The sequence below is a fragment of the Streptomyces sp. NPDC107528 genome (genome assembly GCF_055639295.1).
The window spans coordinates 561,587-675,226 of sequence record NZ_JBVKAV010000001.1; the positions used below are offsets into that span (position 1 = coordinate 561,587).

Sequence of the window (113,640 nt, forward strand, 5' to 3'; positions counted from 1 at the left end):
GTCGATCGAGCCGGACTTGTAGGCGTCCGGCGTGATCTTGTTGTCGGTGCGGACGACGGAGACGTCACCCTGGCCGCTCTCCGCGTCGACCTTCCAGCCCTGCTCGGAGATCCAGTTGAGGAACGCGACGTCCTGCGTGTTGCCCAGCTGCGGCGTCGCGATCTTCTTGCCCTTCACGTCCTTCAGGGACTTGACCTTCTCCGGGTCGACCACGAGCTTCACCCCGCCGGAGGCCGAGCCGGAGATGACCCGCAAGTTCTTCCCGCCCGACTTGATGTAGCCGTTGATCGCGGGCGACGGGCCGATCCAGCCGATGTCGATGGAGCCGGAGTTCAGCGCCTCGATCTCCGAGGGCCCGGCGTTGAACGTGGCGTACTCCGCCGTCGTACCGCCGAGCTCCTTCTGGAACATGTCCTGGTGCCGGCCGACCAGCGCGGTGGCATGGGTGAGGTTCCCGAAGTAGCCGATCTTCACCGAGTCCAGGCCCTCGACCTTCGGCGCCCCCGCAATCGCCTGCTCGGTGTTCTCCTTGGCCTGCGAGCCGTAGCCGCAGGCCGCGAGGGCCAGCAACGGCAGCGCGGCCAGGACGGCGAGGGTCCGTCGCAGGGCGGGGGTGGCAGGCACGGGAGGTGTTCCTCTCGGTGGCCCGGCGCTCACGCCCGTATCAGGTCGTGGCCGGGGGGTCGGCAGGTTCGTCCGGAGCGGCGCGCATACGGTGCACGCAGGTCAGCGCACACATCGCGACACTCCGCCCTGCCCGCTCCCGAGGGCGCCGCTGCCGACGCGGCCGCCCTCCTTCGCGAACGTGGAGAAGTAGTCGAGGGGCCTCATGTCAGAAGTCCCACCCGTCGTCGTCGGCCTCGTCCTTGACCGGCTCCGGCGAGGCGAACGACTCGCCGACCATGCCCGCGGTCAGCGTCGTGCCGTCGTTGGGGTCGATCAGGATGAAGGAACCGGTGCGGCGGGAGTCGGCGTAGGAGTCGACCGGCAGCGGCTCGGCGGTACGGATCTTCACGCGGCCGATGTCGTTGGCGACGAGTTGTCCGGGGTGCGGGTGCAGGGACAGGTCGTCGAGGGTGAGCCGGGACGGGATGTCCTTCACGATCGCCTTGACCGTGCGGGTGCCGTGCTTGAGGAGCACCCGGTGGCCGACGGTCAGCGCGGCGTCGGCCACGTGGCAGACGGTGGCCTCGATGTCCTGCGTGGTCGCGGGCGCGTCCTTGGCCGGGACGATCAGGTCACCGCGTGAGATGTCGATGTCGTCCTCCAGCAGGAGGGTCACCGACTGGGTGGTCCAGGCGATGTCGACCGGCTCGCCGAGCAGGTCGATCCCGGAGATCTTCGACGTACGGCCCGACGGCAGTACCGTCACCGACTCCCCGACCCGGAACGAACCGGCGGCGATCTGCCCGGCGTAGCCGCGGTAGTCGGGGTGCTCGGCGCTCTGCGGACGGATCACGTACTGCACGGGCAGCCGCGCGTGGCAGTGGCTCAGGTCGTGGCTGACCGGCACCGTCTCCAGGTGCTCCAGGAACGTCGGGCCGCCGTACCAGTCCATGTTCGCGGACGGGTCCACCACGTTGTCGCCGGCCAGCGCCGAGATCGGGATCGCGGTGATCTCCGGAACACCCAACTCCAGCGCGTAGGCCGTGAACTCCTCGGCGATCGCGGCGAACACCGACTCCTGGTAGTCGACCAGGTCCATCTTGTTCACCGCGAGCACGACGTGCGGCACCCGCAGCAGTGCGGCGATCGCGGCGTGCCGGCGGGTCTGCTCGACCACCCCGTTACGGGCGTCGACCAGGATCACCGTCAGCTCGGCGGTGGAGGCGCCGGTGACCATGTTGCGGGTGTACTGCACGTGGCCGGGGGTGTCGGCGAGGATGAACCGGCGCCGGGGGGTGGCGAAGTAGCGGTAGGCCACGTCGATGGTGATGCCCTGTTCCCGCTCGGCCCGCAGACCGTCGGTGAGCAGTGCGAGGTCGGGGGCGTCCTGGCCGCGGTTGCGGGAGGCGTGCTCCACGGCCTCCAACTGGTCGGTCAGCACCGACTTGGAGTCGTGCAGCAGGCGTCCGACCAGCGTCGACTTGCCGTCGTCGACGGAACCGGCCGTCGCGAACCGCAGCAGAGTGGTGGCCGAGAGCTCCTCGGTCGTGATCGTGCTCATGCTTAGAAGTACCCCTCGCGCTTACGGTCTTCCATCGCGGCCTCGGACATCTTGTCGTCGGCGCGGGTGGCGCCGCGCTCGGTGAGCCGGGACGCGGCGATCTCGGTGATGACCTGCTCCAAGGTCACCGCGTCCGAATCCACGGCGCCCGTGCAGGACATGTCGCCGACGGTGCGGTAGCGGATGAGCCGCTTCTCGACGGTCTCGCCGTCCTTCGGCCCGCCCCATTCGCCGGCGGTCAGCCACATGCCGTTGCGGGCGAACACGTCACGCTCGTGCGCGAAGTAGATGTCCGGCAGCTCGATGCCCTCGCGGGCGATGTACTGCCACACGTCCAGCTCGGTCCAGTTGGAGAGCGGGAACACGCGCACGTGCTCGCCGGGAGCGTGACGGCCGTTGTAGAGGTTCCACAGCTCGGGCCGCTGGCGGCGCGGGTCCCACTGCGAGAACTCGTCCCGCAGCGAGAAGACGCGCTCCTTGGCCCGTGCCTTCTCCTCGTCCCTACGCCCGCCGCCGAAGACCGCGTCGAACCGCTCGCTCTGGATCTTCTCCGTCAACGGCACCGTCTGCAGCGGGTTGCGGGTGCCGTCCGGCCGCTCCTTGAGGACTCCCCGGTCGATGTAGTCCTGCACCGACGCGACGTGCAGCCGCAGGTTGTGCTTCTCGACCGTGCGGTCGCGGTACTCGATGACCTCGGGGAAGTTGTGCCCGGTGTCCACATGCAGCAGCGTGAACGGGACCGCCGCGGGAGCGAACGCCTTCAGCGCCAGATGCAGCATGACGATGGAGTCCTTGCCACCGGAGAACAGGATCACCGGCCGCTCGAACTCACCCGCCACCTCACGGAAGATGTGAACCGCCTCGGACTCCAGCGCGTCCAGGTGCGAGAGGGCGTACGGGGAGTCCGTACCGTCCTCGCCTCCCTTGACCGTGGCAACGGTCGTCGTCATGCCAGTCCCCTCTCGGTGAGCAGCGCGTGGACCGCGCCCGCGGATTCCTGGACGGTCTGGTTCTGGGACTCGATGCGCAGATCGGGCGACTCGGGTGCCTCGTACGGGTCGTCGACCCCGGTCAGGCCCGTCAGCTCGCCCGCGGCCTGCTTGGCGTACAGACCCTTCACATCGCGTACGGAGCACACGTCGACCGGCGTGGCCACGTGCACCTCGAGGTACGCCGTCCCACCCTCCTGGTGACGCTTGCGCACGGCCTCGCGGCTGTCGGCGTAGGGCGCGATCACGGGGACGAGCGCCGTCACGCCGTTACGGGCGAGCAGTTCGGCCAGGAAGCCGATGCGCTGCACGTTGGTGTGCCGGTCCTCGCGGCTGAAGCCGAGGCCCGCCGAGATGAACTCGCGGATCTCGTCGCCGTCGAGCACCTCGACGCGGTGGCCCTCCGTGCGGAGCCGGCCGGCCAGTTCGTAGGCGATGGTGGTCTTGCCGGCGCTCGGCAGACCCGTGAGCCAGACGGTGGCTCCGCTCGTCACGTGGTTCTCCCCACTCGCAGGAAACGTAGAAAGCTCAGTCATGGGTCAGCCGTGCAGCCCGCACTCGGTCTTGGCGCGGCCCGCCCAGCGGCCGGCGCGCGCGTCCTCGCCGTCGAGGACCCGGCGGGTGCAGGGGGCGCATCCGACAGAGGCGTAGCCGTCCATCAGCAGCGGGTTGGTCAGGACACCGTGTTCGGTGACATACGCGTCCACGTCGTCCTGGGTCCAGCGGGCGATCGGGGAGATCTTCACCTTCCGGCGCTTCTCGTCCCAGCCCACGACCGGGGTGTTCGCCCGGGTCGGCGACTCGTCGCGGCGCAGCCCGGTCGCCCAGGCCACATAGTCCTTCAGGCCCCGCTCCAGCGGCTCGACCTTGCGCATCTTGCAGCACAGGTCGGGGTCGCGGTCGTGCAGCTTGGGCCCGTAGTGCGCGTCCTGCTCGGCGACCGTCTGACGTGGGGTGAGCGTGATGACGTTGACGTCCATCACGGCCTCGACCGCGTCGCGGGTGCCGATGGTCTCCTCGAAGTGATAGCCGGTGTCCAGGAACACGACATCGACGCCGGGCATCGCGCGGGAGGCGAGGTGGGCGACCACCGCGTCCTCCATCGACGAGGTCACGCAGAAGCGCTTGCCGAAGGTGTCGGCCGCCCACTGGAGGATCTCCAGCGCGGAGGCGTCCTCCAGATCACGGCCCGCCTGCTCGGCGAGCGCCTTGAGATCCTCTGTCGTGCGCTCTTCCTGAATCGCGGTCATATCTCCTCTCCCCCTGCGTCGTTGTGCTGAAGGCCCCGGGCGAGCAGCCCGAGGAACTTCAACTGGAATGCGCGGTTGCACGCCGCGCATTCCCATGCGCCGTGGCCCTGCTCGCTCGGCCGCAGGTCCTCGTCGCCGCAGTAGGGGCAGTAGAAGGGGGCGGCCCGCTCGCTCATGACAGGGCCTCCTCGGACGCGCGGGTGACCCAGGCGGCGAAGCGCTCGCCGTCCTCGCGCTCGTCCTGGAAGCGCTTGAGGACACGCTCGACGTAGTCGGGCAGTTCGTCGGACGTGACCTTCAGACCACGCACCTTGCGCCCGAACCCGGCCTGCAGACCGAGCGCGCCGCCCAGGTGCACCTGGTAGCCCTCGACCTGCTCGCCCTCGTCGTTCAGGACCAGCTGCCCCTTGAGACCGATGTCCGCGACCTGGATACGGGCGCAGGCGTTCGGGCAGCCGTTGAGGTTGATGGTGATCGGCTCGTCGAAGTCCGGGATCCGGCGCTCCAGCTCGTCGATCAGCGCGGCGCCGCGCGCCTTGGTCTCGACGATCGCGAGCTTGCAGTACTCGATGCCGGTGCAGGCCATGGTGCCGCGCCGGAAGGCGGACGGCCTGGCCGTCAGGTCCAGCGCCTCCAGGGCCTCGACCAGCGGCTCGACCTGCGCCTCCTCGACGTCGAGGACGATCATCTTCTGCTCGACGGTGGTCCGCACCCGGCCCGAGCCGTGCGCCTCCGCCACCTCGGCGATCTTCGTCAGCGTGGCACCGTCGACGCGGCCGACGCGCGGCGCGAAACCGACGTAGAAACGGCCGTCCTTCTGCCGGTGCACACCGACGTGGTCACGCCAGCGCTCGGTGGGCTCGGCCGGCGCGGGGCCGTCGACGAGCTTGCGCTCGAGGTACTCGTCCTCCAGGATCTGGCGGAACTTCTCCGGGCCCCAGTCGGCGACGAGGAACTTCAGACGGGCGCGCGTACGCAGGCGTCGGTAGCCGTAGTCCCGGAAGATGCCGACCACGCCCGCCCAGGCGGCAGGCACCTCCTCCAGCGGCACCCAGGCGCCGAGCCGGACGCCGATCTTCGGGTTGGTGGACAGACCGCCGCCGACCCACAGGTCGAAGCCGGGGCCGTGCTCGGGGTGCTCGACACCGACGAACGCCACGTCGTTGATCTCGTGGACGACGTCGAGGAGCGGGGAACCGGAGATCGCCGTCTTGAACTTGCGGGGCAGGTTGGAGAATTCCTTGCTGCCGATGTAGCGGTCGTGGATCTCGTCGATCGCCCAGCTGCCGTCGATGATCTCGTCCTCGGCGATTCCGGCGACCGGCGAGCCGATGACGACGCGCGGGCAGTCACCGCAGGCCTCGGTGGTGGACAGACCGACGGCCTCCAGCCGGTCCCAGATCTCCGGCACGTCCTCGATGCGGATCCAGTGCAGCTGGATGTTCTGCCGGTCGGTGATGTCCGCGCTGCCGCGCGCGAACTCCTCCGAGATCTCGCCGATCACTCGCAGCTGCTGCGTGGTGAGACGGCCGCCGTCGATCCGGACGCGCAGCATGAAGTACTTGTCGTCCAGCTCCTCCGGCTCCAGGATCGCGGTCTTGCCGCCGTCGATCCCGGGCTTGCGCTGGGTGTACAGACCCCACCAGCGCATACGTCCGCGCAGGTCGTTGGGGTCGATCGAGTCGAAGCCGCGCTTCGAGTAGATCGTCTCAATGCGTGTCCGCACATTGAGACCGTCGTCGTCCTTCTTGAACTGTTCGTTGCCGTTGAGCGGGGTGAAGTGTCCCGCGGCCCACTGGCCCTCACCGCGGTGACGGCTCACCTTGCGGCGGGGAGTCGCGGCGGCAGGCTTCTGCGGGGTGGCGGCCATGGTGGTTACGTCCTTCGGGACAGGCGGGAATGCGGCTCTGACCTGCGCGTACGGGCGCATGGGCATACGTGCGCGGCGTTGCGCGGGAATGAAGCAGAAAGAGGGAGATGTCGGGTGCTGCGAGGTTGTCAGCGCACCGGACAGATGGCGCTGGACATGCGGCCGAGGTCGACGTGCCGCCGACTCACCAAGGCAATTCCAGTTCCAGACATGACGGAAGCGTGGCATGGCGATCTGGACACAGTCCAGCTTCGTCCGACATGCGGACACCCTTGTCCCGTAGAGTGAGACAAGGGTGTCGTCGGTCACATGGCCCGTATCGGCCGTTTCTGCCCAGCTCAGCCAGGGTACGCCCCGGGCCACGGTCCGGGCGTGGCCGCCTCGGTCTCCTCCTCGACCTTCGTGTCGAAGAGCGTGAAGCCGCGACGCAGGTAGTTGTCCATGGCGTGCTCCCCGTCCTTGCTGCAGGTATGCAGCCATACCCGCTTCGTCCGGTCCAGCTCCGGCCGGCGTTCCGCCAGGTCCCAGGCGCGGGCTGCGCCGTACGCCAGCAGATGCCCGCCGATGCGCCGCCCGCGGAAGGCCGGAATCAGGCCGAAGTAGACGATCTCCACGACCCCGTCGTCCTGTGCTTCCAGCTCCACGTACCCCGCCGGCGTCCCACGGTCGTAGGCGACCCATGTCTCGACACCCGGACGCTCCAGATGCTCCCGCCACTGCGCGTACGTCCAGCCGAGCCGGTCGATCCACCGGATGTCCCCGCCCACGGACGCGTACAGAAACCGGCTGAACTCGGGGGAGGGCACCTCGGCCCGCACGATCCGCACATCTCCGTCCGGGGCGGCGGCCGGGAGGAGGTCGGCGGGGGAGTTCTGCTCCAGGGACCAGGTGGTCACGGGGATGTTGGTCATGACGGCCAGGGAATCATCCGGGTGGACGGTCTGTCGATCGGCGTCCACCCGGGCCACCGGTGCCGGGCGACTACCCCAGTGCCTCGTCGATCGACTCCAGCGGCATCGCGAACAGCGTCCGGCCCGACTGGGACCAGACCTCGCCGGTTGCCTCCCAGTAGGACAGGGGACCGGCCTCGGTGCCCCAGCAGCGGGGGGCGCTCTCCGAGCCGCAGCGCGTTGCCTCCGCCCCCTCGGTGTCCTGGCGCCAGAGACTGCCGTGGCGGTCCGTGGGGGCCGGGGCGCGGCCCAGATACCAGGCGGAGTGATCCGCGCCGGTCGCCCGGTGCGAGAGGACCCCCGCGATGCCGGAGGCCTCCGTCTCGTACGCCTCGACCGTGCGCACGGCTCCGGTGGCGTCGACGGCCGGCAGGCCGGGGCGGGCCGGGTCCTTGCTGAAGTCGTAGCGCCACAGGCGGGCGGGCCGGTCGCTGTCGGCGGCGGTCCACTCGCTCGCGACCAGGCTGTCGGGTGCCGTACTGCGGTCCAGGGAGATGCCGCCGAGGCGCGGGGCGGCGCTCCCGCCGGTCAGACGGTACGAGCCGACGGCCGGCAGGACGAAGCGGTAGCCGTGGGCCGACCAGCCCTCGTCCACGCGACCCACCGCGGCGCTGTCGACCGTGGTGCGCTGGACGCGGTTCATGTCGTACACGTACAGCCCGTCGGAGGCCGTGACCAGCAGCTTGTCCTGGTACCAGACCATCCCGGAGAGGCGGGAGCTCAGGGCGCGGTAGTCGCGGCCACCGTCCACCGGGACGACGAGGAGGGCCGACGCGTACCTCAGGCGGGCCAGGTCGTTCGCGTCGACGAAGGCGACCCGGGCGAGACCCCGGTCGGCGCTGCCCTGGCTCCAGCCGGAGAGCAGCACCCTGTTGTCGTTCCACCAGCCGTCGTCGTCGGCGTCCCCGGAGGTGGTGACCGCCCCCGCCCGCCAGGCCCGGGTGTCGGCGGCGTCCCAGCAGTACGTGCGCGTGGCCGTCGGCGCGACCGGCAGCGCGGTGCGCTGGGTGGCCGTACAGCCGTCCGCGCGGCGCAGGCTGCGGTCGGCGGTTTCCAGAACGGCACGGACACCGACCGGCTTGCCCATCCCGGCGGCGAGTTCGTCGAGGGTGGCCTGCGACACCGGCTGCTCCTGGAGGCGGAGCGCGCGGGTGTCGGCGGCCCTGGTGAGAGGCTCCAGCGCCCCGGGGTTGTCACCGACCGTGGCCTGCGAGGCGCTGATCATCGTGGCGGCTGCGGTGAGGGCGAGGGCGGTGCCGGCGAGGAACGCGCGCGCGGCACGGCCCTGCTTGCGTCGACGGTGTCTGCCGCGGTGCTTCATCAAACCTCCCGAGGCGGGCCAACTGCGGCCATTGGTCCGTGCGTTGACCAAAGGAGCAGGTGGGGCGGCCCGTACAGGGATGCTACGGCAGTTGGGCACGCTTGCGGACTAAGACCCCGTAAATATGCGGAAGACACACGCCAGTCAGGGCAGATCGGCCGAGATCCGCCCCCGCACCACCGCCGGAGCCGTCGAATACGGCAGCAGATCGCGCGGCTCGTCCGGCAGCAGCACCTCGACTTCCGCGTCCTCGCGGAAGCGGTACGGCCGGTGCTCCAGAAAGCCCCCGAGATAGCGCCGTACCCGCGACATCTCGGCACGCACCGTCACCGTACGGCCCGGGTCGCCGAACACGTCCTCCGCCAGCCCCGCCGCGCTGCGGCCGGTCCGGTGCACGGCCAGCAGATAGAGCAACTCGGCGTGCCGGGGGCTCAGTTCGTGGCTCCAGGAGCCCGCGCTGCCGGACACCGTCACCGACCAGCGGCGCGGCTGTGTCAGGTCCAGCGCGATCCGCGTCGCCCCGGGCGGCACCGGCTCGTCGGAGTCCCGCAGCAGCCAGCCCCCTGCCAGCGGCTCCACCGAGCACAGGCCGAGCGGCGGCAGCCACCGTCGGCCCGGCGCCAGGGACTTGGGCAGCGCGATCCGGTTCGCGTACGGCATCCCGCTCACCGCGGCGGTCCAGCCGTCCCGGTCCACCACCAGGGCCCGCCCGGGCAGCCGCGCCAGCACCGGCGCCGCCACCGCGCGCAATCGCTCCAGCGAGGTCAGATGCAGCTCCCGCAGCCGGGCCTCGGCGAGCTTGGCCACCGAGTCGACCCACGCGAGCGTGGCCGGATGCATGGTCTCCAGCGGCCCGCTGACGTCCACCACGCCGATCAGCCGGCCGTCCCGCGGATCCGTGAGGGGGGCGCCGGTGCAGGTCCAGGAGGTCTGGGAGCGCTGGAAGTGCTCGGAGGCGAAGACCTGTACGGGCCGGCGCACCACCGCGGGCGTGCCCACCCCGTTCGTGCCGACGACGCTCTCCCGCCAGTCGGCGCCGAGTTCGAACCCGAGGCTGTCGGCCTTGCGCAGCACGGAGGAGTTGCCCTCCCGCCACAGCACCCGGCCCTCGTCGTCGGCGACGACCATGATGTGGTGGGCGATGTCCGCGACCGCCAGCAGGCCCTCGCGCAGCACCGGCAGGACATGCTTGAGCGCGGTGGTCTCCCGGCGCCGCTGCACCTCCTCGCGGGACAGCAGACCGGACCTGGCGTCGTGGTCCGGGTCGACACCGCTGCGCAGCATGCGGTCCCAGGACTGCTCGATCACCGGGCGCGGCGCGACGGGAGCGCGCTGTCCGGCGAGCGTGGCGGCGCGGACCTCGCTGAGTACCCGCGCGGCCCGGCCGGAGTCCACGGCGGCCAGCTGTGTCACGTCCGTCGGCGAGAGCGCCAAGGATCCCTCCCGGTTCGACTCGTGCACGCCTTGACTGTGTGTCTCATAGTGCCGCCCCACACCGGCGGAGGCACACACTCCGCACACAGTCGCCAACAAGTTGCAACCCCTTGCAACCCTGGTGGACCGCTCTGGCCTGATTGAGACTTGAGCAACGCCGTCCCGAGCGGCGTTCGTGGCCTCGAACGGGCCAAGCGCAGGGGTGGTGCCGTGTCGGCGCAGCACCACCCCTGTCTCCGACGGTTGGGCCGTGTTCGCGACAGGGATGCGGCTTTCTGTGCGTCGGCGCTGCGGGTTCGTTGGGGCTGGTCGCGCCCACGCGGCGGAGCCGCATATCGATGCGGCCCCGCACCCCTGAGGTCGGCGGCCGCATCCTTGGCCGGATCGCTGAGCCTCTCAGGCCACCGGCCGCGCTCGCTCCATGATCGACCCGAGGTCCAGGGTGTGCGGAAGGGTTCCGAAGGCCGCGCCGCCGTCGCCGCCCAACCGTGAGGCGCAGAAGGCGTCGGCGACCTCCGGTGGTGCGTAGCGGACCAGCAGGGAGCCCTGCAGGACCAGTGCGAGTCGCTCCGTCAGGCGGCGGGCGCGGGCCTCGATGCCGTCCAGATCGGCCAGTTCGGTCAGCAGGCCCTTGATCGCCGCGTCCAGCCGGTGATCGGCGCCGCGCGCCTTGCCGACCTCCTGGAGATAGGCGTTGAACGCCGCGGGCTCCCGCTGCAACGCCCGCAGCACGTCCAGCGCCTGGACGTTGCCCGCGCCCTCCCAGATCGAGTTCAGCGGCGACTCGCGCACCAGCCGGGGCATCCCCGACTCCTCGACGTACCCGTTGCCGCCAAGACACTCGGACGCCTCGACCGTCAGCGGCGTACACCGCTTGGTCACCCAGTACTTGGCGGTCGGCACCGCGATCCGCAGCAGCGCCCGCTCCTGCTCGCCGCCGTCGTCGTAAGCGGCCGCGAGGCGCAGGGCGAGGGTGGTCGCCGCCTCGGACTCGACGGCCAGGTCGGCCAGGACGTTGCGCATGAGCGGCTTGTCGACGAGCTTCCCGCCGAACGCCTCGCGGTGCGTGCAGTGGTGGATCGCCTGCGCGACCGCCTGCCGCATCAGCCCCGCCGAGCCCAGCACACAGTCGAGCCGGGTCGCGGCCACCATCTCGATGATGGTGCGCACCCCGCGCCCCTCATCACCGACCCGGCGCGCCCATGTCCCGTCGAACTCGACCTCGCTGGAGGCGTTCGAGCGGTTGCCCAGCTTGTCCTTGAGCCGCTGGATGCGGAACACGTTGCGCGTGCCGTCCTCCAGGACGCGCGGGACCAGCAGACAGGTGAGGCCGCCCGGCGCCTGCGCCAGCACGAGAAACCCGTCCGACATGGGTGCCGAGCAGAACCACTTGTGCCCGGTCAGCTCGTACGACTCGCCGTCGGGGAGGGGACGCGCGGCCGTCGTGTTGGCGCGTACGTCGCTGCCGCCCTGCTTCTCCGTCATGCCCATCCCGAACAGGGACCCGGCCTTGAGCCGGGCCGGCCGCAGCTCACGGTCGTAGATCATGGACGTCAGCCGCGGTTCCCACACGGTGGCGAGGTCGGGATCGGTGCGCAGAGCCGGGACCGCCGCGTGGGTCATGGACAGCGGGCAGCAGTTGCCGGCCTCGATCTGCGTCCACAGCAGGAACGCGGCCGCCCGTCGCACATGCCCGCCCGGCCGCACCCAGGCCGCGGTCAGGCCCGCCGCGACGCCCTTGCCGAGCAGCCGGTGCCAGGACGGATGGAAGTCGACCTCGTCGACGCGGTGGCCGAAGCGGTCGTGGGTGCGCAGCGTCGGCGGGTGCTCGTTGGCCAGCGCCCCCCACTCCTGCAGCTGCGCCGATCCACAGGACTTGCCGAGCCCCGACAGCTCGCCCCGGACCTCGTCCAGCAGCTCGGGGTCCAGATGACGTTCGACGGCCGAGCTCAGGGCCTGATCGGCGGTGTAGGCGTCGTAGCCGACCAGGGGCGGGGGCTGGTTCGTCACGGTGTGCGTGCTGCCTGCCATAGGTGTGAACCTACCCCTCCGTAGAACGGTGATATCCACCCTGACACGGCACCGGCGCGCACGATCGGGCAGGTGGCGAGGGCGTGCACCCGGCGCCGCGATGAGTGCGCCCCCGTACGGCGGATACCTTTAGGTCGTGCAGCCAGCAAGTGAATCCTCCCAGCGGCCCTCCGGCCGTCTCCACCGGGCGCGTGCCCTCTACCGGAACGTGTCGAAGCGCAGGACCGCCTGGCTGTTGCTCAAGGACACCGTCAATTCCTGCATCGAGTACCGCATCCTGGGGCTCGCGGCCGAGGCGGCGTTCTTCACGCTGCTGTCCGTGCCGCCGCTCCTCCTGAGCCTCATCGGCCTCCTCGGTTACGTCGACGACTGGACCGGCACCGACACCATCACCAGCCTGGAGACCAACATCCTGGAGGCCTCCCGCACGGTCCTGTCCGACAAGGGCGTGCGTCAGATCGCCCAGCCGATCCTGGACGACGTGATGAACGGCGGCCGACCCGACGTGATCTCCGTCGGCTTCCTGTTCGCCCTGTGGTCGGGGTCGCGCGCGGTGAACGTCTTCATAGACACGATCACCGTGATGTACGGGCTCGACGGCGTCCGCGGCATCGTCAAGACCCGGCTGGTGGCGTTCCTGCTGTTCCTCGCGGCGCTGCTGATCGGCTCGGTGGCGCTGCCGCTGATGGTGGCGGGGCCGGACGCGGTGGTGCGGATCGTGCCGTGGTCGGAGACCTTGGTGCAGGTCCTGTACTGGCCGGTCGTGATCGTCCTGTCGATCGCGTTCCTGACGACGCTCTACCACGTGTCCGTGCCGGTCCGCTCACCCTGGATCGAGGACGTGCCCGGCGCGCTGGTCGCCCTCGCCATGTGGGTGCTGGGCAGCTTCCTGCTGCGCATCTACCTGACGAGCACCATCGAGGGTGCGTCGATCTACGGCTCGCTGGCCGCCGCCGTCGCCGTCATGCTGTGGATCGGCGTGTCCGCGTTCGCCGTGCTCGTCGGGGCCGCGGTCAACGCCGCGATCGACCGGGTCTGGCCGGCCGCCGCGACGGCCGCGGCCCGCGCCGCGAACGAGCGGATGCGCGAGGCCCAGGTCGCCGAGTACGTGGCCCGGCACGCCGCGAACCGGGAGCAGGACCCCGACGACCCGGACATGCCGTCGGAGTTCCCCGAGCGCTGGTCCCGCTTCCTGCCACCGGAGGACCTCTCGTCGCGGCTGCGGACGCATGTGAAGAGCACTCACACCCATCCGCCGCACAAGCCGGAGGACTGACCGGACCGAAAGGCCCGAAGGGCAGGGCTTCAGGCCTTCCACGCCCCCGCCGCCGCGGCCTCCCGCACGAAGTCGGTGAAGTCGCGCGGCGCACGGCCGAGCACCTCGCGGACGTCGTCCGTCGGATGGGCGTTGCGGCCGTCCATGAGGGTCTCGAAGACCTCGACCAGGAGCTCCGCCTCCTCGGCCGGCACACCGAAGCCCCGCAGGGCCTCTCCGTAGGCCGCTGTCGGCACCGGCGTGTACGTGATCGTGCTGCCCGTCGCCTCGGAGATCTCCGCGACCGCCTCCCGCCACGGCAACAGCCGCGGCCCGGTCAGCTCCAGGGTCCGGCCCACGTGGCGGTCACCCGAGGTCAGCACGGCCGTCACCACGTCCGCGATGTCGCGCACGTCGATGAACGGCTCCTTCACCTCGCCCGCCGGGAAGACCAGCTCCCCGTGCACCATGCCCTCCACCAGCGGTCCCTCGCTGAAGTTCTGTGCGAACCACGCGGCCCGTACGATCGTCCAGTCCGCGCCCGAGGACTTCAGCGCCTCCTCGGTCGGCAGCGCCTGGTCCTCACCGCGTGCCGACAGCAGCACCAGCCGCCGTACGCCGAGCCCCACCGCCTCCCGCGCGAGCGCGCCGACACCCTCGGCCGCCGCCGGGGAGCCGACGTCGGACGGGTACATCAGGTACGCCGCGTCCGCGTCGCGCAGGGTCTCCGCCCACGTCGTCGGGTTCTCCCAGTCGAAGCCCTGCGCCCGGGAGGCGGCCCGTACCGTCAGCCCGGCCCCGTGCGCCGCTTCCGCCACCCGGCTCCCGGTACGACCCGAGGCACCGGTCACCACTACCGTCATCCGCTGCGTGTTCGCCTTGTCGGCTGCGTTTTCCGTCATGCTTCAAGTCAACGGGTGCGCGCCGCGACAGCCCATCGCTGAACGGCTCATTCCCATGCGCGGGCGTCTACGCTGAGCCCATGGACGCTCTCGCCGGCCTTCTGGAGGGCCCACGCGCGCGTGGCGCCTTCATGATCCGCGCGTGTTTCGAGCCGCCGTGGGCCATCCGCGTCGAGGACCGCGCCCCGCTCACCGTCATGGTCATGGTCCGCGGCGACGCCTGGGTGATCCCGGACCAGGGCGAGCGAAGCGAGATGGGGGTCCCCCCGGCCGAAGATCGGGGGAGGCTCCGGCTGCGCCCCGGCGACCTTGCCATCGCCCGCGGCCCGGACCCCTACATCTGCGCCGACGACCCCGGCACCGCACCCCAGGCCCTGATCCTGCCGGGCGCCGAATGCAGCTACCCCGACGGACGCTCCCTCAACGGCTCGATGGACCTCGGCGTGCGCACCTGGGGCGACCGGCTCGACGGTTCGGCCGTGATGCTGATCGGCACGTATCTGTGGCAGGGCGAGGTCAGCGGGCGCCTGCTGAACGCGCTGCCGCCGCTGCTGGCCCTCACCGCCGACGTGTGGGACTGCCCCCTCACTCCGTATCTCCTGGAGGAGATCGTCCGCGACGAGCCCGGCCAGGAAGTCGTCCTGGACCGGCTGCTCGACCTGCTGGTCATCGCCGCGCTCAGGGCCTGGTTCTCCCGCCCGGAGGCGGCGGCCCCGGCCTGGTACGCGGCGCTCGCCGACCCCGTGGTCGGCCGCGTGCTTCGGCTCGTCCAGGACGACCCCGCGCACCCCTGGACGGTCGGCCTCCTGGCCATGAAGGCGGGGGTGTCCCGGGCCGCGCTCGCCCGGCGCTTCACCGAACTGGTGGGCGAGCCGCCGATGACGTACCTGACGGGATGGCGGCTCGCGCTCGCGGCGGATGCGCTGCGTGACACCGACGACACGCTCGAAGCGATCGCGCGGCGGGTCGGGTACGGGAGCGCGTTTGCCTTGTCCAGTGCGTTCAAGAGGGTCTACGGGGTGAGTCCGCAGGAGCATCGGGGTTGACGGGCTGCGCCCCCGGAGGGGCGCTTACGCTGGCGTATGTGTATGAGGAGAGGGCGTCCCGGCTGCCCGGCGCCGTGGTCTGGACGAACGCCTCGTCCGACACCGGCGCGGGGCGTGTCCTGCCCGACGGGTGCATGGACCTGTTGTGGCACGAGGGACGGCTGCTCGTCGCGGGGCCCGACACACGCGCGTTCGTCACGGAAAGGGAGCCCAGTACCTGGGCCGGCGTCCGCTTCTATCCCGGCGCTGCGCCCGCCCTCCTCGGTGTGCCCGCGCACGAGCTGCGTGATCGGCGCGTGGAGCTCGCCGACCTGTGGCCGGCCGCGGAGGTACGGCTCCTGCGCGGACGTATCGAGGCGGCGGCCGACCCCGTGACCGCGCTGGAGGAGGTTGCGCTGGAGTGCGCGGCCGTTGCGGAGCCGCCCGACCCTGTCCTGCGGCAGATCGTCAAGGCGCTGGACGCGGGCCACCCCGTCTCCGTCACGGCGGACCAACTCGGCCTGGGCGCACGCCAGTTGCACCGTCGCTGCCTGGCCGCCTTCGGGTACGGCCCCAAGACGCTGGGCCGGATCCTGCGGCTGCAACGCGCGCTCGCGCTGGGGCGGGACGGTGTCCCGTTCGCGGACACGGCCGTCCGGACGGGGTACGCCGATCAGGCTCATCTGGCCCGGGATGTCAAGGAGTTGGCGGGCGTACCGCTCGGCGAGCTACTCGGCCGGAGCGGCGCCTAGCGGCGCGAAGAGGTCGACGCCGTTGCCGTCGGGGTCCTGGACGGAGGCGTACCGCTGGCCCCAGAAGGCGTCCCACGGCTTGAGCTCGCCGTGGTAACCGGCGCCGACCAGGTCCTCGTACACCGCGTCGACCTCGGCAGGACCCTCGCACCGCAGGGCGAGCGAGTGACGGCCGCTACCCGTGGGCGGCTGCCACTGGGGGAGGAAGGACCGCACCGTCTCCTCGGTGTCGAGCAGCAGCCGCAGCCCGCCCGGCAGTTCGGCCTCGGCGTGCGGCTCGGTCTCGGCGCCCGTGGGGAACGCGAACCCGAGGCGGCGGTAGAAGGTGACTGAGGCGGCCATGTCGGAGACGACCAGGCCGATGGCATCGAATCGTGGAGTCATGCGGCCACCGTATGCACGCCGGCGCCGGCCGGTCTTGAAGGAATCGGACACCTCAGTCGAAGGTCACCGGCCCCAGAAGCGTGTCCACCGTGAAAGTGATCCCCACCGGGCCCGTCGTCAGGTCGAGGTCCGTGCCGAGGGCCGACAGCAGGGGCCGGATCTCGTCCGGCTCCGGGGCGGTCGCGGACAGGGACAGCAGTGGGGTGGTGGGCAGGTCCGAGGCGGTGGGGTGGACCGTGGCGCTCCAGTCGATGAGGAAGGGGACGAGGCCGGAGGGGTGGGCGTCGTCGCCGTCGGTGAGCCGCCATTCCAGGAGGGTGCCGTCGGGTCTGCGGCGGCTCATCGACTGCGCCGGGCCGGGATCGTAGCCCCGGGCCCGGGCGGCGGCGATGGCGGCGTCCAGGTCGGGCGGGCTGATCGCCCAGGTGACCGTGCGCGGGACGGTGAGCCCGTCGACCATGAAGGGGCGGGGCGCGTCGTTCGCGGACGGCTCGGGGTCCGGGCCGATGATCTCCAGGTAGCTCATTCCGCCCAGCGACACCAGGTAGTTGCGGGTGCCGAGCCCGACGTGCACGCCGCCCGGGGCGGGGGTCACGCCGGTGCGCCGGGCGAAGTCGGCGACCGTGGCGGACAGGTCGGGCGTCACGAGGACGAGGTGGTCAAGGAGCGCGGGAATGGCGTTCATCGCAGCCGAGGCTACGCAGAGCGGCGCGCGATATGGAACACCTGTGCGCCAGGCGGAAGGCGGGGCTCACCCGTCGTGGATGATCGTGCCGTCCTCCAGCAGAGTCGGATGGATCTTCATGGGCCCGTACTCGTCCACGTCGGACGGGCGCGGCGGCTCCGGCCCGTCGGCACCCGTCCGGACCAGGCGCTGGACGCGGCAGATCCGCGGCCTTGGCGTGGAGGGCCTTCGTCGCGTCGTCGAACCGGTACAGCACGGGCCACATCTCGGCCATTGCGTCGTACAGCACCCGGCGGGCGTCATGCGCGGTGGGCTGGAGCGCGAGGGCCGGCTCCCAGCCGGTCCGTTCGCGCTCGACGACGCCGAAGCAGGCGGGCAGCAGCACGATCCGCGGATGTGTGAGCACGGCCCGCTCCGAGTCCCGGCGGGCGCCCGCGGGGAAGCGCACGCCCCGGTCGCGAAGTCCCGCCCGCACGGCGCCCGCCAGCGGGTCCCAGGTCCGTTCAGCGTGTCCCGGCAGATCTGCGGCGTCCCGTTCACCACCGGCTTCAGCACCCGCCACTCGGGCCCGACCGACGGATCCTGCACGGCGACCCCGAACACCGGCCCACGCAGGGCGAACCCCGGACAGCGCAGCGAGGCGTTCACCGCGTCGGCCTCCCGCATGGGCTGGGGTGAAGAGGCCCGACAACCCGGGGTGTCGGGCCGTTAGGCTCGCCCGTATGTCCGTGCGACTGCTCGTCTGCACCCGCACCACCGCCTACCGGCACGCGTCCATCCCGGCCGGCGTCGAAGCCGTACGCACCATCGGTGACTTCGAGGTCGACCACACAGAGGACCCCACGGCCTTCGAGCAACCCCTCGACCGATACGCGGCCGTCGTCTTCCTCTCCACCAGCGGCGAGGTGCTCACCCCCGCCGGGCGGGAACGGCTAGCCGCGTACGTCGAGGGGGGCGGCGGCTTCGTCGGGGTGCATGCGGCGGCCTGCACCGAGTACGACTGGCCGTACTACGGTGAGCTGTTGGGCGCCCGGTTCGACCGGCACCCCGACCACCAGCCGGGCAAGGCGCTCGTCGAGGACCGCGAGCACCCGGCCACCCGGCACCTGCCCGCCGTATGGGACTTCGTCGACGAGTGGTACGACTTCCGAACCAACCCCCGTGCCACGGTACGGGTGTTGGCCTGCGCCGACGAGTCGTCGTACGACGGAGGCGGCATGGGCGGGGACCACCCGCTGGTGTGGTGCCGCGACCAGGGATCCGGCCGCGCCTTCTACACGGCACTCGGCCACGCGCCCGAGGCCTACGAGAACCCCGACTTCCGCGCCCATCTCCTCGGCGGGATCAACTGGGCGGCGGGACTGGACTAGAGCACGCGGAGTCCGGGGTGCTCCACGGCGTCGAACCCCGGCGCGTTCGTCCCGCGCCGGGGTTCGACTCGTACCGCTGCCGCTACGGCGTCAGGACGCGCTGCGCCGCCTGGGAAGGGCGCGGAACTGGGGGCCGTAGGTGCCGGGGGCGTAGGGGTTGCGGGTCTCCATCAGTTCCACGGCGGGCCTCTCCAGGCCGTGCATGGCGTGGATGGCAGCGCCCAGGGTGCGGTGGCCGCCGCCGGCCCAGGCCGCGTCGAGAGTGTCCAGCACGGTGCTGTAGGTGGCGTCGAACTGGTGCAGGAGTTGGCGGACCCGGGCCGGCGGGTTGGGCCAGCCGCCGACCGGGACCGGGGCCATGGGGCGTACGTCGGGGAAGGGCACGGGCGCGCCGACGTACTGCCAGCCGTCGTCCGTCCGGCGCAGCTCCCTGCCGTGGTAGATCTCGCCGAAGGCGTAGTAGTGCGCGGGGTGGTCGTCCTCGAAGGAAGCGGACGGGGAGCTGGTGGTGCCCTCGCCCTGCTCCATGATGATCCGGATGGCCTGCTCGACGTGGTCGAGGTTCGCGATCGGAGACAGATCGTCGGAGAAGACGTACTGGGACAGCTGTCCCTGCACCGACAGTTCCGGCCGCACCGTCCGGAACGCGTTCAGCAGCCCCTCGTAGAACTCGCCGACGGTGGGGGAGGCCTGCACGCTCCGGACGAGCGATTCCTCGGGGGCCTCGATCGCCATCATCACATCGCGCACGAAGGGCTTGGTGAGGCCCGACAGGTAGACGTGCACTCCGGCACGGACACCGCCGGGCAGCGGCCCCGGGTAGACGGGTGCGGCGGCCTTGATCTGCGGTCTTGCGCCCACGGCCACGAGAAGGTTGCAGGTGATGCCGAGGTGGTACATCTCGTCGCCGACGATGCGCTGGATCAGCCGCGCGACCTCACTGCGGCGGTCCTTGACGGACCACAGGCCGCAGAAGTAGGGCGGGATGGTGGCGAGTTCCAGTGCGACGGCGACCTGAAGGGCCGACCTGATCCAGTCGACTCCGCGGCCATCCTGGGGAACGGCCAGCAGCCGTGCCACGGACCCGAGGGCGGGCGCCGCGAGCGCACCGCCTGCCGGGGGCGCGGCAGCCTCCGCGGGACCGGCGACCGCGACCGCGGCCGGGGTGCCGCTCGCCAACGCGGCCGACGCCAGGAAACTCCTGCGCCTGAACGGGGCAACTGTCTGCCTGTCCGGCTCTTCGCTCATACCCGTCACTCTCGACTCTCGCCTCAGCTCATCGCCACGGCCCCGCCTCGGCTCGATGCCCTGGGGGACGCGGGACCCTCGGACAGCTCGCGAAGCTAGCAACGATCAACGTCGCCACCAGGGCGGACGGGCCGGGCGGCGCATCAACCACCCTGTCGGTCCAACGCGATCAGGGTCGGTACGGCGCCGGAGAACCGCTCAGTGGGTGTGGGCGTCGACGGTCCTGTCGCCGGCCTCGCGTACCGCGATCCGGGCGAGTTTCGTGAGCATCATGCCGCTGCGGATCCGGACGAGATAGTCGACGGGGAGCCCGTGCATGCGGACGCCGGGGCCCCGCAGGGCATGCCAGTCGAGAATGAAGAGGGTGTTCTCGCCCCAGGGGATCAACCGCATGGCGATGCGGGCCGCGCCGAACGGATCCGCCTTCGCCTCCAGCTCCAGACGGCGCTCCGGTTCACAGATCCGCACGACGCACGTGTCGTCCAGGACCGCGGGGCCGACGCCGACCCGGACCTGCAGACGGGCGCCCACGGCGGGCCAGTGCGGGTCCGCGGCGAGGATCTGCTGGGTGCCCGACACCCACTCCCCGTAGCGATGGCCGTCGGACAGCAGGCTCCAGACCTTGGACGGCGGGCTCAGGATCAGACGGCGATTCCGGGCCACACCGACCACGCTCCTTCTGGAAGATCCTGAGCTGCTCGACCTGGCCTTCGACGCTAGCGGCCCCGGGCACCCCGAGCACCTGTAGTGGGGGCCCGCCCGGCCAACCAGGTGAAGGACTCAGCGGGACAGCCCGCGCGGCCCCGCCGTGCTCGCCCGCTCCACCAGACGCGTCGACAACTCCGTCCGTGTGCTCTCCGGCCGTTCCCCGTCCATCATCCGCACCAGCAGGTGCAACGCCGTCGCCGCCATCTCCGACAGCGGCTGGCGGATCGTGGTGAGGGCCGGGGCGATCCAGCGGGCCTCCGGCAGATCGTCGAAGCCGACGACGCTCATGCCGTCGGGCACGCTCAACCCGCGCTCCGCCAGCGCCTCGTAGGCACCGAGGCTCATCCGGTCGGAGCAGACGAAGACCGCCGTCGGCGGCTCCGGCAGGTCGAGGAGCTCCAGCATCCGGCGGCGGGCGAGACCCTCGTCGAAGCCCGCGTGCCGGACGTACTCGGGGCGGTGCCGCACCCCGGCCGCGGCGAGCGCCGAGCGGTAGCCGGCCACCCGGGCGGTGCTGCACATCTTGCGCTGATGACCGGCGATCACGCCGATCCGCTCATGCCCCAGCGCCAGCAGATGCTCGGTGGCGAGGACGCCGCCGTGCCAGTTCGCCGCGCCCACCGACACCACGCCCGGCGGCGGATCCAGCACCGGGTCGATCATCACGAACGGGACGCGGCGCTGCTCCAGCCACGCGTACTGCGACGCCGTCAGCTCGGCCAGGTTGAACAGCACCCCCGACGAGCCCCGCGCGATGAGCTTGTCCAGCCAGCCGCGCTCCGGACGGCCGCCCCGCGTCCGGGTCAGCCCGGCCGAGACAACCACCTCCAGGCCCGCGTCGTGGGCCGCCGCCTCCACTCCGTGCAGCACCGCGCCCGACCAGGAGCTGTCCAGCGAGTGCACGACGAGGTCGACCAGGCCCGGCGTCTTCGCCGCGTCGAAGCGCGGTCTGCGGACATAGCCGAGCCGGTCCAGTGCCTCGGTGACCCGGCGGCGGGTCTCGGGGGCCACGTCCTCCCGGCCGTTGACCACCTTGGACGCGGTCGGCACGGACACCCCGGCCTCACGGGCCACGACCGCCAGGGTAGGACCGGCCGCCACGCTCGCACTGCCCGTACGGACCATCGGGAACCACCTCTCCGGCCCGCCCGAGGGCCCTGAAAAGTTTCGACCAGCGCGGAAACAGTAAGCGCTTCCTACCCTAGGTTCGCCGCGATGAGTCCGGAAGAGGCCGGAGTTCCAAGGACTCCACCGACGACGGCTTTCGAAACTTCGAACGCGCCCGGCGTCACCAGCAGGTGAGACGGAAGCCCGTGAAGTCGGCCGCGAACGCCGAGTCGACGAGATCCACGGCATGCGGGCCCAACGCCGGGCATATTTCAGATTGGTGGGCACTCGCCCAACGCCGGACAAGCGCCCACCAACGTCACCGCGCCGACGACACCGGCTGAGGCGCCCGTAGGCGACCGAGCCAGACACTCGGCACCTCAGCTGCAGGCCCAAGCCGCCGCAATGCCCCCAGTCTCAAGCCACCCGCCCCAAATCACCCTCCCGAACCTCATGCACCAGCCCCCCGCCCCCCACCACGCGCTCCAGCTCCTCCACCACGATCCGCCCGAGCCGCTCCAGCTCGTTCCCGAGCGACCCGGCGATATGAGGGGTCAGGAAGACATTGGGCAGGTGATACAGCGGTGACCCGGCAGGCAACGGCTCCGGTTCGGTCACGTCGAGCACCGCGTGCAGCCGCCCGGAGACAAGCTCGTCCGTGAGCGCCGCGGGGTCGACCAACGCCCCCCGCGAGGTGTTGATCAGTACGCCCCCGTCCCGGATCAGGCCCAGCCGCTCCCCGTCGAGCATCCGGTACGTCTCGGGGATGTCCGGCGCATGCAGGCTGACGATGTCGCTGCGCCGCAGGAGGCCGTCCAGCGACAGCAGTTCGGCGCCCAGGTCGGAGGCCTCGGCCGCGCTGACGTAGGGATCGTGCAGCAGCACCGTGAAGTCGAACGGCCGCAGCAGCTCCAGCAGGCGTCTGCCGACGCGCGACGCCCCGATGACGCCGACCCTGCGGCCGACGTTGCCGGTCGCGGCGGTCTCGCGATGCGTCGGGTAGGCATGGGTGCTGCGAAAACGTTCCCGGTGGGCGAAGGCGTCCTTCCCTGCGAGGAGGATCATCGCCAGCGTGTACTCCGCGACGGGCAGCGCGTTGCCGGCCGCCGCGCTGGAGACGGTGACACCGGCCTTCCACAGCGCGTCGCCGACCAGCGAGCGGACCGAGCCGGCGGCGTGCAATACCGTGCGCAGTTCGGGTGCGGCCGTGAGGACGTCGGTGCCGAGGCGGGGGCAGCCCCAGCCGGTGATGAGCACCTCGGTCCGGGCGAGGATCCCGGCCGCGGCCGGGTCGGTGAAGTCCCGTACGACGAGCGTGGGGTCGAGCTCGGCCGCCTGCCGCAGCCGGGCCATGAGCGGTGGCGGGAACAGCAGGGGGAGGTGCACCGGATCCATCGCGAACACGGCCCTCAAGGGGTGCGGGCTGGGCATGACTCTCCTGAGGCGCCGAGTTGAGCAAGGATTCGAGACACTGGCGACGCTGAACGGAAAAACGTTTCAGAAAGCGCCTTCTACCGTAGATCCGGTCGTTGGGCCGGTCAATCGGTGAGATTCGGTGAGATGAGGAGCGAAGCGCTCCGCCCTGGACCGCGGGGGCGATCGTCACGGCGGGACCACCGCGCAGCTCGTGCTGCGCACGACCGTCGCCGGAAGGTCCGCCTTGACCGGAAGCGGCACGGCCGCCCTTTGCCCTCCCTGCCGCGGCTGAAGTGCCACGGGACCGTGTTCACCGCAGCCTGTCCACCGAGGCGGCGTCACCTGGACCACCCTCGCCACCGGTGAGATCAGAGGGTTCGGTGACGCCCCCTACCACGTGGGCCCCGTGATCTGCTCGCGAACCAACTGGACCCTGATGTACGCCCAGTAGCCGTGTAAGCCGAATAGCCCTCACAACCGCTCGTGCGCCGGAATATCGGGCCACAATTAGGTGCTCTGATCTTCACGGTGCACGAGCGCGGTGAGGAGGCTGGTGGACGTATGACGGCAGTCCGGACAGACCCCGTGGTGAGCACGCCCTACGGTGCCGTGCGGGGCCGGTACGAAGACGGCGTCGCGGTGTTCCGGGGCATTCCCTACGCGGCGCCGCCGTTCGGCCCGCACCGGTTTCGGCCGCCCGTGCCGCCCGAGCCCTGGGACGGTGTGCGCGAGGCCGCGGACTTCGGGCCGACGCCGCCCAAGCCGCCGTACTCCGAGGCCTTTGCCCAGTACCTGTCCGACCCCGTCGTGCCCGGCGACGACTGCCTCAACCTCAACGTCTGGACCCCCGAGCCGGGCCCGGCCGCCCGGCTCCCGGTCATGGTGTGGCTGCACGGCGGCGCCCTGACCCGCGGCTCCTCGGGCGTGCCCGTGTACGACGGCCGGCCCTTCGCCCGCGACGGCGTCGTCCTCGTGTCCGTCAACTACCGACTGGGTGTCGAGGGCTACGGCTACTTCCCGGACGCGCCCGCCAACCCCGGCCTGCGCGACCAGCTGGCCGCCCTGGAGTGGGTGCACGCCTCGATCGAGGCGTTCGGCGGCGACCCCGGCCGCATCACCCTGTTCGGCCAGTCCGCCGGCGCGATCAGCATCGGCGCGCTGCTCGCCGCCCCGCAGGCGCAGGGCCTGGTCCGGCGGGCGATCCTGCAGAGCGGGCCGCCCGAGGCCGCCGAGCGGGACAAGGTACGGCGGATGGTGCGCCGGATGGCCAACCGGCTGAGGATTCCCGCCACCGCCGCGGCCTTCGCCGACGTCGACCGCGAGCTGCTCCTGCGCACCCAGGCCGACGTGGGCCGGCTCAGCAGCCCCGTGGTGGGCGGGCCCGCCTTCGGGATCGTCGTCGACGGCGACATCGTCCCCCAGGACCCCCTGGAAGCGCTCACGGAGGGTGACGCCGCCTCCGGCGTGGACCTGATGATGGGCTGGACCCGCGACGAGTACCGGCTGTGGCTGGTGCCCGGCGGGCTCATGGAGCGGGTCGACCGGCTCGGCGCGGTCGCCCTGGCCGGCGCCATGGCCCGCTGCCACGTCGGCGCCGACGTGCCCCGCGGCTACCGCGCCCTGCACCCCGAGGCCGGCACCGCCGAGATCGTCGGCCAGATGGTCACCGACCACCTGCTGCGCGGGCCCCTGCACCGCCTGGCCGACGCCCGCCCCGGATCGTCGTACGTGTACGAGTTCGCCTGGCCCTCCACCCTCCCCGGCCTCGGCGCCTGCCACGCGCTGGAGCTCGGCTTCGTCTTCGACACCGGGGACGTTCCCGAGTCCCGCAAGCTGGCCGGCGAAGGAGCGCCGCAGGAGCTGGCCGACGAGATGCACCGCGCGTGGGTGCGGTTCGCGGTGGAGGGCGATCCGGGGTGGCAGACCTGGGACGACTCGCACCCGGTGCGGATCTTCGGCGACGGCGAGACCCGCACCGCGCTCGGCCCCCGCGACCCCGAGCTCGCCCTGTGGGCCACGGCCGCACCGCCCGAGGCCATGCCCACCTCGGCCCTTGCCGACGATGCGCCGCCGCCGCGCGGCACGGAGATGAGATCGGTCGTACGACGGCTTCGTCTGCCCGGCGCGGTCCGCCGCCACTGACCCGACGGCCACGCCGCCCGGAGCCGCCTTCCTCCTGCCCGCTACTCCTTCGGGGCATGCGGCGTCAGGCGTTGGGGTGTCCTGCGTCAGGGCGTTGGCGTCCCCTGTCGGGCGGCGGTGCTCGGCGCGTCGGTCGTCGGGCCGTCAGGCGTCAGGCGTCGGGCGTGCCGCCTCGGGGCTTCGGGGTGTCAGGCGTCGGCGTCCCCGCCTCAAGCGTCGGGCCGCGCGTAAACGGTCCGTGCCCGTCGGTCGGCGCTTCCCTCCACCGTGGCTGCCGCCGCGCGGGCCCGGGCCGGGCGCGCGTCCCGCTACCGCGCCGCCGACAGAGTCCGTGCGATCGAGCCGATCGCCTCCGGGCCCACCCGGCAGCACCCGCCGATCAGCCGTGCGCCCGATGCCCGCCAGGCCTCGACCTGCTCGGCGGCGAAGCCGGCCTCGCCGGACCAGGACCGGGCCCGCGCATCCCAGGCCTCGCCGCTGTTCGGGTAGACCACGACCGGCTTGCCCGTGACGCGGGCCGCGATCTCGACGGCGCCTTCCACATCCTCCGGCGCGCAGCAGTTCACGCCGACCGCGATCACCTCGTCGGCGTCGGCGGCCAGGGCGAAGGCGTCCTCCAGCGGCTGCCCGGCGCGGGTGCGGTGACCGGCGACGGAGTACGACAGCCAGGCCGGCACACCGAGTCCGCGCACCGCCCGCAGCAGCGCCTCCGCCTCGTCGGCGTCCGGGACCGTCTCCAGCGCCAGTACGTCGGGCTGCGCCCCGGCCAGCACCTCAAGGCGGGGCCGGTGGAAGCGCTCCAGCTCGTCGACGCTCAGCCCGTACCGCCCCTGGTACTCGGAGCCGTCCGCCAGCATCGCCCCGTACGGGCCGGCGGACGCCGCCACCCACAGCGGCCGCGCGACGCCCTCACCCCGCGCCTGCCGAACCGCCTCGCGCGCCAACTCCACGCTCAGGGCGAGCAGTTCCGCCGCGCGGCCCTGCTCGATCCCGCGCCTCGCGAACCCCTCGAAGGTGGCCTGGTAGCTCGACGTGATCGCCACGTCCGCCCCCGCCTCGAAGTAGGCGAGATGCGCCTCGGTGATCGCCTCGGGCCGCTCCGCGAGCAGCCGTGCCGACCACAGCTCGTCGCTCAGGTCGTGCCCGGCGGCCTCGAGCTGGTTGGACATCCCGCCGTCGAGCACGACGGTCCCGGCGGCGAGGGCCTCGGCGAGGGTGATGGTGCTGGTCATGAAGACGACGGTAGTCGAGACGGGGTGGGTGACCGGCATGCGGACAGGCCACGGGTCATCCGCGAGCGACCGTCGTCCGTCGCCCGCCGATCGCCGTCCGATCACCGGCCCTGCGCCGCGTGCCGCCCTCCTGGCCGCTGTCCCCGTCCACGTCCCGGCCCGAACCTCGTAGCCGGCACCGCCAGCCCCACGAGCAGCGTTGTAGGCGCTCCTCAGCGACAGCCGCAGGGTGCCGTCGACCCGGATGTTGTCCTGGTTCAGCCGGAACGCCGGGGTGTTGTACGGGAAGTGGCCGATCAGCCCGGCCGTACCGCCGTTGCCGAACTGCAGGGTCGCCCCGCGCGCGACCGTGACGGCGGGCGGGTCGGCGTCGGTCGTGGTGACGTACGGGTGGTTGCCGCCGAGGACGCTCACCTGCTGCCGCTGCCGGGACTTCGGCAGGGTGAAGTCGCTGTCCCTGGTGAGGACCAGCGTGCCGGTGCCGCGCACGGTGAGCGTGCCCCGGCCGCGGAAGACGCCGTCGTACGTCGTCGTTCCCGGCGGCACGGTGACGACCGTGTCGCCGCTGAGTGTCACGTCCCGGTCGGCGAGGACGTCGGCGGTGACGTCCCGGCCGGCGGCGGCCGCAGGGGAGTGGCAACGGTCAGGGCGGCGACGGCTGCCGGGGCACCGACGGCCGCTGCTGTCTTGTGGGTATGGCTGCGCACGTGATGGGGACGGGCGGAGCGGGGCGCCGATAACAGAAGTCCGGCGATTCTCTTTGTCTCGCCGGACTCGTTGACCTCCTGGTAACACACCCTTACCTTTCAGTCGTTCGTAATGACAGATCCCGTTCGTTATCTCGAACGACCCGAACGACCCGAACGCCCTTGAGCCCCTCAAACGCCCCTGCGCTCCGAACATTCACTGAGAGGCACCCCCCCCGCATGAGCCGCGATCACGATCTGCCCCAAGTGCCCCCAGGCCCCCAAGCCCCCAGCCGCAGGCTGCTGTTGATGGGCGCCGCAGCCGCCGGTGCCCTGACCGCCGCCTCCGCCGTCCCCGGCGTCGCCCACGCCGCACCCCCGACGGCGACCCCCTACGTGAACCCCCTCGTCCAGCAGCGCGCCGACCCCCACATCCACCGGCACACCGACGGCTACTACTACTTCACGGCCACCGCCCCCGAGTACGACCGCATCGTCCTGCGCCGCTCCCGCACCCTGAACGGCCTGTCCACGGCCGCCGAGTCGGTGCTTTGGCGGGCCCACCCCACCGGCGACATGGGCGCGCACATCTGGGCGCCGGAGCTGCACCGCATCGGCGGCAAGTGGTACATCTACTTCGCCGCCGCGCCCGCCGAGGACGTGTGGCAGATCCGCATCTGGGTCCTGGAGAACTCCCACCCCAACCCCTTCAAGGGCACCTGGGTGGAGAAGGGCCAGGTCAAGACCGCCTGGGAGACCTTCTCCCTCGACGCCACCACCTTCACCCACCGCGGCTCCCGCTACCTCTGCTGGGCACAGCACGAACCGGGGCTGGACAACAACACCGGTCTCTTCCTGTCCGAGATGGCGAACCCGTGGACTCTCACCGGTCCTCAAGTGCGCCTGGCGACACCCGAGTTGGACTGGGAGTGCATCGGCTTCAAGGTCAACGAGGGGCCGTACGCCCTGAAGCGCAACGGCCGGATCTTCCTGACCTACTCGGCGTCCGCGACCGACCACCACTACTGCGTCGGCATGCTGACCGTCGACGCCGATGCCGACCTGCTGGACCCGGCCAACTGGTCGAAGTCCCCGACCCCCGTCTTCACCAGCAACGACAGCACCAAGCAGTACGGTCCCGGCCACAACTGCTTCACCGTCGCCGAGGACGGCCGCACCGACGTCCTCGTCTACCACGCCCGCCAGTACAAGGACATCGTCGGCGACCCGCTGAACGACCCCAACCGCCACACCCGCGTCCAGAAGCTCGGCTGGAACGCGGACGGCACCCCGAACTTCGGCATACCCGTGGCGGAGACGGCCGCCGCGACCGCAGCAACCGTCAAGGAGAGTGCGTGAGATGAGACGTGCCTACGCCGCTCTGCTTGCCCTCTGCCTGGCCATGGCCGGCGCCCTGGCCACCGCAGGGGCCGCCCAGGCCGCACCCCGGACCATCGCCAACGGCACCCAGTTCACCGACCCTTCGGGCAACCCGGTGCACGCCCATGGCGGCGGTGTCATCAAGGTCGGCTCCTCCTACTACTGGTTCGGCGAGAACCGCAACGCCGACAACACCTTCCGGTACGTGGACGCCTACCGCTCCACCGACCTGAAGAACTGGGAGTTCAGGAACCACGTCCTGACCGAGTCCAGTGACCCGGAGCTCGCCACCGCCAACATCGAGCGCCCGAAGGTCATGTACAACGCCGCCACCGGCAAGTTCGTCATGTGGATGCACAAGGAGAACGGCGTCGACTACAGCGAGGCCCGAGCCGCCGTCGCCGTGTCCGACACGGTCGACGGCACCTACACCTGGCAGGGCAGCTTCCGCCCGCTCGGGCAGCACATGTCCCGCGACATCACGGTGTTCGTGGACACCGACGGCGCCGGATACATGATCTCCGCCGCCCGCGAGAACTACGACCTGCAGATCTACCGCCTGACCGCCGACTACACCGGCATCGCGAGCCTCGTCGCCGACCCCTGGCACGGCGGCCACCGCGAGGCCCCCGCCCTGTTCAAGCGCAACGGCGTCTACTTCATGCTGACCTCGGGCGCGACCGGCTGGAGCCCGAACCAGCAGCAGTACGCCACGGCCACGAGCATCGCCGGTCCCTGGACGGCGATGACGAACGTCGGCGACTCCACGACGTACGGCTCCCAGACCGCGTACGTCCTCCCCGTACAGGGCGGTTCGACCACCTCGTACCTCTACCTCGGCGACCGCTGGGGCAACTCCTTCGGCGGCACCGTCAACGACTCCCGCTACGTCTGGCTGCCGCTGACGTTCCCCTCCTCGACGTCGATGTCCATGTCCTGGTCGCCGGAGGTCACCATCGACACGGCCACCGGATCGATCAGCGGGACGAGCGCCACGTACAACACGCTGACCGCCCGGCACTCCTCCAAGTGCGCCGACGTCACCAGTCAGTCACTCCGGCAGGGCGCCCAGATCAAGCAGTACGACTGCAACGGCGGCGGCAACCAGAAGTACTGGTTCGAGTCGGCGGGCAGCGGCTACTACCAGCTGATGGTCAGGAACAGCTCCCTGTGCGTCCAGGAGAACGCGAACACGGTCACCCAGGAGGACTGCAACGCCTCCTCGACCGGCCAGCAGTGGTCGGTCACCACCACCGGATCCTATGTGAACATCAAGTCCCGCGCGACCGGGGAGTGCCTGGACGTGAACGGCGCGTCCACCGCCAACTCCGCCGCGGTGATCACGTACACGTGCAACGGGGCGACGAACCAGCAGTGGACGCGCGGTACCTGAGAGGACGTCAGGCAAGCAGGTCGATCGCGTCGATCGACGTGCCCGCGCTGAGATAGCCGGTCGACCCCGAACCGCTCACCACGTCGATCCTCAGCACGTTGTACTGGCCGGTGTCCGTGAGCCAGGCACTCGCCGGAACGCTGTAGGTGAACGTGTGGTTGTTGCCCCGGTAGGACCCATTGGTCAGGGACCGGGTGCCCGGCTGAGTGGGCGGGGAGGGGATCGCCGAGGTCCAGTCGTTGACGCCGATCTGCGGCCGGCCGTTGGCGTAGGCCGTCGTCACACCGATGCGCAGGGTGTGCGCGGCGGCAGCCTGTGCGGCGGTCAGCCTGAAGTACACGAGCAGGCCGCTGTTGACGTCCTTCCAGAGGTAACAGGGGAAGGAAGCCGTCTCGTTGTTGCCGATCACCACGTTGCCGGTCCAGGCGGCGGCCCGGACGTCGGAGGGATGCGCGTACGTCATCAGGTCGGCGTTCTTGAACCCGCCCGGTGTGCCGTTCCAGTCACCGATCCGCCAGATCGCGCTCGCGTTGCCCGGGTCGTTGGAGGACGGTACGACGATCGTGTTGAGGGTGGTCGTGCCACCGGCCGTGACGGTCACCGACCCCGTGTACACGGCGAGTTCGCCCTTGAAGACGGTCAGCGTGTACGTCCCCGGCAGCACACCCCCGATCGAGACCCAGCCGTCCGACGCCCGCGCCGAACCCCAGTACTGCGCCGCCGAGTTGGCGAGCCCGACCGTGTACGGGTACGCCGTGTTCCGGCCCGTGATCCCGACCCCGGCCACCTTGCCGCGTCCGCTCGCGCCGACGTACCCGGACATGCCGAGCGAGTCCGCCCACGACGTGGTGAGCGTGCCCGGGAACAGTGAAGAGGAGGGCGCCCCGCCGTCCGTGAGGGCGATGACGTACGGGCCCTGCAGGCCGAAGCGCTGGGCCTCGGTCTGGTTCTGGCCGTAGTACAGGATTTCGTACAGGCCACCGCCGTCCGCGCTCTGATGGCGCAGCAGTGAGCGGTAGAACGGGCCGCCGGACGCCTTCTCGTGGTTGCTGCGCACGATCCACAGGCCGACGCCGCCGGCCGACCAGCCGACGTAGTCGTAGTCCGTCACCCGGCGCTTCGCGTAGTGCTTCGAGCGGGTCTGGCCGTCGGACTTCGCGAAGACGTCCGAGGCCTCGATGGCGGTGGGCGCGTAGGTGTAGGAGTCGGGCTCGTCGTTGAGGAACAGGCCCTTCTTCACGCGCAGGATGTAGCGGGTCGCGGAGACCGACGTATCGGCCTTGTTGGTCCACAGGTAGATGTTGTTCTCGCCGCTGCGGGCGGCGTAGTAGTGCCGCAGCGTGCCGTACGCGACCGAGATCAGGATCGTCGAACCCGACTGTCCGATGGTCACGGTGGACGTGCCGAGACCGGACTCGATGTGCGAGTTCATGCCTCCGTAGCCCTGGTATTCGGTGCCGCGGTAGACCAGCGAGGTCAGGTCGCCGTTGTTCTTGCTGACCTTGAAGACGAGGTTGGCGCCGGTGTCGACGACGTAGTTGGAGCCGTCGTCGCTCCAGCCGAAGGCCGCGGCGCTCGCTGTCCCGGCGAGGGCCGCGGTACCGACGGCGGCCGTGGCGCCGAGGACGAAGGTGCGGCGGCGAACGGATCTGTCAGGGGATCCGGACATGGGGGGTGCCTCCTTCGGAGTGTCGGGTGCGGGTGTTGTGCAGAGTGACAGTTGAATCGATTTCACGAAAGGGCTTGCGCAGGCTTCGGGTTGGACAGTCATTTAAACGCTCGTCACGGTCTAGAAAGCGCTTGTCCAAACGGGTACGGTCCAGGCGCAGCCGGGTCCAGCCGAGCGAGGAGTCGCGTGTGAGACGTTTCAGCGTCGTCGTACTGGTGGCGGCCACCATGGGTGCCGCGCTGACGGCGGTACCGGCCCAGGCCGCCCACGCCCACTGCACCGCCACCGCCTGCCACTTCGACGTCCCGCCCGGAACGTACGACGTGAAGGTGCTCCTCGGCGGCGAGACCGCGTCGAGCACGCGCGTCACCGCGGAGACCCGCCGCACCCTGCTCCCCGAGACGGCGGTCCAGGCCGGCAAGCGCGTCGCCCGCAGCTTCACCGTGAACGTCCGCACCCCCGAGGGCGAGCCCACCGGAGCCGACGGAACACCCGGCCTGGACCTGCAACTCGGCGGCTCGGCCCCCGCCCTCGCCGACATCGAGGTCACCAAGGCCCGGCATGCCCGCCAGATCCTCCTCGTCGGCGACTCCACGGTCTGCGACCAGCCCGGCGACCCGTACTCCGGCTGGGGCCAGCAGCTGCCGCGGTACCTGCGCAAGGGCCTGTCCGTCGCCAACTACGCCGACTCCGGCGAGAGCACGGTCAGCTACCTCGCCGACTCCCGCCTGTGGGCCACCGTCCAGCCACGGATCCGGCGCGGCGACCTGGTCCTGATCCAGCTCGCCCACAACGACAAGACGACCGACGGGGCGACGTACCGCGGGAATCTGGAAACCCTCGTGGCGGGCGTGCGGGCGAAGGGCGGGAAGCCGGTCCTGGTCACGCCCATCGTGCGCCGCTGGTTCAACGCCGACGGCACCCTGAACAACGACACGGCCCTGCTCGTGAACGGCCTGGGCGTGGACCACCCCGCCGTCATCCGCTCCGTCGCCGCCGCCCACGACGTCCCCCTGATCGACCTGACGGCGAGGACGAAGGCGCGGGTGGAGACCCTCGGCGTCGAGGCGTCCAAGGCGCTCTACCTCTACAACGAGAAGCGGGACAACACCCACACCTCCGTACACGGCGCCACGACCTACGCGAGCTTGGTCCGCGACGAACTCGTCGCCCGGCATCTGGTGCCGAAGCGCCTGATGCGGGTGGGATGAACTCCTGGGGCGCTCCGACCGGAACCGGGGCGTCCCAGGTCCGGAACCGAGCCGGAGAGAAAGAGACCCGATGCACCTGCCTCCCGAAGACCGCACCCGCAGCCCGCGCACCGGCTACACCCGCGCCCACTGGGAGGCGGCCGCCGACGCCCTGCTCGCCGCGGTCGAGCCGTACGCCACCGAGGACCGCGCCCTCTACCACCTCCCCGGCGACCACGAGAGCTGGTCGGGCCACCTCTCCGACGGACTGGAGGGCTACGCCCGTACGCTGCTCCTGGCGGCGTTCCGGGGGGACGAGACGGTGTTGGAGCGCTATGCCGACGGCCTCGCGGCCGGCGCCGGCGGCATCTGGCCCCGCGTCGAGGACCGCAGCCAGCCCTTGGTGGAGGCGGCCTCGATCGCGCTCGCGCTGCGGCTGACGCGGCCGTTGCTGTGGGACCGGCTGGACGACCCGGTGCGGCAGCGGGCGGCGGCCTGGCTCGGCGACGCCCTGACCGCCGAGGCCTGGCCCTGCAACTGGGAGCTGTTCCCGGTGACCGTGGGCGGCTTTCTCCAGGAGATCGGCCATGAGGCCGAGGAGTCGCGCAAGGCGATCGACCGGGGGCTGGAGCGCGTCGAGGAGTGGTACGTCGGGGGCGGCTGGTACACGGACGGCGAAGGCCGCAAGTTCGACTACTACAACGGCTGGGCCATGCACCTGTACCCCGTGCTGCACGCCTGGCTGGCGCAGGACGAACGACTCCTCGAACTGTACGGCGGCCGCCTCTCCCGGCATCTGGAGGACTACGCCCGCCTGTTCGGCGGCGACGGCGGCCCCCTGCACCAGGGCCGCTCCCTGACCTACCGTTTCGCCACGACCGCCCCCCTGTGGCTGGGCGCCCTCACGGGCCGCACACCGCTCGCGGCAGGGGAGACCCGGAGGATCTCCTCCGGCGCACTCAAGTACTTCCTTGAGCGGGGCGCCGTGGACGCGAACGGGCTGCTGACCCTCGGCTGGCACGGCCCCGACCAGGCGCTCCTCCAGGGCTATTCGGGCCCGGCGTCCCCGTACTGGGCGAGCAAGGGCTTCCTCGGTCTGCTCCTGCCCGCGGATCACGATGTCTGGACGGCGCGGGAGGAACCCGCCCCTGCCGAGCGCGAGGACGCGGTCACCGCGATTCCCGCCCCCAACTGGCTTGTTCAGTCGACGAGTTCGGACGGAGTGGTGCGCGTCCACAACCACGGCAGCGAGGACGTCCGCTACGACCCGTACTACACGCGGCTCGCCTATTCGACGGCGACGACGCCCGCACCGTCGTACGACAACAGCGTGATCGTCGGCGACGATCCGAGCCGCACGGACATCGTGCCGCTCGGTGCGGGGGAGGGCTGGGCGGCCTCACGGCACTCGGGCGGTGGCGGAACCCGGGTGACGAGCGTGGTGCTCGCGCAGGGGGCCGTGGAGGTGCGGGCCCACCTGGTCGCGGGTGCGGCACCGGGGACGCCGGTCCGGATCACGGGCTGGGCGGCGCGGGACGGGGTCCGCGCCGAACTCCGCCCTGCCGCTCGGCTCGACGACGCCCTCACCGGCGTCACCGACGCCGGACCGACCCTTTTCGTCGCCCTCGCCCGGCTCACGGCCGAACCGGAACCGGCCCCGCTGGACGCGCTGGTGACCGTGCGCGTGGACGACGACGGCGGGATCCATGTCCGTTGGAACGAAGGCCGGGCAGTCCGCGTGCGGTTGGCGGACGGTGAAGGCGTCCAGGTGCGGGTCAGCGACTGACCGCCTGGGTCGTGATGCCCGCCCGGTCGAGTGCTCTGGCGACGGCGGGCGGGTCCACCGGGTCACCGTCGCGGTGAGTGCGCACGTGCTCCAGCAGCAACCGTGCGTCCAGCCCGTATGCCTCGGCGTCGGCCAGGAGGCTGTCCGCGCTCGGACCGGCGGTCGTGTCGTCGAAGTGGAGCTTCAGCTCCCGCAGCAGGCTTTCGCGGTCGACGAAGTCGCTCATGCCGCAGTCCAGGCCGTCGTCCTCAAGGCTGTAGGGGTAGGGCGCCCGGCTCCAGGCGCCGTTCTCGTACCAGTAGACGCAGCCGAGTTCGTACCCTTCCAGCCGGTCGCGCAGTTCCTCGTAGGGCAGCCAGTCGGGGCCGCCCGCCAGCATGTCGATGGGCGGCTTGTGCCACTTGACGCCGCTCGACTCGTCCTCGCCGTAGAGCACGTACCGACCCTCGCCCGTCCTGGACATGATCCACCAGGTGCAGCCGCAGTCGTCCCAGTGCAGGCCCGCCTCGTCGATCCAGTGCCCGACCCGGTGCACGCTCGGGGTCTCTTCCTGCTCGGTGGTCGCCTTGACGGCGGCGAGCAGCGCCCACCGTGCCCACAGCACCTCGCCCGGCGGAAGGTCCTCCGGAAGCCCCGGTCGGTGAATGGTCATGTGCGCCCCCGTGTGTTCTCGCCGCGATGGTGATCGCCGCAACAGTACGACGGCGGGCCGGCCCTTGGTCCGCGTGCCTCTCACTCGTGGGACGGCATGGCCGGGACACTTCGGCCGGTACCGAAACGACCGGCACCTAGCGTTCGAGGCATGACCGACACAGCCCCTCTCACCCCCGCCGGTGCCGTCACCGGCATGGTCGACCACGTCCTCACCCTGGCCGCGACCTGGCCGAACTGGGACGGCACGCCCGCCCGTGTCGACGACCGCGTCTACACCCCGCACAAGGCGATCCGCCGCGTCGCCGACCACCTGATCGACCACCTGGCGGAGCTGGAGGCCCGGCTGGCGGGCGAGGAGCCCCAGCCCGACCACTGGCACGCCTCCAGCATCACCACCGGGGCGGACCTCGCTCCCTTCACCCCGCAGGACCTCGACGAGGCCCGCAGCAGGCTGACCCGCCTCGCCCGAATCTGGGCCGACCGACTGAACGCCCTGAGCGACGACCAGCTCGACGACTCGCCCGGCGAAGGCTGGAGCTTCCGCGAACTCGCCCGCCACCTGGAGGGATCGACGTACTACGCCGACGCTGTCGGAGACCTGTCCTGACCGCCCGAGCACCGGAGGACCCTCATGACCACGTTCGCCGAACTCCACCACGGCGACCGGCCCCTGCTGCTCCCCAACGCCTGGGACCACGCCTCGGCGCGGGCCCTCGCAGACGAGGGGTTCCGCGCGATCGGCACGACGAGCCTCGGTGTCGCAGCGGCCGCCGGTCTGCCCGACGGGGCCTCGGAGACGCGTGACGAGACACTGCGGCTCGCCCTGGCCCTCGGCTCGGATCCCTACCTTCTCTCCGTCGACGCGGAGGACGGTTACAGCGAGGATCCCGACGAGGTGGGGGAGTTCGCGCGGCACCTCACGGCGGTCGGAGCCGTCGGGATCAACCTGGAGGACCGTCTCGGTTCCACGGCGCTGCATGCCGCGAAGATCACCGCGGTCAAGTCGGCGGCACCGGGTCTCTTCGTCAACGCCCGCACCGACACGTACTGGCTGGCAGACGGCGATGGGACGATCGACCGGCTCGACGCCTATCAACAGGCGGGCGCCGACTGCGTGTTCGTGCCGGGGCTCAGCGAGCCCAACGAAATCGCCGCCCTGGTGAGGCACGTCGACGTTCCCCTCAACATCCTCTACGCACCGACCGGCCCCGCTCTCCCGCACCTGGCCGACCTCGGTGTTCGCCGCGTCAGCCTCGGCTCGCTGCTCTACCGGCGGGCGCTGGGAGCGGCGTTGGAAGCGGTCGAGGCGATCAGGGAGGGCCGGGCGCCGGGCGGGACCGCCCCGGCGTACGGGGCCGTGGACGCCCTCGCCCGCCGGGGCGAGTCGGGCGTCTCGGGGCGACCTGACTCACAGCGACGGTGGGCGGACCCCTGTTAGGCTTGACTCTTTCCCGGGTATCAGACCCTTTGGACTCATCACCGGCGAGGGACCGAGGAACCATGACCATGGACATCCCCGGCGACAGGCGACTGGCGGCCGCCGTCGTGATGGACGACGAGCAGCGGGTGCTTCTGGTGCGCCGCAGCGAGAGGGAGCGGTTCCTGCCCCGGGTGTGGGGTGTCCCCTGCGGGAAGCTGGAGCCCGGCGAGAGCGCCGAGGACGGGGCCCTGCGTGAGCTGAAGGAAGAGACCGGGCTGCTCGGCGAGGTCGTCCGCAAGGTCGGCGAGTCGTCCTTCCTCAGCGACTACCGGGGTCACGAGATCAAGAACTGGCAGGAGAACTTCCTGGTCAGGCCCCTGTCCACCGCGGTCACCCTGCCCGAGCCCGACCAGGCGGCCGCCTGGCTCGACCGGACCGAGCTGACGACCGTCGAGATCGACGAGTACAACCTCGACATCGTGCGGCAGGCGTTCACACGGCCCTGAGTCGTTGCGCCAGTTCCCGCAGCGCGTCCAGATAGTCCCCGACCGGCAGTGGCACCTTCGCCACCGCGCCCGGATGCGGGCCCGCCGCCGTGAACACATCGGTGTGGTGCCGCCGTTCGGCGCCCGTCTCCAGGAACAGCGTCACCGTCGGCACGTCCGTGTCGCACCAGGCCCGGTGCAGGGTGTGCGCGGGCAGCGCGTACGAACTGCCCGCGGCGTACTGCCCCACGTGCGTCAGCCGCAGCCGCGCCGGACCGGCCGGCCTCAGCACCCAGTCCGCCGAGCGCTCCGCCAGCGACTCCTCGTAACGGGCCGCCGCCAGGTCGCCGGAGCCGTCGCCGACCTCGAACAGCTCCATGGCCAGCCGGCCCCGCACGACATAGGAGGCCAGCGGCGAGCGGTGGTTGTGGATGTCCTCCTCGCCGATCGCGCCGGCGCCTGGATGCCACACGTGCGCGCGAAGCATCCGGCGCGGGCCGCCGTCGATCAGCAGCAGCTTGTCGAAGCCGAGGACATGACGGTACGACAGCCGCGCGCAGCCGTCCGGGTCGCCCTCGCCGGAGGCGAGTTCGTCGATCAGCTCCAACAGGCGTTCGGATGAGCCGAGTTCGGCGACGACGCGCCGCGCCGCCGCCACCCGCTCGTGCTCGGGCAGTTCACCGTCCAGCGACTCGGCCAGCAGCCTCCGGGCCGCCATGACCTGCCGACCGCCCATGCACTCATCCTCCAACGCCCGCTCGCTCCAACCCCGCTCGTCACATCCGGGTTCAGCCATCCGGCTGGTACATCCATACGGCATGCGCGCGCAGCGCCGAAAGACCTTGATAGGTCATCCACATGGGCCGCCGCAGCTCGGTGCTGTCGCCCCGGCCCCAGGACCAGATGCCGTCCGTCTGCCCGGCCCACACCGCGGCGACGGCCCCGTCCAGCCGTACCCGCCACTCGTCCTCCAGCCCGTCGGCGCGGGCGATCTCCAGGGCGCCCGGCGAGAGGAGGGCGCGAACCAGCCAGGAGGCGGTGAAGTGCCGTACGTTCAGCACCTCGTGGCGGGACGGGTCGTCGATGCGCGGCCGGCGTACCTCCTCGTGCAGGTTCTCCAGGTCCGGGCAGGTGTCGTGCGGTGCGTCCGGGCAGGACAGCAGCCAGCGGACGCCGTCCTCACGGGCGGTCCGGGCCCGGGCGGCTCGCGCGTCCGTGTCCTCGCCCAGGACCCGGGCGGCCCGGTCGAGGGCGACGACGGCCTGTGCGGTGTGCAGCGGGGACGGTCTGCCGTACGGCGGCTGCAGGCGGTAGCCCCAGCAGCGCAGGTGGTCGCGGCGCGGGTCGCTGATCGCGCCGTCCGCGAGGGTCTCGCGCAGCGCGGGCAGGACCTCGCAGCGGGGTGCGGCGCGCAGCAGCCCGCGCAGCACGGTCGTCACGACATGCGTCGACTCCAGCCCGGCGCGGTCGAGTTGCCGGGTGAAGGCGCCGGTGCACCGGTCCACCTCGGCAGCCAGCCGGTCGGCGGACGTCCCTGCCCGGGCCAGTGCGCCCAGCACCAGCGCGGTGACCTCCGGGCGGGCCTCGGAGCCCTGCGACCGCGCCGACCAGCCGCCGTCCGGGAGCCGCAGCCGCCACAGCGTGTCCACCAGGTCGCCGGTGCTCAGCCCTCCGTCGGGCACGCCCAGGTCGAGCATGATGTGCAGGCCGTACGCGGTACCGACGGGCGTCGGCCGTGAGGGGGTGTCCTCGCCCAGGGAGTGCGGCCAGCCGGTGAGCCGCCCGCGCTCCGGGTCGGCGACGACCGACGCCTGGTCGACGAGGGTGCCGTAGGCGGAGGCGAAGACCTTCGGGAGCGGGCCGGGCGCCCCAGGTGCCATGGCGGCAGGTCCTACGGTGGCGGCCGTGGGTTCGGCGCCGGCAGCCGCTGCCGCCCGGGCCCGCAGCAGTGCCGCCGCCAGCCAGGCCGCGACGAAGGTGGCGAGTCCGCTGACCCCGGAGATCCCATACCGCGCGGCCGAACCGTCGAGGGAGGCGGGAAGCACGCTGAAGAGGAACTGGAACACGCCGTACCCGGCGGCCGCCGCCCCGAGGCCGCCGAGCCAGCCGACGAAGCGCGCCGGGGGCGAGGGGGCCGAGGGGCCGTCGTCGGGCACGGGAGGGGCGGTGCGGTGCTGACGGGACCTCAAGGGGCCGCGTCCGAGCTGCTGTTGGGACAAGACGCACCCTCCCCCGTGGTGGCGGTGTGTGACCTCCGCGAAGCTTCCAGTCTAAGTGGTCAGCGTGGCGCCTGGGGTGGCTGCCCGCCCTGCTCGCTGCGCGGCCAGTTCGCGAGCGCCACGTGCAGGGCGTCGACGGCACGCTCCCAGGACTCCCGTACGTCGCGGGGAGCGCCGAAGGCGCCGGTGGACTCCAGGGCGCAGTAGCCGTGGAAGGTACTGCGCAGCAGGCGGACGGCGTCGGTGAGGTCGGGTTCCGCCAGGCCGTACGCGCGGAGCATCCCGTAGGTGATCTCGGCGGTGCGGCGCATGGCGGGGGAGTCGGCGACGAGCGTCTGGTCGATGCGGATCTGCGTCGCCGCATAGCGGCCCGGGTGCTGAAGGGCGTACTCCCGGTACGCGTCTGCGAACGCGGCCAGCGCGTCCTTGCCGGCCCGTCCGGCGACGGCGGCGGCGATCCGGTCGATCATCTCGCCGCCCGCCAGCAGGGCGACCCGGGTCCGCAGGTCCTGCAGATTCCGGACATGCGAGTACAGACTCGCGTCCTTCACCCCGAAGTGCCGGGCCAGCGCGGACAGGCTGACGTTCTCGAACCCGACCTCGTCGGCGAGTTCGGCGGCGGCCGCGGCGAGGCGATCGGCGGTGAGTCCAGCGCGGGCCATGGGGTGGGTGACCTCCCGATGTATGAGACTGGCCTAGGGCCCCTAGGGGGCATCCTAGTGAGTGCCGGGCCGGACCAGCCCCGTCTCATACGCCAGGACGACGGCCTGGGCGCGGTCCCGCAGGTACAGCTTGGCGAAGATGCGGGCCACGTGGGACTTCACCGTGGCCTCGCTCAGCGTGAGGTAGGCGGCGAGCTCCGTGTTGGACAGGCCTCGGCCCAGGAGCGTCAGGACCTCCAGCTCGCGGGGCGTCAGGGAGGCCAGGTCGGCGTGGACGGCGGGGGCGTGAGCGGTGGGGGTGGAGGCGAAGCGCTCGACCAGCCGACGGGTGATGGTGGGCGCCAGCAGGGCGTCACCCGTGCCGACCAGCCGTACGGCGGCCGCGAGGTGCTCGGGCGTGACGTCCTTGAGGAGGAAGCCGCTCGCGCCGATCGACAGGGCCGTGTAGACGTAGCGGTCCAGGTCGAACGTCGTCAGCATCAGCACCCGGCAGCCCGGCGCCTCTTCGAGGATCCGGCGGGTGGCGTCCAGGCCGTCCATGTTGGGCATGCGGATGTCCATCAGCACGACGTCCGGGCGGAGTTCGCGTGCCAGCGCCACCGCCTCCAGGCCGTCCGCCGCCTCGCCGACCACCTCGATGCCGCGTACGGTCAGGATCAGCCGGAAGCCGGTCCGGATCAGCGTCTGGTCGTCGACGACGAGGACGCGGGGAGTCGGCTCCGTCACCGGTGTCGTCATGACAGGTCCGGGGAGCGGTCCACGGGACGGTCCAGCGGGATGCGGGCCCGGACGCGGTAGCCGCCGCCGAGGCGCCGGCGGGCGTCCAGATCGCCGGCGTACACCGCGACCCGTTCCCGCAGGCCCAGCAGGCCGCGCCCCGTTCCTCCCTGCAGACGGCTCTGCTTCGGCGAGGCCCCGCCGGTCAGCACGCTAGGCCCGGTGTTCAGCACCTCCACCCGCAGCGCGTGGTCCGCGTACCGCACCGTGACCTCCGCCTTTCCTCCGTCGCCGTGCCTGAGTGCGTTCGTGAGCGCCTCCTGGACGATGCGGTACGCCGTCACGTCGATCCCCTGCGGGAGGGGGCGGGGTTCGCCGGAGATCCGGACCTCGACAGGCAGCCCCGCGAAGGAGACGCGGTCGACGAGCCGGCCGAGCCGGTCCAGGCCGGGCTGAGGGGCCAGGTCGGCGGCGGTCCCGTCGTGCGCGTCGTCCGTGTCGTCGTCCTCGCCGCTCGGTGACGGGGCCAGCAGGCCCAGCAGATGCCGTAGATCCGTCATCGCGCCCCGCCCCGCGTCCTCCACCGCGCGCAGCGCCGCCGCGGCCTCGTCCGGCATCGTGCCCAGCACCTCGCGGGCGGCGCCGGCCTGGACGACCATGAGGCTGACGTTGTGGCTGACGATGTCGTGCAACTCGCGGGCGATACGGTCGCGTTCAGCCAGGACCGCCGCGCGAGCCGCGCTCTCCCGCTCCCGCTCCAGCAGCCAGCCGCGCTCTCCGACGGCCTGCAGCCGACGGCGCCGCGTCCGCAACAGCGCGACGGTCAGCACGAGTACGGCCGCACCCGCAACCGCCGCCGTGATCCAGCCAGGTTCCCAGTCCCCCATGGGGCTCACCCTGACAGATGATCACCGCGAACGCATCGGCCCGGAGATGCAGGCCCTGCATCCGGAGGATGAGGTGCCCGGCGATGTGCCATCCGGGGAGGGATGCCCGGGCGCGGGCCCGCCTCGTAGCGTCCTGTCCATGAGCAGTGAAGGCAGCAGGGGAGAGGCCGTCGTTCGGCTGGACGGCCTGCGCAAGGAGTACGGCGAGACGACCGCCCTGGCCGGCGTCTCATTGGAGATCCGGGCCGGGGAAGCCGTGGCCGTGATGGGCCCCTCGGGGTGCGGGAAGTCCACGTTCCTCAACATGATCGCCGGTCTGGACCGGCCGACGGGCGGCAGGGTCGTCGTCCACGGGGAGAACGTGGGGGAGCTGAGCGAGAAGGGACTCGCGCTGTACCGGCGGCGCCGGATCGGCATGATCTTCCAGTTCTTCAACCTGATCGACGACCTGTCGGCCCTCGACAACGTGGCGCTGGCGGCCCAGTTGACCGGCACCCCGGCCCGGCAGGCCCGCCGTCGTGCCCTGGAACTGTTCGACGAACTCGGCATCGCCGACCGGCGCAACGCCTATCCCGCTGTACTCAGCGGCGGAGAGCGCCAACGCGTCGCGGTCGCACGGGCGTTGGTGAACCGCCCCGCCCTGCTGCTGGCCGACGAGCCGACCGGGGCCCTGGACAGCCGCTCCGGCGAGCAGGTGATGGATCTGCTGCTCGACCTCAACCAGATCGGCCAGACACTGATCCTGGTGACCCACGACGAGCATCTCGCCCGGCGCTGCGCCAGCCGTCTGATCCAGTTCGCCGACGGCCGGGTGACCGGCGAGCACACCCTGGAGCCGTCCGCATGAGGGCCGTGTGGCGCGCCGCCCGCGCGGCGGTACGGCGGCGCAGACTCCAGACGCTCGTCATCGCGCTGGTGACGCTGACCTCGACGGCGGCCATGGTGGTGGCCCTCGGCCTGGTCGACGCGGCCTCCGCCCCCTTCGACAAGGCCTTCGCCAAACAGCGCGGCCCGCATGTCGTCGCCGCCTTCGACCCAGCCCAGGTCTCCGACGCACAGTTGGCGAAGGCGGCTCGGCAACCCGGTATCGAGGCCGCCGCGGGCCCCTACGCGCAGGCCACGGTCGAACTCCCCAACGGCAGCATGAACTTCGGGCTCGGCAACGAGATCACGGTCGTCGGCCGCGCCGGCCCCGACGGCCCCGTCGACCGGCTGGACCTGTGGGCCGGCCGCTGGGCCACCCGGCCCGGCGAGGTCGTCCTGAACCGGCAGTCCGACTGGACCGCGGACGACCTCGGCAAGCGGCTCCCGATGCCCTCGGGCGGCCCGGACCTCACCGTCGTCGGGTTCGCCTTCGACCTGAGCCGCACCGCGGACGCCTGGGTCGCGCCCGAGCAGATCGACGCCCTGCACCCGACGGTCACCCAGATGCTGTTCCGCTTCCCCGACGTCTCCACGGACGACCGGCTGCGCGCCCAGCTCGCCACGGTGACCGAAGAGCTCCCGGCGGACGCGCTCGCCGCCTCCCGGTCGTATCTCAGCCTCAAGCACCAGGTGAGCAGCTCGGCCCGGGCATTCACGCCCTATCTGATGGCCTTCGGCATCCTGGGCATCGCAGTCGCGGTCCTCATCGTCGCCAACGTCGTCAGCGGTGCCGTGATCTCAGGTTTCCGGCACATCGGCGTGCTCAAGGCCCTGGGGTTCACCCCGGGTCAGGTCGTCGCCGTGTACCTCACGATGATCTCCGTACCCGCGGTACTCGGCTGCGCGGTCGGCACCGCGGTCGGCAACCTCCTGGCACGCCCCTTCTTCGGGTTCGTGTTCACGGGCCCGGACGCCGGGGTGTTCCACGACACCGTCACGGTCGCGCCCTGGATCAACGCCCTCACCCTGCTCGGCATGCCCGCCGTCTGCGTCCTCGCCGCGCTCGGCCCCGCGCTGCGCGCCCACCGGATGTCGGCGGCGCGGGCCATCAGCGCGGGCAGCGCCCCACGTGCCGGCCGTGCGCTGGGGATCCAGCGCCGGCTGGCCGGCAGCAGGCTGCCGCGCTCGGTGAGCCTGGGGATGGGCCTGCCGTTCGCCCGGCCCGGCCGCAGCGCCCTGACGCTCGCCGCCGTGGTCCTCGGCGTGACCACCGTGACCTTCGCGACCGGCCTGGCCACGACGATGACCCGGTTCGGCGAGGCCGGACGCGACGCGTTCCAGGTCACCGTGTACGCCTCCAACTTCAAGAACGGCAAGGAGCTCCAGCCGGACCACGCCGACCGCGAACTCCACTCACTCCTCGGGGAGTTGGCGGGGGCCACCGAGGTCACCGCCCGTGCGTCCGTCGACGTACGCCTCGTGGGGTCCGCGCATCCGGTGATCCTCGAAGGGCGTCGTGGTGTCCGGATTCAGCTGGACAGCGTGCTCACGGCGGGCCGGTGGACACGGGCTGCCGGCGAGGTCGTGGCCGGCTCGGCCTTCCTGCGCCAGAACGGCGTACGGGTCGGCGACCGGGTCAGCCTGGAGAAGGGCGGCCGGACCGAGAAGGTACTGGTCGTCGGGGAGTTCATGGAGAGCAACGCCCGGGTCGTGGTCAGTGGTTGGACGACGCTGACGGCACTCGCCCCGGACGAGCGGCCCATCGCCTACCACGTCGCCCTCAGCGACGGCACCGACCCGGACGCCTACGCCCGCGCGGTCCGTGCCGCCGACTCCGGGACCACCCCCGATGTGAGGGACGCCAACACCCTCACGCAGACCGTCATCGGCTCGGCCACCGCCCTCACCGTGATGCTCACCGTCGTCGCGTCCCTCGGCGTCTTCAACACCGTCGTCCTCAATACCCGTGACCGCAGGCGCGACTTGGGCATGCTGAAGTCGATCGGCATGACCCCGCGGCAGGTCACGGTGATGACGGTGACGTCGATGGCGGTCCTCGGCGCACTCGGCTCCCTGCTCGGCATCCCGTTGGGCGTGGCGGGTTACCAGCTGGTGATCCCCCGGATGGTGGACGCCGTCGACATCACCCTGCCCGCGTACATGACGGACGTCTGGCGGGCGCCGGCCCTGGCCGGACTGGCCCTCGCGGGTGTGGTGATCGCGGTGCTGGGGGCGTTCGTCCCGGCGCGGAGGGCGGGGCGGCTGACGATCGCGGAGGTGCTGCGGAGCGAGTGAGGTCAGCCGGGCGGGCCGCTCGGACCCCAAGGCACGGCGCAGGCGTTCTCATGACTCGTCAGGCACCCGGCGGGACATGAAGAGCGCCTGTTCACCGGCCGATTCCGTGCCGTCGTGGAGCGAGATGTCCAGCCCGCAGAAAGTGACCCATGCGGAGGTAGGCGCGAATCGCGGGAGCGTTGATGTTGCTGACCCCAAGCCAGACATGGCCCGCCCCGCACTCCCGCGCGAAGTCGAAGGCGTGGTTCATCAGGGTCCGCCCGATCCCCCGTGGGCCGGGAAAGGGGGTTCCAGCTCGGGCGACGTGGCCAAGGCGCGCCCGGGCCCAGGCGGCCCCGCCCGGACGGGGTGCACAAGACCGTCCGGGCGGGGCATTCCTGCGGGCGGGGATCAGCCGATCGGCGCGTACAGCACCCCGAGCTTGTCGATCTCGTCCCCCGACCGGCCGGTGAACCCGACGATCTGCCAACCGGTCGGCGCCGTGAAGGTCTTGGTTGCCGAGGTCGCCGTACCCGCGGCGAGGGTGCGGCCCTTGTCGGTGGTGAAGGCGGCCGAGAAGATCCGCGTACGGCCGTCCTTCTGGCCCTGCGTCAGCTTTACGGCGGTGAGGTATTCGCCGCTTGCCAGGGTCAGGGACGTCGCCGTGCCGCCCGAACCGCCGTGGGTGAGGGCCGTGCCGCCGTCGTGGGTGAGGGACAACGCGTCCAGGCGGGTGCCGCCGCGCAGGGTGAGGGTGCGCGGGGACACGGACGCCGGCAGGTTGTCCGCGTCGTTGAAGGCGGTGCCGTGCGGGCCGCCGAAGAAGTCGCTCGCCTTCAGGGACGAGGTGACGGTGTAGGAGAAGTCGACCGTGTGCGGGAAGTGGTCGGAGAGGTGCTTGCCGTCCGAGCGGAGGAAGTTCGCCCAGTCGTTGTTGTAGCGGGTGGCGTTCAGGCTCAGCAGCTTGCTGCCGCGGTAGAGGACCTTGTCGACGACCTCGCAGTCGTTGGTCGGGGCCGCCGCGTCGCACAGCAGGGCGTCGCTGCCCGCCGCCGGCGGTGTCCCGCCCTTGACCAGCTGCACCCAGGCGTCGGTCAGGCCGTTCTCGCCGACCAGCGTGCGGATGTTGTCGCCGGTGCGCGTGTAGCGGGTGTTGGTGTCGCCCATGACGATGACGGCGTTGCCGGACGAGTTCGCCTGGATGAAGTCCGACAGCTGCTCGACGTTGGCGCGGCGGGCGGCGAGCGCGGAGTCGTCGGAGTCGGCGTTGGTGTGCACGTTGTAGAGGTCCACGAACACGCCCTCGGCGAGGCGCACCCGGGCGAGCGTGAAGCCCTTCGGGGTCAGGCAGTTCGTGCCGGTGCAGGCGTTCCATTTCACCCGCTCGAAGTCCTCGAAGGGCTGATCCGAGAGGGTGTTGAGGCCGTCACCGATGCCCGCGCCACCGCTGGTCGCCGTGCGGTACGGATGGGTGTCGTTGGCGTACAGCGAGGCGTGGTAGTTGAAGTCCTCCTGGACGTTGACGATGTCGTAAGGGGCAAGACGCTGCCCGATGAGCGGGGTGTTCGTCTCGGGGTCGCTGTCGCCGAGGCCGAGCGGGAGGCCGGCGACGTTGTACGTCAGGACGTTGAAGGTGCCGGAGTCGGCGGCCGTCGCGGGCGTGGCCGCGGTGGTGGCGAGGCCGGTGAGGGCCAGCGCAGCGGCCGCGAGCGTGCCGATGAGTCTTCTCATAGTGGGGGAGTCTCCGGGGGTGACGGGGGCCAAGAAGGTGAACGCTGCTCAGGTTCTGTGTCAACCAGGGTGACGCACAAGGGCTGTTGGGGAAACAGTGAAGCGCGTGACGTTCCGCCGCGTCCGTGGCACGTGGCCTCCACCCGCCGCTCGTTCAACGTTCATGTTTCGCCTTGATCCTCCACACACGGCGCAGCAGCGCCGCCGAAGGCAGCGGCATCCAGGAGGCCTTTCATGGGACACGGGCACGCGCACGGTCACCACCACGGACACCACCATGACCACGACCACTCGCACGGCGCGGCGGCATCCGCCCTGCCCGCCGCCTTCGACACCTCCGTGCCCGACGAGGCCCTGACCCCCGAGCAGCAGTCGCGCCGCACGCTGCTGCGCCGGGCGGGTCTGCTGGGCGCCGGGCTGGCCGCCGGCAGCGTCGTCGCCCCGGCCACGGCCGCCGCCACGCCCGCCGCCTCCGCGTCCGCCGCCTCGGCCTCGGGCGGCCGTAGAACGAACGGCTTCCTGTGGCTGGCCGGTGACCACCACATCCACACCCAGTACAGCAGCGACGGCAAGTACCGCGTCGTCGACCAGGTCCGCCAGGGCGCCAGGCACGGCATGGACTGGCTGGTCATCACCGACCACGGCAGCACGACCCACGCCAGGATCGGCGTCGAGAAGGTCAACCCGGACATCCGGGCGGCCCGGGCCGCGTACGAGGACACGCTCGTCTTCCAGGGCCTGGAGTGGAACATCCCGGCCGCCGAGCACGGCACCGTCTTCGTGCACCCCGGCAAGAACGAGGTGTCCGTCCTCAAGCAGTTCGAGAACGACTACGACGGCAGTGTGAAGAACGCCGGCGACTCGACGCCGACCAATGAGGCGCTCGCCGTCGCAGGTCTCGACTTCCTTGCCGAGCAGGTGGAACGGCGCAAGGTCAAGGACGCGCTGATGCTCGCCAACCACCCGGCGCGCCGCGGTGTCGACTCCCCGCACGAGATCCGCGGCTGGCGTGACGCGGGCCGGACCCGGCAGATCGCCATCGGCTTCGAGGGCGCCCCGGGCCACCAGGCGGCCGGCCTGCCCGCGCCCCTCGGCATGGCCCGCGCCCGCGGCATCTACGACAACAACCCCAGCGCCAACTCCTTCGCCGGCTACCCGCTGGAGAGCTACCGCACCTGGGGCGGCTTCGACTGGATGACCGCGACCGTCGGCGGCCTGTGGGACAGCCTCCTCGCCGAGGGCAAGCCGTGGTGGATCACCGCCAACTCCGACTCCCACCAGGTGTACGGCGACACGGCCGCACGCGGGGGCGGCAACTTCGAAGCCAACGGGCGCTACGACGACCCGGTCTACGCCGGCCGGATCGACATCACCCAGGGCGACTACTGGCCCGGCCAGTACAGCCGTACGCACGTCGGCGCCGACGGTTTCTCCTACGCCGCCGTCATGGACGGCATCCGCGCGGGCCGCATCTGGGTCGACCACGGCCAGCTGCTCAGCGGCCTCGATGTCCGCGTGATGGGCGGCCGCCGCTGGGCCACGCTCGGCGGCGCCCTGCACGTCAGGAAGGGCACGAGCGTCACCCTGACGGTCGACGTGGCGATGGCGGGCGGCCCCAACTGGGCGGGCTTCGTTCCCGAGCTGACCCGTGTGGACGTCATCCAGGGCGATGTGACCGGCCCGGTCGCGGACAAGGACACCTTCACGGCGCCGACGGCGAAGGTGGTCAAGTCGTACGAGGTGAACAAGTCGTCCGGCGTCGTCAGCCTCACCTACGACCTCGGCAAGGTCGACCGCCCCGTCTACGTCCGTCTGCGCGGCACGGACGGCAACCGCACAGCCGTCGGCGCGATGGGCGCGGCCGTCGACCCGGCCGGCCCGGCCATCGACGTCGTCGGCGACGCCGACCCGTGGCGCGACCTGTGGTTCTACACCAACCCGGTGTGGGTCCTGCCCTCGTGACACCGTACGCCGTAACGGTGGACGCGGACGTCCGGGACCTCCGCACGGCCGACCACCTGCTCCACAGCCTCGTGGCCGAACTCGCGCTCCCCGAGGGCACGTTCGGCTGCACCCACCTCGTACGGGGAGACCGCCCGAGGGTCGTCGTCTCCCTCACCCTGCCGTCGGAGCCGCTCCTGCGTACCGCCCAGGAGCGGCTCACGACCGGCGGATACGAGGTGTCACCCGGCCCACCCGACACGGTGGGCCGGGCGGTCCTCTACCCGGGCGCCCCCGCACTCACCGGCACCTTGACGATCGCCGAACTGCTGTCCCGCTCGGCGATCGACCGAGTGACGGTCCTGGGCGCACCGGGCCGACCGTCGCCGGAAACCCGCCTGATCACCGGCGAGCACGTACGCCCGCAATGGCAGAACGACGAACTCGTCCTGACGACCATGCCGGCGGTGGGCGGCACACTCGTGCCCTTCGAGGTGGCGGACCCTACGCCGTGCTGTGCGGATCACTGAAGGGGCGGGCCGTACGGGGGATACCGACGGTGACGACCGCCCGTCGTCGCCGTCGTGGGAAGAAGGTCACGGCCGGTCGGCAACCATGCCGACCGGCCGAATGCGGACGTATCTCACTCAGTGGTCGAGAACACGAACGAGAACTCCGTCGGCTCCGCCTTCAGGAAGTACTGCGGCAGCGGACCCGGGCCGCAGGACTGCGAGCCGATGCCGTGCTGGCCGTGGTCGAGGTTGATCCAGAGCGTGTCGCCCGGCGTGAGGTCGGTCAGGTGCCGGGCCGCGTCCAGCTGCTCGTTGGTCCAGCGACGGGCGCTGAACCAGAACTCCGGGTCGCCCTCGATGCGCAGCCCGCCGAGTTCGGCCCAGCGGACGTCGGCGCGGGCGCCGTTCTCCTGGGGCCGCACGTACGGGGTGTGCAGGGCGTCGATGCTCGGCAGCCACTGACCGAGCATCGAGGCGGCACGGGTGTCGGGGTACGCCTCGCTGCCGCCACCGAAGTACAGGACCTCCTGCGCGGCGTCGGCCGGCAGGCCGAAGCGGACGCCGAGGCGGGGGAGCGGAACCGTCCAGTGGCCCTCGGGAGTCACGGACACCGTCAGCTTCAGCCGGGTGCCGTCGGACGTCCAGCGGTACACCGTGCGCAGGCCCACCTCGGCGGCGGCGGGCGCCACCCGGGTGCGGACGGTCAACGCGTCGTCGGCCAGCTCCACGGCGTCAAGGCGGTGCTGCATGCGGTGCAGTCCGAGCTTGCGCCACAGCACGCCGTAGCGCGTGTCGTCCTGCCAGGACGCGCCGTCGTCGTTGTCCGTCGTCGCCCGCCAGACGTCCAGGCGCAGCCCGGTCACGTCAAGGCCGCAGATCGTCGTCGGCCGGCCCGAGCGGGCGTCGAAGGTCGCAGGGCCGAGGGTGATCAGCGGCTCGCCGGGCACGGGCCGCTGAGAGGCGGCGACGGCGACGGCTGAGCGCGGGGTGACGGTCTCCTGGCCCCACGCCACCTCATGGCCCTTGGGCCCCCAGGCCGTGTCCTCGGCGAGCCGCGCGCGGACGGTCCACTGGACGTCGTCGCCGTTGCCGTCGGGGGCGGCGGCCGGCAGCTTGACCTCCGCCGACTCACCCGGTGCGAGCGGCGGCACGGTGAGCGTGTGCGCGCCTGTGGGGAGACCGTCCACCTGGTAGGAGAACTCGAACTCCAGGTGCGAGAGATCGGCGAAGTCGTAGGCGTTCGTCACCCGTACGGTGCCGTCGGCGCCGTCGCCCTCGATGCGGACCGGCTCGATGACCTTCTTGTACTCGACGAGTCCGGGGGACGGGGTCCGGTCCGGGAAGATCAGGCCGTCGCATACGAAGTTGCCGTCGTGCAGCTCCTCGCCGAAGTCGCCGCCGTAGGCGTAGCCCAGCTCGGAGTGCTTGATGCCGTGGTCGATCCACTCCCAGATGAAGCCGCCCTGGAGCCTGTCGTGCGCCTCGAAGATCCGCTGGTAGTCGGCGATGCCGCCCGGGCCGTTGCCCATCGCGTGCCCGTACTCGCACTGGATGAAGGGGAGTTCACGCCTGCGCCCCGCACCCCCGTCCAGGCCCTGCCCGATCCGCTCGACCTCCTCGTGGGAGGCGTACATCCGGGAGTACACGTCGGTGTCACGGCAGTTCCAGTCGCCCTCGTAGTGCACGAGCCGCGAGGAGTCCCGGCCGTGGATCCACTCGGCCATCGCGGTGAGGCCGCGCCCGGTGCCGGCCTCGTTGCCGAGGGACCAGAAGACGACGGACGGGTGGTTCTTGTCGCGCTCGACCATGCGGGCCGCCCGGTCCAGCAGGGCCGGGGTCCAGCGGTCGTCGTCGACGGGGTTGTCGCGCCAGCCCTGCTCGGTGAATCCGTGGGTCTCCAGGTCGCACTCGTCGATGACCCACAGGCCGTACTCGTCGCACAGGTCGAGGAAGGCCGGGTGCGGCGGGTAGTGCGAGGTGCGCACCGCGTTGAGGTTGTGCCGCTTCATCAGCAGCACGTCCTCGCGCATGGTCTCCACGTCGAGGGCGCGGCCCTGCTCGGGGTGCCACTCGTGCCGGTTGACGCCCTTGAAGAGGATCGCCTTCCCGTTGACCTTGATCAGGCCGTCCTCCAGGGCGACCGTGCGGAAGCCGATGCGCAGCGGCACGCGCTCGCCGGCCGTGACCAGCTCGCCGTCGTACAGCTTCGGCGTCTCCGCCGACCACGGCTCGACCGCGACGGTCACCTGCTCGCCGGTCGCGACATCGATGTCGAGGCCGGGCACGGACACCCGCCCGTCGACGTCGGAGTCGACGCGCAGGGTGCCCTCGCCCGTGGTGTGGTCGTAGGAGGCGTGCACGAAGAAGTCGCCCGCGCTGCCCGCCGGGCGGTGCAGCAGGGTGACGTCACGGAAGATGCCGGGCAGCCACCACTGGTCCTGGTCCTCCAGGTACGATCCGGCCGACCACTGGTGCACCCGGACGGCGAGCACGTTGCCGGCCGGCTTCAGCAACTGCCCGACCGCGAACTCGTGCGGCAGACGGGAGCCCTTGAACTCGCCGAGCTCCGTGCCGTTCAGCCAGACGCGCGCGCAGGACTCGACGCCGTCGAACCGCAGCACGGCGCCGCCGTCGTCCTGGGCGGGCCAGTCGTCCGGCAGGTCGAAGACGCGCAGGTGGTCGCCGGTCGGGTTCTCCGTCGGCACGTGCGGCGGGTCCACCGGGAACGGGTAGAGGTGGTTCGTGTAGATCGGCGAACCGAAGCCGCCGTCGCCGTGCAGAACCCAGTGGCCCGGGACCGTGACCTCGGCCCAGGCCCCGGCGTCGTACCCCTCCCCGGCGAACGAGTCGTCCTCGGCGTCGGCGGTCGCCGACAGACGGAAGCGCCAACTTCCGTTCAGAGACAGGGACTTGGCGTCCGAGGAGGCGTACCAGGCGCGGGGTGGGAGGGCCCCGCGGCCCGGGGAGACGTCCTGGACGTAGTCGACGGATGCGGTCGTGCGGAAAGACATCGGTCTCCTTGCTCAGCCCTTGATACCGGTCTGTGCGATCCCCTGTACCAGCCAGCGCTGAAGGAAGAGGAACACCAGCAGCAAGGGCAGGATCGAAATCGCGGTCGCCATGAAGATCTGGTGGAACACGACGGTCTGGCCCGTCGTGTACGAGGAGAGCGCGACCTGGACGGTCCACGCGCTGGGGTCCTGGCCGATGACCAGCGGCCACAGGAAGGAGTTCCAGCCGTTGATGAAGGTGATGGTGGCGATGGCCGCGAAGAAGTTCAGCGAGTTCGGTACGACGACACGCCAGTAGGCGCCCCAGTACCCGAGCCCGTCCACGCGCGCCGCCTCCTCCAGCTCCTTCGGGAACCCCAGGAAGTACTGCCGGAACAGGAAGCAGGTGAAACCACTGAAGAGGCCCGGGATGATGAGACCCCGGTAACTGTCCACCCAGCCGAGCGACGACACCAGCACGAAGCTGGGCACGAAGGTCACGGCGGTCGGGACCATCAGGGTCCCCAGGACGACGTAGAAGATCTTGTTCGCGTGCTTGTACGGGATGCGCGCCAGGCCGTAGCCCGCGAGGGAGCACACCAGCAGGACGCCGACGGTGTGCAGGACGGCGACGACCGTGGAGTTCCACATCGACCGGGCGAAGGGCACCTGCGAGGAGTCGAACGGGGAGGTGACGTTGCCCCATTGGATGTCCGTGGGGAAGAACGTCCAGTTCTCTCCGGTGATCTGGGCGTCGGTGGAGAGCGCGTTGCGGACCAGGATGTAGAAGGGGACCAGGAACAGCAGGGCGGCGATACCGGTGGCGATGTAGAGGCCGGCGCTGCCCATCACGCCGCCCCCGCGCCGGGCGCGGCGGGGCCTTCCTGTGGGAGCGGCCTTGCGGATGTCGGGCGTGGTGGTGGTCACTTGGACTCCTCCCCCCTTCCGAAGCCCATGAGCTTGCCCTGGAACAGGGTCACGACAAGGATCAGCACGGTGAGGATGACGGCACCCGCGCTGCCGGCGCCGTAGTCCTGGTTCTCGCCCAGGGCCTTGAAATACAGCTCCATGAGCGGTGGGCGGCCCCAGGTCGTCTTGTCCAGCAGGTTGTAGAACTCGTCGAAGGCCTGGTAGGCGGCGATGAGCAGCAGCAGGATCACCGCGGTCGAGGTGGCCCGCAGCTGGGGCAGCGTGATGTGCCGGAAGGTCTGCCAGCCCGACTTGGCGCCGTCGATGGCGGCGGCCTCGTACAACTCGGCCGGGATGTTCTGGAGCGCCGCGATGAACAGGATCATGTAGAAGCCGGACTGCAGCCACAGGCGGGCGGTGACGATGACCAGCCAGTACCAGGGCGGGTTGGGGTCGGCGAGCCAGGCGATGTTCTCGATCCCGAACCAGCCGAGGAGGGTGTTCATCAGGCCGAAGCGGACGCCGCTGAAGATGGACATCTTCCAGATCAGCGCGGCGGCGACATAGCTCACCGCGGTCGGCAGGAAAAACACCGACCGGAAGAACGCCCGCATGAAGCGCAGCCGGTTCACCAGCAGGGCGAGGCCCAGCGACAGCGTCCAGGTGGTGGGCACGATGAACGCGGCGAAGACGGTGAAGGTGCCGAGCGAGCCGACGAAGTCGTCGTTCGTCAGCATGTGCCGGTAGTTGTCCAGGCCGATGAACTTCTCCGGCGTGACCGTGAACCGTGCCTCGAAGAAGCTGAGGTAGACGCTCCAACCGATCGGAACGTAGATGAAGATCGCCAGCCCGATGAGGAACGGGCCGGTGAAGAGCCAGAAGTTGAAGGTGCTGTTCCCCCGCAGACCCCGCCGCGACTTGGCCGGGAAGGCCTTCGCCGGTGCGGGGCTCGCGAGGTCGGGCTCGGTGGTCGTCGACATGTCGTGGTCCGTCCGCCGGCCTATCCGAAGAGCTTCTTGAGCTCGCGGTTCACCGCCGCGTCCGCCTTGTCGAGCGCCGCCTCCGGGTCACCGTCCTTGCGGACGGAGTTGGCGAAGACGTCCTCCAGCGCGGTGATCATGGCCTGGGTCCAGCCGATGTTGTCGAAGTGGCCGAACTCGTTGAAGAGCTTGACGCCCTCGGCCGGCAGGCCCGACTTGAGCTTGTCGGCGCTCTCGGCGATCGAGGTGCGCGGCGGGATGTGGAAGCCGTAGGAGGTGGCCCAGTCCTCCTGGTACTCCTTCTGGTCGATCCACAGCCACTTCACGTACTCCTTGGCCGCGTCGACGTTCTTGCCCTTGGCGTTGACGAACATCGACCAGCCGCCGTTGTAGACCGACTGCTTGCCGCTGTCCGTGACCTTCGGGAAGGGGAAGACGGCGATGTCGTCCCCGAGGGTCTGCTGGAACTGCGGCATCGCCCACATGCCGCAGAACTGCATGGCGCACAGGCCCTGGTTGAGCGCGGAGGGGTCCCAGTAGTCCGTCGGGGCGCCGAGCAGGAGGTCACCGCTCTTGAACAGCTTGCGCATCTTCTTCAGGCCCTCGACGACGCCGTCCGTGTGGTAGGCGATCTGGTTCTTGTCGTCGAGGGTGTCGGCGCCGGCGGACCAGATCATCGGGTTGATGACGGCGTGCAGGTCGTTGCCGAGGTACAGGCCCTTGACCTTGCCGGTGGTGAGCTTGGCGGCCGCCTCGATCAGCTCGTCGAGGGTCTGCGGGACCTCGACGCCGGCCTTCTCGAAGAGCGACGGCCGGTAGAAGAAGAACTGCGGGTCGTCGATCATGCGGACGCCGTATATCTTCCCGTCCACCGTGTGCGAGGCGATGTCGGCCGGATTGAAGTCGTCCTTCACCGGCTCGACGATGTCCGTCAGGTCGGCCACCTGCCCGCTCTTCACCATCTGGATCTGCGGGTGGAACTCGAACAGGTCGGGCGCGTTCTTGGTCAGCAGCGTCGCGAACAGCTTGTTCTCGAAGTCCGCCGCGGTGATCCACTGCGTGGTCACGTTCGCGTCCTCGTACGCCTTCGCGTACTTCTTGACGGCCTGCTCGGTGCCGGCCTCGCCGTACGCGTGGAAGTACTGGTTCAGGTTGACGCCCGAACCGGAACCGCCGGAACGGCCGGTGTTGCTGCCGCACGCGGCAAGCCCGCCCGCGGCGGCCAGACCCATCGCGGCCCGCAGAACGGTTCGGCGGTCCCAGTTGCTGTTGCTCGATGCCGACATGCTGACGTCCTTGTCTCGAGTACGGCTCTGCCCTGTGCCTGGCTGGAGCGGCTCAGCGCCAGTTGGCTCAAACGGGGTTGCGGTGCGGGACGTTAACCTTCGGCTATGGCTTCGGCAAGGGGTTGGACGAAGTCGGTGCGAAGCGTTGCGCAGCGTTCGGAATGCCGGACGTGACGGGCCGTGGGACGTCCCCCGCCGCGGCCCTCCCGCGGTCACGCAGACGGCGCGGTACGGCTCCTCGCGGGCGTGGGGCGCTTCGCGGTCGTCCTCTGGCCCACCGTCTGCAGGGCACCTTCGAGCGCGAACGTCGCCGCGCCCAGGCAGACCGGATCGGTGGGGATGGGGGAGAGGACGATCTCGGTGGCGGCCATCGGGCGCGGCAGGGCGTGCCGGGCGACGGCCTCGCGGACCTCGTCGACCAGGGGCTCGCCGAGCGCGGCCGCGACCCAGCTGCTGAGCACGACCACCTCGGGGTTGAACAGGTTCACCAGGTCGGCGATCCCGGCGCCCAGGTAACGGACGGTGTCGCGAACCACCTTGAGCGCCACCGGGTCGCCGCCCCGCAGCCCCCGGGCGAGCGCGTCGATGGTGGCCGTCTGGTCCTCGGCATGGAGCAGCGGGCTGTCGCCGCTCAACTCCCGCAGGGTCAGCATGATTCCGGACGCGCCGACATAGGCCTCCACACAGCCGTGCTTGCCGCACCGGCACAGCCTGCCGTCCAGCACGATCGTGGTGTGCCCCCACTCGCCGGCGCTGTTGCTGACGCCCCGGTGCAGCCCGCCGCCCAGGACCAGCCCGGCGCCGACGCCGGTGCCGAGGTTGACCACCACGGCGTCCCCGCGCCCCCGCGCCGCCCCGAACCACAGCTCCGCCACCGCGGAGGCGCGCAGCGGGTTGTCCAGGTGGAGCGGGTAGGCGATGTGCTCGGTGAGCAGGTCCAGGAGCGGCACGTCGTGCCAGTCCCAGTTGGGCGCGTACTCCGAGAAGCCGGTCGCGCGGTCCACCTGCCCCGGCACGCTCACCCCGACGCCGAGCACGCGCGCGCCCTCCACGCCGGCCTGCGTGACCACCGAGCCGACGGCGGCGGCGACATGGGCGACCACCTGCTCGGGGAGACTCTCGCCGGGGCGGACGTCCTCCTCGGCGCGGGCCAGCACGTTCAGTGCGAGGTCGAACAGCTCGACATGGACGTACGTCTCCGCGATGTCGACGCCGATCAGGGCGCCGCCGGACGCGTTGACGGCGACGAGCCCCCGCGGGCGGCCGCCGGCCGAGTCCTCGAACCCGACCTCCGTGATCATGCGAAGGTCGAGCAGCTCGCCCACGAGCGTGGCGACCGTGGCGAGACTGAGTCCGGTGGCGGCCGCCAGCTCCTGCCGGGAGGTGGGCGACGCGGCGATGATCTGGCGCAGCACCTCGTAGCGGTTCGCGGTGCGGATGTCACGTGATGTGCGCTTCATTCGGCGTGCCCCCGTCCGTTCACGTCATGCCGGTTCGCGGTCGGCACCGGCGCGGCGCAAGGCTATGGCGTGCGGGAATATTCGACAAGGGGTTAGGAAAGGGGGTTTACGAAGTCCTCCAGGAGTTCAGTCACCCAGTATGTCCTGCACGAAGGCGTTGGTGAACTTCCGGTCCGGGTCCAGCTCCCGCGCCAGCGCCCGGAAGTCGGCCAGCCGCGGATAGCGCCCGCGCAGCACCTGAGCCGGCGTCGTGAACACCTTCCCCCAGTGCGGCCGCGGCTCGAAGGCCTCCAGCGCCTCCTCCAGCCGCCGCACCACGGGCAGCACGGCCGCGGTGTCCTCGATCCACGTGAAGTGCAACGCCACCGTGTCCCGCCCGTAGGAGGGGCTCAGCCACTGGTCGTCGGCGGCGACCGTACGGACCTCGCAGGTCTGCAGTACCGGGGCGACCGTTGCCCGGATCGCGTCGATCGCGTGCAGCGCGTCCACGGCGCACCGGCGCGGCAGCAGATACTCCGACTGCAGCTCGGCCCCGCTGCTCGGTGTGAACTCCGCCCGGAAGTGCGGCAGCCGCTCGTGCCAAGGCCCCGGCACCCCGAACTGCTCGGTGCAATTGACCGCGGGCATCCCCGGCACCGGGTGCATCTTCTCCACAGCGGGCGCGGCCCACGGGAAGTCGGGCAGCGGCTGGTCGGTGCGCCGCTTGAGCCACACCTGCCGGAAGCCGGGCTCGCGCCAGTCGGTGAACAGGCTCACGCTGTACGCCGACGCCATCACCGTCTCGAAGGTCCCCAGGTCCAGCCCGTCCAGCGGCAGTTCGGTGAAGACGTGCTGCTCGACGTCGAAGCGCGGCTCCAGGTCGAGGGTGAGCGCCGTGACGACGCCGAGGGCACCCAGTGAGGTGACGGCGCCGCCGAACCGTTCGTCGCCCCGTCCGATGGTCAGCACCGACCCGTCCGCCGTGACCAGCTCGATCTCCCGCACGGATGTGGCCAGCGAGCCGTTGCCGATCCCCGACCCGTGCGTGCCGGTGGCGAGCGAGCCGGCCACCGAGATGTGCGGCAGGGACGCCATGTTCGGCAGCGCGAGCCCGTGCCCGTACACCGCCCGGGCCAGCTCGGCGTACCGCACGCCGCCGGAGACCCGGACGGTGCGGGCCGTGCGGTCCACGTCGATCACCGGCGGCAGGTCGGCGATCGACAGCAGGACGCCCCCGGGGCCCGGCTCGGCGATCTCGTTGAAGGAGTGTCCGCTGCCCAGCACCCGCACCTTCGCGCTCCCCGCCACCAGGGCGCCGACGGCGTCGGGGGAGTACGGCCGGTGCAGCTCCTTGGCGGCGTAGATGATGTTGCCCGCCCAGTTGGTCACGGTTTCGGCCATGTGATCGCCCCTCCCGAGGACAACGTCAACCAGAAATCCCAGGTGGAAACTACCCCGGCGGGCAACATGAGGCCCCCCGCCCCCACCCGGGACCGCACGGGGGCATAACGTGAGGAGTCGTACGCCTGAGCCGGGAGGAGACACGGATGGGCAGCCGCACCGCACTGGTCGAGGATCTGATGGAGCGATTCCCGCACGTTCCGCGGGAAGCCGTCTTCAAGGAGGATCTGCTCCGCGGCGGGGTGGCCTTCGACCCCTCTGCCCTCAGCGACAACGAGGACGGCGAGGTCAAGCCGAAGTCGTACTTCATCTTCTCCTTCGACCACGGCACCCTGCCGGAGCTGGGCGAGGCCGCGCTGCGCCGCCCGCCGGAGGAGATCATCCTCACCGGCGGCCCGTACGACCTGCGCCGCACGGTCGTCTCCGTGCGCGTGAACCCGGCGTCGCCGTATCGCGTGGCCGCCGACGAGGAGGGGGTGCTCGGCCTCTACCTCGACGGGAAGCGGATCTCGGACGTCGGCGTGCCGCCCATGCCGGAGTACTACAAGCACACCCTCGCCAGCGGGAAGTCGGTGATGGAGGTCGCCCCGACCATCCAGTGGGGCTACCTGATCTACCTCACCGTCTTCCGGGTCTGCCAGTACTTCGGCGCCAAGGAGGAGTGCCAGTACTGCGACATCAACCACAACTGGCGGCAGCACAAGGCGGCCGGGCGGCCGTACACCGGCGTCAAGGACGTCGAGGAGGTGCTGGAGGCCCTGGAGATCATCGACCGGTACGACACCGCGAAGGCCTCCACCGCCTACACGCTCACCGGCGGCGCGATCACCAAGACCGTCTCCGGCCGTGACGAAGCCGACTTCTACGGCCACTACGCCAAGGCCATCGAGGAGCGCTTCCCGGGCCGCTGGATCGGCAAGGTGGTGGCCCAGGCGCTGCCGCGCGACGACGTGCAGCGGTTCAAGGACTACGGCGTGCAGATCTACCACCCCAACTACGAGGTGTGGGACGAGTACCTGTTCAAGATGTACTGCCCGGGCAAGGAGCGGTACGTCGGCCGGGACGAGTGGCACAAGCGGATCCTCGACTCGGCGGACGTGTTCGGCGCACGCAACGTGATCCCCAACTTCGTGGCGGGCGTGGAGATGGCCGAGCCCTTCGGGTTCAAGACGGTCGACGAGGCGATCGCCTCCACCACCGAGGGCCTGCGCTTCTTCATGTCCAACGGCATCACGCCCCGGTTCACCACCTGGTGCCCCGAGCCGACGACCCCGCTCGGCAAGGCCAACCCGCACGGCGCGCCGCTGGAGTACCACATCCGCCTGCTGGAGGCGTACCGCGCGACGATGGACGACTTCGGCCTCTCCTCGCCTCCCGGCTACGGCCCGCCCGGCCCCGGCAACGCGGTGTTCTCCGTGAGCTCCTTCATGGACAGCCTGCCCGCGGAGAAATCCGCTGCGGTGTAAGTGAGACGGACGGGGCCCGCGCCCGTACAACTGGGTGCAGTTGTGGGGGCGCGACCGTCTGTCATGGCATGTGAACACGGCGCTTGTCAGTTGTGTTGAACACGTGAAAGGCTCGGGTTCTGCCGCGAGGTTCCCCCCAACTCCACTGCCAGTATGGCGAGTTGACCTCGCATGTGGATGCAGGAGACCCATGCCCGACCTGCCGACTCCCCAGGACGCCACCGAGGCCGCGCTGTTCTCCGAGTGCTGGGACGCCGTGCTGTCGTACGCCGACCTGTGCACGGCCGGCTCCGACGCGGCCCGCCAACTGGCCACCGAGGCGTTCTCGACCGGTACACGCGAGGCTCGCGACACCGAGTCCGGGAACCTCAGGAGCGCGGGCCGCCGCCCGGCCCGACTGCCCCGCGTCCCCCTGCTGCTGACCGCCGTACGCACCACGGCGGCCGCCTGGGAGGCGCGTGGGCACGGCCACAGACTCGACCCCGACCTGCGTCTGTGGCTCAACTCCGAGAAGGCCGCCCGCTACACCGGCCCTCCGCTGCAACGCCCGCTCGCGCTGCGCGGACTGCGCGACATGCAGGAACCCGACGCGGTCCTGCTGTGGCTGGCAGAGGTGGAAGCGCTGCCCCCGCACGTGGTGGCCCGCCGTCTCGGCCTCGACCCGGCGACCGTTTCCGACGAACTCGCCCAGGTCCGGGGCCTGTTCAGGGACCGCTGCCAGCGCAACCACCTAGACACGCCGATGGCCGCGCAATGCCGCAGCTACGCCCGCCTCCTCGACGCCGTCACCCGCTCCACCGGCGCGGACACCCCGGGCGACCTCTCCCGCCACCTCGCCACCTGCGTGGAGTGCGCCGAGGCCGCCGCCTGTCTGCGGCTGCACGGCGGCGGACTGCCCGGCGCCCTCGCGGGCGGGGTGATCGGCTGGGGCGGCCTCGCCTACCTGGAGCGCCGCCGCAGGGCCGCCGAGGTACGCCTCAGCGGGCGCCCGGACCCCGCCGACGCGGACGGCGGTCCGCCCGACGCCGGGGCGCACAAGGCGCGCGTCGTGCGCAGCGGCCTGCTCGTCGCCGCCGTCCTCGTCTCCGCGCTCGCCCTCGCGGTGTCGATGATGCCGGGCGGCTCCACCGGCGACAGCGCCACGGCGGGCGGCGACCCGTCCGACCGCCGGCCGGTCGCCGACCCCGGCTTCACCCTGCCGGTCACGGCGGCCACGCAACCCTCCTCCGACTCCCCGGACCCGTCGGAGAGCGCCACCAGCGGCGACGACTCGCCCGAGCCGTCCGAGCGGTCCGAGCGGAACCCCCGTCCCGGCCCCCAGGGCACGACATCGGCCACGGCCGGCGAGGGCGACCCCGACCCGTCCACGAGCGATCCGGCGACCTGCAGCGTCGACTACCACCTGGTCAATGAGTGGCCCGACGGCTTCCAGGCCACCGTCACCGTCACCACCGAACGCGCCCTGAACGACTGGCGCGTCGCCTGGTCCTTCCGGGACGGCCAGGAGGTCGGCCAGATGTGGGACGCGCACTTCGGCCAGGACGGCTCCCGCGTCACCGCCACCGCGGCGGACTACAACAGGACCGTCCCCGAGGGCGGCAAGCTCGCGTTCGGCTTCATCGCCTCCTGGGAGGACGAGAACTCCCCGGCGCAAGACTTCACATTGAACGGGCGCGACTGCGCGTAAAACCGGTTGACGGGACTTCGTGGGGCCGGGCTAGAGTGACGGAAGATCAGGGCGGTGGCCGGTGGCCACTGCCGTCGAGCGGACATGAGTGAGGAGGTGTCGACCGATGGCTGTCTTTGCGACGAGCGCTGCCCGCATCCAGTTCATCAAGTCCACCTCCGTGGCCGCCGGCTGATCTCACTCACTCTCCGCGTCTGAAGTACGCGGCTGCCGGGGCCCCCTTGTGAAGGGTCACCCGTTGACTTCCACCTCTGTTTTCTCCGCGTTGGCTCCCTACGGCTGGGACTCGGCCTGGGCCGACGCGTTCACCCCGTACGACGCGGAAGGGATGCTGCCCGGGCGCGTCCTGCGGGTCGACCGCGGGCAGTGCGACGTCGTCACCGCCGACGGTGTCGTACGGGCCGACACGGCGTTCGTCACCCCGCACGATCCGATGCGGGTCGTGTGCACGGGCGACTGGGTCGCCGTCGAACCCGCGGGCACTCCGCGTTACGTACGGACGTATCTGCCACGCCGTACCGCCTTCGTGCGCTCCACCTCCTCCAAGCGGTCCGAGGGGCAGATCCTCGCCGCCAACGTCGACCACGCCATCGTCGCCGTGTCGCTGGCCGTCGAGCTCGACCTCGGCCGGATCGAGCGGTTCCTCGCGCTGGCGTGGGAGTCGGGCGCACAGCCCGTCGTGGTGCTCACCAAGGCCGACCTCGTGCCGGACGCGGTGACGCTCTCGCATCTCGTCCAGGACGTGGAGACGACCGCGCCGGGTGTGCCGGTGCTGCCGGTCAGCGCGGTGGACGGGGACGGACTCGAAGTCCTCGTCGCGGTCGTCTCCGGCGGTACGTCCGTGCTGCTGGGGCAGTCCGGCGCGGGCAAGTCGACGCTCGCGAACGCGCTGCTCGGCGAGGACGTGATGGAGGTCCAGGCCGCGCGCGACGTCGACGGCAAGGGCCGCCACACGACCACCACACGCAACCTGCTCGCCCTGCCGGGCGGCGGGGTCCTCATCGACACCCCCGGGCTCCGGGGCGTCGGCCTGTGGGACGCCGAGGCCGGGGTCGGCCAGGTCTTCTCGGAGATCGAGGAACTGGCCGGACAGTGCCGCTTCCAGGACTGTGCCCACGAGAGCGAGCCGGGGTGCGCGGTGCGTTCCGCTGTCGACGCCGGTGAGCTGCCCGTGCGGCGGCTGGAGAGCTACCGGAAGCTCATGCGCGAGAACCAGTGGATCGTGGCCAAGACCGATGCGCGCCTCAGGGCCGAGATCAAGAAGGACTGGAAGCGGAAGGGAGCCGAAGGGCGCGCGGCGATGGAGGCCAAGCGGGGTGGGCGCTGGCGGTGACGGTGTCATCAAACGCCGGACGGGCTGGATGGGCTTGATGTCCGATTCCCGCTAGCCCTCACCACGGTCACGGCGGAGACTGGACACCGTGATGGACGAAGACACCAGGTACGAGGCGGTGCGCAGCCGGGATGCCCGGTTCGACGGCGAGTTCTTCTTCGCCGTCGAGACGACCGGCATCTACTGCCGCCCCAGTTGCCCCGCGGTCACGCCGAAGCGGCGTAACGTGCGGTTCTTCGCGACGGCCGCCGCCGCGCAGGGCTCGGGTTTCCGGGCTTGCCGGCGGTGCCGGCCGGATGCCGTGCCGGGGTCCGCCGAGTGGAATGTGCGGGCCGACGCCGTCGGGCGGGCGATGCGGCTGATCGGCGACGGGATCGTCGACCGGGAGGGCGTCGCCGGGCTCGCCGCGCGGCTCGGCTACAGCGCGCGGCAGGTGCAGCGGCAGCTCACGACCGAGCTGGGCGCCGGGCCGGTCGCGCTGGCCCGGGCGCAGCGGGCACACACCGCGCGTGTGCTCCTGCAGACCACCGAGCTGGCGATCACGGAGATCGCCTTCGCCGCCGGGTTCGCCAGTGTCCGGCAGTTCAACGACACGATCCGGGAGGTGTATGCATCGACCCCGAGCGAGCTGCGGGCCGCCGCCGCACCGAGGAACGGCCGTGGCGACCGGCGTGCGAGCACTCCCTCGGCCGGGATTCCGCTGCGGCTCGCGTACCGGGGCCCGTACCAGGCGGGCCTCGTCCTCGACCTGCTGGAGCGCGAGGCCGTGCCCGGCGTCGAGGACGTCAGCGGGCCGGCCGGGCGCCGGACGTACCGCCGCACCCTGCGGCTGCCGCACGGCACCGGCATCGTGGCGGTGCGGGAGCGGACGGGCGGTGCGCGGAGGCGGGCGACCGCGGGTGGCCACGCCGCCCCCGGCCTGGCCGCACCGGGACCGCTGGGTGCCCCCGCTGCCCGCCTGCACGCCACACCTGCCTCGGCGACCCACCCCGGCGGCTGGCTCGACGCCCGTCTCCACCTCACCGACCCGCGCGATCTGACCACCGCCGTGCAGCGGCTCCGGCGGCTGTTCGACCTCGATGCCGATCCGTACGCCGTCGACGAGAGGCTCGGCGCCGATTCCCGGCTCGGGCCCCTGGTTGCCGCGCGGCCGGGCCTGCGGTCGCCCGGGGCCGCCGACGCGGAGGAGCTGGCCGTGCGGGCACTGGTCGGGTCGGCGGAGGCCGAGCGGCTGGTGCGGCGGTACGGCAAGGCCCTCGACGCGCCCTGCGGCAGCCTCACCCATCTGTTTCCCGAGGCGGCCGTCCTCGCCGGGGCCGAGCCCCACGGGCCGCTGGGCGCGCTCACCGCCGCCCTCGCCGACGGTGCCCTGCGGCTGGACCCGGGTGCCGACCGGGACGAGGCCCATCGTGCGCTGCTCGGCCTGCCCGGACTGGATGCCCGTACCGTCGCCGTCATCCGTACCCGTGCCCTCGGCGACCCGGACGTCGCCCCGCCCGGCACCGACACCCCCGACAGCTGGCGCCCCTGGCGCTCCTATGCCTTGCAACACCTGCGTGCAGCAGGGGAGTTGGAGTAATCATGACCACCCCGAAGCCCACCCTGACCGCTGCCCCCGCCCCGACCCACTGGGCCGAGGTCGACAGCCCCGTCGGCCCCCTCCTCCTCACCGCCGACCCGGCCACCGGCGCCCTGACCTCCCTCTCCGTGCCGGGCCAGAAGGGCGGCCGTACCGTGCAGGACGGCTGGCGGCGCGACCCCGCGCTCTTCCGTGCGGCCGAGGAACAGCTCGGCGCCTACTTCGCCGGTGAACTCAAGGAGTTCCGGCTGGAGTTGAGGACAGCCGGCAGTGAGTTCCGGGAGAAGGTCTGGGCCGCCCTCGACTCCGTTCCCTACGGCGCCACCACGACGTACGGCGAGATCGCCGCGCGGATCGGTGCCTCCCGTGCCGCCGTGCGGGCCGTCGGCGGGGCGATCGGTGCCAACCCGCTGCTGATCGTCCGTCCCTGCCACCGGGTGATCGGGGCCGACGGGTCGCTGACCGGGTACGCGGGCGGCATCGAGCGCAAGATGCGGCTGCTCACGCTGGAGGGCAGGCTCTAGTCCGCCTCCGCGCACCCAGCCGCGCCGGCCATTGCGCCACTACGGCTGCTCCGCGGGGAGTCCCCAGCGCGGGGCCTCCCCGTTCTGCTGCACCGGCGCGATCGTCAGGTCCGGCCGGTCGCCGCGTGCCGTGATCAGCGCCGAGTCGCCCTTCCGGAGGGCGATGCGGATCGTGCCCTCGCCCGCCGCGGACCACCGCAGCGGGCGGCCCCGTCCGTCCCGTACCTCCACCGGCCCGGTGATGCCGTGCCGTACGACACAGGGTGCGCCCGCCTCGCTGACCAGCCGCACCCAGCGGGTGACCCCGCCTTTGCGGACCGCCGACAGCAGGAACGCGCCCTGCGTGCGGAACTTGTGCACGGTCAGGTCGGCCCAGGCGGCCGGCAGTGCGGGGAAGACCCGGATCTCGCCGCCCCAGGACTGGCAGATCATGTCGTGCAGGGACTGCGCCGCCGACAGCGGTGTCTCGATGACCGGGCCCGACTCCTTGTACATGGTGTTGGGCTGGACGAAGCGGGACATCAGCTCGCCCAGGTACGTCAGCGCGTCCTCACCCTTGCCGAGCAGCGCGGACATCGAAGCGGCGCCGGTGAAGGTGTAGCCCTGCAGGGCGCCCTCGAAGCCCACCCAGTGCGCCAACGACCTCTCGATCAGGGCCCGTTCGTCCGGCGTGCTCCCGGTCAGCTCGTACAGCGGGTACACCGCGAGCAGATGGGAGTAGTGGCGGTGGGATTTCGCGAAGGGGATGTCCGCGCCGATCATGAAGCCGTTCGCGTCGGTCGGGTACGGCGCCCGCCGGGCCAGCACGTCACGCCAGCGCGGTGCCAACTCGTCGTCGACACCGAGGAGTTCGGCCGCGTCGAGCAAGGTGCGGCAGCCCCAGGTCAGCAGCATCAGGTCGTAGTTGCAGTCCCGTGAGTTGCCGCCGTACTCCGGGGAGAACGTGGCCGGCAGGTGCAGTTTGCCGTCCTGGCCCGGCTCCAGGAAGTGCAGGTAGTAGTTGATCGCCTTGCGGAGCAGGGGGTACAGGACGTCCCTGAGGATCGACTCGTCCATGGTGTGGCGGTAGCTGAGCCACACGTTGTGCAGGGCCCAGGTGAGGTTGCCGACCTCGGGGGTCGGCGCCGCCTGGCCGGGGATGCCGACGCCGTAGCCGGTGAGGGGGCCGTCGGCGCCGTTGACCAGGTGGGGGTCCGTGGTGCGCGGGATGCCGAGGGAGTCGGCGCGGTACGGGGTCGCCGTCTCCCTGGCCAGGTTGTCCCGGAACTCGCTCAGCGACCGGGTGATCGCGTCGAGTTCGAGGTGGTTGGAGCCGTGGATCAGCCAGTACTCCAGCTGGGCGTTCAGGTTCCACCAGGTGTTGGGCCACGGGGTGGGCTCCAGCCAGGGGCCGCTCGTCGCCATCACGGGGGCGTCGCGGCGGGCGGCGGAGGCGGTCTTGTAGAGCTGGATCCAGTAGAAACGCTGCATCCGCGCGTCGGGGAGGGAGACGAAGCTCTTGCGGTAGTAGGCGTGCCACCAGGCCCGGTGCGTCAGCGCCAGCGCCGAGTAGGGGAGCGGGCTCGCCCCGCGTACGGCCTTGAGCGCCCGCCCGAGCGCCGTTGTGCCCGGGTAGGAGTGCGCGACATGGACGTACAGCGTCCGTGCCCTGCCCGTGCTCCGCTCCCGCCACGCCGTTACATGCTGCCCGCCGGCCAGCAGGGGCTGTACGGCCGCCCACACGCCGTCGTGCTGGGCGACCTCGGCCGGTGGATTGCCCCGGTAGCCGTCGGGGAGCGGCTTGAATGCCGCCCGGGGGCTGATCGCGTCCGCCGGATGGAACCCCCACCGGAAGTCGCGCTCACCCGCGCTCGGGGTGACCTCGACGGCCAGGACCGAGCGGTCGTTGTGCACCAGGGCCCGCAGGGTGAGCGTGCCCTTGTCCGTGGTGAGCGTGCCGGTCAGCTCGGCGTCGCGCAGGCCGAGCCGCCAGTCCAGGCCGGTGATGGTGCCCACCGGCTCCAGCGTGAAGTGGCCGATCGGGAGGCGGGCCAGCCCGAACAGCGAGCCGAACTCGGGGCGGTGGTCCTGCACCTCGGAGTGCTGGACGTTGAAGCGGACGGCGCGGGTTCCGCCGTCCGCCGCGGCGCCCGGCTCGGCGTAGATGCCGGAACCGAGGAAGCCGTTGCCGAGGAAGGGGCCCTCGTACCAGGCCGTCGGCATCCGCTGCCAGACGAGGTCGGCATCTTCGAGGACGGTGCGCCAGGGGTCGGAGGGGGCCGCACGGTCGGCTGCGCTCGCCTGTGCGGGCAAGCCGCCTGCGAGGAGGGTCCCGCCGAGGGCGGATCCGGTGGCGAGCACGGTACGTCTGGACGGGCTGGGCATGACGCCTCCATCTGCACGGCGATTCATCGGAGCCCCGATTCATCGGAGCTATCCCGCGACGCAACGTAGAGAAGGGGCGGGGGGACGTCAATACGGCGGGAGAGACCCGATGTATCAACTGCGATGTACTCGATGGACCCGATCCATCAACCCCAGATCACGGCGCCCAGCCACGCCCCCGCGATCAGCTGGCACGTGAACAGCTCTGCCAGCACGCTCGAACCGCCCGCCCGCATCGCCGTGCGCAGCGCCGCCCTCGCCTCGCCGTGGCGGCCGAGTCGAAGCCGTTCGCCGAGGTAGATGCCGGCCATGAAGCCGGGGATCGAGCCGAGCACCGGGATCAGGAAGAAGCCCAGGAACGATCCCGCTCCGGCGTAGGCCACGATGCGCGGGCCGGCCCAGTTCGGGCGCAGTCTGCGGGGCGGCAGCGCCCAGCGCACCACCTGGGAGAGGAGCAGCGCGACGGTGGCCCCGACGAGCACCCACCACGCGACCGGCTGGGTGTCCTTCAGCGCCCACCACAAGACCCCGGCCCACACCAGCCACGACCCCGGCACGCCGGGAACCAGCACTCCGCAGAGGCCGAGCAGGAGGACCAGGCCGACCAGCACAAGGTCCCACACTCCCATCTGACCAGACTGCCGGAGCCCGGGAGAAAGCGCAGATCAGCCTGGCGGGCGCGGGTGCACCACCGTCGCTCGTGCCCGTTTCCGGGCGCCTGTCGCTCGTGCCCGTATCCGGGCGCCTGTCGCTCGTGCCCGTATCCGGGCGCCTGTCGCTCGTGCCCGTATCCGGGCGCCTGTCGCTCGTGCCCGTATCCGGGCGCCCGTCGCTCGTGCCCGTACCCAGGCCCCCGCCCCCCTCCCAGTACCCGGACCCCCGTCACCCCTGCCGCTCCCGCGCCACCCACCCCCGCTCGTACGCGTGCCACCCCAGCTGCAGTCGCGTCGTCACCCCGGTCAGCTCCATCAGCCGCTTTACCCTGCGCTGTACGGTCCGCAGTCCCAGGTCCAGCTGTTTGGCCACGCTCGCGTCGGTCAGGCCGGCCAGCAGCAGGGAGAGCACCTCCAGGTCGGTGTCGTCGGGGCCGTCCGGCTGCTGTTCGGTGACGCCGGACGTGCCGAGACGGACCGGCAGCGCCTCCCGCCACACCGTCTCGAACAGCCCGGAGAGCAGCTCCAGCAGCCCGCTCGCGTGGACGACCAGCGCGGCCGGCTCCGCGGTGTGCGAGGTCAGCGGCACCAGCGCGAGCGTGCGGTCGGCGATCACCAGCTTGGTCGGCACCTGGTCGACGACCCGTACCTGCTCCTCGCGGCCGAGGGCGGCGGACAGCTCGGTGATGCCGTGCGGCTGGTCGAGGACCGAGCGCTCCAGGACCACCCGGTAGCGGACGCCGCGGTGGGCGGCCTGCTCCTCCGCCTCGTTCTCGATGCCGGTGACGGCGACCGGGTTGCCGGTGACCAGTGCGCAGACCTCCTCGCTCGCCCCGAGCTGGAGCTGCAGGAAGCGCTGCGACACCGCGGCCGCGCCGATCACCACCTCGACCAGGTCGTGTACGGCCGGTTCGGCGACGCCCGCCCGGTACTCCTCGGCGAGCAACGCGGCCGCCAGCTCCGCCTTCTCCAGCTCGTGCCGCTGCTGGGTCAGCAGCGCGCCCAGCGCCACCCCGGGAGGTGCGGCGACCCAGCGGCCGGGCCGGGCCGAGGACTGCGCCGCGAGCCCGTGCCGCTCCAGGCGGCGCAGGGCGCGCTCGGTGTCGTGCTCGCCGAGCGTCAGCCGTCGCGCGAGGTCCGGTACGTCGGCGGCGCCCACGGACACCAGGACGCGGTACGCCGACTCGTGTGTCTCGTCGAGACCTATCGCTCCCAGCATCGGGCCGCGTCCCTCCCCGAAGAACATCCGCACATCCGCAAAAAGAACACCGGCGTTCGGGCCGTGGCGGAAAACGGCCACGGCGCAAAACCGCCTCCGCACATCATCGCCGTACCACCCGCCACTCTGCCAAGGTGACGCCACCGCAGCATCAACCACCGCCCGCTTTGCCCGACTTGGGTCTTCCTGGCCTGCGCCTTCGCGCCTGTCGGCAGGCGGCAGCAAGGGAAGAGGCGATCTTGGGGAGAGCGATATCGCGTACGGCCATGGGTGCGGCGACCGCCGCGATCCTGGCCGTGACGACGGCCGTACCCACGCATGCGGCCACCGCCGTACCCGCGCACCCGGCGACCGACGGCCCGAGCCCGCTGACCGGCGAACGGGCCACCCCCGGCGCCGGCTCAGGCTCCGTCGTCACCCTCGTCACCGGCGACCGCGTCCTGGTCACCAGCGCCGGTGCCGTCGCCCTGCCGGGCGAGGACGGCACGACGCCCTTCACGCAGACCCGCCGGTCCGGCGACGACCTGTACGTCTACCCCGCAGGCGCCGTCGAGGCGATCGCCGCCGACCGCGTCGACGAGGAGCTCTTCAACGTCACCGGCCTGATCCGCCAGGGCTACGACGACGCCCACCGCAAGACGCTCCCGCTGATCGCCACGTACGACCGCTCCGTCGCCCGAGCCGTCCCGCCCGCCCCGCGCGGCGCCGAACGCGGTCTCGTCCTCGACCCGATCGACGGTGTGGCGCTGGAGGCCGACAAGAAGAAGGCCGCCGACTTCTGGGCCGACGTCACGAGCCCCCGCTCCCGCGCGGCCGGCGATCTGAAGAAGCTGTGGCTCGACGCCAAGGTCCGGGCCACCCTCGACCGTTCGACCCGTCAGGTGCACGCCCCCGAGGCCTGGGCCGCCGGCTACGACGGCAAGGGCACCAAGGTCGCCGTCCTGGACACCGGTGCCGATGCGGAACACCCCGACCTCAAGGGCCGTATCGCCGCTTCCAAGAACTTCACGGACTCGCCGGACGCCGACGATCACGACGGCCACGGCACCCACACCACCTCCACCGTCGGCGGCACGGGCGCCGCGAGCGACGGCAGGAAGAAGGGCGTCGCGCCCGCTGCCGACCTCCTTCACGGCAAGGTCCTCAACGACTACGGCCAGGGCGAGACCTCGTGGATCATCGCCGGCATGCAGTGGGCCGTCGACCAGGGCGCCGACGTCGTCTCGATGAGCCTCGGCAACCCGGCCCGCACCGACTGCACCGACCCGATGGCCCTGGCGACCGAGGAACTCGCCCGGTCGAGCGAGAACACCCTGTTCGTCATCGCCGCGGGCAACACCGGCCCCGGCAACAACACGGTCTCGTCCCCGGGTTGCGCCCCGAGCGTTCTCACCGTCGGCGCCGTCGACCGCGACGACTCCACGGCCTCCTTCTCCAGCCGCGGCCCGGTGTACGGCTCGCACACCCTCAAGCCGGAGATCGCCGCACCGGGCGTCGGCATCTCCGCCGCGCAGGCGGGCGGGCGTGGCGTGTACGCCTACCAGTCCATGAGCGGTACGTCGATGGCGACCCCGCACGTCGCGGGCGCGGCGGCCATCGTCAGGCAACGCCACCCCGACTGGAGCGCGCGGCAGATCAAGGCGGCGCTCGTCTCCTCCGCCGACACGGACATCCCCGGCGACGCCCGCGCCACAGGTGGCGGACGCCTCGACGTCCGCGCCGCGATCGGGCAGCACGTGCTGGGCGCACCCGCGCTCCAGGCCGGCACCTTCAACTGGCCCCAGGACGCGAGCGACCGTACGACGGTCGCCGTTCCCTACAACAACACCACGGACACGGCTGTGGAGTTGAAGCTGTCGATGCCCGCCGTAACCGGCAACGACGGCTCCACCGTCCGCTCGTCGATCGCCCGGCTCGGTGCCCGCTCGGTCACCGTTCCGGCGGGCAGGACGGTCGAGGTCCCGCTGCGGATCGACCCGACGGCGACGATCGAGCGGGCCCAGTACGGCGACATCACGGGCCGCGTCCTCGCCACGGCCAAGGACGGCAGCACGGTTTCGACCCCCTTCGCGCTCTACGTCCAGCCGGAGACCGTCACCCTGCGCGTGAAACTGATCGACCGCCTCGGCAAGCCCGCCGACGGCGCCTCCTCCGTCGACCTGATCGGCACCGACGACGCGGCCGGCGAGCGCCGCTTCAACGAGGGCGCGACCGACCAGACGTACCGGATCCGCCCCGGCGCCTACTTCCTCTCCAGCTTCATCACGACCCCCGAGACCGAGGGCACGCTCCTCGACTCCCTCGCCTACCTCGGCCGTCCGCAGCTGGAGATCCGCGACGACACGACCGTCGTCCTCGACGCCCGCAAGGCACACCGACTGAAGATCAGAACGGACGAACCGACCGAACTCCGTAGCGCCACACTCGGTTTCGCGCGCAGCTGGGACGACACCTGGCTGCACGCGGGCACGGCGGCCGGCGGGCGCGAACTGCGCGGCTACTACGCCTCCGTCACGGGCAGGGCGGCCGACGGGGACTTCGAGTTCGACAGCTTCTGGCGCGCGGCGGCTCCGCAGATCACCGAACTCGCCGTCGTGGGCGGCCGGTCGCTGCATCCGACGACCGCGTCCTTCAACTCGGCCAACCTCGACGGCACGGGCCGGGTGCCACTGTTCGACGCCAAGTCCGGCACGGAGGAGGAGCTTTCCGGGGCGGCCGGCAAGATCGCGCTCGTCGGGATCCCGGACGGCGGCAGCGCCTACGAGGTCGCGAGGCGCGCGAAGGAGGCCGGTGCGGTGGCGGTCCTCGTCCACCGTGACGCCCCCGGTCGCTGGTATCCCTCGGCCGGCTTCACCGGCGGCGCACTGCCCGTCCTCGCCGTCCCCGCCGACGAGGCGAAGGCGTTGCTCGCCGCCGGGGACGTGACCCTGCGCTGGCAGGCCACCGCCAAGAGCCCGCACGTCTACAACCTCGCGTTCCCGGAGGAGGGCCCGATCGGCGGCGACCGCACCTACCGCGTCCGGGACCGGGACCTGGCGGCGACGACGGCGACGTACAACTCGATGGCGTCCGCCGCCACCGACCACATCGACCTGACGGCCATGACCCGCCCTAACGGACTGAGTGGCTACTTCGGCGGGTTGGAGACGGTCCCCGCGCCCTTCACCCGCACCGAATACTACTCGCCGGGCACGACCGGCTGGGAACACGAGGTGTCCAGCAGCTTCCCGTGGGGCGAGTTCATGATCGACCCCGTGCGGACGTACGGGAAGGGGGAGCGGCGGACCGAGGAGTGGTACGGCGGTGTCCTCGCCCCCGCCACCCCGCTCGACGCCGCCGGCCGGCCCGCCCTCGCCGCCGAACGGCAGGGCAACCTGATCGGCGTGGCCCCCGCCTTCTGGGGCGACGGCCAACACCAGGGCATTCAGGGGAGCTTCGGCGACATCGGCAGCATGACGCTCAAGCGGGGCGGCGAGACGGTCGGCGAAAGTCCCTACCCGTTCGGGGTGTTCACCGTCCCGGCCGACGAGTCGAGTTACGAACTCACCCTGGACACGGCGAAGATCGGTCCTCCGGCCGGGGCGTGGAATCGCTCCACGAACACGACGACGACCTGGACCTTCCGCTCGGCACTGGACGAGGACGCCTACTCGCAAGGCATACCGATGCTCTTTCCGCGGTACGCGCTGCCGGAGGACGGCCTGAAGACGCTCCCCGCCGAGGACGGACAGGAGATCACACTCACGGCGACCGGCCACGCGGGCTACCGGCCGGGGGAGCTGACACAGGCCCAACTCGCCTACTCCTACGACGAAGGCGGTACCTGGACCGAGGCACGGACGGCGCAGCAGGACGACGGGAGCTGGACCGCGAAGGTGAACCACAGCGGAGCGACAGGCAAGCAGGTCACACTCAAAACCGTCCTGACCGACACGAACGGCATTTCGGTCACCCAGATCGTGACCCGGGCCTACGACGTGCGCTGAGGCGCGCGAAGGGGATCCGGGCCCGGGTCACCCGACAGTCGCCGGGCGGTCCTCCCGTGGGGGGTGGGGCCGCCCGGCGACCTGTTTCACGTCCCGTTCCGTCACTTGCCTCGCACGACTGTTCGACACCTCACTCGCCCACGGCATTTCAAGGCGGTTCACCGGGTCGCATTTTCCGGATGCCCCGTTTTCATACGGGCCGCGCGGTGGACAATTGGGGGCATGAGCCAGCAGGGGGGAAAGGCCACCGGTCACGAGGACGACTGGTGGGGGCAGCTGTACGGTGACTTCACCGACGACACGGGCCCGACCAAGGCGCCCGACACACTGGACGACCGCTTCGCCTCGGCGGCGGGAGTGTCAGGAACCGGCGCCCCGGTTCCGGCTCCGCGGGCCGGGACGGATGCCGTGGCGGGTCCGGCTCCGGGTCCGTCGACCTTCCCCGCGGGCCTGCCGAAACCGCCGGGATTCACCGTGGAGGAACCCCGGGGACGGGCGGCGCCTCCGACCGACGACGAGCCCCGCACGGCGACCCAGGTGGACATCCCCACCCACCCCCCGACCACCCTCGACTACGTGGGCGACGGCCCTCCCACCTACGCCCCCGAACCCACCGCCCTGCCGCCGGCCGACCCTGACGACCTCGACGACCTGGTCGCCGACACCGTCCTCGACGGCGCCCGCTACGGCGCCTCCACCCTGCGGGCCGTGTCCCTGCGCGGCGACTCCGCCCGCTACCGGGGCGAACCCCGCCGCGACTCCCTCCTCACCGCCCGCTTCGGCACCGGCGAACACGCCCTGATCCTGGTGGCGATGGCCACCGGCGCCCGAGCCACCCCGGGCGCACACCGCGCCGCCGCCGAGGCCTGCCACTGGATCGGCCGGGCCGTCGGCCGCAGTCACGGGCGGCTCGCGGACGACATAAGGGCCGCCAGGCGCGGAAACCTGAAGTCGGGCCTGCACCGCCTCACCGACCGCAGCCTCGGCAAACTCCGCGCCAGCGCCGCCGAACAGGGCATCGAACCCGAGGAGTACGCGGCGACCCTGCGCTGCCTCCTCCTCCCCGCCGACCCCGAGTGCCGGACCCGGGTCTTCTTCGGAGTCGGCGCGGGCGGACTCTTCCGCCTGCGGAGCGGCGAATGGCAGGACATCGAGCCCCGCGTCACGGACCTCACCGGCGACCCCGTCGTCGGCTTCGGCTCGCTCCCCGCCGAGACCCCCGAAGGCGACCGCCTCACCATGGACCTCGGCATCCCCACACCGCCCAGCCCCTACGACCCCGCCCCCGAACCGCCCCGCGAACCCTTCCGCTTCCGGGCCTCGGTGGCCCGCCCCGGCGACACCCTCCTCATGTGCACCGGTGGCCTCGCCGACCCCCTGCGCGGCGAACCCGAACTCGCCGCCCACCTCACCGGACGGTGGTCCGCTTCCGAACCGCCCGGCCTCGCAGAATTCCTCGCCGACACCCAGGTCCGGGTCAAGGGGTATGCCGACGACCGTACGGCGGCCGCCGTCTGGGAGGCCTGACGGCGCCTGCGGCTACGGCCGGTACGTCACCCACGAGCGGGCCGAGGTGTCGTACACGTACGTGGGCAGCCCCTTGATGCCCGTAGTGCGGAAGGGGCGGCCGTGGTCGTCGATGCGGACGGTGCCGGTGCGGCCCTGGGACGACCAGTCCAGCTCCAGGTACCAGTTGCAGTCGCAGTTCTTCGTCCGCGCGTCGACCAGCAGCACCTCCGGGTCCTCGGCGGACACGCGGTACGGCAGGCGCATCGCCGGGATCGTGACGCCCGTGTCGTTGCCGTCTGCCGGGCGGGCGATGGGGCGGTCCTTGTCCAGGTCGACGTCGAAGTAGCGAGGCGTCAGCGCTCCGCCGCAGCCCTGGTCCATGGTGTAGACGGTGCCCCCGGCAGGCGCCGAGCGGCCGACGACGCGCACTCTCAGGGCCTTCAGGACGACGGCCGTGGACGTCTTGCCCTGCACGGAGATCTCGATCATCGTCTGCTCCCCGTGCACCGCGTTCTGCGAGCCCGCCCACGCCTCGGCGTCCTGCGGCGCGGGAGGCGGCGCCACCTGGCTGGGCGGCCTGGCGACGACGTAGTCGTGGCCGCAGCCGGCCTGCCAGACATGGGAGTTGGCGCTCCAGGTGAGCGGCACTCCGGCCGGGGGCTGCTGCCGGCCGGCTTCCTTCGAGGGGCCGTCCTCGGACGGAGCGGACTTCGGCGAGGACTTCTTCGAGGCGCCGGCCGACGGTGACGGTGTGGTCTGCGAGGGGCTCGGCGAGGCCGTCGACTTCGGGCGGGGAGCGCCCGTCGGTGTCGTACGGCTCGGATCGGAGCCCTGGACGGAGTCGCTCGCGCGGGGACCGTCGTCGTCGGGCAGGGCGGAGAGGCTGCCGAGCGTGGCGAGCAGAGCCGTCGCCACGGCTGCCGCGACCAGCAGGCGCCGGCGGCGGTACCAGGGGTGGCGGGCAGGGGCGTCGGTCGGTGCCGGGCCCCCGCCGGGAAGCCCCGTCGTCTCCTCGGCCGTGTCCGCGGGGGAGCCGTCCGCCGCGGAGGGGGTGCTGCCGGCCGCGGCGGAAGCCGCGGAACGGGACCGCTGCCGCGCCGCCACCGCCAGGATCCACAGCCGGTGCAGCTCCAGCCGCTCCTGAGGCGTCGCCTCGCACAGCGCGGCGAAGCGCTCCACGGGGGCGAAGTCGAGCGGGACCGCGTCTCCGGCGCAGTAGCGGTGCAGCGTAGAGGTGTTCATGTTCAGGCGGCGGGCCAGCTGACCGTAGCTGCGGTCGGTGCGGTCCTTCAGGCGGCTGAGCAACGCCGCGAACTCCTGGACGTCGTCCTGTGCTGCCGACACCGTTCCCCCGTGTCCTCACCGTCCCGGGACGGCATCCCAGGCACTCCATATACCTGCACGTCAGAAGGGCTGGGATGGTTCCACCGTCGCGGATCGGGTGTCGGCGCTTGCGGTCGCCCGCTGTGACGGCTGATGCTTTTGGTGTCGCACCGACCAGGGCCGGACGGACCATCCGCCGTCGGTGCCGGCTCACTTCCGATCGTTCACGCTTTCATGCCATTTCACGGGGGGACACTCATGTCCAAGCGCACTCGCACCGGCACGCTCGCCGCACTCGTCGTCACGGGCCTCGCCGCGGGCGCCGCATTCACCGCCGCACCCGCCGGCGCCGCGACGAAGGCCGCGCCGAAGTTCCTGTCGGCGACCGAACTCCCGCCGCACCCCTCCTCCGCCTGGACCGCCGCCCCGGTCGCCGACGGGGTGCCGGAGGAGATGCAGTACTGCTTCGGCGAGGCACTGCTCGCCTACGACTCCCGCTACCGCACCTTCCGCACCGACCTCGACACCGGTGCCGAGCAGCTCAACGTCGTCGTCGGGAACAACGCCAAGGCCAAGGCCCTGGCCACCCGCCTCGACAAGGAGGTCAAGCGCTGCGTCACGCGCATGGACGCCGACCCGGAGATCGAGGGCGACTACAAGAGCTACGGCAGCCTGCCGGTCGAGGAGGGCGCCCGCGTCCACGGCTTCGCGACGCGGGCCTCGTGGGGGGCCATGGACATCCACCTCGTCTCCGTCGGCCGCGACGGCGGCACCGTCACCGTCGTGCAGTGGGGGCAGATGGGCGACTTCACGGACGCGCCGGTGAAGGCCTTCAAGAAGACGACCACCACCGCGGTCAACAAGCTCTACTGACCGGCGCAGCACAGGACCACCTCACCAGCGGGGCCGCCCTCCCGGACGGGGGTCGGGCGGGCGGCCCCGCCACCACACGGCACCAGCGGAGCCGCTGCAGTAGCGAATTCCGGCCAGATTCGCAGACTGCGCACACCGGCCCCGAAGGCGCCGTGATGTCACCTCGCACCCGCCGGGCGTCCGGGTCGCGTACGGCCGGATCCGCAGAGCGGGGTCGTCGAACGGGCCGATCCACCGCGGTCCGCGGGCCCCGGGGAACATCGGCACGATGCCGTGCAGGACTGCCCTGGTCGGCCGCCTCCGCGCGGGCGCTTTGAACCGCCCTGCCTCCCCTCGCCGGAATCACACCCGCGGCCCGCAGGCCGAGGCCATGGCCGGTGGCCGACTCGATTCGGTCGTCGCCCGGGACGGCCTGCGGGCGGCCGGTGGGTGACGTTCCGGGTTTCATCCACCGGCACGGCCTGCCGTAACCGTGGCCGAACACCTGGTCGTTGACGATTCGACATGACTGCCGCCGGTCCGACTGGGAATGGTTCCCGTGAACGTGTTCGAGCAGGAGGGGAACCGACATCGGCACGCGGGCGGGGGTCATGAGAAGGCAGGCACGAGGAGGCGGTCCCATCACCATCGGGGCCTCCTCGGCACGGACAGTGGAGGACAAGGCCGCGAGCGCCGGGGAACACACGCAGTCGCCTCAGCTCAGGCGCAGACTCGGACGGGCGGACCTGAGGGCCGTACCTGAGGCACGCAGGGCTCTGCGCGAGCTGTTACGGCACTGGGGGAGGCCCGGACGATCGGACATAGCCGAACTGCTCACCAGTGAGCTCGTCACCAACGCAATCGTCCACACCGACCGTGACGCCGTCCTGACGGCGATCGTCGGACCGCACGGACTCAGGGTGGAGGTGAGGGACTTCGTGGCCCGCCGGCCCAGACTGCGCGTACCGAACGCCGACAGCTGTACGAACGGCAGAGGCCTGGTGCTGGTCCAGTCCCTCGCGGACGACTGGGGCGTGCGGACGCACGGGGTGGGGAAGGCGGTGTGGTTCGAACTCGACGCGGATGCCGCGTGATGCGCGCCGCCGGTGTCGCAGGTCGTACGACGACGGGAAGGGGCGCGACCCGAGTCCCGGGTCGCGCCCCTTCCCGTCGATGCCGTTGACGAGCGGAGTGCTCAGCCGAACTGCTGCTCGAGGTCCTTGAGCTTGCGCTCCAGGGAGTCGAGCCGTGGCAAAGCCATTGTGTCGTCCTCCGTGGTGAGGTCGACGGTCACCGGGTCAGAACCGGTGCGTACGGGCTGAAGGGACGGACGTGAGCGTACGGGCAGTTGCTCCGGCGCGGTTATGGCAGGCTCCGCGGAGACCTGGGCGGAGGCACGCTCCAGAGCCTGCGTCTCGACCTGCCGGCCGCCGCGGCCGACGAAGCCGCGGTGGCCCCGGCTGATGGCCTTCAGCTGGGCCCGCTCCATGCGCTCCTGCTCGCGCCGGCGCAGCCGGGCCGCATCCTTTTGCCGCTTGTCCTCGCGGACCTCGTCGACCGCCTCGTCGAGACTGCGCACGCCCTCCAGGAGCATCAGCGACCAGGCCTTGTAGGTCTCGCGGGGCGCCCGCATCCAGCGGACGATCCGGATCTGCGGGAGCGGCCTGGGCACCAGACCCTGCTCGCGCAGGGCGGCCCGGCGGGTCTGCTTGAGCGCCCGGTCGAAGAGCACCGCCGCGGAGAGGGACATGCCGGCGAAGAAGTGCGGGGCGCCGTCGTGGCCGAGGCCCCTGGGCGCGTGCACCCAGTTGAACCAGGCCGCGGCTGCCGCGAACGTCCACACGAGTATCCGGGAGCCGAGGGCCGCGTCACCGTGGCTGGCCTCGCGCACCGCGAGCACGGAGCAGAACATCGCGGCGCCGTCCAGGCCGAACGGCACCAGGTACTGCCAGCCGTTGTGCAGGCCGAGGTTCTGCTCACCGAAGCCGACCAGGCCGTGGAAGGAGAGCGCGGCGGCCACGGCCGCACAGCAGAACAGCAGCACATACGAGGCGGTGCCGTATATGGCTTCCTTGCGCCTGCGGCGCTCCTCGCTGCGCTCCCACGAGTCGTCCGCGCTCGTGTCCTTCCCCGGGGTCTTCCCGCGCCGAAGCACCGCTATCGCCGCCAGCAGGCCCAGGAGCAGGACGGCGCCCGGAAGCAGCCAGTTCAGCGATATGTCGGTCAATCTCATCTGGGGGTCCCTTGCATTGGGATAGGGCGTAACGCCCGCCATAGTGGCCCAATCCCACTGGCCCTCAGGGGGTTTCGGGGCAAGAGGCCGCCAAGGAAGTGCAAGGGGATGCCCGGGGCGGCATTCTGCTCGAACTGCCGCTTGAGGGGCAGGAGTTGAGTTCGAACAACACTACCCGTGCGGGTGGTTCCACGGAAAGTTCCTGCGCGAAGTGAGGAATTTGTGAAACGCCTGTAACCGTAATGGGTGTCCTGCTCGCGGGTGATCTTACGGCACGAAGGCTGACGCGCGAGTCTGAGGGTGCCTCAACTGGCCGCGGACAGAAGCTTGGTGACCCGATCCGCGTCGCAGGTGCGGGGGCAGGTGGCGCACGTGTCCTCGGGGCGCAGTGTGTAGAACATGCAGCAGCTCGCCCGGTCCCGCGTGGGCAGTGACTCGCCGTTCGGACCGGTCAGTTCACGGAAGGCCGCCGACCCGACGTACGGCTTCGTCGCGCCCGGCAGCAGCAGCTCCAGCTCGTGGCGCGCCCGGTCCTGCTCGCCGTCGCCGAGCAGATGGGCGACGTACCAGAGGCTCTCGACGACCTCGTCGGTCGCCATGCCCCACAGTGCGCGTCCGCGGCGCCGCATGCGGGGGCCGAAGCCGGTGAGGACGGGTTCGAGGTGCTCGGCTATCGCCGTGCGCACCTCGGCGCGCAGCGCCTCCTCGTCGGGCACGACCCGCGCGCCGGGCAGGGTGGCGGCCGGGTCGCCGGGGAGGCAGGCGAAGGTGGCGGGGCGGGCGGCGAGGGCGCCTATCGGGAGGTCGGGGGCCGTGCGGTCGTACGAGACATGCGTCACGGGGAAGCGGGGGACGCGGCGGAGCAGGAACCAGGGGACGGTGATCAGCAGGCAGACGGGCCAGGCGTAGCGGTGCAGGCCGAAGCTGGCGACGACGTCTGCGCGTGCGGACTGTCCGTAGTCGCGTTGTACCTGTGCGTCGTCCCAGGCCAGGAAGGTGTCCAGGTCGGTGCCGCCCTCTGCGAGCGCGGCTGCGGTGACCCAGCCGCCGTGCCGGGGGAGCTGTGCGTCGGTGGCCGGCTGGGTGATGGCCAGCCCCGGGAAGACCTCGGCGAGACGGGTGTAGGCGTCCGCGAGGGCTGAGGGGGGCACAGGCATTCCGGGCCGCCGATCCGTGAGGTGGTGAAGGTTAGGCTTACCTTACCCAAGATCGCTGCGGTTTGAACTGTCGCGTTCTGCGCCTAAGGTGCTTGACGGGTGAGTAACAAGCCGCCGTAATGACCCCAAGTGCCGATACGTCCCCGAGGAGGACCCGTGAAGCAGGGCACGCAGGGCTCCGCGGGGACGGGGATTCCGTCGCTGTCGCAGGGCTTGGAGGCCCGGGCGGGTGCGGAGAGTACGAGGACGGGTTCGGGTACGGCTCGGGTGCCGTCGCAGGGGCGAGCCCCGGGGGGTGCCCCGGGTGTGGATGCGGGTCGGGGTGGCTCGGCGTCGGCCTCCGCGCCGACGGCTCGGGGCGAGCACACCCACAGCGAGACCCCTATTCCGCGGCCGCGGGCGGTTGTCCAGCGGGCCTCGGTGCGGGGGCAGATCCTCGACGCCCTGCGCACCGCGCTCGTCACCGGTGAGCTGACGCCCGGCGCGGTCTACTCGGCCCCGGCGCTCGGCGAACGCTTCGGCGTCTCCGCGACGCCGGTGCGTGAGGCCATGCAGCAACTCGCGCTGGAGGGGGCCGTCGAGGTCGTCCCGAACCGGGGGTTCCGGGTGGTCGAGCGTGGTGCCCGGGAGCTGGCGGAGCTGGTCGAGGTGCGTGCGCTGATCGAGGTCCCGGTGATGCTCCGGCTCGCTCGGACCGTCGCCCCTGAACGCTGGGCGGAACTGCGGCCGCTGGCGGAGGCGACCGTTCGTGCGGCGTCGGCCGGGTGCCGGGCGACCTACGCGGAGACGGACCGGACCTTCCATCGCGCTGTGCTGTCCCTCTGCGGCAACGAACAACTCGTCCAGATCGCCGACGACCTCCACCGCCGCGCCCAGTGGCCCCTGGTGAGCCCCGCTCGCCCGTCCACCCGCGGCCACGCCGACCTCGTCGCCGACGCCGCGGAACACACGGCTCTGCTGGATGCGTTGATCGCCGGGGACGTGGATGTGGTGCGGGCGTTGGTGGGGGAGCACTTCGCCGGGGCGCGCTGAGGGATGCCTGCGGCGGCCTGCCGGTTGCGCATCAGTGATCACTGCACTCCGGCATCGCCCGACGGGCCCTCAAATGTGAAGCTCGGGAGGGAAGCCCGTCCAGCGCAGCTCGGCAGGTAGATGCCGCATGTCGTTGAGGGTGAGGACCGAGGCGGGGCGACCCGGTGCGTAGCGGATGACCGTGAGTGCCGCGTTGCAGTGGTTGAGGCCGAGCCAACGCCACTTCGGTGCGTGCATGGCGTCGCGGACGAGCCAGGCTACGAGGAAGTTGTGGGTGACGACCAGTTCGTGCCGGTCCTTGTCGCCCCGCACCGGTCCGGTGTACGCATCCAGCGCCTGGCGGGCCAGCGCAGGTCCGTTCTCCCGCTCCTCATCGGTGGCGTCGGCGAGGAAGCCGAGGTAGTAGTCCGCTGATTCGGCCGGAAGCTCGTCCTTCTTCGGGAGGTAAGGCACGTAGTCACCGGCGACGTCCGAGACATGCAGAGGGACGTTCCTGAGCTGGTCGCCGATCAGGCGTGCGGTCTGCTCAGCCCTCGGCAGTGGGCCGTGGTGAACATCTGAGAAGGGGACGTCACGGAGGCGTTGGCCGAGCAGTGTGGCTTGCTGCCGACCGGCCTCCGTCAGTCCGCTCTCGTCAGGCGATGCCTCGCCGTGCCGGACGAGGTAGAGGTACCGGGTGGCCGTGGCAGTCATCTCATATTCCCTGTCCGCTGGCGATCTTGTCATCAACGGACGCAGTCCTGCTGTGTGCCGGTTCCCTCCATCGTCCGAAACCGGGGTGGGTCACGCCGTGGCGGCGCCCGTTGCCGGGGGTGTCGGGGACAGGTGGGCGGCCAGCCAGGTGGGCACGCCGCCCAGGAGGCGGAAGAGACGTCGCGCCTCCTCGCGCAGCCGCGTGGCCTCCGGCTCGGTCTCCGTGTCGGCCAGGGACGCCAGCGCGGGAGCCGTACCCACCAGATAGCCCAGCTCCTCGCGGATGCGGAGGGATTCGGCGAACCCGTGCCGTGCCTCCGCCAACTCCCCCTCGCGCAGCGCGAGTCCGGCAAGGTGGCGCCAGGTGAAGGAGAGGAGGAGCGGGTCGGCGTGGGCCGTCGCGCCCGCATGCGCCCGACGGTAGGCGGCCCGGGCCGCCTGCGGCGAGCGTGCGAGGTTCTCCGCCAGGAGGCCGCGGCGGAAGTCCAGCAACGCCCTCCCCGCCACCCCCGGAGGGATCAGCGCCGCCGCCCGCCCCAACGCGGCCCGCGCCTCGTCGGCCCGGTCGCGCACTGAGTGCAGCGTCGCCGCGTAGGCAAGTTGCCCGCGTTCACAAGCGGCAGCGCCCCGCTCGTCGTCACTGTGAGCGAGCGCCTCGGCCGTGCGGAGTGCGTCCTCGGCCTCCTCCCAGCCCTGCTCGGTGTAGAGACACCGCTCCACCAGCAGCGCCGCCCGCTGGAGCGAGGCCTGCGCGGTCACCGGCTGTAGCAGCGCCGCCGCATCCGCCCAGCAAGCGCGTGAGCGCAGCCGCCATACCGCGGTCTGGAGTGGATCGTCACCGGCGGTCGTTCCGTTACCAGACATGGCGGTATACGCCACCTCGCCCTCCCCGAGCACACCATTGAGCTGTTGAGTGGTGGCGGCATCTCAGCACGAATCCGCGCGCCCGGCCAAGAGGGTGGGTGAAGGATTTCACAAAGTCGTGGGACAGCGGCGGCACTTGGTGCCATCCGGCGGAGGGCCGGGTTGGGCTCAACTCATCCGCAATGCCAAGAAGAAATCCAGCTTGTCCTCCAGGCGGGAGAGGTCCCGACCCGTCAACTGCTCGATCCTGCCCACTCGGTAGCGCAGTGTGTTGACGTGCAGGTGGAGACGGGTCGCGCAGCGGGTCCAGGAGCCGTCGCAGTCGAGGAAGGCTTCGAGAGTGGGGATCAGCTCCGCGCGGTGGCGGCGGTCGTAGTCGCGGAGGGGGTCGAGGAGGCGGGCGGTGAAGGCCTTGCGTACGTCGTCCGGGACGAACGGGAGCAGGAGGACGTGGGACGCCAGCTCCTGGTGGCCGGCCGCGCAGACCCTCCCGGGGCGCGCCGCCGCCACCCTGCGGGCGTGGCGGGCCTCCTCCAGGGCGCCGCGCAGGCCCTCCGCCGAGTGCACGGCCGCGCTGACGCCGAGGGTGACCCGGCCGTCGTCGTCCAGGCCGGCGGAGAGCGGGTCGCGGACCGAGTCCAGGAGTGCGTCGGCGAGGATGCCCGCCTCCGAGCCGTCGTGCTCCGCGGAGACCGCCGGCAGCGGGACCAGGGCGATGGCCTCGTCGCCCGTATGGGCCACGGCGATGCGGTCGGACGGCTCGGGGCCGGTGGCCAGCGGGTCGACCAGGATCTCCTCCAGGAGGGACTGGGCGGTCGGGCCGGCCTCGATGTCGCTGCCCTCCCATTCGACGCGGGCCACCACGACCTGCCAGTGCGGGGCCGCCCCGAGGCCCGGGAGCAGCACCGGTGCCGCCACCCGCAGACGCGCGGCGATCTCGGCGGGCGCCGCGCCCGTCTGGACCAGTTCGAGGACCTCCTGCGCGAGGCGGCGGCGGACCGTGCGGGCCGCGTCCCTGCGGTCCCGTTCCACGGCGATCAGCTGGGTGACGCCCTGGAGCAGGTCGAGCCGCTCCTCGGGCCAGTCGCTCGCGTCCGCCTCCACGGCCAGCAGCCAGTCCGAAAGCACCGTCTCGCGCACGTCCCGCGCGGCCCGCGTCGCGGAGCGGCCGCTGCTGCGGATCGGGAAGAGGGAGTACAGCGTGGTGCCGAGGGTCAGCCGGTGGGGGCCGCGGCGGGCCGTGCGGGCGGCCGAGAGATGCTCCGCCGCCAGCTTCGCGCACACGTCGGCGGGCAGCGCCGGACCCGCGGCCTTGGAGCCCGCGATGAGCCGGCCCGCCGGCGACAGCACCCAGGCCCGCAGGTCCAGGTCCGAGCCGAGGAGGTCGAGGACCACGTCAGGACCGCCGCCCGCCGGGCCCGAGGTCATCATCCGGCGGTGCCGGTCGACCACGGCCGCGAGGTCCCCGGCCCGCTCGCCGCTGACCTGCCGTACGACATGCTCGGTGATCGTCGCGAACGCCACCGACTCGTGCACCGCGAAGAGCGGCAGGCGGTGGCGGGCACAGGCCAGCACCAGATCGTCGGGGATGTCGCCGAGCTCGGCCTCACCGGCCCCCAGCGCCGCCACGCCGGCCTGGGCCAGGAGGCGGACGAAAGGCTCGGAGTCCGCGGCGTTGCGGCGCCACGCCAGTCCGGTGAGCACCAGCTCACCGCCGGAGAGGTAGCGGCTGGGGTCCCTGAGGTCGGTGGTCATCACACCGCGCACGGTGCGGTCCAGCTCGTCCTCGCCGCCGAGCAGCTTGAGGCCCAGCGCGTCGGTGTCCAGCAGTGCGCGCAGCCGCATTCTCGTCGCCGCCGTTCTTTGTCTCGAAATCTATGATGGATCTTGATCGGTCTGTGAGGAGGCCCGGCCGACGGGCCGATGAGCGGCGCCGGGGGCGGTGCTCGTCGTCTTTCGGACGGTGTCCCAGGTCACAGGGCTGTGTCCGGTGTTTCCAGAGGAAAGCGTGGAGGTTACTGGTGACCTCCGTTCATACGAATCTACAAGATGCCCGCCCTGGCCAGCCAACTCCTTCATGGTTTCCGTGACTGACCCAGGCCGAGCACAGCGCTGTGTACTGACGTCAATGCGCGTTAACAGCACATGAACGAGCCGGGCCCGCCGCACCTGATCTGGCTCAAACCGTACGACCCACGAGACGTAGAAGAGAGCCGGTCATGGACTTCCTTCGCCCCGCCAGCTGGGAGGAGGCGCTCGCCGCGAAAGCCGAGCACCCCACCGCTGTGCCGATTGCGGGTGGCACCGATGTGATGGTCGAGATCAACTTCGACCACCGCCGGCCCGAGTACCTCCTCGACCTGAACCGCATCGGCGACCTCACCGAGTGGGAGGTCGGCGAGGACAGCGTGCGGCTCGGCGCCTCCGTCCCGTACTCCGGGATCATGGAGAGCCTGCGCGCCGAGCTGCCCGGCCTCGCCCTCGCCTCGCACACGGTCGCCTCCCCGCAGATCCGCAACCGCGGCGGCGTCGGCGGCAACCTCGGTACCGCCTCCCCGGCCGGCGACGCCCACCCCGCCCTCCTCGCGGCAGGCGCCGAGGTCGAGGTCGAGTCGGCCGAGCGCGGCACCCGCCTGATCCCGATCGACGAGTTCTACACGGGGGTGAAGCGCAACGCGCTGGCCGCCGACGAGCTGATTCGGGCCGTACACATCAAGAAGGCCGACGGGCCCCAGCAGTACTCCAAGGTCGGCACGCGCAACGCCATGGTCATCGCCGTGTGCGCCTTCGGGCTCGCGCTGCACCCCGAGACGCGGACCGTGCGTACCGGGATCGGCTCGGCCGCCCCGACACCCGTACGGGCCAAGGCCGCCGAGGAGTTCCTGAACGCGGCGCTCGAAGAGGGCGGCTTCTGGGACAACGGCAAGATCATCACCCCGTCGGTCGCCAAGCAGTTCGCGGAGCTGTGCTCCGGCGCCTGCAACCCGATCGACGACGTCCGGGGCACCGCGAGCTACCGCCGCCACGCGGTCGGAGTCATGGCCCGTCGCACGCTGACCTGGACCTGGGAGTCGTACCGCGGCACCGCCGCCCGCACGGAGGGAGTCGCCTGATGCGCGTCAACTTCACTGTCAATGGACGTCCGCAGGAAGCCGACGACGTGTGGGAGGGCGAGTCCCTGCTGTACGTGCTGCGCGAGCGGCTCGGTCTGCCGGGTTCCAAGAACGCCTGTGAGCAAGGCGAGTGCGGATCCTGCACCGTCCGGCTGGACGGTGTGCCGGTGTGTTCGTGTCTGGTCGCCGCCGGTCAGGTCGAGGGCCGTGAGGTCGTGACCGTCGAGGGGCTCGCCGACTTCGCCAAGCAGCGTGCCGAGCACGGTGGTTGCGCGACAGGTGCCTGCGGCACTTCGCTCCAGGACGCGCAGCAGTGGGCGGCCAAGGGGCAGGACTCGCAGACCGGTGAGGGCACCGAGCTCTCCCCGGTCCAGCAGGCGTTCATCGACGCCGGTGCCGTCCAGTGCGGCTTCTGCACGCCGGGCCTGCTGGTCGCCGCCGACGAGATGCTGGAGAACAACCCGAACCCCAGCGACGCGGACATCCGCGAGGCGCTGTCGGGCAACCTGTGCCGGTGCACGGGCTACGAGAAGATCATGGACGCGGTCCGCCTCGCGGCCGCCCGGCAGGGAGAGGCGGTCTGAGCACATGCCCACAAACGGCGCTCCCACCAAGATCACCCAGGGTTCGCAGACCAAGGGCGGCATCGGTGAGTCGACGCTGCGCCCCGACGGCACCCTCAAGGTCACCGGCGAGTTCGCGTACTCGTCCGACATGTGGCACGAGGACATGCTCTGGGGGCAGATCCTCCGCTCGACCGTCGCGCACGCCGAGATCGTGTCCATCGACACCAGCGAGGCGCTGGCCATGGCGGGCGTCTACGCCGTCATGACCTACGACGACCTGCCGACCGAGGTGAAGAACTACGGCCTGGAGATCCAGGACACCCCGGTCCTCGCGCACGGCAAGGTACGCCACCACGGTGAGCCGGTCGCGATCGTCGCCGCCGACCATCCGGAGACGGCCCGCCGCGCCGCCGCCAAGATCAAGGTCGACTACCGCGAGCTGCCCGTCATCACCGACGAGGCCTCCGCGACCGCCCCGGACGCGATCCTCATCCACGAGGGCCGCGACGACCACCACATCGGTCACGTCCCGCACCCGAACATCGTGCACCGCCAGCCGATCTTCCGCGGTGACGCGGCGGCGGCGGCCGAGCAGGCGGACGTCGTCGTCAAGGGCGAGTACACCTTCGGCATGCAGGACCAGGCCTTCCTCGGCCCGGAGTCCGGCCTCGCCGTGCCGGACGAGGACGGTGGCGTCCACCTCTACATCGCCACCCAGTGGCTGCACAGCGACCTGAAGCAGATCGCCCCGGTCCTCGGCCTGCCCGAGCGCAAGGTCCGGATGACGCTGTCCGGCGTCGGCGGCGCCTTCGGTGGCCGCGAGGACCTGTCGATGCAGATCCACGCGTGCCTGCTGGCGATGCGCACCGGCAAGCCGGTCAAGATCGTCTACAACCGGTTCGAGTCCTTCTTCGGGCACGTCCACCGCCACCCCGCCAAGCTCTACTACGAGCACGGCGCCACCAAGGACGGCAAGCTCACCCACGTCAAGTGCCGGATCGTGCTGGACGGCGGCGCGTACGCCTCCGCCTCGCCGGCGGTCGTCGGCAACGCCTCGTCGCTGGCGATCGGCCCGTACGTGGTCGAGGACGTCGACATCGAGGCCATCGCCCTCTACACCAACAACCCGCCGTGCGGCGCCATGCGCGGCTTCGGCGCGGTCCAGGCGTGCTTCGCGTACGAGGCGCAGATGGACAAGGTGGCCAAGCAGCTGGGCATGGACCCGATCAAGTTCCGGCAGCTCAACGCCATGGAGCAGGGGACCATCATGCCGACCGGGCAGCCGGTCGACTCCCCGGCGCCGGTCGCCGAACTCCTGCGCCGCGTCAAGGCGATGCCCATGCCGCCGGAGCGCCAGTGGGAGTCCAGCGAGGGCGCGGACGTACGGCAGCTGCCCGGCGGTCTGTCCAACACCACGCACGGTGAAGGCGTCGTACGCGGTGTCGGCTACGCGGTCGGCATCAAGAACGTCGGCTTCTCCGAGGGCTTCGACGACTACTCCACCGCCAAGGTGCGCATGGAGGTCGTCGGCGGCGAGCCGGTGGCCACCGTGCACACGGCCATGGCGGAGGTCGGCCAGGGCGGTGTCACCGTCCACGCGCAGATCGCCCGCACCGAGCTGGGCGTCACCCAGGTGACGATCCACCCGGCGGACACGCAGGTGGGCTCCGCGGGTTCGACCTCGGCCTCCCGGCAGACGTACGTCACCGGCGGCGCCGTCAAGAACTCCTGCGAGCTGGTCCGGGAGAAGGTCCTGGAGATCGGGCGCCGCAAGTTCGGCTCCTACCACCCCGCCTGGGCCACCGCCGAGCTGCTGCTCGAGGGCGGCAAGGTCGTCACCGACGGCGGCGAGGTCCTCGGCGACCTGGTGGACGTCCTGGAGGGCGAGGCCGTCGAGGTCGAGGCCGAGTGGCGGCACCGTCCGACCGAGGCCTTCGACCTGCGCACCGGCCAGGGCAACGGCCATGTCCAGTACTCCTTCGCGGCGCACCGCGCGGTCGTCGAGGTGGACACCGAGCTCGGCCTGGTGAAGGTCATCGAGCTGGCCTGTGCGCAGGACGTCGGCAAGGCGCTCAACCCGCTGTCCGTCATCGGCCAGATCCAGGGCGGTACGACCCAGGGTCTCGGCGTGGCGGTCATGGAGGAGATCATCGTCGACCCCAAGACGGCGAAGGTCAGGAACCCCTCCTTCACGGACTACCTCATCCCCACGATCCTCGACACGCCGACCATCCCGGTCGACGTGCTCGAACTCGCCGACGACCACGCCCCGTACGGGCTGCGGGGCATCGGCGAGGCCCCCACCCTGTCGTCCACCCCGGCCGTCCTCGCGGCGATCCGGAACGCGACGGGGCTGGAGCTGAACCGCACGCCGGTACGGCCGGAACACCTCACCGGTACCGGCCCGGCGTAAGGACATCAGCGAGGAATCCGCAAGGAATCCAGCAAGGCTCTCCGGGCGGCGCCGGGAACGTCACACTTCGCCGCGCCGCCCGGAGGAACCAAGTACCGCACCGCTCGCGGAACTTGACACCCCAGCAGTACCAGCGCCACAGCAAGTACCAGCACCACAGCTAGATCCAGTTCGTTCGTCTCGGGCCGTCCCCCGGGTCGTGCGGCCGAAGCACCTTCCCAAATCCCGCAGCCACATGCGTGGTTGGTCGACCGTCAGGGCGGTCGAGGCGGGTGCCCCTTTGAACCTTGGGAGTAGGCCCACATGACCCAGCAGTCACTGGAGCCGGCGACCACAGCCGACGACGCGGGAGAAGGCACCCGCGTCCCGGCTGGACGGTCCTGGCTCGACCGGTACTTCCACATATCCCACCGGGGATCCACGGTCGCGCGCGAGGTGCGCGGCGGCGTCACGACCTTCATGGCGATGGCGTACATCCTCCTGCTCAACCCGCTGATCCTGTCCGGCAAGGACGCGGCGGGTGACATGCTCGCGCAGAAGGCGCTGATCACCGCGACCGCGTTCGCGGCGGCCTTCACCACGCTGCTGATGGGCTTCTTCGGCAAGGTGCCGCTCGCCCTCGCCGCCGGCCTCTCCGTCTCCGGAGTGCTCGCCTCGCAGGTCGCCCCGCAGATGACCTGGCCGCAGGCCATGGGCATGTGCGTGATGTACGGCGTGGTCATCATGTTGCTGGTCGTCACCGGCCTGCGCGAGATGATCATGAACGCGATTCCGCTCGCGCTGAAGCACGCGATCACCATGGGCATCGGACTGTTCGTCGCCCTGATCGGCTTCTACAAGGCCGGCTTCGTGCACCAGGGCGAGGCGACCCCGGTCACCCTCGGCCCCGCCGGCGAACTGGCCGGCTGGCCCGTGCTGCTCTTCGCGGTCACGCTGCTCGCCATCTTCATGCTCCAGGCGCGCGGCATCCCCGGCGCCATCCTGATCGGCATCGTCGGCGGCACCGTGCTCGCCGTCATTCTCAACGCCTTCGACGTCATCAACCCCAAGCAGTGGGCCAGCGGTGCCCCCGAACTGCACGGCACCGCGGTGTCCATGCCGGACTTCTCCATCTTCGGCAACGTCGAGTTCGGCGGCTGGGGCGAGGTCGGCGCGATGACCGTCGGCATGATCGTGTTCACGCTCGTGCTCGCCGGGTTCTTCGACGCGATGGCGACGATCATCGGCGTCGGTACCGAGGCCAAGCTCGCCGACGACAAGGGCCGGATGCCGGGCCTGTCCAAGGCACTGTTCATCGACGGCGCCGGCGGCGCGATCGGCGGCGTCTCGGGGGCGTCGGGCCAGACCGTGTTCGTCGAGTCGGCGACCGGCGTGGGCGAGGGTGCCCGTACGGGTCTGTCCTCGGTCGTCACCGGCCTGTTCTTCGCGGCCTGCCTGTTCTTCACCCCGCTCACCGCCATCGTGCCGGGCGAGGTCGCGGCGGCGGCCCTGGTGGTCATCGGCGCCATGATGATGATGAACGCACGGCACGTGGACTGGTCCGACCGGGCCACCGCGATCCCGGTGTTCCTCACCGTCGTGATCATGCCGTTCACCTACTCGATCACGGCCGGTGTCGCGGCCGGCGTCATCTCGTACGTCGCCATCAAGATCGCTCAGGGCAAGGCGCGGGAGATCGGGGCGTTCATGTGGGCCCTGACAGGCATCTTCATCGTCTTTTTCGCCCTCAATCCCATTGAGAGCTGGATGGGCGTGCACTAGCCGGTGCGCCGGTCAGTGTGAACCGCCCTCCGCACAACCGCTGTCAAGGAGACCGAGAGATGTTGGACATCGCCGAGGAGTTGCACCGGTGGGTCGAGCAGGGACGTGACTTCGCCGTGGCCACCGTGGTGGCGGTCGGCGGCAGCGCGCCCCGCCAGCCCGGCGCCGCGCTCGCGGTGGACGCCGACGGCACGGCGATCGGCTCGGTCTCCGGCGGTTGTGTGGAGGGCGCGGTGTACGAGCTGTGCCAGCAGGCACTCGAGGACGGCGAGACGGTCCTGGAGCGCTTCGGCTACAGCGACGAGGATGCCTTCGCGGTCGGCCTGACCTGCGGCGGCATCATCGACATCCTGGTCACGCCGGTACGCGCCGGGGACCCGGCCCGCCCCGTGCTCGCGTCCGCGCTGCGGGCGGCCGCGAGCGGGGAGGCGGCGGCGGTGGCGCGGATCGTGTCCGGGCCGGACGAGCTGAAGGGCCGCGCGCTTCTCGTCGCCCCCGACGGCTCGTACGACGGAGGCTTCGGCGCCCACCCCGAGCTGGACCGTACGGTCGCGGCGGAGGCGGGTGCCTTCCTCGACGCGGGCCGCACCGGCACCCTGGAGATCGGCGAACAGGGTTCGCGCTGCGGCGCCCCGCTCTCGGTGCTGGTCGAATCCTCGGTCCCGGCGCCCCGGATGATCGTCTTCGGTGCCATCGACTTCGCGTCGGCGCTCGTGCGCATCGGAAAGTTCCTGAACTACCGCGTGACCGTGTGCGACGCCCGCCCGGTCTTCGCGACGAAGGCCCGTTTCCCGGATGCCGACGAGATCGTCGTCGAGTGGCCGCACAAGTACCTGGAGCGGACGTCGGTCGACGCCCGCACGGTCCTGTGCGTCCTCACGCACGACGCCAAGTTCGACGTACCCCTGCTCCAGCTCGCCCTGCGCCTGCCGGTCGCGTACGTCGGCGCCATGGGCTCCCGCCGCACCCACCTGGACCGCAACGAGCGGCTCAGGGAGGTCGGCGTGAGTGAACTGGAGCTGGCGCGGCTCAGGTCCCCCATCGGATTGGACCTCGGCGCCCGTACGCCGGAGGAGACGGCCTTGTCGATCGCCTCGGAGATCGTCGCCAACCGGCGGGGCGGCAGCGGGGTCTCACTGACGGGCGCACACACGCCGATCCATCACGACGCGACATCGTCGCCGACGGGGCGGATCGGTTCGGTGGCGTGAGGCCCACCGGGGCCTGGCCTGCGAGCCACCGCATCACTCGGCCACCCGTGGACCGCGTGGCCTATCGTGCCGGACGCCTGCCGCTTCGCCGGATCTTCGTCCCCAGGTAGAGGACGGCGACGACCGCCACGAGCACCCCGATGATCAGCAGGTAGAGCAACCCTTCGGCCAGTACTCCGATGAAGCCGAGTACCACCGCCACAAGAAGCAGGAACAAGAACAGAGCCATGGCCGCCTCCCGGATCGTCGTGGCTCGTCAGCGGCGCGCCAGCCGGCGCTCGCCCTCCGCGCCCGGCCGGTACTCCAGTTCGTAGTGCGCAAACACCGCTTCTTCGTCCCCGGCCGGCAGGACCCCGTCGATGTCGATGGACGGCGCATCCTTGACCTGGTGTTTTGCGTAGGCGACCTTCAGGTACCCAGGGCCGACCGTCGCTCCGCCGAGAGGAACGAACACCAGGCGGTGCCGAGTCGGCATGCCGACCGTGACGGTCGCGAAGGACGGCGCGTCGGTAGCGGTGTCCACATAGATCGACTCTAGTTTGCCGATCTTGCGTGCGCTGTCGTCGACCACATCGTGACCGCGCCACTCTCGGATGTCACCGGGCTCGAACATCGCGATCCTCCGCTCGTCGTTCCTCTGGGCCGCGTACCCCCTTTCGCCGTCTCTGCACGATGCGCGCGACGGGTCCGGCAGGGCAGTGCCCGAGGCCGCAGTGCGTGATGCGGCCGGCCGGGGGCATACGCGAGAAACGGCACCATCGGTCGATTCCCCTTCGCCAAGGAGGCACATCGTGCTGGGCATCATCGCGGCGGTCCTGTTCTTCATCGCCTTTCTCATCAACGCGGCAGACATATCCACCAACGACGTCTTCACATCCACCAACGTCATGCTGATCGGGCTCACGTGTCTCGCCCTGCACGTCGCGGGGATCGGCAGCGGCTGGGCGGCGCGGGGCCGCCGCCGCTGACCGGAACGGCTCCCACGGCTGAACACGGCCTACCCCCGCCCCGGGCGTCCGGGCACAATGCCCTTCGAATCCCGCACGGCACCAGCACCACGGCATGCAACCCGGCACGCCCGGTCACCGGTCGGGCGTGCCCGAAACCGGCCGACCGTCCTCGGGGAGAATCGGGATGACAGCACGCCGTACAACACCACGCCGTACAACCAACAGACACTCACAACTGATCGGCTACGCGCTGAGTTTGCTCGGAGTGGCCGCCCTCACGGTGTCCGGCACCAGTGCGACCGCAGCGACCGCCGCCGAGCCGCTCACGCCGTCCTCGGTGTCCGGCCCGGCCTCGGCCGTCACGTCACTGGGGATCGACGGGACGGCGTGGACCGTGGACGAGCGGAGCGGGAAGGTGCGTGTCCTCGCCGACTCCACGGTCACGGACACCGAACTCGCCCGACTCCGCCACACCGTCGACCGGTTCGCCGGTGCTGTCACCGTCGAACGGCTCGACGGCCGGCTGCGTACGCTCCTGTCCGGCGGCGACGGCATCCACGCCGCCGGCCGGCGCTGCACGGCGGGCGTCAATGTGCGCAGCGGGTCCACGTACTACTTCGTCACCGCCGGACACTGCACCGCGGACCTGCCCACCTGGTACACCGGTGCCGCCCTGGACACGGCCGTCGGGCCCACCACAGGCAGCAGCTTCCCCGGCAACGACTTCGGAGTCGTCCGTTACGCCAACCCGGCCGTGCCGCACCCCGGCACCATCGGAACCGTCGACGTGACCGGGACCGCGTCCGCCTACGTCGGTCAACGAGTCTGCACCCGGGGCGCCACGACCGGAGTCCGATGCGGCGTGGTCACCGCCTTGAACATGTCCGTGAACTACGGCGGCGGTGACATCGTCAACGGGCTGATCCAGACCAACATCTGCGCCGAACCCGGCGACAGCGGAGGTCCGCTCTACGCCGGCGACAAGGTCATCGGCATCCTCTCCGGCGGCTCCGGCAACTGCGCCACGGGAGGGACCTCCTACTACCAGCCGATCCAGGAAGTGCTGAGCGTGTACGGCCTGTCCGTCTACTGACGGCCCGCGACACGCGCCCACCCCGGCCGCGGTCGGAGCTCGCTCGGGGTGGCCCGGTGCTCGGCGTTGGACCAGCGGGCGCCGTCGGCGTCGCGGGTGGCGTGGGCGGCGAGGTCGGTGACGAGGAGTAGGGCGAATTCGGGGGAGTCGTCCTGCTCGGCGATCCGGTCGACGGCGAGGGCGAGGACGCCCGCGGTGCCGCAGCAACGGCCGTTGCTGTCCCAGAAGCCGGGGCGCAGCCGGTTCGGCAGGCCGGAGTGCGTGCCGGTGTGCCGACAGCGGTCGGCGAGGGCCGGCCAGGCAGGGTCGGGGGACAGGTCCCGGAGCAGGCGGAAGACCTGGGCGTCGCCGGCCGGGCCGTGGCACCAGCCGTAGTCGTACCGCTCGACCACGTCGGGGCGGTGGTGCGGGCACCCACGACGCCCTCCCCCCGCGAGATCCGTGAAATCGCCGCAACCCTACGAGAGGACACTGACATCGACCGGCGTCAGGCCGTGCGCAGGAGCCGGTTCGCGGCCCGCCCGAACACATACCGCGCCGCCCGCTCCAGCACGCCGTCGGCGACCTTCGGCAGGAAGCGCACCCGCACCTCCTCCCGCCACACCACCCGCGTCCGCCCTCCCGGCCCGGGCCGCACCTCGATCTCGGCCCAGCCCGTGATCACCCGGCCCCGTTTCTCCAGGCGGCACAGGCCCGGCGCGTCGTCCCCAGGCGGCTGCCACACCGTGACCTCCATCGGGTCGTCGAAGGACAGCGGGCCGACTCCGGAGCGGGCGATGACGAGGGTGCCCACACGGGTCGGTTCGGGTGGGGTGACCCGGATGCGGGTCAGTGGGACGGCCGCGGCATGGCGGGGCCACTCCGTCAGGCGGCGCCACGCCTCGTCGAGGGGGAGTGGAACCGTGCGTTCGAGGAGAAAGTTCGCCACGGAACGATCTTAGGGAATCCGAGCTGGTCATCGGCGCAGTCGTATACGCGTCGTGCAGTCGGTCCAGCCGGACGTCGGCGGGCGGACGTACCCAACCAGGGCAACAGCCGCCGCTTCCGCGACGACGACGGGGTCTGGCAGGACGGCGGGCTGCTCATCCACTTCCCGGCGCAGTCCCGTTGGGTGGGGATCTTCCTCGCCTTCCAGAGCCAGTCCGGGAAGACGGACGACGTGACCGGCCACGCCATCGAGGGCGTCGACGGTTCGCGCCCCGTGCCCGGCACCCGTCCCGTCCGTATCGTCGCCGCCCTCGTCAACCCGCGCGGCCCCGCCCCCGACGCCGAGACGGTGACCCTCCTCAACGCCTCGCCCGCTCCGGTCGACCTGACCGGCTGGCACCTCCAGGACCGGCTGGGCCGGCTGTCAGCCGTGCCGCCGGGACCGCTCGCGGCCGGCGCCTGCCTCACCGTCCCGATGAGCGGTGGCGCCCAACTCGGCAACCACGGCGGCGAGATCAGCCTCCTCGATGCCGAGCGACTGAAGGTGGACGGGGTTTCGTACACCGCCGATCAGGCAGGGCAGGAGGGGTGGTCGGTCGTCTTCTCCCCACGCTGATCCACCGCTCCCCGCCGCTGCCCGCACCGCCTTCACCTCACCTGGTGAGACGGCTCACCGGTACACCTTCCCCGGCTCGGCCTTCCCCGGCGCGAGCAACTGCGGCACGGTCACGAACACGAACCCCCGCTTCTTCAGCGCGTCGATGATCCCGGGCACCGCCGGCACGGTGCCGTCGTAGATGTCGTGCAGCAGGATGATCCCGTCCCGGTCGGTCTGATCCAGGACACGCTGCTCTATGAGCTTGGAGTCATTGGTCTTGTAGTCCTTGGCCGTCACGCTCCACAGGACCTCCGACATCCCCAGCTCGCGGCAGATGTCGTGCACCGTGTCGTTCGTACGGCCCTGCGGCGGACGCATCAGCGTGGGGCGCCGCCCGGTGATTCGCTCTATCTCCTTGTTGGGGCGCTCTATCTCCTCCCGTATCTCGTCGGCGTCAAGGTCCGTGAGTCTCTCGTGGTCCCAGGTGTGGTTGGCCACCTCATGGCCCTCGTCGGCCATCCGCTCGACCAGCTCCGGGTACTTCTCGATGTGCCGCTTGCCGAGCAGGAAGAAGGTCGCCGGGACCTTCTCCTCCTTGAGGATGTCGAGCAGGCGCGCGGAGTGCTCGCTCGGCCCGGCGTCGAAGGTCAGCGCGACGCACTTGGCCTCGCGGCAGTCGACGCCGCCGAGGCGGGCCTGGGCGGTGGACGTGGCCTGGGCCCGGGCGGCGCTGGGAGACGTGATGTCCAGGCGCTCGTACTGCGTGAACGCCACCAAGGAAGCTGCCGCCACCAGAACGGCGGCGGCAGACAACCAAGCCCACGACTTTTTCATCTTCTTGAACGGAATGATCGGAAAAGGCATGCCGCGACTATACATGGCGAGTATACACGCGATGTATAGCGAGTGTTTGTGCGCTCTGAGCTGCGCGTTCCGGCGGTTCTACTGGGCGTGGAACGTGGCGTCCGCCCGATCCGTCGCCGTGCTCGGCGCCTGGACCACCAGCAGGTAGTCGTAGTGCCGCACGTAGCGCCCGGCGTAGTTGTAGGACTCGTACGAGACCCCTGCCGCGTCGGACAGCCCGGCCCGCTTGTGGAAAGTGGCGTCGGACGCGAACTTCGCCGTGCCGTCGTTCTTCTCCAGCCACACCTCGAAGTTCTTGTGCCGCAGGTAGTGCCCGGGGAAGTTGGCCGACTCCAGCGACACCGTGCCGCTGCCGGTCAGTCCGGTGACCACGCGGAACTGCGAGTCCGCGAGCGGGGAGACGCCGGCCTCGATGCGGGCGCGGTACTCCCAGTGCCGGACGAACCGGTCCGCGAAGTTGTACGACGAGAAACGCTGCGGCGTGACACCGTCGGCCACCGGGATGCCGAAGTCGGGGGTGCCGTCGGCCTTCCAGTACAGCTTCTGCACACGGGTGCGGCGGTTGGGGTCGTTGAGAGGGTCGCCCGTGATGTCCTTGTAGCTGCGGTCGTGGTAGACGAGGATGTCGCTCCTGCCGTCCTCGGAGACGGTGAAGGAGTTGTGGCCCGGACCGTACTGGCCGGTCGCGGCGTTGCTGGTGAACACCGGCGTGGAACTCTTGCTCCAGTTCGCCGCGTTGAGCAGGTCGGCGTCCGCGGACGCCGACAGCAGCCCCAGGCAGTAGTTGCTGTCGGTGGCGCTCGCCGAGTACGACATGAAGACCTTGCCGCCGTGCTGGATCACCGCCGGGCCCTCGTTGACCTTGTAGCCGACGGTCTCCCAGGAGTAGGTGGGCCGCGACAGCATCACCGGAGTGCCGGTGATGGTCCAGGGGTTGGTCATCCTCGCCAGGTAGATGTCCGTGTTGTTGTTCACGGACGGGTCGCGCTGGGCCCAGGCCAGATAGCGCACGCCGCCCACGACAAAGGTGGTGGCGTCCAGGGAGAAGCTCTCCCACTGGGTCTTGATCTGCCCCTTCTCCGTCCAGGCGGCCGTCAGCGGATTGGTTCCGGTGCCCTCGAGGACGTACATGCGGATCGCCCACACGTCGTTGGTGGCGCCGGCGGCGAAGTAGACGTACCACTTGCCGTCGATGAAGTGGATCTCCGGTGCCCAGATGTGCGCGCCCATCACACCGCTGCTGTGCTTGGTCCAGATGGTGACCTCCTGGGCCGTCGACAGGCCCTGGATGGTCGTCGCCCGGCGCAGCACGATGCGGTCGTACTCGGGGACGGTCGCGGTGAAGTAGTAGTAGCCGTCGGTGTGTTTGAAGATGTGCGGGTCGGCCCGCTTCTCCGCGATCGGGTTGGTGTAGGTCACGGCGGGGGAGTCAGGCACGGCCGCCCGGGCGGCCGGAGCGGGTCCGGCGAGGCAGGCCGCCAGGGCGACGAGGACGGCCATGAGCAGCCGTACGGCTATGCGTCTCAAGGGAGTTCTCCAGAGGTACGGGTGATCAGGTGGTGGGGACGAGGCGCCACTGCTGGCAGGTGTTGTTCAGCCAGGTCCACTGCCGTACGTCCGCGCCGTTCGCGGCAGAGCAGTCGGCCACGTCGGCGACCTTGCCGGTGGACTCGTTGACGATCCGGACGTAGTCACCGCTCGCCGTGAACACGAGCCGGTAGCGCTGGCACTTGTTGTTCAGCCAGGACCACTGCCGGATGTCGGCGCCGTCGGAGGCTGAGCAGTCGGCGACGTCCATCACCTTGCCGGTCGCGACGTTGACCAGCCGGTTGGTGTCGTCGCCGAGGTCCTTCACCTTCCATTTCTGGTTGCTCCCGCCGGTGCACGTCCACTGGAAGATGTTGGTGCCGTCGGCGGTGTTGCCGCCGTTCACGTCCAGGCACTTTCCGCTGTTGCGGTTGACCAGGGTGTACGACGTCGGCGTCGCGGCCGTCTCGCCGGACGGGCCGGGGAGTGTGGTGCCGAGGGCGACGGGGGTGCCGAAGTTCGGGGTGCCGTCGGCGTTCCAGGTGAACTCCTGGGCGCGGGTGGTGCGGCCGTTGCCGCAGCCGCCGCCGGACGTGGAGTTGGCGTGGTACACGATCCAGTTCTCGGTGCCGTCCGGCGAGGTGAAGAAGCCGTTGTGGCCGGGGCCGTAGGCGCCGCCGGCGTCATTGCGCTGGAAGACCGGTGTCTGCTTCTTGGTCCAGGAGACGGGGTTCAGCGGATCCGAGCCGGTCAGCTCCAGTTGGCCGAGCTTGTAGTCGGCGGTGTTGCAGTAGCTGGCCGAGTACGTGAGGAACGTGCGGCCGTTGTGGTAGAGCGGTTCCGGGGCCTCGTTGACGGGCGCGCCGGACCGCTCCCAGTCCAGGGTCGGGCTGGAGATGACAGTGAAGGTGCTACTGGCCGGCGTGTACGGGTTGCTGAGCGGCGCGATGACGAGGCTCTGCGTACTGCCGTTGATGAACCCGCTGCCGACCAGGTAGAGCTTGTTGCCGGCCTGGAGCACACTCGCGTCGATCAGCCAGCCGCCCGGCGTGAGGTTGGAGCCGGTGAGCGAGCCCTTGTAGGTGTACGGGCCCATCGGGTCGGTGCCGGCGCTCTCCAGCACGTGCGTGCGCTGCGAGTCGCAGCACGCCGCACCGCCCTGTCCGGCCGAGTAGTACACGTACCAGTGGCCGTTGAAGAGATGCATCTCCGGTGCCCAGATGTTGGTGTTGCGGGTCGGCGTGGTGTCCGACCACACCTGCACATTGGGCGCGCCGACCAGACCCGCGAGCGTCGGCGACTTGCGGATGCCGAGGATGCCGGTGAACGTCGTGGTGATCAGGTAGTAGTTGCCGTCGTGGTGCTGGAGCCAGGGGTCGGCGCCCTTGGACGACTTCAGCGGGTTCGTGTACGGGCGGCCGTCCGCCGCGGACGCCGGTTGCGTGGTCGCCACCAGGGCCAGCAACGCGGCGATCACGCAGAGGATGAGTGGTCTGCGGCGTTTCCTGGCAGGCGTGCGTGACATCCGAGGCATACGAGACCGTCCCTGTCCGTAATTTCGAACGAAGTTCGTGATTCCGATCGCGATTGGGTCAGAAGATAGAAGTGGGCCATGTCCCCGTCAACGGTTTCGTCGTCCACGCTTCACAAACCCGCGTGCGGACGCACACTCGGCGCGGCCGGCCGACGATGCGCTTGCCCGTTCAGGTGATGAACCGACCGATGCGCCACCGGGAGGCCAATTGCCCCCGTATCCAGTGCACATGGACAATCACCGCGCGCCCGTCGGCTCAACTTCCCTCTCCCGACGGCAGTTCACGGCCGCAACGACCACGACGGCCGCTCTGGCCGCGTTAACCCCGACCGCGGCCGCCGCCGCACCCGCCGTTCCCCGACAGGCCCCCGGGCGACCGCGATCCACCGCAGACTGGGACACCTGCCTGGCCGTCGCACGCGCCCTGCTGGTCGTCGACGAACACGACAAGCCGCTCGTCCCGGGGTACCGGAAGATCCTCGACTCCGGACTGCCGCGCGCGCAGACGAAGACGGGCAAGAGAATCCTCGTCATCGGCGCCGGACCGGCCGGCCTGGTCGCCGCCTGGCTGCTCAAGCGGGCCGGGCACCGGGTCACGCTCGTCGAGGCCAACGGCAACCGCGTCGGCGGCCGCATCAAGACCTTCCGCACCGGCGGCCACGAGCAGGCGGCGCAGGCGTTCGCCGACCCGGCCCAGTACGCCGAGGCCGGCGCCATGCGCATCCCCGGCAGTCATCCGCTGGTGATGACCCTGATCGACCAACTCGGCGTCAAGCGCCGCCGGTTCCACCTCGTCGACGTCGACGGCGAGGGCAAGCCCGTCAACAACGCCTGGCTGCACGTCAACGGAGTCCGCGTGCGCCGCTCCGAGTACGCGAAGTCACCCCGAAGGATCAACCGTTCCTTCGGTGTCCCGCGCGCGTACTGGGACACGCCCTCCGGCACCATCCTGCGCCGCGCCCTCGACCCCGTACGCGACGAGTTCAGCACCGTCGGCCCGGACGGCAAACGCGTCGACAAGCCGATGCCCGAGCGGGTCAAGGGCTGGGCGCGGGTCGTGCAGAAGTACGGCGACTGGTCGATGTACCGCTTCCTGACCGAGGAGGCGGGCTTCGACGAGCGGACCATCGATCTCATCGGCACCCTGGAGAACCTCACCTCACGGCTGCCGCTCTCCTTCATCCACAGCTTCATCAGTCAGTCGCTGATCAGCCCGGACACCGCGTTCTGGGAGCTGGTCGGCGGCACGGCGACGCTTCCGGACGCCCTGCTGAAGGAGGTCGCCGACGTTGTGCGCCTCGACCGGCGCGCCACGCACATCGAGTACTGGGCCCCCGGCCGGCCCGGCGCCGACGACACCTCCCACGTTCACGCCAAGGGCCCGCACGTCTGGATCGACACCGTCTCCGAGGGACGCGACGGCAAGGTGGTGCGCGAGGAGTTCACCGGCGACCTCGCGATCGTCACCGTGCCGTTCTCGGGGCTCAGGCAGGTGCAGGTCAGCCCGCTGATGTCGTACAAGAAGCGGCGCGCGGTCGCCGAACTGCACTACGACAGCGCGACCAAGGTGCTCCTCGAATTCGGCCTGCGCTGGTGGGAGTTCACCGAGGCCGACTGGAAGCGGGAGCTCGACGCCGTACGGCCCGGCCTCTACGACGACTACCGCAAGGGCAAGGCCCCCGCCGACGGCAGCCTCCTCGGCGCCCACCCCTCCGTCCCGGACGGCCACATCAGCGACGCCCAGCGCGCCCACTACGCCGCCAACCGCTGGGCCACCCGCGACCAGCCCGAGGCCGCGCACATCATCGGCGGCGGGTCGGTCTCCGACAACTCCAACCGCTTCATGATCAACCCGTCCCACCCGATCGAGGGCAGCAAGGGCGGCGTCGTTCTCGCCTCCTACAGTTGGGCCGACGACGCCTCCCGCTGGGACTCCCTCGACGAGGACGCCCGCTACCCGCACGCGCTGCGGGGGCTGCAACAGGTCTACGGCCAGCGCGTCGAGGTCTTCTACACCGGCGCCGGGCGCACCCAGAGCTGGCTGCGCGACCCGTACGCGTACGGCGAGGCGTCCGTCCTCCTGCCCGGCCAGCACACCGAGTTGCTGGAGGCCATCCGCACCGCCGAGGGGCCGCTGTACTTCGCCGGGGACCACACCTCGGTGAAGCCGTCGTGGATCGAGGGCGCCCTCGAATCCGGGGTGCGGGCCGCGCTGGAGGCGCACGCGGACTGACACCCCGCCGGGCCGCGCGTACCCCGCGGGGTCACGCGGCATCCGCCTGAACCCTGGCCCGTACCGCGTCGGCCGGATCCCAGCCCCGGCGCGGTACGGAGGCCAGCAGGAGGCGGGTGTACGGGTCCTCGGGCGCACCGAGGACCCGGTCCGTCGGGCCCTGCTCCACCACCCGGCCACGCCGCATCACCACCGTCTCGTCGGTGATGTGCCGGACGACGGCCAGGTCATGGCTGACGAACACCAGGGCCACCCCCGTGTCCCGCCGGATCTCGCCGAGCAGTTGGAGGATCTGCGCCTGGATCGACACGTCCAGCGCGGCGACCGCCTCGTCCAGGACGAGAACGCGCGGATCGACGGCGAGGGCCCGCGCGATGGCCAGGCGCTGGCACTGACCGCCGGACAACTCGTGCGGGCGCGCCCCGGCCTCCCGGGCGCCGAGGCCCACCTGGTCGAGGAGGGCGGCGATCAGCCGGTCGTCGGCATCGCGGCCGTGCAGCCGCAGGGCGGTGCGCAGGCACTGGCGGGCGGTGAGACGAGGGTCGAGGGAGACGTACGGATCCTGGAAGACCATCTGGATCTCGCGGGCGCGGGCGAGCCGGTAAGCCGCCCGGCTCCTGCTCAGGGACGGCGGGCGCGCGGCACGGTCCCGGCCGTCCACCGTGACGCTGCCGGCATCCGGCCGCACCAGGCCGACCAGCATCCGGGCCACGGTGCTCTTGCCCGACCCGGACTCACCGACCACCCCTAGCGAGCCGCCGCGCGGGACGGTGAAGGAGACCTGCCCGGCGGCGGTGAGGCGGTCGCCGCCGGGCAGACGGTAGGTCTTGGTCAGGCCGTCGGCCACGAGCAGGGACGCCTCGCGCCGGGCCTCGGTGGCCGTCATGCTGTGCTCCTCTTGGTCAGGGACGACGGGACGGTGGCGAGGCCCGGTTCGGTGGGATCCTCGGGCAGGTCGGCGAGCCTTCGGCAGGCGGCGGTCCCACCGCCCGGGACCGCTGCCGGCTCCGGAAGCCAGGTGGTGCACTCCGGCTCGGCATGCGCGCAGCGCGCCGCGAACGGGCAGCCCGTGAACGCGTCGGAGAGGGACGGGGGCCGGCCGGGGATCGGCTGCAACGCCCGTTCGCTGTCGCCGAGTTCGGGGGAGCAGGCGAGCAGGCCGCGGGTGTAGGGATGCCGGGCGTGGGTGAAGAGGCGCTCCGCGTCCTGCTGTTCGACCACGCGGCCGGCGTACATGACGTACACACGGTCGCAGAACGCGGCGGCCAGGTGCAGGTCGTGGGTGATGAACAGCATCCCCAGACCCCGCTCCTCGCGCAGGGTGCGCAGCAGGGCGAGGATCTCCGCCTGCGTCGTGACATCGAGCGCGCTGGTGGACTCGTCGGCCAGCAGCAGCCGCGGCTCGACGGCGAGCGCGCCGGCGATGACCACGCGTTGCAGCATGCCGCCGGACATTTCGTGGGGCCGTTGCCCGAACCGCCGTTCGGGGTCGGACAGGCCAACGGCCCCGAGGAGTTCGACGGCCCTCTCGCGCGCCGCACGTCGGTCGCCCGCACGACCGGTGCGCACAAGCCGTTCGACGAGGAAGTCGCCGATCCGGCGCACCGGGTTGAGGGCGGAGCGCGGGTCCTGGTGGACCATCGCGACCGTGCCGGCCCGGTGTGCGCGCAGCCCGGCCCCGCTCAGGCCGAGCACGTCCGTGCCGTCGACCAGCACGCGGCCGGTGACCGTCGCCTCCTCGGGCGTCAGCCGCAGCACCGCCTTCGCGGTGGTGGACTTGCCCGAGCCGGACTCGCCGACGAGGCCGACGGTCTCCCCGGAGCCGACGCGCAGACTCACGTCGGCGAGCAGCGGCCGCGCCGCACCGGGCAGGCCCAGGGTCAGGTTCTGGATGTCGAGCAGCATCGCGGGCTACCTCCTGGCGCCGAGCCGGTCGGCGGCCCAGACCCCGACCACGTTGAAGGCCACCACGACGGCGGCGATGGCGGTGCCCGGCACCAGCGCGGGCAGCAGGGCGCCCTGGACGATGGCGGCCTGGCCCTCCTGGACCATCAACCCCCAGTCGGAGCTGGGCGGTTGGGAGCCGAACCCCAGATAGCTGAGGGTGGCCAGGCTCATCAGGGCCTCGCCGAACAGCACGACGAGGTACCCGACGAGCGACCGGGCGAGGCCCGGCACCAGATGCCGTACACAGATCCGCAGACCGCCCATGCCCAGTACGCGGTAGGCGTCGACGTACGGCTTGGACCGCTCGGCCAGCGCCACACTGCGGGTGTACTTGGCGATCGTCGGCGCGAAGGCGAGACCCAGGCCCAGGACCGACGTGGTGATGCCCGCGCCGAACACGGCGATGATCAGCACGACGAACAGCAGGCCGGGGAACGCGTACATCACGTCGGTCACCCGTGACACCAGCGTGTCCACCCAGCCGCCGCGCCAGGCTGCGACCGTGCCCAGGGTGACGCCGAGCAGGGCGGCGATGGCCAGCAGCGCGAGCGGGGCGATCAGGCTGGTACGGGCGCCGTACAGGACGCGCGAGAGCAGGTCCTGCCCGGAGGCGTCGGTGCCGAGCAGGTGGTCGCCGGTCGTGCCGACCAGGGAGGACGACAGGTCCACGGCGTCGGGCGCGTACGGCGCGAGCAGCGGGGCGAAGCCGGCGGCCAGGACGACGAGGGCCAGGAAGACGGCCCCGGCGATCACGAGGACGGGCCGGCGGCGGGCGCGCCCGCGGCGGGCCGGGGGCAGCACATCGGCGGATACCGCGGTCATGCGGGGCTCCTCATGGCCTTCAGGCGTGGGTCGAGCAGCGGATGCACGAGGTCCACGAGGGTGGTGACGGCGATGTAGCAGGCGACCATCAGCAGCAGCACCGCCTGGGCGACCGGGAAGTCATGGCTGTTCACCGCGCCGACCAGCAGCGAGCCGATGCCGCTGAGGCCGAAGACGGTCTCGATGGCCACCGTGCCCGCCAGCATGCCCGCGGTGACCAGACCGCACATGGTGACGACCGGGCCCAGCGCGTTGCGCAGAACGTGCCGGCGGATGATCTGACGCTCCGGCAGCCCGGCCGCACGGGCCACCTCCACATGGTCGGCCGAGCCCGCCTCGACCATCGCCTGCCGGGTGACCCGGGAGATGACCGCCACCGCGCCGAGCGCCATCGCGAGGGACGGCAGTGTCAGATGGTGAAGCGTCCCGCCGAAGCCCTCGCCGCTGCCCGTCACCGGGAACCAGCCCAGCCGCACCCCGAAGAAGGCGACGAGTGCGATACCGCCCACGAACGAGGGAACGGAAGCGGTGAGGGTGGTGGTGCCGACGACGGCGGAGTCCACCCAACTGCCGCGCCGGACCGCGGCCAGCACCCCGGCGCCGACCCCCAGGACGACGAACAGGACCGTGGCGTAGCCGACCAGCGCGAGCGTCGTCGGGAAGCGGGACGTCAGCAGGTCGGAGACCTGGTCGCCGTACTGGAAGGAGCGGCCGAGGTCGAGGTGGAGGCAGTCCCACAGCCAGCGGCCGTACTGGGCCACCAGCGGCTCGTCGAGGTGGTACTGCTCCCGCACGGCTGCCAGCCGCTCCGGGGTGAGCTTGTCGCGGCCCCCCGCCAGGAACACGGCGGGGTCGCCGGGAGCTGCGTACACGGCGGCGAAGATGACGAAGGACGAGGCCAGCAGCGTGGCCAGCAGTCCCGCGAGCCGCCGCCCGATCGAGGCGAACATCGGTGCTCAGCCCTTCTTCGCGCCGAGCTTCGCGGCCCAGGGGTAGTAGAGGTACGCCATCGAGGCGGGCGGACCGGTCAGCTCGTCGTCGATGACGAGCGCCGTCGGCACCTGCGCGACGGGAATCCACACGGCCGCGTCGGCGAACTGCCGCTGTACGTCGACCGCGAGAGCGGCGCGCTTGGCGTCGTCCAGCGTGCGCAGACCCTCCTTGAGCTTGGCGTCGTACGCCGGACTCCTGAACCCGACCCAGTTGTTGGAACTGTCCGACAGGCCGTTGTCGTAGAAGCCGAGCGGGTCGCTCTTGGAGATGTACCAGTCGGCCACCAGGACGTCGATGTCGGCGCGGGCTTCCTTGTCGCCGTAGAACTCGCCGTACTGGGCGGCCGGGACGGTCTTGATCCGGCCCTTGAGCCCGATCTGGGTGAGCGCGGCGCGCACGGCGTTGGCGATGACCATGCGGCCCTGGCTGCTGTCGGTGCCGATGACGATGGGCTCGTCGGGCGCCTTCTTGGCGTTCTTCACCAGCGCCTTCGCCTTGGCTAGGTGGTCCGCGTCCGGGCTGGCCGGGGCGTCGGTGAGCTGCTTCTGGGCGGCGGCGAAGGTCTCCTGCTCATAACCCCAGGCACCCGACCCGACCGGAGTGGCCCAGGGTTCGACCAGCCCGCCGTAGCCGGACCTGGCGATGCCCGAGCGGTCCAGGGCGAGGGAGAGAGCCCTGCGGATGTCGGGGTCGGCGAGGCCGCCGCGCTCGGTCGGGATGAGCGCGAGGGCGGAGGTGCTCGGGCCGAAGTACTCGTCGAGGCCCTTCTTGCCGCGCAGGGCGGCCGCGGTGCCTATGTTGTCGGCGTAGGTGCCGTCGGCCGCTCCGGTGGCGAGCGCGTTGACCATGGCGCTGTCGTCGGCCCAGCGGAAGACGACCTTGCCGGTGAGCGGCTTCTCGCCCCAGTAGGAGTCGGCGCGGGTCAGCGTGATCGAGTCGCCGGACTTCCAGCCGGCGACCTCGTACGGTCCGGAACAGGCGTCGCCCCGACCGGGCGTGCCGAACTCCTTGCCGGCCTTCTCCACCTGCTCCCGGTTGTAGACGAGCCCGGCGTCGCCGGCCAGCGCCTTGGTGAACAGGGCGTCGGGCTCCTTGAAGGTGATCGTGATCTCGTCATCGCCGGTCTTGCGCATGGCGGAGACGTTGGCGAACTCGTCCGACTGCTCCATCTCCGGTGCCGCGTGCCGCTTCAGGCTGAACAGGACGTCGTCCGCCGTCATCGTCGAGCCGTCGTGGAAGGTGACGTCGTCGCGCAGGGTGAGGACCAGGTGGGTCGCGTCGGGTCGAGCGGTCTGCCGGGCGAGGAAGGGGCGTACGGACATGTCGGGCTGGAGCTGGTAGAGGCGCTCGCAGACGTTGGTGAGCACGGTGCGGCCCGCGCTGCCGCCCTGGGTGTCGAGGTCCAGGGAGTCCGGCTCGTCCTCCAGCAGCCAGTTCACGGCGGTGACGGGCTCGGCGGCCTGCGGGGTGGTGGACGTGAGTGCGAGGTCGGCGGCGTCGGCGGCCTTGCCGCCGCTCGCGGAGGTGCCGGAGGTGGCGCCACTGCATGCGGCGAGCAGGGCCATCGCTCCGGCGACACCGGCGGCGGTCGTGGCGGTTCTGAGCTTCATTGCGGGGGCTCCTGAGCGGGGAAGGTGAACGGGAGCGGGGGGATGGGCAAATTTGGTGACGGGTCGTCAGTTCGGGGCGTGGGGGCCGTCGTAGAGGTTCCAGGGCAGGTGTTGGTACTCGCGGTCGCACGGGGTGCCGGCGGTGACGTGGTAGTCGCCGGCGGTGAGGTCGACGCAGGAGGAGACGAGGGTCGTCCAGTGCCTGACGGCGGGCTTGCGCGGGTCGGCGTGGGTGCACAGCGACTCCGGGAAACCGAGGTGGTCCGACAGCGCGTCCTTGATCAGCTTGCGCGACTCGTCGGCGCCGCCGGAGTCGCGCAGCCGTCGCAAGCCCTGTTCGGCGCGGGGTACGCGCACCAGGGAGTCGGCGGCGATCGGGCGGTAGCCGTCGGCGAGGGCGGCGGGGATGCCCGCCTGGTAGTGGTTGCCGTGCACCAGGAGCCCGTCGTCGGGGTACAGCCAGCCGTGGCCGGCCGGGGTGGTCTCCAGGTCGATGGCGAAGCCCTCGCGGCAGGTGAGGAGGGCATTGCTGGCGATGTGCGCGCGGGTGCGGCACAGCACGTCCAGTGCGTCGCTGATGTTCGCCTGGTCGAGCACGCTGCGGCGGACCACTGTCTGCGGCAGGCCGACCGCCTCGCCGAACCGTCCGCCGAGGCCGTTGGCGTTGAGCGCGATCCCGGCCGAGTTGGCGCCCTGGCGGCCGATCTGGCCGGCCTCCACCTGCATGATCAGGGTGGGTTCGGGCGGCTGGACGATCCGCAGCATGACGACGGTGTCGGCGACTCCGGCCCGCCAGTCCCAGTTCTGCCCGGCCCACACATGTCCGTCGCCGCTGGCAGGGCCGTACACGGCGAAGGAGGTGCAGCCCTCGGCGGGCTCCTCCTCCTCGCGCATCTGGGAAAAGGACTCGTCGTAGATGACCTCGCCGCGGGCGTTCAGGGCGAGGACGTCGAGCAGGTCCAGGCCGGCGCCGTCCGCGATGCCCTGCATCTCCGCCAGTAGGTGCGGGGCGTGGTCGCCGACCGGTTTCAGCCAGCGGGCGGCCCGGCCGGTCACCTGTCGCCAGGTCAGGCCGGAGGACACCCCGAACGCCTCCGCGTAGTAGCCGAGCGCGATCCCGAGTTGGGGGGCCACGGCCTCGCCGTACTGTCGTCCCCGTACGAGGGGGGTCCCGGAGATCTCGATGACCGGCAAGCTCTGTTTCACGCGGGACTCCTCGGGGACACGTCAGTGCTGTAACGTCTGTTCCGGAATTTCTTCAGCTTGGAACGAGATGTTCAGAGCGTAATGGCCGAAACGGGAGAGTCAATACCTGTAATGAAGAATCCAGAATCCGGTAGTGCGGGACCCGGGGGTCTCACGCGACTGCGGGCCGCCGTCCGCGACACATGGGACGAGCTGTCCGCGTCGGAACGGACCGTCGCCCAGTACCTCGCCAGCGCCCCCGCCGAGCAGCTGATGTTCGCGAGCGCGCAGGAATTGGGCGCCGCCAGCGGCACCAGCAACGCCACCGTCGTACGCGCCCTGCAGCGCCTCGGATACGCCGGCCTGCCCGCGCTCAAGCGGGAACTCGCCGCCGACTTCACCTCCGCGCTCGCCCCCGAGGTGCGGCTCCAGCAGCGCATCGCGCACGTGGGGCGGGACCTGGAAGGCATCTGGAACGACGTCTTCGACGAGACGCAGGAACGCATCGACCAGTGCCGGCGGCTGACCGGCGCCGACGCGCTGAAGCGGGCGGTCGAGGTGCTCGCGGAGGCGCGTGAGGTGTTCTGTTACGGCGTCGCCGCGTGCGAACTGGCCGCCCGGCACCTTGCGTTGTCCCTCGGCCGGATCGGCCGCCGGGCCCGCTTCGTCGGCGAGACCGGCTTCGCCCTCGCCGACCCGCTGCTCACCCTCGGGCAGGGCGATGCCGTCGTCGTCTTCCAGCCGGGGCGCCGCCTCGCCGAACTGAACGTCGTCGTCGAGCGGGCCCGCGCGGTAGGCGCCAGGGTCGTCTTCGTCACCGACGAGCTCGGGGAGGTCTTCGAGGACCGCGTCGACGCCGTCCTCACCGCCCCCCACACCCCGACCGGCAACACCAACGAGGCCCTGACCGGCCTCGTCGTCGCCGACGCCCTCGTCCTCGCCCTGACCACCCTGGACGAGACCCGAGCGGTCGAGCACTCCCACCAGCTGACGGCACTGCGCGAGCAGTTGCTGGCGCAGAAGGAGCCGCGACCACGCAAGACCTGAGACGACTGCGCCGGATCCGGTGCTACGGCCGTAACGGCCCTTACGACGGCCTCACTCGGCACGACGGCCTCACTCGGCCGGAGTGGTCCCCGGATCCGTCAGGGGCTGTTCCGTCCAGATCACCTTGCCCGCCGCCGAGTACCGGGTGCCCCAGCGCTCGGCGAACTGCGCCACCAGGAACAGTCCCCGGCCGCCCTCGTCCGTCGCGGCAGCGCTGCGCAGGTGGGGAGCGGTACTGCTGCCGTCGGAGACCTCGCAGATCAGGGCGCGGTCGCGGATCAGGCGGACGCGGATGGGGCCGGTGGCGTGGCGCAGGGAGTTCGTGACCAGCTCGCTGAGGATCAGCTCGGTCGTGAACGCCTCCTCCGACAGACCCCAGTCGTCCAGCGTCCGGGTGGCCGCCGCCCGGACCCGGGCCACGGCGGAGCGGTCGTCCGGAACGTCCCAGGTCGCCGAGCGATCGGGGCTGAGAATCCGCGTCCGGGCGACGACGAGGGCGATGTCGTCGCGCGGACGTTCCGGCAGCAGGGCCTCCAGCACGGCCTTGCACGTCTCCTCCGGCGTCCGGCCGCCCGTCGGCGGCGTCGCCGCGAGCGCCCCGCGCAGCCGCTCCAGGCCCTCGTCGATGTCCTGCCCCTGGCGCTCGACCAGCCCGTCCGTGTACAGGACCAGCCCGCTGCCCTCGGGCAGCCGCAGCTCGGTCGCCTCGAAGGGCAGGCTGCCGCTCAGACCCAGCGGCGGCCCGCCGACGACGGCCGGGAACTCGACATCGCCGTCGGGGTGGACGAGCGCGGGTTCGAGATGGCCGGCGCGGGCGAGGGTGCACAGCCCGGTGGACGGGTCGTACACGGCGTACAGACAGGTCGCTCCGGTGACCGGCGCGCCCTCGTTGTCGCCGTCGTCCTCGTCCTGGTCGATGCGGGCGACCAACTCGTCCAGATGGCCGAGGAGTTCGTCGGGCGGGAGGTCCAGGGTGGAGAAGTTGTGGACCGCCGTACGGAGCCGTCCCATCGTCGCCGCCGCGTGCAGTCCGTGTCCCACGACGTCCCCCACGACCAGCGCCACCCGCGCCCCCGGCAGCGGGATCACGTCGAACCAGTCCCCGCCGACGCCGCCCTGCGCCGCGTGCGCGGGCAGATAGCGGTAGGCGACGTCCAGGGCGCTCTGGTCGGGCAGCGCCCGGGGCAGCAGGCTGCGCTGGAGCGTGACCGACAGGGTGTGCTCGCGGGTGTAGCGGCGGGCGTTGTCGATGCTGACGGCCGCGCGTGCCACCAGCTCCTCCGCGAGGGACACGTCCTCCTGCTCGAACGGCTCGGGCCGCTCGGCGCGCCAGAAGGTGGCCATGCCCATGATCACGCCGCGGGCGCGCAGCGGGACCGTGAGCATGGTGTGGATGCCGAAGCCGACGATGCGGCGGGCGTTCTCGGGATCCTGCACCTGCCAGCCGGAGAAGGCGGGCATGTCCGCCTCCAGCACGGAAGTGCCGGAACCGAATCCGAACGCCTGCGGCGTGCCCTCGCGGAAGTGGATCAGCTTGCCGATCGGATAGAGCGGGCTGTCTTCCCGTGCGCCCCGGAAGGCGACCCGGCGCATGTCCGCGCGACCCTCCTTCGGCTCCTCGCCCCGCAGCACCGGATCCGCCAGGTCGACGCTGACGAAGTCCGCGAACCGCGGCACCGCGAAGTCGGCCAGCTCCTGCGAGGTGCGGGTGACATCGAGGGTGGTGCCGATCTCCAGACCCGCGTCGTACAGCAGCTTCAGCCGCTCCTGCGCCACGTCCGCCCTGCCGGTCAGCGTCCGCAGCTCGGTGGTGTCCCGCAGGGTGGCCACGCTGCCCGGCGGACCGCCGTCCTGGTCGGTCGACCGCTGACTGACGGCCAGCAGCCGGCCCCGGGCCAGGTGCACCTCGTCGGTGGCGTCCCGCCCGGACGTGAACAGCCCGGCGAGGTCGCGCGCGATGCCCAGGTCGGGGCAGGGCCGCCCCTCCGCGTCCGCGGGCAACCCGAGCAGCCGGCGCGCCTCGTCGTTCGCCAGCGCCAGCCGGCGGCGGCCGTCCATGATCAGGACGCCCTCCCGTACGGAGTGCAGGACGGCGTCGTGATGCTCGTACATCCGCGTCATCTCGACCGGCCCCAGCCCGTGCGTCTGGCGCAGCAGCCGCCGGCTGACCAGCGCGGTGCCGCCGGTGGCCAGGACGAGCGCGGCCGCCGCTGAGCCGATCAGCACCGGCAGCTGGTTGTCGACGACCCCGCCCACGCTGGCCAGCGTCACCCCGGCCGACACCAGCCCGACGACCTTGTCGCCGCCGTCGGTCACGGGGACCACCGCCCGCACGGACGGCCCCAGAGTCCCGGTGTACGTCTCGCGTACGACCCCGCCCGCCGCGGCCGGTGCGATGGTGCCGACGAAGTGCTTGCCGATCCGGTCGGGGTTGGGGTGGGTGTAGCGGATCCCGTCGGTGCTCATCACGACGATGAAGTCCACGTCGGTCGCCTCGCGCGCCGCCTCGGCACGCGGCTGGAGCGCGGCGCTCGGATCCGGATCCGCCAGGGCGTCCACGACACCCGGCGCGTGCGCGAAGGACTCGGCCACGGCGAGGGACCGGTTGCCGGCCTCCCGTCGGGTGTCGGTGCGGACCTGCAGCACCAGTGCCACGACGGCGGCGACGACGAGGAGCACGACGATCGCCGCCTGCAGCACGAAGACCTGCCGGGCGACGGTAGCCGCGCTCACCAGCGACCGCAGGCGGCCGGGGAAGGCGGCCATGCCTCATTTCTAACACCGATGGACGGGGCGGGCACGGGTTCGGTCGGGAGGAGGAGGGCGGGAGGAGGGCCCGGACGGGGTGCCGGGTAGTGCTGTCGCTCGGGTGCGGCGTCGGTTGCGGTCAGTCGCGCAGTTGCCCGCGCCCTGCGTGCTACGGCGAGCAGGAACCGACCCGTCCGGTGTCGGGCACCTCGCGGTCGGCGGGTGTGACGGCCGGGGCCGGCATGCGGAGCAGCAGCAGTGCCGCGTCGTCGTGGAGCCGGCCGCCCACATGGTCGAGCAGCTCGTCGTGGAGGGCGGTGACGGTGTGTGCGGGCTGGTCGCACGTGTGCCGTGCCAGCCCGTCGGCGAGCGGGTAGAACTCCCGCTCGTGGTCGCGGGCCTCGGTGACGCCGTCGGTGTAGAGCAGCAGCTGGTCCCCGTCGGCGAAGGGCAGCACCTGCAGCGCCGGCGTCTCGCCCGAGAGGGTGCGCAGCCCGAGGGGCGGGGCCGGACGGTCCGGGTCGACCGGCACGACGACGGAGTCGCGCACCAGCAGCGGCGGCGCGTGACCGCAGTTGACCACCTCCAGCTGCCCCTCCCGGGGGTACCCGGCGACCACGGCGGTGACGAAGTCGTCGCTGCCCAGGTTGCGCGCCAGGCTCCGCTCGATGCGTGCGACGACGGCGAGGAGATCGGGCTCGTCGTAGGCGGCCTCGCGGAACACGCCGAGCACCAGAGCCGCGGTCCCCACCGCGGGCAGCCCCTTGCCGCGCACGTCGCCGACGATCATCCGGACCCCGTACGGCGTGGACACGAGCGCGTAGAGGTCGCCGCCGATCCGGGCCTCCGCCGCGGCGGCGCTGTAGCGGACGGCGACCTGGAACGGCCCGACCGTCGCCGGTACGGGCTGCAGCAGCGCGTGCTGGGCGGCCTCGGCGACGGAACGCACGGCGGCGAGCACCCGCTCGCGCCGCCCGCGCAGCGCGCTGGCGAGGCTCCCGGCCAGGGTGACGGCCATCAGGGCGGCCAGCACGACGGCCAGCTCGCGGGCGCCGGCGTCGTCACGGATGCCGAGGATCGCGCCCAGGGCGGCGGCGAGAAGCCCCACCCACAGGACTCCGCGCGGCCCGTTGGTGGTGGCCGCGAGCGCGGGACCCACGGCGAGCAGCGGCAGCCAGGTCATCCCCGAGCCGCAGACGAGATCGACGAGGACGATCGCGGAGACGATCAGTATGGGCAGTACGGGCGTAGCGGCGACCAGTCGCCTCGGCCAGTGGTAGCGACCGTGGTGCGGGGCCTGGCTCATGTCTTGTGGGATGTCCTCACCTGTGAGTGGGGGGCGCTTCCGGAGGTTATGTCCGGTTTATTCAGGAAAACGGTTCGACCCCGGATGGGACAAGGACACGGATTTCAGATAGTGAGCGAGAGGCCCCGGGTCACGCGGCTCGCGGTCGGGAGCAGGCGCGCTCGGACCTCCTCCAGACGGGCCCGCGTCTCCTCCAGCCGGAAGCGCCGGTCGGCCCGCAGCGACACCCCGAGCGAGCCGAGGGTGCCCCCGCTGTAGACGGGCACCGCGACGCAGACCGTGCCCAGCGCGTACTCCTCCAGGTCCGTGACCGCCGGGGCCAGGGGCTCGGAGTCGAGCCGCCGGATGAGCTCCGGAGGGTCGGTGATGGTGCTGGGCGTGAGGTCCGCGAGCCGGTGCCGGGACAGGTAGTCCTTGCGTGACTCCTCGTCCAGCTCGCGCAGCACGGACTTGCCCAGCGCGGTGGCGTGCCCCGCGTCCTCGAACCCCACCCAGAGATCGACCCGGGGAGCGCGGGGGCCGTCCACGATCTCGGCGACCCGGATCTCGCCGTCCTCGTAGAAGGTGAGGTACGCGGCGGTCGACAGCTCGTCCCGCAGTGCGGCGAGCGTCGGGCGTATCCGGCTGAGCAGCGCCTGGCCCCGGCCCGAGGTGTGCAGGGTGCCGATCTTGTCGCCCAGGATGAACCCGCCGTCGTCGAGCTTGCGCACGTATCCGTCGTGGACCAGCGTCCGCAGCAGGTGATACGCCGTGGCCAGGGGCAGGCCCGTCTCCCGTGCCAGTTGCTTCGCCGGCGCGCCGTTCTCATGCGCGCTCATCGCCTCCAGCAGGCGGAAGGCGCGCTGTACGGAGCCGATGAGCGTGGGGCCGTCCTGAGCACCCATAGGAACAGCGTGCGCCGGGCGCCCGGCGCGGGCAAGGCGGGCCCGCCCCCGCAAGGCCGGACCGGCTCGGCCTACAGCACTCGCGCCACGAGAAGAGCCACGTCGTCGTGGTCGTCGGGGT

At 71.3% G+C, this 113,640-nt stretch carries 96 protein-coding genes and 3 pseudogenes (2 of these 99 only partly in view); 36 read left to right on the plus strand and 63 right to left on the minus strand.

Annotation, left to right across the window (positions count from 1 at the left end; all coding sequences use genetic code 11):
- From ACZ7L5_RS02795 to ACZ7L5_RS02850, 12 genes are all read right to left on the minus strand, one after another.
- Window positions 1–624 carry the 5' portion of an aliphatic sulfonate ABC transporter substrate-binding protein gene (locus ACZ7L5_RS02795; RefSeq protein ID WP_471513811.1) on the minus strand. The gene continues 477 nt to the left of window position 1, outside the view, so the window shows 624 of its 1,101 coding nt (coding positions 1–624); its start codon is at window positions 622–624; the stop codon falls past the left edge of the window.
- A gap of 208 nt (window positions 625–832) precedes the next feature.
- Complete coding sequence (locus ACZ7L5_RS02800) at window positions 833–2,167, minus strand: sulfate adenylyltransferase subunit 1 (protein WP_328878430.1); 1,335 nt, start codon at window positions 2,165–2,167, stop codon at window positions 833–835.
- Between the two features lie 2 nt (window positions 2,168–2,169).
- Complete coding sequence (gene cysD / locus ACZ7L5_RS02805) at window positions 2,170–3,117, minus strand: sulfate adenylyltransferase subunit CysD (RefSeq protein ID WP_383603968.1); 948 nt, start codon at window positions 3,115–3,117, stop codon at window positions 2,170–2,172.
- Window positions 3,114–3,692 (minus strand): adenylyl-sulfate kinase, encoded by a 579-nt coding sequence (cysC, locus tag ACZ7L5_RS02810; RefSeq protein WP_471513813.1) that lies wholly within the window; start codon window positions 3,690–3,692, stop codon window positions 3,114–3,116. Before cysC ends, cysD begins: the two co-directional genes overlap by 4 nt.
- A gap of 3 nt (window positions 3,693–3,695) precedes the next feature.
- Entirely contained in the window at window positions 3,696–4,406 is a 711-nt protein-coding gene (locus ACZ7L5_RS02815; RefSeq protein ID WP_471513815.1) for a phosphoadenylyl-sulfate reductase, read from the minus strand.
- The gene (locus ACZ7L5_RS02820) at window positions 4,403–4,582 is read right to left on the minus strand and encodes a hypothetical protein (protein WP_314205404.1); all 180 of its coding nucleotides are present in this window, start codon (window positions 4,580–4,582) and stop codon (window positions 4,403–4,405) included. The genes ACZ7L5_RS02815 and ACZ7L5_RS02820 overlap by 4 nt, the downstream gene beginning before the upstream one ends.
- Window positions 4,579–6,276: a nitrite/sulfite reductase gene (locus ACZ7L5_RS02825; RefSeq protein WP_471513817.1), complete on the minus strand. Its 1,698-nt coding sequence runs from the start codon at window positions 6,274–6,276 to the stop codon at window positions 4,579–4,581. The genes ACZ7L5_RS02820 and ACZ7L5_RS02825 overlap by 4 nt, the downstream gene beginning before the upstream one ends.
- A 128-nt stretch (window positions 6,277–6,404) precedes the next feature.
- The gene (locus ACZ7L5_RS02830; RefSeq protein ID WP_349817346.1) at window positions 6,405–6,488 is read right to left on the minus strand and encodes a putative leader peptide; all 84 of its coding nucleotides are present in this window, start codon (window positions 6,486–6,488) and stop codon (window positions 6,405–6,407) included.
- A gap of 126 nt (window positions 6,489–6,614) precedes the next feature.
- Window positions 6,615–7,187: a GNAT family N-acetyltransferase gene (locus ACZ7L5_RS02835; RefSeq protein ID WP_471513819.1), complete on the minus strand. Its 573-nt coding sequence runs from the start codon at window positions 7,185–7,187 to the stop codon at window positions 6,615–6,617.
- 70 nt (window positions 7,188–7,257) lie between these two features.
- A complete protein-coding gene (locus ACZ7L5_RS02840) occupies window positions 7,258–8,547 on the minus strand; it encodes a hypothetical protein (RefSeq protein ID WP_471513821.1) in 1,290 nt (429 codons plus the stop codon).
- Window positions 8,548–8,691: 144 nt separating this feature from the next.
- Window positions 8,692–9,981, minus strand: coding sequence for a GAF domain-containing protein (locus tag ACZ7L5_RS02845; protein ID WP_471514490.1), 1,290 nt, complete (start codon window positions 9,979–9,981; stop codon window positions 8,692–8,694).
- A 396-nt stretch (window positions 9,982–10,377) separates the two neighbouring features.
- On the minus strand, window positions 10,378–12,012 hold the full coding sequence (locus ACZ7L5_RS02850; protein WP_471513823.1) for an acyl-CoA dehydrogenase family protein: 1,635 nt from the start codon (window positions 12,010–12,012) through the stop codon (window positions 10,378–10,380).
- A gap of 136 nt (window positions 12,013–12,148) precedes the next feature.
- On the opposite strand from ACZ7L5_RS02850, the gene ACZ7L5_RS02855 reads away from it, so the two are divergent.
- Window positions 12,149–13,288, plus strand: coding sequence for a YihY/virulence factor BrkB family protein (locus tag ACZ7L5_RS02855; RefSeq protein ID WP_362387191.1), 1,140 nt, complete (start codon window positions 12,149–12,151; stop codon window positions 13,286–13,288).
- A gap of 29 nt (window positions 13,289–13,317) precedes the next feature.
- On the opposite strand, the gene ACZ7L5_RS02860 is transcribed toward ACZ7L5_RS02855, so the two are convergent.
- Window positions 13,318–14,169, minus strand: coding sequence for an NmrA family NAD(P)-binding protein (locus tag ACZ7L5_RS02860; RefSeq protein WP_471513826.1), 852 nt, complete (start codon window positions 14,167–14,169; stop codon window positions 13,318–13,320).
- Between the two features lie 80 nt (window positions 14,170–14,249).
- Between ACZ7L5_RS02860 and ACZ7L5_RS02865 the strand changes: the two genes are divergently transcribed.
- Entirely contained in the window at window positions 14,250–15,215 is a 966-nt protein-coding gene (locus tag ACZ7L5_RS02865) for an AraC family transcriptional regulator (protein ID WP_471513828.1), read from the plus strand.
- Between the two features lie 38 nt (window positions 15,216–15,253).
- The gene (locus ACZ7L5_RS02870; protein WP_471513830.1) at window positions 15,254–15,946 is read left to right on the plus strand and encodes a DUF6597 domain-containing transcriptional factor; all 693 of its coding nucleotides are present in this window, start codon (window positions 15,254–15,256) and stop codon (window positions 15,944–15,946) included.
- On the opposite strand, the gene ACZ7L5_RS02875 is transcribed toward ACZ7L5_RS02870, so the two are convergent.
- From ACZ7L5_RS02875 to ACZ7L5_RS02890, 4 genes and pseudogenes are all read right to left on the minus strand, one after another.
- Window positions 15,923–16,330 (minus strand): VOC family protein, encoded by a 408-nt coding sequence (locus tag ACZ7L5_RS02875; protein WP_471513832.1) that lies wholly within the window; start codon window positions 16,328–16,330, stop codon window positions 15,923–15,925. The genes ACZ7L5_RS02870 and ACZ7L5_RS02875 overlap by 24 nt on opposite strands.
- Before the next feature lie 52 nt (window positions 16,331–16,382).
- Entirely contained in the window at window positions 16,383–17,015 is a 633-nt protein-coding gene (locus ACZ7L5_RS02880; RefSeq protein WP_471513834.1) for a VOC family protein, read from the minus strand.
- Window positions 16,990–17,577 (minus strand): DUF5954 family protein, encoded by a 588-nt coding sequence (locus tag ACZ7L5_RS02885; protein ID WP_471513836.1) that lies wholly within the window; start codon window positions 17,575–17,577, stop codon window positions 16,990–16,992. The genes ACZ7L5_RS02880 and ACZ7L5_RS02885 overlap by 26 nt, the downstream gene beginning before the upstream one ends.
- Window positions 17,577–17,681, minus strand: a pseudogene (locus ACZ7L5_RS02890) (DUF5954 family protein); the annotation flags it as partial. The gene ACZ7L5_RS02885 and the pseudogene ACZ7L5_RS02890, both read right to left, overlap by 1 nt.
- A gap of 56 nt (window positions 17,682–17,737) precedes the next feature.
- Between ACZ7L5_RS02890 and ACZ7L5_RS02895 the strand changes: the two are divergent.
- Window positions 17,738–18,385, plus strand: a complete 648-nt coding sequence (locus tag ACZ7L5_RS02895; protein WP_471513838.1) for a ThuA domain-containing protein — start codon at window positions 17,738–17,740, stop codon at window positions 18,383–18,385.
- A gap of 90 nt (window positions 18,386–18,475) precedes the next feature.
- On the opposite strand, the gene ACZ7L5_RS02900 is transcribed toward ACZ7L5_RS02895, so the two are convergent.
- The 4 genes from ACZ7L5_RS02900 to ACZ7L5_RS02915 form a co-directional block, all read right to left on the minus strand.
- The gene (locus tag ACZ7L5_RS02900) at window positions 18,476–19,633 is read right to left on the minus strand and encodes a ferritin-like domain-containing protein (RefSeq protein WP_471513840.1); all 1,158 of its coding nucleotides are present in this window, start codon (window positions 19,631–19,633) and stop codon (window positions 18,476–18,478) included.
- A 198-nt stretch (window positions 19,634–19,831) separates the two neighbouring features.
- Window positions 19,832–20,296, minus strand: a complete 465-nt coding sequence (locus tag ACZ7L5_RS02905; protein ID WP_328878412.1) for an SRPBCC family protein — start codon at window positions 20,294–20,296, stop codon at window positions 19,832–19,834.
- 117 nt (window positions 20,297–20,413) lie between these two features.
- On the minus strand, window positions 20,414–21,466 hold the full coding sequence (locus ACZ7L5_RS02910) for a LacI family DNA-binding transcriptional regulator (RefSeq protein ID WP_471513842.1): 1,053 nt from the start codon (window positions 21,464–21,466) through the stop codon (window positions 20,414–20,416).
- Between the two features lie 399 nt (window positions 21,467–21,865).
- Complete coding sequence (locus ACZ7L5_RS02915; RefSeq protein ID WP_471513844.1) at window positions 21,866–22,879, minus strand: hydroxyacid dehydrogenase; 1,014 nt, start codon at window positions 22,877–22,879, stop codon at window positions 21,866–21,868.
- Between the two features lie 546 nt (window positions 22,880–23,425).
- Here ACZ7L5_RS02915 and ACZ7L5_RS02920 point away from each other — a divergent pair.
- The gene (locus ACZ7L5_RS02920) at window positions 23,426–25,006 is read left to right on the plus strand and encodes a carboxylesterase/lipase family protein (RefSeq protein WP_471513846.1); all 1,581 of its coding nucleotides are present in this window, start codon (window positions 23,426–23,428) and stop codon (window positions 25,004–25,006) included.
- 308 nt (window positions 25,007–25,314) lie between these two features.
- Here ACZ7L5_RS02920 and mmuM read toward each other — a convergent pair whose 3' ends face one another.
- Window positions 25,315–26,238, minus strand: coding sequence for a homocysteine S-methyltransferase (gene mmuM / locus ACZ7L5_RS02925; RefSeq protein ID WP_471514491.1), 924 nt, complete (start codon window positions 26,236–26,238; stop codon window positions 25,315–25,317).
- Window positions 26,239–27,164: 926 nt separating this feature from the next.
- On the opposite strand from mmuM, the gene ACZ7L5_RS02930 reads away from it, so the two are divergent.
- Window positions 27,165–28,283, plus strand: a complete 1,119-nt coding sequence (locus ACZ7L5_RS02930) for a glycoside hydrolase family 43 protein (RefSeq protein ID WP_471513848.1) — start codon at window positions 27,165–27,167, stop codon at window positions 28,281–28,283.
- A 1-nt stretch (window position 28,284) separates the two neighbouring features.
- Window positions 28,285–29,697: an RICIN domain-containing protein gene (locus tag ACZ7L5_RS02935; RefSeq protein WP_471513850.1), complete on the plus strand. Its 1,413-nt coding sequence runs from the start codon at window positions 28,285–28,287 to the stop codon at window positions 29,695–29,697.
- A 7-nt stretch (window positions 29,698–29,704) separates the two neighbouring features.
- Here the strand turns inward: ACZ7L5_RS02935 and ACZ7L5_RS02940 are convergent, their stop codons facing one another.
- The gene (locus ACZ7L5_RS02940; RefSeq protein WP_471513852.1) at window positions 29,705–31,366 is read right to left on the minus strand and encodes a rhamnogalacturonan lyase B N-terminal domain-containing protein; all 1,662 of its coding nucleotides are present in this window, start codon (window positions 31,364–31,366) and stop codon (window positions 29,705–29,707) included.
- 188 nt (window positions 31,367–31,554) lie between these two features.
- Between ACZ7L5_RS02940 and ACZ7L5_RS02945 the strand changes: the two genes are divergently transcribed.
- Both ACZ7L5_RS02945 and ACZ7L5_RS02950 read left to right on the plus strand, forming a co-directional pair.
- Window positions 31,555–32,577 carry a rhamnogalacturonan acetylesterase gene (locus ACZ7L5_RS02945; protein WP_471513854.1) on the plus strand — a complete coding sequence of 341 codons (1,023 nt, stop codon included), beginning with the start codon at window positions 31,555–31,557 and terminating at the stop codon, window positions 32,575–32,577.
- A 70-nt stretch (window positions 32,578–32,647) separates the two neighbouring features.
- Window positions 32,648–34,342, plus strand: a complete 1,695-nt coding sequence (locus ACZ7L5_RS02950) for a DUF2264 domain-containing protein (protein ID WP_471513856.1) — start codon at window positions 32,648–32,650, stop codon at window positions 34,340–34,342.
- Here ACZ7L5_RS02950 and ACZ7L5_RS02955 read toward each other — a convergent pair.
- Window positions 34,332–34,994, minus strand: coding sequence for a hypothetical protein (locus ACZ7L5_RS02955; RefSeq protein ID WP_471513858.1), 663 nt, complete (start codon window positions 34,992–34,994; stop codon window positions 34,332–34,334). The two genes, ACZ7L5_RS02950 and ACZ7L5_RS02955, sit on opposite strands and share 11 nt — an antisense overlap.
- A 150-nt stretch (window positions 34,995–35,144) precedes the next feature.
- On the opposite strand from ACZ7L5_RS02955, the gene ACZ7L5_RS02960 reads away from it, so the two are divergent.
- The 3 genes from ACZ7L5_RS02960 to ACZ7L5_RS02970 all read left to right on the plus strand — a co-directional run bounded on the left by ACZ7L5_RS02960 (window position 35,145) and on the right by ACZ7L5_RS02970 (window position 36,922).
- Window positions 35,145–35,603: a hypothetical protein gene (locus ACZ7L5_RS02960; RefSeq protein ID WP_471513860.1), complete on the plus strand. Its 459-nt coding sequence runs from the start codon at window positions 35,145–35,147 to the stop codon at window positions 35,601–35,603.
- 24 nt (window positions 35,604–35,627) lie between these two features.
- A complete protein-coding gene (locus ACZ7L5_RS02965; RefSeq protein ID WP_471513862.1) occupies window positions 35,628–36,434 on the plus strand; it encodes an isocitrate lyase/PEP mutase family protein in 807 nt (268 codons plus the stop codon).
- 62 nt (window positions 36,435–36,496) lie between these two features.
- A complete protein-coding gene (locus tag ACZ7L5_RS02970; RefSeq protein ID WP_471513864.1) occupies window positions 36,497–36,922 on the plus strand; it encodes an NUDIX hydrolase in 426 nt (141 codons plus the stop codon).
- Here the strand turns inward: ACZ7L5_RS02970 and ACZ7L5_RS02975 are convergent.
- The 5 genes from ACZ7L5_RS02975 to ACZ7L5_RS02995 all read right to left on the minus strand — a co-directional run bounded on the left by ACZ7L5_RS02975 (window position 36,909) and on the right by ACZ7L5_RS02995 (window position 41,386).
- The gene (locus ACZ7L5_RS02975) at window positions 36,909–37,637 is read right to left on the minus strand and encodes a hypothetical protein (protein WP_471513866.1); all 729 of its coding nucleotides are present in this window, start codon (window positions 37,635–37,637) and stop codon (window positions 36,909–36,911) included. The two genes, ACZ7L5_RS02970 and ACZ7L5_RS02975, sit on opposite strands and share 14 nt — an antisense overlap.
- Before the next feature lie 52 nt (window positions 37,638–37,689).
- A complete protein-coding gene (locus tag ACZ7L5_RS02980; protein ID WP_471513868.1) occupies window positions 37,690–39,057 on the minus strand; it encodes a prenyltransferase/squalene oxidase repeat-containing protein in 1,368 nt (455 codons plus the stop codon).
- Between the two features lie 122 nt (window positions 39,058–39,179).
- Window positions 39,180–39,782, minus strand: a complete 603-nt coding sequence (locus ACZ7L5_RS02985; protein WP_471513870.1) for a TetR-like C-terminal domain-containing protein — start codon at window positions 39,780–39,782, stop codon at window positions 39,180–39,182.
- Between the two features lie 54 nt (window positions 39,783–39,836).
- Window positions 39,837–40,520 (minus strand): response regulator, encoded by a 684-nt coding sequence (locus tag ACZ7L5_RS02990; protein WP_471513871.1) that lies wholly within the window; start codon window positions 40,518–40,520, stop codon window positions 39,837–39,839.
- Entirely contained in the window at window positions 40,517–41,386 is an 870-nt protein-coding gene (locus ACZ7L5_RS02995; protein ID WP_471513873.1) for a sensor histidine kinase, read from the minus strand. The genes ACZ7L5_RS02990 and ACZ7L5_RS02995 overlap by 4 nt, the downstream gene beginning before the upstream one ends.
- A 139-nt stretch (window positions 41,387–41,525) precedes the next feature.
- Between ACZ7L5_RS02995 and ACZ7L5_RS03000 the strand changes: the two genes are divergently transcribed.
- Window positions 41,526–42,233 carry an ABC transporter ATP-binding protein gene (locus ACZ7L5_RS03000; protein ID WP_471513875.1) on the plus strand — a complete coding sequence of 236 codons (708 nt, stop codon included), beginning with the start codon at window positions 41,526–41,528 and terminating at the stop codon, window positions 42,231–42,233.
- Window positions 42,230–44,545, plus strand: a complete 2,316-nt coding sequence (locus tag ACZ7L5_RS03005; RefSeq protein ID WP_471513877.1) for an ABC transporter permease — start codon at window positions 42,230–42,232, stop codon at window positions 44,543–44,545. The genes ACZ7L5_RS03000 and ACZ7L5_RS03005 overlap by 4 nt, the downstream gene beginning before the upstream one ends.
- 48 nt (window positions 44,546–44,593) lie before the next feature.
- Here ACZ7L5_RS03005 and ACZ7L5_RS03010 read toward each other — a convergent pair.
- Both ACZ7L5_RS03010 and ACZ7L5_RS03015 read right to left on the minus strand, forming a co-directional pair.
- A pseudogene (locus ACZ7L5_RS03010) lies at window positions 44,594–44,816 on the minus strand (GNAT family N-acetyltransferase); the annotation flags it as partial.
- 119 nt (window positions 44,817–44,935) lie between these two features.
- Window positions 44,936–46,255: a jacalin-like lectin gene (locus ACZ7L5_RS03015; protein WP_471513879.1), complete on the minus strand. Its 1,320-nt coding sequence runs from the start codon at window positions 46,253–46,255 to the stop codon at window positions 44,936–44,938.
- A 234-nt stretch (window positions 46,256–46,489) separates the two neighbouring features.
- On the opposite strand from ACZ7L5_RS03015, the gene ACZ7L5_RS03020 reads away from it, so the two are divergent.
- Complete coding sequence (locus tag ACZ7L5_RS03020; RefSeq protein ID WP_471513881.1) at window positions 46,490–48,217, plus strand: PHP domain-containing protein; 1,728 nt, start codon at window positions 46,490–46,492, stop codon at window positions 48,215–48,217.
- Between the two features lie 17 nt (window positions 48,218–48,234).
- Window positions 48,235–48,726 (plus strand): hypothetical protein, encoded by a 492-nt coding sequence (locus ACZ7L5_RS03025; protein WP_471513883.1) that lies wholly within the window; start codon window positions 48,235–48,237, stop codon window positions 48,724–48,726.
- 113 nt (window positions 48,727–48,839) lie between these two features.
- Here ACZ7L5_RS03025 and ACZ7L5_RS03030 read toward each other — a convergent pair whose 3' ends face one another.
- From ACZ7L5_RS03030 to ACZ7L5_RS03055, 6 genes are all read right to left on the minus strand, one after another.
- The gene (locus ACZ7L5_RS03030; RefSeq protein ID WP_471513885.1) at window positions 48,840–51,719 is read right to left on the minus strand and encodes a glycoside hydrolase family 2 TIM barrel-domain containing protein; all 2,880 of its coding nucleotides are present in this window, start codon (window positions 51,717–51,719) and stop codon (window positions 48,840–48,842) included.
- 12 nt (window positions 51,720–51,731) lie between these two features.
- Complete coding sequence (locus tag ACZ7L5_RS03035; RefSeq protein WP_471513887.1) at window positions 51,732–52,625, minus strand: carbohydrate ABC transporter permease; 894 nt, start codon at window positions 52,623–52,625, stop codon at window positions 51,732–51,734.
- Window positions 52,622–53,587, minus strand: a complete 966-nt coding sequence (locus ACZ7L5_RS03040; RefSeq protein ID WP_471513889.1) for a carbohydrate ABC transporter permease — start codon at window positions 53,585–53,587, stop codon at window positions 52,622–52,624. Before ACZ7L5_RS03040 ends, ACZ7L5_RS03035 begins: the two co-directional genes overlap by 4 nt.
- A 20-nt stretch (window positions 53,588–53,607) precedes the next feature.
- Window positions 53,608–54,873 carry an ABC transporter substrate-binding protein gene (locus ACZ7L5_RS03045; protein ID WP_471513891.1) on the minus strand — a complete coding sequence of 422 codons (1,266 nt, stop codon included), beginning with the start codon at window positions 54,871–54,873 and terminating at the stop codon, window positions 53,608–53,610.
- A gap of 212 nt (window positions 54,874–55,085) precedes the next feature.
- Window positions 55,086–56,333, minus strand: coding sequence for an ROK family transcriptional regulator (locus ACZ7L5_RS03050; RefSeq protein WP_471513893.1), 1,248 nt, complete (start codon window positions 56,331–56,333; stop codon window positions 55,086–55,088).
- 126 nt (window positions 56,334–56,459) lie between these two features.
- Entirely contained in the window at window positions 56,460–57,713 is a 1,254-nt protein-coding gene (locus tag ACZ7L5_RS03055) for a D-arabinono-1,4-lactone oxidase (protein WP_471513895.1), read from the minus strand.
- Between the two features lie 146 nt (window positions 57,714–57,859).
- Here ACZ7L5_RS03055 and ACZ7L5_RS03060 point away from each other — a divergent pair, with 146 nt between their 5' ends.
- The 5 genes from ACZ7L5_RS03060 (at window position 57,860) to ACZ7L5_RS03080 (ending at window position 64,302) form a co-directional block, all read left to right on the plus strand.
- Entirely contained in the window at window positions 57,860–59,179 is a 1,320-nt protein-coding gene (locus ACZ7L5_RS03060) for a radical SAM protein (RefSeq protein ID WP_328878377.1), read from the plus strand.
- A gap of 190 nt (window positions 59,180–59,369) precedes the next feature.
- Entirely contained in the window at window positions 59,370–60,866 is a 1,497-nt protein-coding gene (locus ACZ7L5_RS03065; protein WP_471513897.1) for a cellulose binding domain-containing protein, read from the plus strand.
- A 238-nt stretch (window positions 60,867–61,104) separates the two neighbouring features.
- Window positions 61,105–62,199, plus strand: a complete 1,095-nt coding sequence (rsgA, locus tag ACZ7L5_RS03070; RefSeq protein WP_471513899.1) for a ribosome small subunit-dependent GTPase A — start codon at window positions 61,105–61,107, stop codon at window positions 62,197–62,199.
- A gap of 91 nt (window positions 62,200–62,290) precedes the next feature.
- Entirely contained in the window at window positions 62,291–63,778 is a 1,488-nt protein-coding gene (locus ACZ7L5_RS03075; RefSeq protein ID WP_471514493.1) for a DNA-3-methyladenine glycosylase 2 family protein, read from the plus strand.
- A gap of 2 nt (window positions 63,779–63,780) precedes the next feature.
- Window positions 63,781–64,302, plus strand: coding sequence for a methylated-DNA--[protein]-cysteine S-methyltransferase (locus tag ACZ7L5_RS03080; protein WP_471513901.1), 522 nt, complete (start codon window positions 63,781–63,783; stop codon window positions 64,300–64,302).
- A 39-nt stretch (window positions 64,303–64,341) separates the two neighbouring features.
- On the opposite strand, the gene ACZ7L5_RS03085 is transcribed toward ACZ7L5_RS03080, so the two are convergent.
- The 3 genes from ACZ7L5_RS03085 to ACZ7L5_RS03095 form a co-directional block, all read right to left on the minus strand.
- Complete coding sequence (locus tag ACZ7L5_RS03085; protein ID WP_471513903.1) at window positions 64,342–66,666, minus strand: glycosyl hydrolase family 95 catalytic domain-containing protein; 2,325 nt, start codon at window positions 66,664–66,666, stop codon at window positions 64,342–64,344.
- 146 nt (window positions 66,667–66,812) lie between these two features.
- Window positions 66,813–67,295 carry a DUF456 domain-containing protein gene (locus ACZ7L5_RS03090; protein ID WP_471513905.1) on the minus strand — a complete coding sequence of 161 codons (483 nt, stop codon included), beginning with the start codon at window positions 67,293–67,295 and terminating at the stop codon, window positions 66,813–66,815.
- Window positions 67,296–67,548: 253 nt separating this feature from the next.
- Window positions 67,549–68,538, minus strand: coding sequence for a helix-turn-helix transcriptional regulator (locus ACZ7L5_RS03095; RefSeq protein ID WP_363031582.1), 990 nt, complete (start codon window positions 68,536–68,538; stop codon window positions 67,549–67,551).
- A gap of 266 nt (window positions 68,539–68,804) precedes the next feature.
- Here ACZ7L5_RS03095 and ACZ7L5_RS03100 point away from each other — a divergent pair, with 266 nt between their 5' ends.
- Both ACZ7L5_RS03100 and ACZ7L5_RS03105 read left to right on the plus strand, forming a co-directional pair.
- The gene (locus ACZ7L5_RS03100; RefSeq protein ID WP_471513907.1) at window positions 68,805–72,524 is read left to right on the plus strand and encodes a S8 family serine peptidase; all 3,720 of its coding nucleotides are present in this window, start codon (window positions 68,805–68,807) and stop codon (window positions 72,522–72,524) included.
- Between the two features lie 222 nt (window positions 72,525–72,746).
- Entirely contained in the window at window positions 72,747–74,051 is a 1,305-nt protein-coding gene (locus tag ACZ7L5_RS03105; protein WP_471513909.1) for a protein phosphatase 2C domain-containing protein, read from the plus strand.
- A 12-nt stretch (window positions 74,052–74,063) separates the two neighbouring features.
- Here ACZ7L5_RS03105 and ACZ7L5_RS03110 read toward each other — a convergent pair whose 3' ends face one another.
- Window positions 74,064–75,377 (minus strand): helix-turn-helix domain-containing protein, encoded by a 1,314-nt coding sequence (locus ACZ7L5_RS03110; protein WP_471513911.1) that lies wholly within the window; start codon window positions 75,375–75,377, stop codon window positions 74,064–74,066.
- Window positions 75,378–75,614: 237 nt separating this feature from the next.
- Here ACZ7L5_RS03110 and ACZ7L5_RS03115 point away from each other — a divergent pair, with 237 nt between their 5' ends.
- Window positions 75,615–76,229: a hypothetical protein gene (locus ACZ7L5_RS03115; protein ID WP_471513913.1), complete on the plus strand. Its 615-nt coding sequence runs from the start codon at window positions 75,615–75,617 to the stop codon at window positions 76,227–76,229.
- A gap of 590 nt (window positions 76,230–76,819) precedes the next feature.
- Window positions 76,820–77,302 (plus strand): ATP-binding protein, encoded by a 483-nt coding sequence (locus ACZ7L5_RS03120; protein WP_471513915.1) that lies wholly within the window; start codon window positions 76,820–76,822, stop codon window positions 77,300–77,302.
- Between the two features lie 101 nt (window positions 77,303–77,403).
- Here ACZ7L5_RS03120 and ACZ7L5_RS03125 read toward each other — a convergent pair whose 3' ends face one another.
- Both ACZ7L5_RS03125 and ACZ7L5_RS03130 read right to left on the minus strand, forming a co-directional pair.
- Window positions 77,404–78,441, minus strand: coding sequence for a DUF2637 domain-containing protein (locus ACZ7L5_RS03125; protein ID WP_471513917.1), 1,038 nt, complete (start codon window positions 78,439–78,441; stop codon window positions 77,404–77,406).
- Between the two features lie 305 nt (window positions 78,442–78,746).
- A complete protein-coding gene (locus ACZ7L5_RS03130; RefSeq protein WP_471513919.1) occupies window positions 78,747–79,598 on the minus strand; it encodes a (2Fe-2S)-binding protein in 852 nt (283 codons plus the stop codon).
- 156 nt (window positions 79,599–79,754) lie between these two features.
- Here ACZ7L5_RS03130 and ACZ7L5_RS03135 point away from each other — a divergent pair, with 156 nt between their 5' ends.
- Window positions 79,755–80,630 carry a GntR family transcriptional regulator gene (locus ACZ7L5_RS03135; protein ID WP_471513921.1) on the plus strand — a complete coding sequence of 292 codons (876 nt, stop codon included), beginning with the start codon at window positions 79,755–79,757 and terminating at the stop codon, window positions 80,628–80,630.
- A 69-nt stretch (window positions 80,631–80,699) separates the two neighbouring features.
- On the opposite strand, the gene ACZ7L5_RS03140 is transcribed toward ACZ7L5_RS03135, so the two are convergent.
- From ACZ7L5_RS03140 to ACZ7L5_RS03150, 3 genes are all read right to left on the minus strand, one after another.
- Window positions 80,700–81,323 carry a histidine phosphatase family protein gene (locus ACZ7L5_RS03140; protein WP_471513923.1) on the minus strand — a complete coding sequence of 208 codons (624 nt, stop codon included), beginning with the start codon at window positions 81,321–81,323 and terminating at the stop codon, window positions 80,700–80,702.
- 90 nt (window positions 81,324–81,413) lie between these two features.
- Window positions 81,414–82,202 (minus strand): hypothetical protein, encoded by a 789-nt coding sequence (locus ACZ7L5_RS03145; protein ID WP_471513925.1) that lies wholly within the window; start codon window positions 82,200–82,202, stop codon window positions 81,414–81,416.
- Window positions 82,203–82,355: 153 nt separating this feature from the next.
- The gene (locus ACZ7L5_RS03150; protein ID WP_471513926.1) at window positions 82,356–84,032 is read right to left on the minus strand and encodes a PucR family transcriptional regulator; all 1,677 of its coding nucleotides are present in this window, start codon (window positions 84,030–84,032) and stop codon (window positions 82,356–82,358) included.
- Between the two features lie 374 nt (window positions 84,033–84,406).
- Here ACZ7L5_RS03150 and ACZ7L5_RS03155 point away from each other — a divergent pair, with 374 nt between their 5' ends.
- From ACZ7L5_RS03155 to ACZ7L5_RS03175, 5 genes are all read left to right on the plus strand, one after another.
- Window positions 84,407–85,300 carry an FAD binding domain-containing protein gene (locus tag ACZ7L5_RS03155; protein WP_328878360.1) on the plus strand — a complete coding sequence of 298 codons (894 nt, stop codon included), beginning with the start codon at window positions 84,407–84,409 and terminating at the stop codon, window positions 85,298–85,300.
- Window positions 85,300–85,884: a (2Fe-2S)-binding protein gene (locus ACZ7L5_RS03160; protein WP_363042717.1), complete on the plus strand. Its 585-nt coding sequence runs from the start codon at window positions 85,300–85,302 to the stop codon at window positions 85,882–85,884. Before ACZ7L5_RS03155 ends, ACZ7L5_RS03160 begins: the two co-directional genes overlap by 1 nt.
- A 4-nt stretch (window positions 85,885–85,888) precedes the next feature.
- Complete coding sequence (locus tag ACZ7L5_RS03165) at window positions 85,889–88,279, plus strand: xanthine dehydrogenase family protein molybdopterin-binding subunit (RefSeq protein ID WP_362387288.1); 2,391 nt, start codon at window positions 85,889–85,891, stop codon at window positions 88,277–88,279.
- A 303-nt stretch (window positions 88,280–88,582) separates the two neighbouring features.
- Window positions 88,583–90,040, plus strand: coding sequence for an NCS2 family permease (locus ACZ7L5_RS03170; protein ID WP_328878357.1), 1,458 nt, complete (start codon window positions 88,583–88,585; stop codon window positions 90,038–90,040).
- Window positions 90,041–90,099: 59 nt separating this feature from the next.
- On the plus strand, window positions 90,100–91,251 hold the full coding sequence (locus ACZ7L5_RS03175) for an XdhC family protein (protein WP_471513929.1): 1,152 nt from the start codon (window positions 90,100–90,102) through the stop codon (window positions 91,249–91,251).
- Window positions 91,252–91,312: 61 nt separating this feature from the next.
- On the opposite strand, the gene ACZ7L5_RS03180 is transcribed toward ACZ7L5_RS03175, so the two are convergent.
- Complete coding sequence (locus ACZ7L5_RS03180; protein WP_471513932.1) at window positions 91,313–91,480, minus strand: hypothetical protein; 168 nt, start codon at window positions 91,478–91,480, stop codon at window positions 91,313–91,315.
- Between the two features lie 27 nt (window positions 91,481–91,507).
- Window positions 91,508–91,864, minus strand: a complete 357-nt coding sequence (locus tag ACZ7L5_RS03185; RefSeq protein WP_362387293.1) for a PRC-barrel domain-containing protein — start codon at window positions 91,862–91,864, stop codon at window positions 91,508–91,510.
- Window positions 91,865–92,042: 178 nt separating this feature from the next.
- Here ACZ7L5_RS03185 and ACZ7L5_RS03190 point away from each other — a divergent pair, with 178 nt between their 5' ends.
- Window positions 92,043–92,219 (plus strand): hypothetical protein, encoded by a 177-nt coding sequence (locus ACZ7L5_RS03190; protein WP_328878353.1) that lies wholly within the window; start codon window positions 92,043–92,045, stop codon window positions 92,217–92,219.
- Between the two features lie 166 nt (window positions 92,220–92,385).
- Window positions 92,386–93,294: a S1 family peptidase gene (locus tag ACZ7L5_RS03195; RefSeq protein ID WP_471513934.1), complete on the plus strand. Its 909-nt coding sequence runs from the start codon at window positions 92,386–92,388 to the stop codon at window positions 93,292–93,294.
- Here ACZ7L5_RS03195 and ACZ7L5_RS03200 read toward each other — a convergent pair.
- Together ACZ7L5_RS03200 and ACZ7L5_RS03205 are read right to left on the minus strand one after the other, a co-directional pair.
- Window positions 93,288–93,686 (minus strand): lanthionine synthetase LanC family protein, encoded by a 399-nt coding sequence (locus ACZ7L5_RS03200; protein ID WP_471513936.1) that lies wholly within the window; start codon window positions 93,684–93,686, stop codon window positions 93,288–93,290. The genes ACZ7L5_RS03195 and ACZ7L5_RS03200 overlap by 7 nt on opposite strands.
- Window positions 93,687–93,781: 95 nt before the next feature.
- Window positions 93,782–94,222, minus strand: a complete 441-nt coding sequence (locus ACZ7L5_RS03205) for an SRPBCC family protein (RefSeq protein WP_471513938.1) — start codon at window positions 94,220–94,222, stop codon at window positions 93,782–93,784.
- 93 nt (window positions 94,223–94,315) lie between these two features.
- Here ACZ7L5_RS03205 and ACZ7L5_RS03210 point away from each other — a divergent pair.
- A pseudogene (locus tag ACZ7L5_RS03210) lies at window positions 94,316–94,837 on the plus strand (DUF2278 family protein); the annotation flags it as partial.
- Window positions 94,838–94,891: 54 nt separating this feature from the next.
- Here ACZ7L5_RS03210 and ACZ7L5_RS03215 read toward each other — a convergent pair.
- The 3 genes from ACZ7L5_RS03215 to ACZ7L5_RS03225 form a co-directional block, all read right to left on the minus strand.
- Window positions 94,892–95,653, minus strand: coding sequence for a polysaccharide deacetylase family protein (locus ACZ7L5_RS03215; RefSeq protein WP_471514495.1), 762 nt, complete (start codon window positions 95,651–95,653; stop codon window positions 94,892–94,894).
- Window positions 95,654–95,761: 108 nt separating this feature from the next.
- On the minus strand, window positions 95,762–97,183 hold the full coding sequence (locus ACZ7L5_RS03220; protein WP_471514497.1) for a family 43 glycosylhydrolase: 1,422 nt from the start codon (window positions 97,181–97,183) through the stop codon (window positions 95,762–95,764).
- A 52-nt stretch (window positions 97,184–97,235) separates the two neighbouring features.
- On the minus strand, window positions 97,236–98,735 hold the full coding sequence (locus tag ACZ7L5_RS03225; protein ID WP_471513940.1) for a family 43 glycosylhydrolase: 1,500 nt from the start codon (window positions 98,733–98,735) through the stop codon (window positions 97,236–97,238).
- Between the two features lie 238 nt (window positions 98,736–98,973).
- Between ACZ7L5_RS03225 and ACZ7L5_RS03230 the strand changes: the two genes are divergently transcribed.
- Complete coding sequence (locus ACZ7L5_RS03230; protein ID WP_471513941.1) at window positions 98,974–100,977, plus strand: flavin monoamine oxidase family protein; 2,004 nt, start codon at window positions 98,974–98,976, stop codon at window positions 100,975–100,977.
- Window positions 100,978–101,008: 31 nt separating this feature from the next.
- Here the strand turns inward: ACZ7L5_RS03230 and ACZ7L5_RS03235 are convergent, their stop codons facing one another.
- The 6 genes from ACZ7L5_RS03235 to ACZ7L5_RS03260 all read right to left on the minus strand — a co-directional run bounded on the left by ACZ7L5_RS03235 (window position 101,009) and on the right by ACZ7L5_RS03260 (window position 107,555).
- The gene (locus tag ACZ7L5_RS03235; RefSeq protein WP_471513943.1) at window positions 101,009–101,863 is read right to left on the minus strand and encodes an ABC transporter ATP-binding protein; all 855 of its coding nucleotides are present in this window, start codon (window positions 101,861–101,863) and stop codon (window positions 101,009–101,011) included.
- Window positions 101,860–102,882 carry an ABC transporter ATP-binding protein gene (locus tag ACZ7L5_RS03240; protein ID WP_471513945.1) on the minus strand — a complete coding sequence of 341 codons (1,023 nt, stop codon included), beginning with the start codon at window positions 102,880–102,882 and terminating at the stop codon, window positions 101,860–101,862. The genes ACZ7L5_RS03235 and ACZ7L5_RS03240 overlap by 4 nt, the downstream gene beginning before the upstream one ends.
- Window positions 102,883–102,888: 6 nt before the next feature.
- Window positions 102,889–103,746, minus strand: coding sequence for an ABC transporter permease (locus tag ACZ7L5_RS03245; protein WP_471513947.1), 858 nt, complete (start codon window positions 103,744–103,746; stop codon window positions 102,889–102,891).
- Window positions 103,743–104,696, minus strand: coding sequence for an ABC transporter permease (locus ACZ7L5_RS03250; protein WP_471513949.1), 954 nt, complete (start codon window positions 104,694–104,696; stop codon window positions 103,743–103,745). The genes ACZ7L5_RS03245 and ACZ7L5_RS03250 overlap by 4 nt, the downstream gene beginning before the upstream one ends.
- A gap of 6 nt (window positions 104,697–104,702) precedes the next feature.
- Window positions 104,703–106,349, minus strand: coding sequence for an ABC transporter substrate-binding protein (locus ACZ7L5_RS03255; RefSeq protein WP_471513951.1), 1,647 nt, complete (start codon window positions 106,347–106,349; stop codon window positions 104,703–104,705).
- Between the two features lie 66 nt (window positions 106,350–106,415).
- Window positions 106,416–107,555: a C45 family autoproteolytic acyltransferase/hydolase gene (locus ACZ7L5_RS03260; protein WP_471513953.1), complete on the minus strand. Its 1,140-nt coding sequence runs from the start codon at window positions 107,553–107,555 to the stop codon at window positions 106,416–106,418.
- Between the two features lie 111 nt (window positions 107,556–107,666).
- On the opposite strand from ACZ7L5_RS03260, the gene ACZ7L5_RS03265 reads away from it, so the two are divergent.
- Window positions 107,667–108,581 carry a MurR/RpiR family transcriptional regulator gene (locus ACZ7L5_RS03265; protein WP_471513955.1) on the plus strand — a complete coding sequence of 305 codons (915 nt, stop codon included), beginning with the start codon at window positions 107,667–107,669 and terminating at the stop codon, window positions 108,579–108,581.
- Between the two features lie 69 nt (window positions 108,582–108,650).
- On the opposite strand, the gene ACZ7L5_RS03270 is transcribed toward ACZ7L5_RS03265, so the two are convergent.
- The 4 genes from ACZ7L5_RS03270 to ACZ7L5_RS03285 form a co-directional block, all read right to left on the minus strand.
- Window positions 108,651–111,347: a SpoIIE family protein phosphatase gene (locus tag ACZ7L5_RS03270; protein ID WP_471513957.1), complete on the minus strand. Its 2,697-nt coding sequence runs from the start codon at window positions 111,345–111,347 to the stop codon at window positions 108,651–108,653.
- Between the two features lie 151 nt (window positions 111,348–111,498).
- A complete protein-coding gene (locus tag ACZ7L5_RS03275) occupies window positions 111,499–112,635 on the minus strand; it encodes a PP2C family protein-serine/threonine phosphatase (RefSeq protein ID WP_471513959.1) in 1,137 nt (378 codons plus the stop codon).
- A gap of 104 nt (window positions 112,636–112,739) precedes the next feature.
- Window positions 112,740–113,519, minus strand: a complete 780-nt coding sequence (locus tag ACZ7L5_RS03280; protein ID WP_328878345.1) for an IclR family transcriptional regulator — start codon at window positions 113,517–113,519, stop codon at window positions 112,740–112,742.
- 71 nt (window positions 113,520–113,590) lie between these two features.
- On the minus strand, window positions 113,591–113,640 hold the 3' end of the coding sequence (locus tag ACZ7L5_RS03285) for a SpoIIE family protein phosphatase (protein WP_471513961.1). 2,017 nt of this gene lie beyond the right edge of the window; the window shows 50 of its 2,067 coding nt (coding positions 2,018–2,067); its start codon lies beyond the right edge, outside the window; the stop codon is at window positions 113,591–113,593.

Bases quoted from the DNA above. Each gene is read 5' to 3' on its own strand.
- ACZ7L5_RS02960 (WP_471513860.1), top strand. From the start codon at position 35,145: ATGACCGACACAGCCCCTCTCACCCCCGCCGGTGCCGTCACCGGCATG.
- ACZ7L5_RS03140 (WP_471513923.1), bottom strand. From the start codon at position 81,323: ATGACTGCCACGGCCACCCGGTACCTCTACCTCGTCCGGCACGGCGAG.
- ACZ7L5_RS03215 (WP_471514495.1), bottom strand. From the start codon at position 95,653: ATGAAAAAGTCGTGGGCTTGGTTGTCTGCCGCCGCCGTTCTGGTGGCG.
- ACZ7L5_RS02985 (WP_471513870.1), bottom strand. From the start codon at position 39,782: ATGGCCCGCGCTGGACTCACCGCCGATCGCCTCGCCGCGGCCGCCGCC.
- ACZ7L5_RS03040 (WP_471513889.1), bottom strand. From the start codon at position 53,587: ATGTCGACGACCACCGAGCCCGACCTCGCGAGCCCCGCACCGGCGAAG.
- ACZ7L5_RS02900 (WP_471513840.1), bottom strand. From the start codon at position 19,633: ATGAGCGAAGAGCCGGACAGGCAGACAGTTGCCCCGTTCAGGCGCAGG.
- ACZ7L5_RS03185 (WP_362387293.1), bottom strand. From the start codon at position 91,864: ATGTTCGAGCCCGGTGACATCCGAGAGTGGCGCGGTCACGATGTGGTC.
- ACZ7L5_RS03045 (WP_471513891.1), bottom strand. From the start codon at position 54,873: ATGTCGGCATCGAGCAACAGCAACTGGGACCGCCGAACCGTTCTGCGG.
- ACZ7L5_RS03220 (WP_471514497.1), bottom strand. From the start codon at position 97,183: ATGGCCGTCCTCGTCGCCCTGGCGGCCTGCCTCGCCGGACCCGCTCCG.
- ACZ7L5_RS02920 (WP_471513846.1), top strand. From the start codon at position 23,426: ATGACGGCAGTCCGGACAGACCCCGTGGTGAGCACGCCCTACGGTGCC.
- ACZ7L5_RS02940 (WP_471513852.1), bottom strand. From the start codon at position 31,366: ATGTCCGGATCCCCTGACAGATCCGTTCGCCGCCGCACCTTCGTCCTC.
- ACZ7L5_RS03155 (WP_328878360.1), top strand. From the start codon at position 84,407: ATGGACTTCCTTCGCCCCGCCAGCTGGGAGGAGGCGCTCGCCGCGAAA.
- ACZ7L5_RS02830 (WP_349817346.1), bottom strand. From the start codon at position 6,488: ATGTCTGGAACTGGAATTGCCTTGGTGAGTCGGCGGCACGTCGACCTC.
- ACZ7L5_RS02950 (WP_471513856.1), top strand. From the start codon at position 32,648: ATGCACCTGCCTCCCGAAGACCGCACCCGCAGCCCGCGCACCGGCTAC.
- ACZ7L5_RS02970 (WP_471513864.1), top strand. From the start codon at position 36,497: ATGACCATGGACATCCCCGGCGACAGGCGACTGGCGGCCGCCGTCGTG.
- ACZ7L5_RS02815 (WP_471513815.1), bottom strand. From the start codon at position 4,406: ATGACCGCGATTCAGGAAGAGCGCACGACAGAGGATCTCAAGGCGCTC.
- ACZ7L5_RS03115 (WP_471513913.1), top strand. From the start codon at position 75,615: ATGTCCAAGCGCACTCGCACCGGCACGCTCGCCGCACTCGTCGTCACG.
- ACZ7L5_RS02930 (WP_471513848.1), top strand. From the start codon at position 27,165: ATGAGCCGCGATCACGATCTGCCCCAAGTGCCCCCAGGCCCCCAAGCC.
- ACZ7L5_RS02995 (WP_471513873.1), bottom strand. From the start codon at position 41,386: ATGGGGGACTGGGAACCTGGCTGGATCACGGCGGCGGTTGCGGGTGCG.
- ACZ7L5_RS03020 (WP_471513881.1), top strand. From the start codon at position 46,490: ATGGGACACGGGCACGCGCACGGTCACCACCACGGACACCACCATGAC.
- ACZ7L5_RS02860 (WP_471513826.1), bottom strand. From the start codon at position 14,169: ATGACGGAAAACGCAGCCGACAAGGCGAACACGCAGCGGATGACGGTA.
- ACZ7L5_RS03235 (WP_471513943.1), bottom strand. From the start codon at position 101,863: ATGACGGCCACCGAGGCCCGGCGCGAGGCGTCCCTGCTCGTGGCCGAC.
- ACZ7L5_RS03270 (WP_471513957.1), bottom strand. From the start codon at position 111,347: ATGGCCGCCTTCCCCGGCCGCCTGCGGTCGCTGGTGAGCGCGGCTACC.
- ACZ7L5_RS03280 (WP_328878345.1), bottom strand. From the start codon at position 113,519: ATGGGTGCTCAGGACGGCCCCACGCTCATCGGCTCCGTACAGCGCGCC.
- ACZ7L5_RS03165 (WP_362387288.1), top strand. From the start codon at position 85,889: ATGCCCACAAACGGCGCTCCCACCAAGATCACCCAGGGTTCGCAGACC.
- ACZ7L5_RS03195 (WP_471513934.1), top strand. From the start codon at position 92,386: ATGACAGCACGCCGTACAACACCACGCCGTACAACCAACAGACACTCA.
- ACZ7L5_RS03180 (WP_471513932.1), bottom strand. From the start codon at position 91,480: ATGGCTCTGTTCTTGTTCCTGCTTCTTGTGGCGGTGGTACTCGGCTTC.
- ACZ7L5_RS02840 (WP_471513821.1), bottom strand. From the start codon at position 8,547: ATGAAGCACCGCGGCAGACACCGTCGACGCAAGCAGGGCCGTGCCGCG.
- ACZ7L5_RS03150 (WP_471513926.1), bottom strand. From the start codon at position 84,032: ATGCGGCTGCGCGCACTGCTGGACACCGACGCGCTGGGCCTCAAGCTG.
- ACZ7L5_RS03030 (WP_471513885.1), bottom strand. From the start codon at position 51,719: ATGTCTTTCCGCACGACCGCATCCGTCGACTACGTCCAGGACGTCTCC.
- ACZ7L5_RS03005 (WP_471513877.1), top strand. From the start codon at position 42,230: ATGAGGGCCGTGTGGCGCGCCGCCCGCGCGGCGGTACGGCGGCGCAGA.
- ACZ7L5_RS03000 (WP_471513875.1), top strand. From the start codon at position 41,526: ATGAGCAGTGAAGGCAGCAGGGGAGAGGCCGTCGTTCGGCTGGACGGC.
- ACZ7L5_RS03130 (WP_471513919.1), bottom strand. From the start codon at position 79,598: ATGCCTGTGCCCCCCTCAGCCCTCGCGGACGCCTACACCCGTCTCGCC.
- ACZ7L5_RS03255 (WP_471513951.1), bottom strand. From the start codon at position 106,349: ATGAAGCTCAGAACCGCCACGACCGCCGCCGGTGTCGCCGGAGCGATG.
- ACZ7L5_RS03170 (WP_328878357.1), top strand. From the start codon at position 88,583: ATGACCCAGCAGTCACTGGAGCCGGCGACCACAGCCGACGACGCGGGA.
- ACZ7L5_RS03050 (WP_471513893.1), bottom strand. From the start codon at position 56,333: ATGAAGCGCACATCACGTGACATCCGCACCGCGAACCGCTACGAGGTG.
- ACZ7L5_RS03075 (WP_471514493.1), top strand. From the start codon at position 62,291: ATGGACGAAGACACCAGGTACGAGGCGGTGCGCAGCCGGGATGCCCGG.
- ACZ7L5_RS03275 (WP_471513959.1), bottom strand. From the start codon at position 112,635: ATGAGCCAGGCCCCGCACCACGGTCGCTACCACTGGCCGAGGCGACTG.
- ACZ7L5_RS03175 (WP_471513929.1), top strand. From the start codon at position 90,100: ATGTTGGACATCGCCGAGGAGTTGCACCGGTGGGTCGAGCAGGGACGT.
- ACZ7L5_RS02935 (WP_471513850.1), top strand. From the start codon at position 28,285: ATGAGACGTGCCTACGCCGCTCTGCTTGCCCTCTGCCTGGCCATGGCC.
- ACZ7L5_RS03085 (WP_471513903.1), bottom strand. From the start codon at position 66,666: ATGCCCAGCCCGTCCAGACGTACCGTGCTCGCCACCGGATCCGCCCTC.
- ACZ7L5_RS03015 (WP_471513879.1), bottom strand. From the start codon at position 46,255: ATGAGAAGACTCATCGGCACGCTCGCGGCCGCTGCGCTGGCCCTCACC.
- ACZ7L5_RS02965 (WP_471513862.1), top strand. From the start codon at position 35,628: ATGACCACGTTCGCCGAACTCCACCACGGCGACCGGCCCCTGCTGCTC.
- ACZ7L5_RS02825 (WP_471513817.1), bottom strand. From the start codon at position 6,276: ATGGCCGCCACCCCGCAGAAGCCTGCCGCCGCGACTCCCCGCCGCAAG.
- ACZ7L5_RS03250 (WP_471513949.1), bottom strand. From the start codon at position 104,696: ATGTTCGCCTCGATCGGGCGGCGGCTCGCGGGACTGCTGGCCACGCTG.
- ACZ7L5_RS03055 (WP_471513895.1), bottom strand. From the start codon at position 57,713: ATGGCCGAAACCGTGACCAACTGGGCGGGCAACATCATCTACGCCGCC.
- ACZ7L5_RS03095 (WP_363031582.1), bottom strand. From the start codon at position 68,538: ATGCTGGGAGCGATAGGTCTCGACGAGACACACGAGTCGGCGTACCGC.
- ACZ7L5_RS03240 (WP_471513945.1), bottom strand. From the start codon at position 102,882: ATGCTGCTCGACATCCAGAACCTGACCCTGGGCCTGCCCGGTGCGGCG.
- ACZ7L5_RS03100 (WP_471513907.1), top strand. From the start codon at position 68,805: ATGGGTGCGGCGACCGCCGCGATCCTGGCCGTGACGACGGCCGTACCC.
- ACZ7L5_RS02895 (WP_471513838.1), top strand. From the start codon at position 17,738: ATGTCCGTGCGACTGCTCGTCTGCACCCGCACCACCGCCTACCGGCAC.
- ACZ7L5_RS03125 (WP_471513917.1), bottom strand. From the start codon at position 78,441: ATGAGATTGACCGACATATCGCTGAACTGGCTGCTTCCGGGCGCCGTC.
- ACZ7L5_RS02880 (WP_471513834.1), bottom strand. From the start codon at position 17,015: ATGAACGCCATTCCCGCGCTCCTTGACCACCTCGTCCTCGTGACGCCC.
- ACZ7L5_RS02955 (WP_471513858.1), bottom strand. From the start codon at position 34,994: ATGACCATTCACCGACCGGGGCTTCCGGAGGACCTTCCGCCGGGCGAG.
- ACZ7L5_RS03065 (WP_471513897.1), top strand. From the start codon at position 59,370: ATGCCCGACCTGCCGACTCCCCAGGACGCCACCGAGGCCGCGCTGTTC.
- ACZ7L5_RS03120 (WP_471513915.1), top strand. From the start codon at position 76,820: ATGAGAAGGCAGGCACGAGGAGGCGGTCCCATCACCATCGGGGCCTCC.
- ACZ7L5_RS02865 (WP_471513828.1), top strand. From the start codon at position 14,250: ATGGACGCTCTCGCCGGCCTTCTGGAGGGCCCACGCGCGCGTGGCGCC.
- ACZ7L5_RS02820 (WP_314205404.1), bottom strand. From the start codon at position 4,582: ATGAGCGAGCGGGCCGCCCCCTTCTACTGCCCCTACTGCGGCGACGAG.
- ACZ7L5_RS02990 (WP_471513871.1), bottom strand. From the start codon at position 40,520: ATGACGACACCGGTGACGGAGCCGACTCCCCGCGTCCTCGTCGTCGAC.
- ACZ7L5_RS02915 (WP_471513844.1), bottom strand. From the start codon at position 22,879: ATGCCCAGCCCGCACCCCTTGAGGGCCGTGTTCGCGATGGATCCGGTG.
- cysC (WP_471513813.1), bottom strand. From the start codon at position 3,692: ATGACTGAGCTTTCTACGTTTCCTGCGAGTGGGGAGAACCACGTGACG.
- mmuM (WP_471514491.1), bottom strand. From the start codon at position 26,238: ATGACCAGCACCATCACCCTCGCCGAGGCCCTCGCCGCCGGGACCGTC.
- ACZ7L5_RS02975 (WP_471513866.1), bottom strand. From the start codon at position 37,637: ATGGGCGGTCGGCAGGTCATGGCGGCCCGGAGGCTGCTGGCCGAGTCG.
- ACZ7L5_RS03160 (WP_363042717.1), top strand. From the start codon at position 85,300: ATGCGCGTCAACTTCACTGTCAATGGACGTCCGCAGGAAGCCGACGAC.
- ACZ7L5_RS03105 (WP_471513909.1), top strand. From the start codon at position 72,747: ATGAGCCAGCAGGGGGGAAAGGCCACCGGTCACGAGGACGACTGGTGG.
- ACZ7L5_RS03245 (WP_471513947.1), bottom strand. From the start codon at position 103,746: ATGACCGCGGTATCCGCCGATGTGCTGCCCCCGGCCCGCCGCGGGCGC.
- ACZ7L5_RS03230 (WP_471513941.1), top strand. From the start codon at position 98,974: ATGGACAATCACCGCGCGCCCGTCGGCTCAACTTCCCTCTCCCGACGG.
- ACZ7L5_RS03060 (WP_328878377.1), top strand. From the start codon at position 57,860: ATGGGCAGCCGCACCGCACTGGTCGAGGATCTGATGGAGCGATTCCCG.
- cysD (WP_383603968.1), bottom strand. From the start codon at position 3,117: ATGACGACGACCGTTGCCACGGTCAAGGGAGGCGAGGACGGTACGGAC.
- ACZ7L5_RS03080 (WP_471513901.1), top strand. From the start codon at position 63,781: ATGACCACCCCGAAGCCCACCCTGACCGCTGCCCCCGCCCCGACCCAC.
- ACZ7L5_RS02835 (WP_471513819.1), bottom strand. From the start codon at position 7,187: ATGACCAACATCCCCGTGACCACCTGGTCCCTGGAGCAGAACTCCCCC.
- ACZ7L5_RS02800 (WP_328878430.1), bottom strand. From the start codon at position 2,167: ATGAGCACGATCACGACCGAGGAGCTCTCGGCCACCACTCTGCTGCGG.
- ACZ7L5_RS03090 (WP_471513905.1), bottom strand. From the start codon at position 67,295: ATGGGAGTGTGGGACCTTGTGCTGGTCGGCCTGGTCCTCCTGCTCGGC.
- ACZ7L5_RS03225 (WP_471513940.1), bottom strand. From the start codon at position 98,735: ATGTCACGCACGCCTGCCAGGAAACGCCGCAGACCACTCATCCTCTGC.
- ACZ7L5_RS03265 (WP_471513955.1), top strand. From the start codon at position 107,667: ATGAAGAATCCAGAATCCGGTAGTGCGGGACCCGGGGGTCTCACGCGA.
- ACZ7L5_RS02850 (WP_471513823.1), bottom strand. From the start codon at position 12,012: ATGGCAGGCAGCACGCACACCGTGACGAACCAGCCCCCGCCCCTGGTC.
- ACZ7L5_RS02875 (WP_471513832.1), bottom strand. From the start codon at position 16,330: ATGACTCCACGATTCGATGCCATCGGCCTGGTCGTCTCCGACATGGCC.
- ACZ7L5_RS02910 (WP_471513842.1), bottom strand. From the start codon at position 21,466: ATGGTCCGTACGGGCAGTGCGAGCGTGGCGGCCGGTCCTACCCTGGCG.